The sequence below is a fragment of the Paraburkholderia rhynchosiae genome, from assembly GCF_002879865.1.
Taxonomy (GTDB): Bacteria; Pseudomonadota; Gammaproteobacteria; order Burkholderiales; family Burkholderiaceae; genus Paraburkholderia; species Paraburkholderia rhynchosiae.
On record NZ_PNXY01000005.1, the window covers coordinates 1 to 115343 of the forward strand.

Sequence of the window (115343 nt, forward strand, 5' to 3'; positions counted from 1 at the left end):
AACGCACGGTTGGGATTCAGTGTTGTGCCAGAAACAGCACAGCCCGCATTACCCTGATGTTGACTCATCAGAAACTACTTCTTCCCGATTGGCAGTACTGCTCCCCAGGCAGTACCGCAACAAGTCATGCCTGATGACCATAGCGAGTCGGTCCCACCCCTTCCCATCCCGAACAGGACCGTGAAACGACTCTACGCCGATGATAGTGCGGATTACCCGTGTGAAAGTAGGTCATCGTCAGGCTCCCCTGCAGCACCAGAAACCCCACCCCGAAAAAGGTGGGGTTTCTGCGTTTACGCGGCTGGAAGAGCCTCTCTACGCCTCAATCCACGCGGTTCGTGCGGCCGCCAACTTAAGGTCACCACCCGGCGCTAATCGTGAATCGCAATCGTGAATCGCATTACCGCAAGCAAAGTGCGACATAGATTGCCCTCCGACGCTCCTGTAGCTCGTGCTAATCCCCTGCAAGAAATCGCTGCGCAAGTCGTACCCAGTACGTCGAACCGATCGGCAACAATTCATCGTTGAAGTCGTAACTCGCGTTATGCAGCATGCACGGTCCCACACCATGGCCTGCGTCTCGGTGCCCACCCTCGCCATTGCCCAAGAACGCATAACATCCCGGCTTTGCCAGCAACATGAAGGAAAAGTCCTCGGCGCCCATCGTCGGTTCGACTGAGTCGTCCACGTTCTCTGCCCCGACAATCTCCTTCATGACGGTCGCCGCAAAGCGAGCCTCTTCACTGCTGTTGATAGTGGGCGGATAGTTTCTGTGGAACTGAACAGCGACCGAGCAATCGTAAGCCTCCGCCGTGCTTTCCGCGATTTTACGCATGCGTGCTTCGATGAGGTCGAGCGCTTCAGTGCTAAAAGTGCGGACGGTGCCCGCGAGCCACGCATCGTTCGGAACGACGTTGACCGCATCGCCAGCATGAATCTGCGTGATTGAGAGTACAGCGGTATCGAGCGGCTTCTTGTTCCGCGTGATGATGCTCTGCAGCCCATTGGCGATCTGCACAGCCGTGAAAACAGGGTCCCGTCCGTTATGCGGTAGCGCTGCATGCGAGCCGACGCCTTTGATTTCAATGCGAAATTCGTTGCTGGACGCCATGATAGGGCCCTCTGTCACGCCGAATTTCCCTGCATGCATGCCTGGCCAGTTATGGATGCCAAACACGGCATCAACCGGAAACTTGTCGAACAGGCCGTCGTTGATCATCGCCTGCGCGCCGGCGCCGCCTTCTTCTGCCGGCTGGAAAATGAATACGACGGTGCCGTCGAAATCTCCGTGTCTGGCGAGATGTCGCGCCGCGCCGAGAAGCATCGCTGTGTGGCCATCGTGGCCGCACGCGTGCATTTTCCCTTCGTTTTTGGACCGATGTTCAAAGCTATTCAGTTCCTGAATCGGCAGCGCGTCCATATCGGCACGAAGGCCGATGGAGCGCGTACCGTTGCCGCGCTTGAGTACGCCAACTACGCCTGTCTTTCCCAATCCACGATGCGTTTCTATGCCCCATGACTCCAGAGTTCTCGCGACCAGGTCCGCAGTCGCAGTTTCCTCGTAACGCAGCTCGGGATTGGCGTGGATCGCTCGTCGAAGATTCTGAATTTCTCCGTGGGCAGCTTGGATTTCGGGGATTAGTTTCATAATAGAGTGCCGATGCGTTTACGCTTGGACTTGCGTGGAATCGCTCGAGCGACATGCGCCCGGACGCAGTGATAACGATTCTACGCCGAAGGCGTTTTTGGCGGCAGCATGCAGGCAACCGCTAATGAACGTAATAAGATCCGGCGCTACATCCTGCCTACCGTTCCCTAATGGTTTTTCGATGAACGCTCCGACCGACTTCGCTCGCGCAGTTTGCCCACACGACTGCCCCGACACCTGCGCAATGCGTGTCACTGTCGACGGCGGGCGGGCGATCAAAGTCGTCGGCGATCCGGACCATCCTCCGACACAAGGCGCGCTGTGTACCAAAGTCAGCCGCTATGCGGAGCGGGTGCATCATCCGCAGCGCCTGACAACGCCAATGAAGCGCGTTGGCCGCAAAGGCGAAGGGCGCTTTGAACGCATTAGTTGGGAAGAAGCGTTGGAACTGGGTGCGAAGCGCCTGGCGGAGATTGGGAGCCGCGCGCCAGAAGCCGTTTTGCCGTACAGCTACGCCGGCACGATGGGCCTCGTTCAGGGCGACAGCATTGCGCAACGTTTCTTTCACAAGCTCGGCGCATCGCAGCTGGATCGCACGATCTGTGCAGCGGCCGGCGCGGCTGGCTTGAAATACACCTACGGCGCGAGCCTCGGCATGCTCACCGAGTTTTTCGACGAGAGCGAGGTCATCCTGATTTGGGGCTCGAATCCGATCGCGTCAAACTTACACTTCTGGACGCGTGCCCAGCAGGCCAAACGCCGAGGCGCGCGCCTCATCGCGATTGACCCGTATCGCTCGCTGACGGCAGAGAAATGCCATCAGCACATCGCCTTGAAGCCAGGAACCGACGGCGCCTTAGCGCTCGGCATGATGAACGTGCTGATCGCGGAAAATCTGCTCGATCACGCTTACATCGCTGCCCATACGTTGGGCTTTCCCGAACTCGAAGCCCGCGCACTCAGTTATCCGCCGTCACGTGTGGCCGAAATTTGCGGCATTCAAGAGCAGGTGATCGTCGACCTTGCGCGACTTTACGGCAGCACCAGAAAGGCGGCGATCCGGATGAACTATGGCCTGCAACGGGTGCGCGGCGGCGGTAATGCCGTGCGCGCGATCGCGTGTCTGCCGTCGCTGACCGGTGCGTGGCGCGAGCGCGCGGGCGGCGCTTTACTTTCGTCGGCGGGTTGGGCGCCGATCGACTCGCATACGCTGCAGCGTCCGGACTTGATGCCGGGATGGCCCGCGAAGCAAAGCCGCGTCATCAATATGAATGCAATCGGCGACGCGTTGCTGCATCCAGGCGATGCCGCGTTCGGCCCGAAAATTGAGGCGATCGTCGTCTATAACTCGAATCCGGTCGCCGTGGCGCCAGACTCGGAACGCGTTGCAGCAGGCTTCGCACGCGAAGACCTGTTCGTGATCGTGCTAGAGCATTTTCAGACCGACACCGCGGATTACGCCGATCTGCTTCTACCTGCCACGACGCAACTCGAGCACCTCGACGTGCACAAGTCGTACGGCCACACGCACGTCATGGTCAATTTGCCGGCAATCCCGCCGGTGGGAGATGCTCGCCCAAACACTGAGATCTTTCGCGGCTTGGCGCGTCACATGGCGCTCGACGAGCCGGCGCTGTTCGAAAGCGACGAAGCCGTCGCGCGCAGCGCGTTCCGTTGGCAAGACAAGACGCTCGAGGGCGTGAATTGGGAGGCGCTCAAACAAACAGGCTGGGCAAAGCTAACTCTCCCCGACGCGCCTTTTGCCGAGGGCGGCTTTCGAACGCCGTCGGGCAAATGCGAGTTCTATAGTGAGCGCCTCGCGCAGCAGGGGCTCGATCCGCTTCCGGACTACCTGCCGCCCTATGAATCCGCAGAGTCCGCGCCCAATCTCGCCGCCCGCTACCCGCTTGCAATGATCTCGCCGCCCGCCCGCAACTTCCTGAACAGTACGTTCGTGAACGTTGAAAGTTTGCGGTCGACGGAAGGCGAGCCGCATCTGGACATCCATCCGGCGGACGCGCAATCGCGAAGTATCGTCGACGGTGACCAAGTGCGCATTTTCAACGACCGCGGCTCGATGCAGGCGCGCGCCCGCGTCACCGACCGGGCGCGCCAAGGGCTCGTGGTCGGGCTGTCGATCTGGTGGAAAAAGCTCGCCCCCGATGGCCGCAACGCTAACCAGGTCACGAGCCAGGCGCTAACTGATCTGGGCGGATCGGCAACTTTCTACGACTGCCTCGTCGAAGTACAGCGCGCCCGACGCACGTTCTGACATCGGGCAAGCCTCGCCAGCGATAGTTTCGACGGTCCGAGGCAGCAGTCTAACCCGCCCGTTTTTCGCGAATACCGCAAAGGTCCCCATGCTACGATGCGTTTTTAGCACGACCATTCGAAAATAAAGAAGGAGACGCTGCATGGATAAAATCTGGCTGAAATCTTACCCGCCCGGCGTTCCCGCAGAGATCGATGCGACTCGCTATTCGTCGGTCGCCGAACTCCTCGAAGAGGCCTTTCGCGAGCATCGGGACAAGCCGGCGTTTGTGTGCATGGGCAAGGAGATCAGCTACGGCGAGCTCGACACTCTTTCGCGCAAGCTCGCCGCATCGTTTCAGTCGAAGGGCCTTGCACGCGGCGCGCGCATCGCGATCATGATGCCGAACGTGCTGCAATATCCAGTGGCAATCGCAGCAATCCTGCGCGCGGGTTACGTGGTCGTGAACGTGAACCCGCTCTACACGCCGCGTGAACTCGAGCATCAGTTGAAGGACAGCGGCGCCGAAGCAATCATATTGCTAGAGAACTTTGCGGTTACGTTGCAGGCGATCGTGCGTAATACGGCGGTCAAGCACATCGTGGTCGCGGCGATGGGCGACTTGATGGGCGTCAAAGGCGCAGTGGTCAACTTCGTCGTGCGCCAGGTGAAGAAGATGGTGCCGGCCTGGAGCTTGCCGGGCCACGTCAAATTCAACGCGGCCATCGCGGAAGGCGGACGGCAAACTTTCAAACCAGTCCGGCAAGGCCCGGACGACGTCGCTTTCTTGCAGTACACCGGTGGCACGACGGGGGTGGCCAAGGGCGCGACGCTCCTGCACCGGAACCTGATAGCGAACGTGCTGCAGTCGGAGATCTGGCTCGATCCAGTTCGCTCGAATCGCACGGACATCCAGCAGTTCATCACTGTTGTCGCGTTGCCGCTTTATCACGTGTTCGCGCTAACCGTTTGCGGGTTGCTCACGATCCGTACCGGCGGTCTCGGCGTGCTGATTCCGAATCCGCGCGACATTCCAGGCATGATCAAAGCGTTACAAGGCTATCCGATCACGACGATTCCCGCGGTCAACACGCTGTACAACGCGCTGCTGAACAGTCCGGACTTCCACAAACTCGATTTCTCGAAGCTGATCGCCGCGAACGGCGGCGGAATGGCGGTCCAGGAGGCGGTCGCGAAGCGCTGGTTCGAGCATACGCATACGCCGATCATCGAAGGCTACGGTTTATCGGAGACGTCGCCGTGCGTAACGTGCAATCCGGTCACGGTCACCGAATACAGCGGCACGATTGGTTTACCGCTGCCGTCGACGGAAATTTCGATTCGGGACGACGAGGGCAACGAAGTGCCGCTCGGCCAACCGGGCGAAATCTGCATCCGCGGTCCGCAGGTTATGGCCGGCTATTGGAACCGGCCAGATGAAACCGCCAAGGTGATGACGCCGGACGGCTTCTTCAAGTCGGGCGATGTGGGCTTCATGAACGAACGCGGTTTCGTGAAGATCGTCGACCGCAAGAAGGACATGATTCTGGTTTCGGGCTTCAACGTGTATCCGAACGAGATCGAGGACGTCGTCGCTAAGCTCCCTGGTGTATTCGAGGTAGCCGCGGTCGGCGTGCCGGACCAGCATTCCGGCGAGGCGGTGAAGTTGTTCGTCGTCAAGAAAGACGAGGCGCTTACCGACATGGAGATCTTCGCGTACTGCAAACAGCAGCTAACTGGATACAAGCGGCCAAAAATCGTCGAATTCCGCACCGAACTGCCCAAGAGCAATGTCGGGAAGATCTTGCGGCGGGAGTTGCGGGACGGGCGCGCGTAAGCATATGCGGTACATGTGACCGCAAGGCTGAAACCACTTAACGCGGAGACCAGCACAACAGAAAGGCCCGGCATGATCACAAGTCTGCCGGGCCTTTCTCAATTTGGGCCGTCGCAGGAAACCAAATCGGACGTCGCGCGGCTTGCCATAAAAAAAGGCGCCCGAAGGCGCCTTTGAGGCAAACTGCGTTTTTACGACTTATTAGAACTTGTGGCGGATGCCGACGCGAGCCGCGAGCTGGTTCTGGTTCGACGAGCCCGACAGGCCGTTGATGCCAGCCGTTGCTGCAACCACGGTGCCCGCCGCATTCACGGTGTTGCCCGTAGCGTGCTGGTACACACCGATCACGTAGACGTCCGTACGCTTGGACAGGAAGTAGTCCACGCCCAGTGCGCCTTGGTGATACTGAGCACGCGAGGTGCCGTTGATTTCCGAGCCGCGCGTGTAGTCATACGCTGCGCCAACCAGCAACGCCGGGGTCAACTGGTACTTGAAGTTGACTTCTGCGTTGTTGAACGTAGCCGTTTGACCCTTGAACGGCGATGCGAACGATGCGCCCAGGTTTGCAAAGCGGATGTTCGAGTACGTCAGGCCGAGGGTTGCTGCGCCGAATGTGTATGCGCCGCCTGCACCGATGACCTGGTACGTGTTAGCCGACGCGAAGCCAGCGTAGACCGGCGACGTCACTGCGCCTGCCGGCGTAGCTGCCGTGCCGCCGTTGTTGAACAGGCCGCCCGAAGCTGCCGGCGTACGTGCGTTCAAGTAACCGACGCCGAGAACCAGCGGACCGTTGTTGTAACCAGCGCCCAACGACCAGATCTGGTTCGAGGTAACGTTGCCTGCAACGCCACCGAAGCTATACGTGCCGCCGAACTTCAGGCCGCCGTAATCCGCGCTCGTGTACTTGACCGTGTTGTTCGTACGGTACGCGTTGTTGAAGTTGTCGATGTCGCCCGGGTGAGCAGCGATGTAGCCGCCCCACTGGTCGCCGGCTTCCAGCGGACCGACGTAGTCGACGACGGAGTCGTACTGACGACCCAGCGTGACCGTGCCGAACTGGCTCGACAGACCGACGTATGCTTGACGACCAAACATCAGGCCGCCTTGACCCAGCTTGCCGTTGTTCACGTCAAAGCCGTTTTCCAACACGAAGATCGCCTTCAGACCGCCGCCCAGATCTTCCGTGCCACGCAGGCCGAAACGCGAGCCTTGCATAACACCGCTGGACAGGTTGTACAGGTGCTTGCCGGCCGAGTTGGTGTTGATGTTGAAGCCTTCGTCAATGATACCGTACAGGGTCACGCTGCTCTGAGCATGTGCGACGCCTGCGAATGCGCCCAGTGCTGCAAGAGCGAGAAGCGACTTTTTCATCGAATGATCTCCAAGAATTACGAACCTTTTGTACAAGGCGAATATTTATCTAGCGTTGAGGCCTTGCTTGTCCAACTTCGCGAGAAGTTGCACGTAATGTAACAAAAGGGCTACATGGCACAAAGAAAAAGGAGGTCGCCGGGAACGCTGCTGTTTCGTTTACGCAACATGATCTAAAATCGAAATCTTGCTGCCTTGTTAGGGGGCGTCGGAGGCGGGCGCGGAGCGCGTTCTGCCTCGCAAAGCCCTGTAGAACGGGCGGCGTGGGCTGGAAACCAGTTGTCGAATCATGGAGTGCTGAATGTTTCTAGACGAGTTGATTACTGAATTTGATCGGGGTTTACGCTCTATGACGGGCGTCTCGCGGATGAGCCGTCCTTTGCCAGTTCCGCAAGAATCGGCAGCGCAGGCCGAGATGCCCGAGCTCTCGCCCGCCGAGCGCGCTCACTCCGCCGGTCTGATGCGCGTGAATCACGTGGGGGAAGTTTGCGCCCAGGCGCTTTACCAGGCGCAGAAGCTGGCCACCCGGTCGCCATCGCTGCGAGCCGTGTTCAATCGGGCCGCGGTAGAAGAAGAAGATCACCTCGCGTGGACCGCGAAGCGCCTCGAGGCGCTGGATTCGCGTCCGAGCCTCCTGAACCCGCTGTGGTATGCAGGCGCTCTGGCAGTCGGCCTCGCAGCTGGGCGCATGGGCGACCGTGTCAGTCTCGGTTTCATGGCTGAGACCGAGCGCCAGGTCGAACACCACTTGGACAGCCACATGGATCGCTTGCCGCCAGCCGATCGTGAGTCGCGCGCAATTGTCGAGCAGATGCGAGTCGATGAAGCCGAGCACGGAAAAGCCGCGATGGACGCCGGCGGCATCGAGTTGCCGTTCCCCGCGCGTGCATTGATGCGCGCGATGTCGAGAATCATGACTCGTACCGCGTACTACATATAGGAAACGCGGGCAGCAGAGCCGAGTTCTACCCGCTCACTGCCCGAAGTCGAACGGCGCCGCGCGCGTCGTCCGCGAGTAGCCTCGAAATCCCGCCGAACGCCTTCCGCACACGCTTCACGATCTCTTACGATCCGCGCCTTTCCCTCGCACTTTTCACGTATCACCTTCACAAGTTCCAGTAGCTCGTTAATTTATAACGGTTTTCCGTTTTATGTCTGACGTGAACGAGTCGCGCTAAGTCCTTGTTCTAACAAACAAAATCCGCTCAAAAACGGCGTGTCTCCCTTGACCCGTGTTTAGCGTTCCTCTAAAGTGGGAGACAGTGTGAGAAAGTGTATTTTTGTGTGATCCCACACGTGGTTTCGGGTAGATTTTTACGAATCGGGCAGCCAGCGCAATGGCGCTGGCCAAGAGGGAGAGCGAAGTGTTCCAAGGGGCGTCGGCGCTGACTCTCGATGCGAAAGGGCGGATGTCAATTCCGTCCCGCTATCGGGATGCGCTGCAAACACAGGCAGAGGGCCGGGTGACGATCACCAAGCACCCGGACGGCTGTCTGTTGCTCTTTCCGCGCCCGGAGTGGGAAATCTTCCGCGACAAAGTCGACAAGCTCCCCATGAATGCAGCCTGGTGGAAGCGCATTTTTCTCGGCAATGCAATGGACGTCGATATGGACGGCGCGGGCCGCGTGCTGGTGTCGCCGGAGTTGCGCGCGGCCGGCACGCTGGAAAAAGAAGTGACGCTGCTCGGCATGGGGCGTCACTTCGAGCTGTGGGACGCACAGATTTACGCTGCGAAGGAACAGGCGGCGATCGCCGAGGGCATGCCCGAAGCGTTGAAGAATTTCACGTTCTGATCGCGGCTTACATATATGGCACCTGCGATGAGAAACGAATTGCAGCATCGCACGGTGCTGCTGGAAGAAGCGGTCAACGCGCTGGTCACCCGCGCGGACGGCGTGTATGTAGACGGCACGTTCGGGCGCGGTGGTCATAGCCGGCTGGTGTTGGAGAAGCTGAGCGAGTCGGGGCGTCTGATCGCTTTCGACAAAGACCCGCTCGCAATCGCCACCGCGCAGCAGATCGCCGATCCGCGCTTTGGCATCGTGCACGAGAGTTTTGCTTCACTGCGCACCGCAGTTGCGGAGCGCGGGATTGAACGGGTGTCGGGCGTTTTGCTGGATCTGGGCGTGTCGTCGCCGCAAGTCGACGACCCGGAGCGGGGTTTCAGTTTCCGCGCCGACGGCCCGCTCGACATGCGGATGGACCCGACGCGCGGCGAGTCTGCCGCTGACTGGCTGGCGCGGGCCACGGTGCAGGAACTGACGGAGGTGATACGAGATTATGGGGAAGAACGGTTTGCTTTTCAGATTGCAAAGGCGCTTGTTGCTCGCCGGGCAGAGTCCGACCGTCTTGGGCCTCTCGTCAGCACGGGCGAGCTTGCCCAAATCGTGGCTAACGTCGTCAAAACCCGTGAGAAGGGCAAGGATCCGGCAACCCGCACCTTTCAGGCTATACGGATTCACATCAATCAAGAGCTTGCGGAGCTGCAAGTCGTTTTAGAAGCAGCGTTGTCGCTGTTGGAGCAAGGGGGGCGGCTGGTGGTCATCAGCTTTCATTCGCTCGAGGACCGGATCGTCAAGCGATTCATGCAGGCGCACGCAAGTACGCCAACGGTTGACCGTCGCCTGCCGATTCGCGCCGTCGATCTGCCGAGTCCCCCGCTCAAAATCATCGGCCGCGTGTTTGCGAGCGACGCTGAAGTCGCCGCGAACCCGCGCGCCCGTTCTGCCGTCATGCGTGTGGCGGAGCGAATCGCACCATGAATCGCCTCAATATCTTCCTGCTGATGATCGTGATGGGCTGTGCTTTGTCTGTCGTCAACGCAACCAATCAGCAGCGCCAGATTTTTATCCAGTTGCAACGCGCGCAATCGCAGGAGCGCCAGTTGCAGCAGGACTATTCGCAGCTTCAATATCAGCAGAGCGCGCTCTCCAAAACGTCACGCATCGAGCAGACCGCCACCGCGTCCCTGAAGATGCAGTCGGTCACGACCGGCCGCACGCAATATCTGACGCTCGACGCAGGCGCGGCGAAGGCTGAAGACGCACCGATTCCGACTTCCGGTCCGGCGTCTGCGCCGGCGGCGAACCGCCGCGGAGGCGTGCGATGAAAAAATCATCGGCCCGCAAGAGCGTTGCCTTCTCGGCCAACCCGATACTGTCCGTGCGCTTGCCGATGTGGCGCTCGAAGCTCGTCGTGTTCCTGCTGTTCATGGCGTTCGTCGCACTGACCGCGCGCGCTTTCTGGATCCAGGGCCCGGGCAACGCGTTCTATCAGAAGCAGGGCGAAATCCGTTATCAGCGCCGCCTCGAACTCCCGGCCACGCGCGGCAAGATTCTCGATCGCAACGGTCTCGTGCTGGCCACGAGTCTGCCGGTGCGCGCGATCTGGGCGATCCCCGAATCGGTTCCGGACGATCTCGGTGCCGACAAGCTCGGCGCGCTGGGCAAGCTGCTCGGCATGACCGACAAGGAATTGCGCAGGAAGCTCTCGGAAGACAAGAACTTCGTCTACGTCAAACGCCAGGTGCCGGTCGACATCGCCGAGAAGGTGAAGGCGCTGGACATCCCCGGCATTTACGCGCGCGACGAATACAAGCGCTTCTATCCGGAAGGCGAGATCACCGCTCACCTGATCGGCTTCACGAACGTCGAAGACGAAGGCCAGGAAGGCGTCGAACTCGGCGATCAGAAGCTGCTCGCGGGCATGTCGGGCAGCCGCCGCGTGATCAAGGACCGCATGGGCCACATCATCGAGGACGTGGACGAGCAGGTCGTGCCGCACAACGGCCAGGACGTGGATCTGTCGATCGACAGCAAGATCCAGTACATCGCCTATGCGAACCTGAAAGCGGCGGTCGAGAAGTTTAAGGCGAAGGCCGGCGCGGCGATGGTGATCGACGTGCGCACAGGCGAAGTGCTCGCGCTCGTCAATTACCCCACGTACAACCCGAACGACCGTTCACACTTGACCGGCGACCAGTTGCGCAACCGCATCCTGACGGACACGTTCGAGCCCGGCTCGATCATGAAGCCGTTCACGGTGTCGCTCGCGCTCGATCTGCACCGCGTCACGCCGACTACACTGGTTGATACAGGCGGCGGCCGCTTCGTGCTTGACGGCGCGCCGATTACCGACGACAGCGCGTTCGGTGTCCTGACGGTCGGCGGCGTGATCCAGAAGTCGAGCAACATTGGCGCGACGAAGATCGCCATGCAGCTCAAGCCCGAAGAGATGTGGAATATGTATACGAGCATCGGTCTCGGCCAGGCGCCGAAGGTCGGTTTTCCGGGCGCGGCGGCGGGGCGTCTGCGTCCATGGAAGAGCTGGCGCCGCATCGAGCAGGCGACCATGTCGTACGGCTACGGCTTGTCGGTGTCGCTGTTCCAGTTGGGCCGCGCCTATTCGGCGATCGCGCACGACGGCCAGATCATGCCGGTGTCGATTTTCCGCACCCCTGGCGATCAGCCGGCCACGGGCCCGCAAGTCTTCTCGCCGACCACCGCTCGCGAAGTGCGCGCGATGCTCGAAACCGTCGTCTCGCCGGGCGGCACGTCGCCGGATGCGGCAGTGCCGGGCTATCGCGTCGGCGGTAAGAGCGGTACGGCGTACAAGCACGGCCCGCACGGTTACGACCACTCGAAATATCGCGCATCGTTCGTCGGCATGGCGCCGATGCCGAACCCGCGCATCGTCGTCGCCGTGTCGGTCGACGAACCGACGGCCGGCAGCCACTTCGGCGGTCAGGTGTCGGGGCCGGTGTTCTCGGGCATCGTCGGCGACACGCTGCGCTCGCTGAATGTTCCGCCGCAAATGCCGGTCAAGCAGATGGTGGTGTCGGACGATTCCGCAACGGCCGCTGGCACGTCTGGTGCGCCCGCCACGCCGTCCGCTGCGAAGAAGATTTCGACCAGCGCCGGCGCGAAGAAGATGACGATTTCCGCCAACGCGAAGAGCCATCCGGGAGTCGTTCGATGAGCAGGCTCCGCAACAATCATCCGGCGCATGAACAGATCGCCGACGCGTTGAACTGGCTGCGCGCCCGCGTGCAGCCAGGCGCGCATCTGCACGCCGACACGCGTTCGCTTGCAGTCGGCGACGCGTTCTTCGCTTACGCCGTGGATGGCGCGGATAACCGTCCGTTCATTGACAGTGCGATTGAACGCGGCGCTGCCGCAGTGCTCCTTCAGCCTGAAGGTTTCAACGGCGCGCCCGATTCGTCCACCACGCTGGCTGTGCCGGCGTTGAACGAGCTCGCCGGTTCGATCGCGAGTGCCTGGTACAACGATCCGAGCGACAGCATGCTGACGATCGGCGTCACTGGTACCAACGGCAAGACCTCGTGCAGCCAGTGGATTTCGGCGGCGCTCACCGCACTCGGCACGCGTTGCGCGATCATCGGTACGCTCGGCACCGGCTTGCCAGGACAGCTCGTGCACACCGGCTTTACGACACCCGACGCCCCGCAATTGCAGCGCAGTCTCGCGCAGTTGCGCGACGCCGGCGCGCGGGCAGTGGCGATGGAGGTGTCGTCGCATGCGCTGCATCAGGGGCGCGTAAACGGCACCGCGTTCGACATCGCCGTATTCACGAATCTCACGCAAGACCACCTCGACTATCACCGCACGTTCGAAGCGTACGAAGCGGCGAAGGCGCGTCTTTTCGCGTGGCCTGAACTGCGCACGGCGGTGATCAATCGCGACGATGCGGCTGGCCGCCGTTTGCTTGTGAGCACGCAAGGTCACGCGCGCACCATCGCTTACGGTCTCGACTCCGCGCCGCAAGACGCGTCGCAAAGCGCGCCGCAAGCCGACGCGTTGCTGCTCGCCTCGAATGTGCGCGCCACGGCGACGGGTACCGCGTTCCATCTGAGCACGTCCGATTGGGGCAAGGCCGACGTCGAAGTGCAAACGCTCGGCGCGTTCAACGTGAGCAATCTGCTCGGGGTGCTGGGCGCCTTGCTTGCCGCCGATGTGCCGTTCAACGCCGCGCTAGCCCAACTCGCGAAGCTCGAATCGGTGAATGGCCGCATGGAACGCCTCGGTGGCCGCTTGCAGAACGACGAGCCGCTCGTCGTAATCGACTACGCACACACGCCGGACGCGCTTGAGAAAACACTGGAAGCGCTGCGGCCAATGGCGGCAGCGCGCGGCGGCGAACTCGTCTGCATGTTCGGCTGCGGCGGCGACCGGGACGCGACCAAACGTCCGTTGATGGGCGCGATTGCCGAGAAGCTCGCCGACGGCGTCGTAGTCACAAGCGACAACCCGCGCAGCGAAGATCCGCGATCGATCATCGACCAGATCGCGGCCGGAATGAAAGACGCGTCGAAGGCGCGCCGCGTTGAAGACCGCGCGAGCGCGATTCTTCAGGCGATCCGCAGCGCCGCGCGCGAAGACGTCATCGTGCTGGCCGGCAAGGGGCACGAAGCCACGCAGGAAATCATGGGTAAAAAGCGCGCTTTCTCCGACCAGGATCACGCCCGTCTCGCGCTCGCCGCGCGGGCGACGCAGGCACGCGGAGGTGGCGAATGAGCGGGCAACGAAATGCGATGTTCTCTCTGCGTGAAGCGGCTGCGCTGATTGCGGGCGCAACCGTAGTCGGCGACGACAGCGTTACGTTCGAACGCGTGTCGACCGATAGCCGCAGCGCCGGTCCCGGCGACCTGTTCGTCGCGATCAAGGGCGAGCGTTTCGACGCGCACGACTTTCTCGCCGACGTCGCGGCGCGCAATGTCACCGCAGTGCTTGTTTCGCGCACGCCGCAAGACTGGGGCGTGCCGGCGCTACGCGTGACCGACACTCGTGTGGGCCTGGGTTCGCTCGCTCGCGGCTGGCGTCGCAAGTTCAGCATGCCGCTCGTCGCCGTGACCGGCAGCAACGGCAAGACCACGGTCAAGGAAATGATCGCGTCGATCTTTGCCGCAGCCGTTGGCGCCGACGCGCGACTCGCGACCGCGGGCAACTTCAACAACGACATCGGCTTGCCGCTCACGCTGTTCCGCCTGCAAGCCGCGCACGAATTGGCCGTGGTCGAGCTCGGCATGAATCATCCCGGCGAAACGTCGTTGCTCGCGAAGATCGCCGAGCCGACCGTCGCAGTGGTGAACAACGCGCAGCGTGAGCACCAGGAATTCATGGCGACCGTCGAAGCCGTCGCGCTCGAACATGCGAGTGTGATTCACGCGCTGAATCCGGAAGGCGTCGCCGTCTTTCCTGCGGACGACGCTTACGCCAGCATCTGGCGCGTGGCGGCCACCGGCAACCGGATCATGGATTTCGCGCTGAATTCGGCGGAACGCAGCACGGAGGCCGCCGTCACCGGCATATTCGACGGCGTGCGCCTCAGCATCGGCACACCGGAAGGCCACGTAGAAGTCATGCTGCAAGTGCTCGGCAATCACAACGCGCACAACGCATTGGCCGCGACGTCGGCGGCGCTCGCCGCAGGCGTTTCGCTCGATGCGATCAAGCGCGGCCTCGAATCGTTCGGCGCGGTGAAAGGCCGCTTGCAGGTCAGGCATGCCGCGCTCGGCACGCTCGCCGGCGCAACCGTGATCGACGACACCTACAACGCGAATCCCGACTCGATGCGCGCCGCGATCGACGTGCTCGCGTCGCACGCTTCTCCGCGCGTGCTGGTGATGGGCGACATGGGCGAAGTCGGCGACAACGGTCCCGAATTCCACCGCGAAATCGGCGCCTATGCGAGGGAACGCGGTATCGACGCGCTGTACGCAATGGGCGACGCCTCGCGCGACGCCTGCGCCGCGTATGGCGCCAACGCGCATCACGTAGCCGACGTCGGCACGCTGCTCGCGCAATTGCAGCACGGCGGCTTCGGCCCGGCTGCAACGTTTCTCGTGAAAGGCTCGCGCTTCATGCAAATGGAGCGCGTGGTGGACGCCGTTACGAGTCCACAACCCAATGCGGCGGGCAGTACGCCCGCTGCACACTGAAATAGAAGGACCGAAGCATGCTACTGGCGCTGGCGCAATGGCTGCAGAATGACGCAAGCTTCTTGCGCGTGTTCAGTTATCTGACTTTCCGTGCGGTGATGGCGACCATCACCGCGCTGCTGATCGGGCTCGTCTGCGGCCCGGCGGTGATTCGCAAGCTGACGGCCATGAAGGTCGGTCAGGCTGTTCGTAAAGACGGCCCCCAAACGCACCTCGTGAAATCCGGCACGCCGACCATGGGCGGTGTGCTGATTCTGCTCGGCATCGCCGTGGCTACGCTGTTGTGGGCCGATCTGACCAATCGCTTCATCTGGATCGTGATCCTCGTCACGTTCGGCTTCGGCGTGATCGGCTGGGTCGACGATTACCGCAAGGTGGTCTACAAGGACCCGCGCGGCATGTCCTCGCGTGAAAAGTATTTCTGGCAATCGGTGATCGGTCTGTTCGCAGCGGTGTATCTCGCGTTCAGCGTGTCTGAAGCGAGCAATGTGCGCGTATTCGATCTGTTCATGGCGTGGGTGCGCAGCGGCTTGTCGATGGGCTTGCCCGCGCGCGCCGACCTGATGCTGCCTTTCGTCAAGTCGATCAGCTATCCGCTCGGCGTGTGGGGCTTCATCGTGCTGACGTATCTGGTGATCGTCGGCGCGAGCAATGCGGTCAATCTGACTGATGGGCTCGACGGCCTCGTGATCATGCCGGTCGTGCTGGTCGGCGCATCGCTCGGTGTGTTCGCTTACGTGATGGGCAGCTCGGTCTACTCGAAATACCTGCTGTTTCCGCATATCGCCGGCGCAGGGGAGTTGCTGATTTTCTGTTCGGCGATGGGCGGCGCGGGGCTCGCGTTCCTCTGGTTCAACACGCATCCGGCGCAAATGTTCATGGGCGATGTCGGCGCGCTGGCGCTCGGCGGCGCGCTCGGCACGGTCGCGGTCATCGTGCGTCAGGAAATCGTGCTTTTCATCATGGGCGGCATTTTTGTCGCGGAGACGCTCTCGGTGATGTTACAGGTTACGTGGTTCAAATTCACCAAGCGCCGCTTCGGCGAAGGGCGGCGCCTCTTCAAGATGGCGCCGCTGCATCACCATTTCGAATTGTCGGGGTGGAAGGAAACGCAAGTGGTCGTGCGCTTCTGGATCATCACGTTGATGTTGTGTCTGTTCGGATTGTCCACGCTCAAGTTGCGTTAAGCAGCGGGTATTAAAGGAAGCAGGCGATGTTCGGCGAGAAGTTTCGGGATCGGCAAAAGCCGATGATGCTCGTGCTGGGGCTGGGTGAATCCGGTCTCGCGATGGCGCGCTGGTGCGCGCGGCACGGCTGTCGGCTGCGTGTGGCCGATACCCGCGAGGTGCCGCCGAACCTGTCCGCGCTGGAAGCACATGGCCTCGATGCCGCGTTTGTCGGCGGCCCGTTTTCTCCGGTGTTGCTCGAAGGCGTGGAACTCGTTGCAATCAGCCCCGGTTTGTCGCCGCTAGCCGCGGACCTGCTGCCGCTGATCACAGCGGCTCGCGAGCAGGGCATCCCTGTGTGGGGCGAACTCGAACTGTTCTCGCAAGCGCTCAAGACGCTCGGCGAGAGCGGCTACGCGCCGAAAGTCATAGCGATCACCGGCACGAACGGCAAGACCACCACGACGAGCCTCACGGGGCTGCTGTGTGAACGCGCCGGCAAGAAGGTGGCGGTCGCGGGCAATATCAGCCCGGCGCTGCTCGACAAGCTCAGTGAAGCCATCGACAACACCGCGCTGCCCGATGTGTGGGTGCTGGAACTATCGAGCTTCCAGCTCGAAACGGCGCACACTTTCGAGCCGGACGCCGCGGCGATTCTCAACATCACGCAGGATCACCTTGACTGGCATGGCGGCCTCGACGCGTACGCCGCAGCGAAGGGCCGCATCTTTGGTACACAAACGGTGCGCGTACTGAATCGCGACGACGCGCGCGTTATGGCGCTGGCGCCTTCCGAGGCTAGTGACGCGGCGGTCGTGACCTTCGGCGTAACCGAACCGAAGCGCGACGGCGACTATGGTCTGCTGCGCGATAACGGCATGATCTGGCTCGTCGAAGCGCATGATCTCGACGCCGGCGACGAACCCGCGCCGAAACGCCGCCGCAAGAATGAAGCGGTCACGCCGCCGAACATTACGCTGAAGCGCCTGATGCCGGCGGACGCGCTGCGCATTCGCGGCCTGCACAACGCTGCGAACGCACTGGCCGCGTTTGCTCTCGCGCGTGCAATCGGACTGCCTGGCGCGCGGCTCTTGCATGGTTTGCGCGAGTATCACGGCGAGCCGCATCGCGTGGAATTGATCGGATCGGTGGAAGGCATCGATTACGTCGACGACAGCAAGGGGACCAACGTCGGCGCGACGGTTGCCGCGCTCGACGGTCTCGCGCAGCGCGCCGTGCTGATTGCCGGCGGCGACGGCAAGGGTCAGGACTTCGAGCCGCTGGCCGCGCCGGTCATGCGCTGGTGCCGCGCGGTGATGTTGATCGGCCGCGACGCGCCGAGGATTCGCGCGGCGCTCGAACACACCGGCATCGCGATGACGGATCATGACACGCTCGAAGAAGCGACGCGCGCCGCCGCCGCGCTGGCCCAACCTGGCGACGCGGTGTTGTTGTCGCCGGCTTGCGCGAGCTTCGACATGTTCAAGGGATACGCGCATCGCGCAGCGGTGTTTCGCAGCACGGTGGAAGAGATCGCGGCCGAACGGGGGACGATGATATGAGCTGGTCGGAACGATTCGGTTCGCGCGCTCCCGGCAATGGCGACACGGCGGGCGCCGCGCGCGTCGCCGGCCGAATGGGCGGCAGCGGTCTCGCAAGCGCAGTCAACGGCGTGCGCCCGCTGCGCTCGCGCATGCTCGACTACGATCATTCGCTGCTGTGGGTGGTCGTCGCGCTGCTCGGGCTCGGCGTCGTGATGGTGTATTCGGCGTCGATCGCGATGCCCGATTCGCCGAAGTACGCGTCGTATCGCGACTATGCGTTCCTCGTGCGTCAGCTCATCTTCGTGGTCATGGGCGCGGTAGTCGGCGTCGTGGCGTTCCGCGTTCCGATTTCGACCTGGGACAAGTACGCGCCCAAGCTCTTCCTGATCTCGCTCGTCGCTCTGGTGATCGTGCTGATTCCGCACGTCGGCAAGGGCGTGAACGGCGCGCGCCGCTGGATCCCGCTCGGCATCACGAATATGCAGCCGTCGGAAATCATGAAGCTCGCGGTGACGATTTACGCGGCGAACTACACGGTGCGCAAGCAGGAATACATGCACAGCTTCGCCAAAGGCTTTCTGCCGATGGCGATGGCGGTCGGTTTCGTCGGCGCTTTGCTGCTGCTCGAGCCAGACATGGGTGCGTTCATGGTGATCGCCGCGACTGCGATGGGTCTGCTGTTTCTGGGCGGCGTGAACGGCAAGCTGTTCGGCGGCCTCGTCGCCACGGCGGTCGGCACGTTCAGCTTGCTGGTGTGGGCGTCGCCGTGGCGGCGCGAGCGCATCTTCGCGTACCTCGATCCCTGGGATGACCGTTACGCGCAGGGCAAGGCTTATCAATTGACACACTCGCTGATCGCGTTCGGCCGCGGCGAGTGGTTCGGCGTGGGCCTCGGCGGCAGCGTCGAGAAGCTTAACTATCTGCCGGAAGCGCATACCGACTTCATCCTCGCGGTGATCGGCGAAGAGTTGGGCTTTATCGGCGTGCTCGTCGTGATTCTGATGTTCTACTGGATCGTGCGCCGCTCGTTCGAAATCGGCCGTCAGGCGCTCGCACTGGATCGCACGTTCGCGGGTCTGGTCGCGAAGGGCGTCGGCATCTGGTTCGGCGCGCAGACGTTCATCAACATGGGCGTGAATCTCGGCTTGCTGCCGACCAAGGGCCTTACGTTGCCGCTCGTCAGTTACGGCGGCTCGGGCATCTTGCTGAACTGTGTCGCAGTCGCGGTGTTGATGCGTGTGGATTACGAAAATCGGGTGTTGATGCGTGGAGGAAAAGTATGACCTCCATGCAGCAACGCACGCTGATGGTGATGGCCGGCGGCACCGGGGGGCATGTGTTCCCTGGGCTCGCGGTCGCGCATCTGATGCAGGCGTGGGGCTGGAAGGTCGTATGGCTCGGCAATCCTGCCGGCATGGAAGCCACGCTCGTACCGAAGCACGGCATCCCGATGGAATACGTGCGCTTCGGCGGACTGCGTGGCAAGGGCCTGAGAACCAAGTTGATGTTGCCGCTGAACCTGCTGCGCGCATGTACGCAGAGCTTGAGCGTGCTGCGTCGCGTGAAGCCAGACGTCGTGCTCGGCATGGGCGGCTACATCACGTTCCCGGCCGGCTTGATGACTGCATTGAGCGGCCGTCCGCTCGTGCTGCATGAACAGAATTCGATTGCGGGCCTCGCGAACAAGGTGCTCGCAAAGCTCGCCAAGCGTGTGCTGGTTGCGTTTCCGAATGCGTTGCCGCACAGCGAATGGACCGGCAATCCGATTCGTGCGGAACTTGCGTGCGCGATTGCGCCCAAAGCACGCTATGCAGAACGCAACGGTCCGTTGAATGTGCTGGTCGTCGGCGGCAGTCTGGGTGCGGCGGCGCTCAATGAAGTCGTGCCGCGCGCGGTCGCTTTACTCGCGGCGAGCGAACGGCCGCGCATCGTGCATCAGGCGGGCGCGAAGCATGTCGACTCGCTGCGCGAGAACTACGCGGCAGCCGGTCTGCAAACCGGCGCGGATATACAACTTGTGCCGTTCATCGACGACATGACGAGCGCCTACGCGAAAGCCGATCTCGTGATCTGCCGCTCGGGCGCGATGACGGTGTCGGAGATTTCAGCAGTTGGCGTGGCCGCGTTGTTCGTGCCGTTCCCGTATGCGGTAGACGATCACCAAACCACTAATGCAGCGTTTCTCGCCGATAACGGCGCGGCGCTGGTCGTGCAGCAACGCGATCTGTCGGCGGAAAAACTCGCCGGCTGGTTGCGCAGCCAGACGCGGGAAAGTCTCGCGGAAATGGCGGAGCGTTCGCGCTCGCTCGCGAAACCCGACGCCACGGAACAGGTCGCACAGATTTGCGCGACCGTGGCGGGTTCGATTTCGGGCGCGAGCCCAGAAGGAAAGCAATGAAACATATCGTCAAACACATTCATTTTGTCGGCATAGGCGGTGTCGGCATGAGCGGCATCGCGGAGGTGCTGGTCAACCTCGGCTATCAGGTGAGCGGCTCCGATCTGTCGAGCAATCCCGTCACCGATCGGCTCGCCGCGCTCGGCGCGCGCATTGCGATCGGCCACGCGGCGGAGAACATCGAAGGCGCGAACGCAGTGGTCGTCTCGACCGCGGTGCGCAGCGACAACCCGGAAGTGCTGGCTGCGCGTCATCGCCGCATTCCGATCGTGCCGCGCGCGGTGATGCTTGCCGAACTGATGCGCCTGAAGCAGGGCATCGCGATTGCCGGTACGCACGGCAAGACCACCACCACGTCGCTGGTGGCGAGCGTGCTCGCCGCGGGCGGACTGGATCCGACCTTCGTGATCGGCGGCCGGCTGATCAGCGCGGGCGCGAATGCCCGGCTCGGCACGGGCGACTTCATCGTCGCCGAAGCGGACGAGTCGGACGCGTCGTTCCTGAATCTGTTCCCGGTGATCGAAGTCATCACGAACATCGACGCCGATCACATGGACACCTACGGACACGACTTCGCGCGCCTGAAGCAGGCGTTCATCGAGTTCACGCATCGTCTGCCGTTCTATGGCATCGCGGTGCTGTGCGTCGACGATCCGAACGTGAAGGAGATTCTCCCGTTCGTGTCGAAGCCGATCATCCGCTACGGTCTCGCGCCGGACGCGCAGGTCCGCGCGGTCAATGTCAAAGCGCACGACGGCCGCATGCATTTCACGGCGATGCGCGAAGACGCGGCGCCACTCGACATTGTGTTGAACCTGCCCGGCGAGCACAACGTGCAGAACGCGTTGGCCGCAATCGCAATTGCGACTGAACTTGAAGTGAAAGATGCCGATATCCAGCGGGCACTCGCGGATTTCAACGGCGTGGGCCGGCGCTTTCAGCGTTATGGCGAAGTGCCGGTCGTGAGCGAGGGCATGATGAGCGGCGCCTACACGCTGGTCGACGACTACGGTCATCACCCGGTCGAAATGGCGGCCACGGTGGCGGCGGCGCGCGGCGCATTTCCTAGGCGGCGTCTGGTGCTGGCGTTCCAGCCGCACCGCTTCACGCGTACGCGCGATTGCTTCGAGGACTTCGTGAAGGTGTTGTCGACTGTCGACGCGCTCGTGTTGACTGAAGTCTATTCGGCCGGCGAAGCGCCGATCGTCGCCGCGGACGGTCGCGCGTTGGCGCGTGCGCTGCGGGTGGCGGGCAAGGTCGAGCCAGTGTTTGTCGATACGGTGGATGAAGTGCCGGACGCGCTCTCAGCAGTGGTGCGCGACGGCGATGTGGTGATCACGATGGGCGCAGGTTCGATCGGCAGTGTGCCGGGTCGGCTCGCGCTTGAAACGAAGGTGTGAGATGAGCAGCAATCAGTCAGATCAACGCGCAGATCAACTCGCTGAACAATTCGGCAAAGTGGCCGTCCTGCTCGGCGGCAATTCCGCCGAGCGCGAAGTGTCGCTCAATTCGGGCCGCCTCGTGCTGCAAGGTCTGCGCGACGCAGGCATCGACGCGCATCCGTTCGATCCGGCCGAACGTCCGCTTGCGGCGTTGAAGGAAGAAGGCTTCGTGCGCGCATTCAATGCGCTGCACGGCGGTTATGGCGAAAACGGCCAGATTCAGGGCGCGCTCGATTTTTACGGCATCAAGTACACGGGTAGCGGCGTACTTGGCTCCGCACTCGGGCTCGATAAATTCCGCACCAAGCTCGTGTGGCAGCAACTCGGTATTCCGACGCCGCTGTTCGAAGCCGTGCTGCGCGGCGACGACTACGAAGCGCGCGCAAAAGACATCGTCGCGAAGCTCGGCTTGCCGCTCTTCGTGAAGCCGGCTAGCGAAGGGTCGAGCGTCGCCGTCATCAAAGTGAAGAGCGCGGACGCACTGCCGGCGGCGCTCGTCGAAGCGGTCAAGTACGACAAGATTGTCGTGGTCGAGAAGAGCATCGAAGGCGGCGGCGAATATACCGCGTGCATCGCGGGCGACCTGGATTTGCCGGTGATCCGCATCGTGCCGGCCGGCGAGTTCTACGACTATCACGCGAAGTACATCGCGAACGACACGCAATATCTGATTCCCTGCGGCCTGACGCCCGATGAAGAAGCGCGTCTGAAAGTGCTGGCGCGCCGTGCGTTCGACGTGCTCGGCTGCACCGATTGGGGCCGCGCCGATTGCATGCTCGACGCCGACGGCAATCCGTACTTTCTGGAAGTGAACACGGCGCCTGGCATGACAGATCACTCGCTGCCGCCGAAAGCGGCCCGCGCGGTGGGCATCAGCTATCAGGAACTGGTTGTCGGCGTATTGGCGCTGACCCTCAAGGACTAAGCAGCAGCACTAACCGAAGCACTAACCGGGGCGACCCGAAAGCAACACCATGTGGAACAACGTTCGCCAGCTCAATCTCGCCGCCAACGCATTGCATGCGTTGCTGGTGCTCGTGCTGCTGGCGGCAGGCGGTTACTGGCTGATCCAGCGCCCGAATTTCGCGCTGCGCGAAATTCAGATCGACGGCGACACCGAGCACATCAATTCGCCGACGGTGCGCGCGGGCGTAGTGGGGCGGCTGAAGGGCAACTTCTTCACGGTGGATCTCGACGTCGCGCGCCAGGCGTTCGAGCAGATGCCGTGGGTGCGTCACGCGAGCGTGCGGCGCGTCTGGCCGAATGCACTGGCTGTCACGCTTGAAGAGTACAAACCGCTTGGCACATGGGGCAGCGATCAACTGGTGAGCGTCGACGGCGAACTGTTTACCGCGAACCAGGGCGAACTCGAACAGGACTTGCCCGCATTCGACGGCCCGGACGGTACGGCGAAAGAAGTGGTCGCGCGTTATCACGACTTTCAGAAGTGGTTCGCGCCGCTTGGCGCTACACCTGAAGAAGTGACGCTATCGCCGCGTTACGCGTGGACGCTGAAACTGTCGAACGGTATGCAGGTGGAGTTGGGGCGCGAGCGCAATCAGGACACGCTGCTCGATCGGAGCAAGCGCCTGACCGCGGCCTGGAACGCGGTGACGCAACGTTGGGGGAAGGATATTGAGTATGCGGACTTGCGCTATCCGAACGGTTTCGCGATTCGTGCCGCTGGCATGCGCTTTATCAGCGAACCCGACAAGGGCAAGAAGTAAACGGACATCACACGCAATGAGCACGCTATGAGTAAAGACTATAAAGATCTGCTGGTCGCCCTCGACATCGGGACGTCGAAGGTGGTGGCCATCGTCGCCGAGCTGAAAGGCGAAGGTCACTACGAGGTGATCGGCCTCGGCCAGAGCGAATCGAAGGGGCTCAAGAAAGGCGTGGTGGTGAATATCGAAGCCACCGTGCAGTCCATTCAGCGCGCGCTCGAAGAAGCCGAACTGATGGCCGACTGCAAGATCACGAACGTCTTCACCGGCATCGCCGGCAGCCATATCCGCAGCTTCAATTCGAGTGGCATGGTGGCGATCAAGGAGAAGGAAGTCACGCAAGCGGACGTGGCGCGCGTGATCGAAACGGCGAAGGCGATCAACATCCCGACCGATCAGCAGGTGCTGCATATCCTCACGCAGGAATTCATCATCGACGGTCAGGAAGATGTGCGCGAGCCGATCGGCATGAGCGGCATTCGTCTGGAAGTGAAAGTGCATATCGTCACGGGCGCGGTGAGCGCGGCGCAGAACATCGTGAAGTGCGTGCGCCGCTGCGGGCTCGAAGTGAACGATCTGATTCTGCAGCCGCTGGCGTCGTCGCTCGCGGTGCTGACGGAAGACGAAAAGGAACTGGGCGTGGTGCTCGTCGATATCGGCGGCGGCACGACTGATATTGCGATTTTCAGCGAAGGCGCGATCCGACATACCGCGGTGATTCCGATTGCCGGCGACCAGATCACGAGCGATATCGCGATGGCTTTGCGCACGCCGACGCCGGACGCGGAAGACATCAAGGTGGATTACGGCATCGCCAAGCAGGCGCTGGCCGATCCGGACGAAATGATCGAAGTGCCGGGTCTCGGCGAGCGCGGTCCGCGCACCTTGTCGCGCCAGGCGCTGGCGGCGGTGGTCGAGCCGCGTGTCGAAGAACTGTTTTCGCTCGTGCAGCAGGTGGTGCGCGAGTCGGGTTACGAGGAACTGCTGAGCTCCGGCGTGGTGCTGACCGGCGGCGCGTCGATGATGCTCGGCATGGTCGAACTGGGTGAAGACATTTTCCTGAAGCCGGTGCGCATCGGGGTGCCGGAATACGCGGGCGGTCTTGCGGACGTCGTGCGCAATCCGCGCTATTCGACGGCGATGGGCCTGCTCGTCGAAGGACGCTCGCAACGCATGCGCGGCCGCAAGGTCGCGGTGCAGTCGGGATCGATGGGACAGGTGTTCACGCGCATGAAGGACTGGTTCCTCGGCAACTTCTAACGAATTCGCTTTACCGAACGCGCTTCAACGGGTTGCGACGGATTTCGAAATATGCGCTAGTGCCGGCGGCTGGCGCACGACAGGAGGTTGCCCGATCTCCTGCCGAATAACGGCCGAGTGGCTGAATTTTTTTATCTTGACGGAGGCAACATGGAATTCCAGATGCTGGAAACCGAAACGAACGGCACCATCATCAAGGTGATCGGAGTAGGTGGCGCTGGCGGCAATGCCGTACAGCACATGATCAACAAGGGCGTGCAAGGCGTCGATTTCATCGTGATGAACACGGACGCGCAGGCTCTATCGCGTTCGCGTGCCACTGCGGTGATCCAGTTGGGCAACACGGGTTTGGGCGCCGGCGCCAAGCCGGAAATGGGCCGTGCGGCAGCCGAAGAAGCGCGTGAGCGCATTTCCGACTCACTGCGCGGCGCGCACATGGTCTTCATCACGGCCGGCATGGGCGGCGGCACGGGCACGGGCGCAGCACCCGTGGTCGCGCAGATCGCCAAGGAAATGGGGATCTTGACCGTTGGCGTGGTCAGCAAGCCGTTCGAATTCGAAGGCGGCAAGCGCATGCGCGTGGCAGAAGCCGGTTCGCAGCAACTGGAGGATCACGTCGACTCGCTGATCGTCGTCCTGAACGACAAGCTGTTCGAGGTGATGGGCGATGACGCCGAGATGGACAAGTGCTTCCAGTGCGCAGACGACGTTCTGAACAACGCAGTTGCCGGCATCGCTGAAATCATCAACGTCGACGGTCTGGTGAACGTCGACTTCGAAGACGTGAAGACGGTGATGGGCGAGCAGGGCAAGGCGATGATGGGCACGGCCACGGTTGCCGGCGTCGATCGCGCGCGTCTCGCTGCCGAGCAGGCTGTTGCCAGCCCGCTGCTGGAAGGCGTCGATCTGTCTGGCGCGCGTGGCGTGCTGGTCAACATCACGTCGAGCCGTTCGCTGCGTCTGTCGGAAACGCGCGAAGTGATGAACACCATCAAGAGCTACGCTGCTGAAGACGCGACCGTGATTTTCGGCGCAGTGTACGACGATGCAATGGGCGACGCGCTGCGCGTGACGGTCGTTGCAACGGGCCTCGGCCGTGCGGCGAAGAAGCAGCAATCGGCACCGATGACGCTGTTGCGCACCGGCACCGACAACCAGCCGATCAGTTCGCAGCATGCTGCCTACGCAACGCCGTCGCACGCAAGCACCGCCGACTACGGCGCGCTGGATACGCCGGCTGTGTGGCGCACCTCGCGCGACACCGCGGCTTCGCATGTGCAGGCGCTGCAGGAAAAGGGCGTCGACACGTACGACATTCCGGCTTTCCTGCGCAAGCAGGCGGACTGAGCGCACGGGCAGGCTTTCGCTGCCGCGCCGGGTTTTCAGGCTTTTCGGCGTTGGCGGATGAATGCACGAGCGTGGCGGGTGAACGTCAAACAAGCCGCGTATCGTCGGATTCGCGGCAAGGACAAGTGCCCTCTTCGGAATTGCGAAGCGGATCGGGCAACTGTCGTCGATTCACTGCGACACGATAACGTGCGAGCGATGCTTCGCATCGATGCAAAGGACTGAGCATGATTCAAGCTGGTGACAAGCTGCCCGACGCAACGCTCTTCGAGTTGATCGAAGACGAGCGGGCGGGCTGCACGTTGGGGCCTAACAGCTTCGACGTGCGCGAGCAGACGGCGGGCAAGCGCGTGGTGATCTTCGGATTGCCGGGCGCGTTCACGCCGACCTGCTCTGCCAGGCATGTACCAGGTTATGTCGAACACGCCGAACAGTTGCGCGCTGCCGGCATCGACGAAATCTGGTGCGTGTCCGTGAACGACGCGTTCGTGATGGGCGCGTGGGGACGCGATCTGCACGCCTCGGGCAAGGTGCGCATGATGGCGGACGGCAGTGCGGCTTTCACACGAGCGCTTGGTCTCGAGCAGGATTTGTCGGCGCGCGGCATGGGAATCCGTTCCCAACGCTACGCGATGGTTGTCGACGACGGCGTGGTCAAGACGTTGAACGTCGAGGCTGCCGGCAAATTCGAAGTGAGCGATGCAGGGAGTATCCTCGTTACGTTGAGCTAGTTATGGCAGCGTCATCACCTTCGCCCGGCATGCGGTCAAACGCGTTGTGCGGCGGCAACGGTGAAAACGACGCTTTGTGACAGGCCGTTACGCGGGCCGACGACCGGAAACGCCTCCGTTCCGGACGTCGGCCCGTCACGCTTTCCCTCACGGGCGCCCAATGGATAACGTGGGTAATGCATCGAAACAGATTGATACGTTCCGAGCGAAGACGCTTCTTAGGGTTATGGAGTATAATTCGTGCTATGGAACAAAAAGTCCCGATTGGGATTTTCAATCGAATAAAAGATCGCCATGTTGAAGCAGCGCACTATCAAATCAATCGTCAAGACTGTCGGCATCGGGTTGCATTCCGGCCGTAAGGTCGACCTGACGCTCCGCCCGGCAGCGCCGGATACGGGCATTGTGTTTTCGCGCGTGGACTTGCCCACGCCGGTGGACATTCCTGCGTCGGCAATGGCGATTGGCGACACGCGTCTGGCTTCCGTGTTGCAGAAGGACGGCGCGCGCGTCTCGACCATCGAGCATTTGATGTCCGCCTGCGCCGGTCTGGGTATCGACAATCTGTATGTCGATGTCACCGCCGAAGAAATTCCGATCATGGACGGCAGCGCCGGCTCATTCGTGTTTCTGATTCAATCGGCGGGAATCGAAGAACAGAACGCGGCAAAGAAATTCATCAAGGTCACCAAGCCGGTCGAGATTCGTGACGGCGACAAATTCGCTCGCCTCGATCCCTATTTCGGTTTCAAGCTCAAATTCACGATTGATTTCCGTCACCCGGCCGTGGATAAAACCGGCCAGGCGCTGGAAGTCGATTTCGCCAATACGTCATACGTGCGTGAAATTGCTCGCGCCCGCACTTTCGGTTTTGCGCACGAAGTCGAAATGATGCGTGAGCTCGGTCTCGCGCGCGGTGGCAGCATGGACAACGCAATCGTGCTCGACGAGTACCGCATCCTGAACAACGACGGACTGCGCTACGACGACGAGTTCGTGAAGCACAAGATGCTCGACGCGATCGGCGACCTGTATGTGGTCGGCCATCCGTTGCTGGCTTCGTACAACGCGTACAAGTCGGGCCACGGTCTGAACAACGCGCTGCTGCGCGAACTGCTGGCGCATGAAGATTCGTACGAGATCGTCACTTTCGACGACACGCAGAAGGCGCCGCGCGGTTTCGCTTATGAGACGCAGACGGCTTTTGCATAAGGAATTTGCGTCAGGTCTTCGGTGAACTTTCCCAAGCGAAGGCACGAAAAATAAGCGGCTCCGATGAGCCGCTTATTTTTTGTTCAGCGCTTTCAACGATTTCTTCGATGCCGTGCCGCCATTCGCGCCAAAGCTTCCTGCAGCGGCGAAGGCGCGAGCGATTCGCTCAGCGCGTGCAGCGCCTCCGCCCCTGCCGGCGTCATGCGCGCCTGCTTCGCCGGCGGCGGTTCCTTCACGGGCTGCGGCCGCACCCGGATGCGCAGCGCATTCACCGGCCAGCCGCGCTGCTGCAAATCCGACAGCAACCGCGGCTCGAGATGCCGAAGCCGGGCGGCCAGCGCGTTATGGGCGGCAAAGAGCGCCAGTACGCCTTCCTTGATGAAGCCGGGTTCTACGCTCGTCGCCAGGTAATCGGGCAGCAAATCCCGCAAATCCTTCTCCAGCGCTGCAATCTGCTCGACGCCCGCGCGCAGCGCGGCAAATGCGTCAGTGCGGTTGAGCACTTCGACGACTGGCTGTGGCCGGCGCCTGTTGAACTGCTTGGGCGGCGGCCTTGAAAACGAGGGGGAACGGCTCATGTTTGACAGTAACGGCGCGCTCGCACCCAATGCGCGAACACGTCGCGATTGTACCGCGCGGGATGCACTGAGACCCGCCCGTATGGGCACCGTCAAAGGTCGGCGCGGCGGGCTGCGCTGCCCCGTCGGCGTCGCACCGCTGACACAGGCGCGGGCGGGGGCGCGTGCTAAAATGCCCGATTCGGTGCGACACGCACGCTCGTGTCCGGTTGCTCCACGTTACGGAGCATCGACTAGAGGGTTATTGAGGTAACTCACCATGCCCCCCGCAGGCGGCCCCCTTGTGGGCCGCACTTTAGGAAGCAGATGCAACCCTATGGGAAGCATCCTTGTAGTGAAATTGGAAACCGGAGCAATCAGCCGGGAACCTTGTTGCATGGGCTTGATTACCGTCAGGTCCCGCCCAGTCAGCGGCTTCGCCTCCGCCGACAGGGCGGGGTGATGTTTGCAATTCCCGAGCCGTCAGGCAAGGGTTTCGCTAAACGATACGAGCGAAAGCTCGGTGTGTCATTGTTCGACCTCGTTTGTTGGAAGACGAGGGTAGTGAACCTGCTGTACGACCAGCAGTAGCCTAGGAAGACATGCGTCACTGGCAACGGTGGGGTGTGAAGCTCTTCTGACAATGTAGCCCCCGGATGTTTCGGGCAGATTGGTTCCGCGAGGAGGCGGTCTGGATACTCCTAGCAGCAAGGGGGTAAGGCGCTAGGCTGGCTGATAGGGTTAACGGAAGTGAACTGCTGATAAACCTCGTTAGCATTGTGTGCCAAAGCTGCTGATAGGCACTGACCAAAAGGTATGCGGTTGGATAGCCCGCTCGAATCTCGGGTTACGTCGTTCGTGATACCGCCGGGGAATAGGCAGAACCTAAGTCAGTCGTGTGACATGCCGGGAACGTGGTAAGCCTGTATGGTTGCCAGCGCAGTAAGGCTGGCAGGCGAACCGCAAGGGACGCTGTTGATTGTGCAGGTATGGGAGGACGGAAAAAGCGAAAGCCGGGCTGTAATGGTTCGGATAGGGGTTGGAACATCACCCCACGCGAAAGCGGGCAGACTTCCGTCTGGTCTACCGTCGCAAGACGGCTGACTACCCTCTGTAACTTGGTCAGATGCAGGTGCATGCGCCTGCATTGAGTTTTGTTGTTCCCCAGCGGGGTGTATCTACCCCGCTGGGGGAGATGCGCCTTCTGTCTGGGGACTTTTCCAGGTAGGAGAGCAGCATGAAAGTATCTGGTCGAAAGACCGGATCTGCGCTTTTCCACGCGCCGGACAACTGGTACGCCATAGATTGGCAACGGGTTGAGCGGAACGTGAGAGGGATGCAGATTCGAATTGCGAAGGCGACGCGGGAAGGCGACTGGAGAAGGGTGAAAGCCCTGCAACGGATGCTGACCCGCACGTTGTCTGCGAAGCTGTATGCGGTACGACGTGTTACGCAAAACCAGGGTGCGCGAACGGCTGGAGTCGATCGCGAGCTATGGGATTCGCCTGAGAGCCGATGGGAAGCCATCGGCAAGTTGAAGCGGCGCGGATACAAGCCTCTGCCATTACGGAGAGTCTTTATCCCCAAGGCCAATGGAAAGGAACGCCCTCTGGGCATTCCGACCATGCGGGACAGGGCGATGCAAGCTCTGCATCTGCTGGCTTTGGAGCCAGTATCGGAGTCGACGAGTGACCTGAATTCCTATGGGTTCAGGCTAAATCGTTCGACAGCTGATGCGATGGCCCAAATCCGCGTTTGTATGTCCCAAGAGGCTTCTGCCAAATGGGTCCTTGAAGCGGATATCAAGGGATGCTTTGACCACATCAGTCATGACTGGTTGGAAAACAACGTCTTGATGGACAGAGTGATCCTCCGGAAATGGTTGAAGGCTGGCCTGATTTATAAGGGGCAGCTACAGGCGACTGAGGCCGGTACGCCGCAGGGAGGCATCATCTCCCCGACGTTGGCAAACGTAACGCTGAACGGGCTGGAGCGAGAACTGGAAGTGCATCTCGGTGCAAAACTAGGGATCATGAAAGCTCGAAGGCTCAAAGTGAATGTGGTGCGGTACGCGGACGACTTTGTAATCACCGGCGACTCGCGTGAGCTGCTGGAGTGCGAGGTCCGACCTTGGGTAGAGGCATTCCTTGCGGTTCGAGGACTGCAGTTATCGGAGGAGAAGACGCGTGTCACTCACATTGACGACGGCTTCGATTTCCTTGGGTGGAATTTCCGGAAGTACTCGGGAAAGATGCTCATCAAACCGAGCAAGAAGAACGCGAAAGCGTTCTACAGCAAGGTGGCGGAAACGATTCGCAGCAACAAGACGGTGAAGCAGGAGGAGATGATCCGACTGCTAAATCCAATGTTGCGCGGATGGGCGCAGTATCACCATCCGGTTACGGCCAAAAAGGCGTACACCCACATGGAGCATCTGGTGTTCCGGAGGCTCTGGTGGTGGTCCAAGCGGCGACATCCGCGAAAGAGCAGTGGTTGGGTGCGACAGAAGTACTTCCACTCAATCGACGCTCGACAGTGGGTGTTTGCGGTCCGGACGGTTCGAGACGATGGCGGTTGGGGCCTGATGGAGTTGTACCAACTCAGCGGTACGGCGATCAGGAGACACAAGAAGATCCAAGGAGAATTCAATCCCTTTGATCCGAAGTGGGAGCAATATGGCGAGCAACTGCGGCAGACGCGTCTGTGGGATTCGATGCGCTACCGGAAGCAGTGGGCAAAGCTGTACATGTCGCAGAGCGGGCTGTGTGCGCACTGCGGCTGTGCCTTGACGGACGAAACAGGCTGGCACGACCATCATCTGGAATATAGGATGCATGGCGGATCAGACAAGTTGTCCAACCGGGTCTTGCTTCACCCGCACTGTCACCAGCAGGTACACGTTGGTAAACTTGTAGTAACTAAGCCGGTTCTGTCGTAGACAGAACTTTGTTTGTAGATTTGAGCCGTATGCGGGGAAACTCGCACGTACGGTTCTCGGGGGGCCCGATCTTCGTAAGAAGGTCGGGCTACCCGACAATTCACTCTTGGACTAAGCCGCCGAGGCCATCCCGACCCCGGAGCGCGCGTGTGCGAACCGCACGCCGCGACCCAGCCGAAGCCGCGACGCAGACACCGATCCGATGACCACCGGTTTTCTACAGAAGATTTTTGGCAGCCGCAACCAGCGGCTAGTCAAGCAATATCAAAAGACCGTCATGGCGATCAATGCGCTCGAGCCGCAGATCGAGCAATTGACGGACGATCAACTGCGCGCCAAAACGGATGAATTCCGTCAGCGCATCGCGAGCGGCGAGTCACTCGACAAGCTCCTGCCGGACGCCTTCGCGGTCTGCCGCGAGGCCAGCAAGCGGGTGCTGAAAATGCGCCACTTCGACGTGCAGCTGATCGGCGGCATGGTTCTGCACTACGGCAAGATCGGCGAAATGCGCACAGGCGAAGGCAAGACGCTGGTCGCCACGCTGCCCGTTTATCTGAACGCGCTGTCGGGCCGCGGCGTTCACGTCGTCACGGTGAACGACTACCTCGCGCAACGCGACGCCGAGTGGATGGCGCGCCTCTATAACTTCCTCGGCATGTCGGTCGGCATCAATCTGTCGCAGATGGATCACGCCGCGAAGCAAGAGGCGTACGCCGCTGACATCACGTACGGCACGAACAACGAGTTCGGCTTCGACTACCTGCGCGACAACATGGTGTACGAGCCGGAAGCGCGCGTGCAGCGGGCGTTGAACTTCGCGGTGGTCGACGAGGTGGACTCGATCCTGATCGATGAAGCCCGTACGCCGCTGATCATCTCCGGCCAGGCGGAAGATCACACCGAACTCTATGTGCGCATGAACGCGCTGCCGCCGCTGCTCGAGCGCCAGATCGGCGAAGAGAAAGCAGACGGCACCGGCGTCGAAAAGCCGGGCGACTACACGCTGGACGAGAAGGGCCGCCAGGTATTCCTGACGGAATCGGGCCACGAAAAGGCCGAGCGCCTACTCGCCGAGTGGGGCCTGATCGGCGAGGGCGAAAGTCTGTACGCGCCACAGAACATCACGCTGATGCACCACGTGTACGCGGCGTTGCGTGCTCACACGCTGTTCTACAAAGATCAGCACTACGTCGTGCAGAACGGCGAAGTGATCATCGTCGACGAATTCACCGGGCGTCTGATGGCGGGCCGCCGCTGGTCGGACGGGCTGCACCAGGCTGTCGAGGCGAAGGAGCATGTGAAGATCCAGAGCGAGAATCAGACGCTCGCTTCCATCACGTTCCAGAACTACTTCCGCATGTATGCGAAGCTGGCCGGCATGACCGGCACGGCCGATACCGAAGCGTACGAATTCAACGAGATCTACGGTCTCGAAACGGTCGTGATCCCGACCAACCGTCCGCCCAAGCGGATCGACAAGCAGGATCAGATCTACAAGACCGCCAAGGAACGCTACGACGCGGTGATCCGCGACATCCGCGATTGCTATGAGCGCGGTCAGCCGGTGCTCGTGGGCACCACGTCGATTGAAAACTCGGAGCTGCTCTCGCATCTGCTCAAGCAGGCCGGCTTGCCGCACGAAGTGCTGAACGCGAAGCAGCATGCGCGCGAAGCGGAGATCGTTGCTGAAGCGGGCCGTCCGAAGCGCATTACGATCGCTACCAACATGGCGGGTCGCGGCACGGACATCGTGCTCGGCGGCAACGCGGAGAAGCAGGCGTCGTTCATCGAACAGGACGATCTGATTCCTGATGACGAGAAGCAACGCCGCATCCAGAAGCTGCATGATGAATGGCAAGCGCTGCACGATCAGGTGAAGGCCGCGGGCGGTCTGCACATTATCGGCACCGAGCGTCATGAATCGCGCCGGATCGACAACCAGTTGCGCGGCCGCGCCGGCCGTCAGGGCGACCCCGGTTCGTCGCGCTTCTATCTGTCGCTGGAAGATCCGCTGCTGCGCATTTTCGCGGGCGACCGCGTGCGTGCGATCATGGACCGCCTGAAGATGCCGGAAGGCGAGGCGATCGAAGCAGGCATCGTGTCGCGTTCCATCGAATCGGCGCAGCGCAAGGTCGAGGCGCGCAACTTCGATATTCGCAAGCAACTGCTCGAATACGACGACGTCTCCAACGATCAGCGCAAGGTGATCTACCAGCAGCGCAACGAACTGCTCGAAGCGAACGACATCACGGAAACCATCGGCGCAATGCGTCATGGCGTGATCGCCGAGATCGTTCATCAGTTCGTGGCGGCGGGCAGCATCGAAGAGCAGTGGGACGTGCCCGAACTCGAAGAAGTGCTGCGCAACGAATGGCAGCTCGACCTCGCGATCCAGGAAATGATCAACGAATCGAATTCGATCACTTCGGACGAGATTCTTGAAGCGGTGCAAGCCGCCGCGGACGAAGCGTACGAGGCGAAAGTCGAACTGGTCGGACGCGAGTCGTTCAGCGCGTTCGAACGTTCGATCATGCTGCAAACGCTTGACCGCAGCTGGCGCGAACATCTGGCCGCGTTGGATCATCTGCGCCAGGGCATCCATTTGCGCGGCTATGCGCAGAAGAATCCGAAGCAGGAATACAAGCGCGAGGCGTTCGAACTGTTCGCCGCCATGCTTGACGCGGTGAAGCTCGAAGTCACCCGCGTGGTGATGAATGTGCAGATTCAATCGCCGGAGCAATTGGAACAGGCGGCCGAACAGATGGAAGAGCAGGGCGGCCACCTCGAGAATGTCGAGTTCCGTCACGCTGAATTCGCGGAAGCCTCGGCGGCGGCGCCCGCCGCAGCGGAAGCCGCAACCGCTGCGATGATCGGCGACGCGATGAGCCACGGTTCATCGTCGCAAGCGGCATCACATGCCGGCTCGGACAACGTGCCGAAGGTCGGTCGCAACGATCCGTGCCCATGCGGCAGCGGCAAGAAGTACAAGCAGTGCCACGGCAAGATCGCGTAATGCCTGGGGCGGCGCGCTTACGAGCGCGCCGCGTCGCTTGGCGCAGTCTTTCTTGCCCCGTGTTTTATTGCTGATTTCGCGGTGGTCCGGCATCTGGCCGAGCCACCAGTTCCGTTTCCCTCAATGCCGGCGCCCGCCGGCATTTTCTTCGACAGGTCGCGACCATGGCTGTCAATTTCCCCTCGATCGATCCCGCTCAACTGCATCCCGTCACCGGCGTCACGCTCGGTTGGGCGGAGGCCAACATTCGCAAGCCGAACCGCAAGGACGTGCTGGTCATTTCCGTCGATGAAGGCGCGACAGTAGGCGGCGTCTTCACGCAGAACCGCTTTTGCGCGGCGCCGGTCACGGTCTGCCGTGAGAACCTGGAGCGCGTGCGCGCCGGCGGCAAGCCGATTCGCGCGCTGGTGGTCAACACCGGAAATGCGAACGCGGGCACCGGCGAACCGGGCCTCGTGGCGGCGCGTGAAACTTGTATGGAACTTGCGCGTCTCGCGGACATCGCGCCCGAACAGGTGCTGCCGTTTTCGACGGGCGTGATTCTGGAACCGTTGCCGGTGGATCGTCTGAAGGCGGGCCTGCCGGCCGCGCTCGCAAACCGCAAGGAAGCCCACTGGTACGACGCCGCGCAGGCGATCATGACCACCGACACGCTGCCGAAGGCGACCTCGCGTCAGGTCACGATCGAGGGCCATACGGTTACGTTGACCGGCATCAGCAAAGGCGCCGGCATGATCAAGCCGAACATGGCGACCATGCTCGGCTTCCTCGCGTTCGACGCGGCGCTCGCGCAGCCGGTGCTCGATGCGCTGGTCAAACACGTGGCGGACCGCTCGTTCAACTGCATCACGATCGACGGCGATACGTCGACGAACGATTCGTTCATCCTGATCGCGTCGGGCAAATCGAGCCTGCCGGCGATAACGTCCACCGATTCGCCCGCTTATGCAGCATTGCGCGATGCGGTGACCGAAGTCGCGCAGACGCTCGCGCAACTGATCGTGCGCGACGGCGAAGGCGCGACGAAATTCATGACCGTGCATGTCGAAGGCGGTTCGAGCGTCGGCGAATGCCGCCAGATCGCGTATGCGATCGGGCATTCGCCCCTCGTCAAGACGGCCTTCTATGCATCGGACCCCAACCTCGGCCGCATTCTCGCGGCGATCGGCTATGCCGGCATCGACGATCTCGACGTCGGCAAAATCGATCTGTATCTGGACGACGTGCTGGTCGCGACTGCCGGCGGCCGCAACCCGGCTTACCGTGAAGAAGACGGCCAGCGCGTCATGAAAAAGAGCGAAATCGGCATTCGCGTAGTGCTTGGCCGCGGCAATGCGCAAGCCACGATCTGGACTTGCGATCTGTCGCATGACTATGTGAGCATCAACGCCGACTACCGCTCGTAACCAAGTTCATCATGCGGCTTCAGGCCGCTCATTTATTGTTATGGACAAACTCGAACAGTTCCTGACCCGCGCCGAAGCCGTGCTCGGCCGCCTGGAGGCGATGCTTCCGCCCGCCGCGCCGGACATCGACTGGTCGGCGGCGGTGGCATTCCGCTGGCGCAAGCGCCAAGGGCGCGGCTACCTGCAGCCTGTGCCGGCTATCTCGGACATCACGCTCGGTGATCTGCAAAACATCGATCGTCAGAAGGCGCTGATCGAGCAAAACACGCGTCAATTCGTCGACAAACTGCCGGCCAATAACGTATTGCTGACGGGCGCACGCGGCACCGGCAAGTCGTCGCTGATCAAGGCATGTTTGAACGCGTACGCGAAAGACGGCCTGCGCCTGATCGAAGTGGACAAGGACGATCTGCACGATCTCGGCGATATCGTCGATCTGATCGCAAAGCGGCCCGAGCGCTTCGTGGTGTTCTGCGACGACCTCTCGTTCGAAGACGGCGAGTCCGGCTACAAGGCGCTGAAAGTCGCGCTCGACGGCTCGGTCGCAGCACAATCCGACAACGTGCTCATTTACGCGACGTCGAACCGCCGCCATCTGCTGCCGGAATACATGAGCGACAACGAGACGTACAAGCACACGTCCGACGGTGAGATTCATCCTGGCGAGCTTGTCGAAGAAAAGATTTCGCTGTCAGAACGTTTCGGGCTGTGGGTCAGCTTCTATCCGTTCAAGCAGGACGACTACCTGTCGATCATCGGCCACTGGTTGCGGCATTTCGGCTGTAGCGACGCCGAAGTCGAGGCGGCGCGCGGCGACGCGCTGGTGTGGGCGCTAGAGCGCGGCTCGCGCTCGGGGCGCGTCGCCTGGCAGTTCGCGCGCGACTGGTCCGGCCGGAAATCGAAGGCATGAGCGACGCATTGAAGAACACGGCCGGCCGTCCGGTGACGGAAGTTGCGGTCGGCGTGCTAGTGCAGCCGGACGGGCGCTATCTGCTTGCGCAGCGTCCGGCGGGCAAGCCCTATGAGGGCTACTGGGAGTTTCCGGGCGGCAAGCTTGAAGTCGGCGAATCCGTCGAGGCGGCGCTTGCCCGTGAGTTGCACGAAGAACTGGGCATCGAGGTCGAGGCATGCCATCTTTGGCATACGCTCGAACACGATTATCCGCATGCCTACGTACGGCTCTTTTTCTGCAAGGTGACGCAGTGGAAGGGCGAGCCGCACGGCCGGGAGGGGCAGGCGTTCGTCTGGCAGGCGCTGCCTGCCGATGTTTCCCCTCTGTTGCCGGCGACCATTCCCGTACTGGAATGGCTGGCGGCCGAAAAACACTGACAGGAACAAGCTGCGGTTCCCAGTGTTGCTTCGGCAGTTCAACAGCGAGGGCGCACGCGGCTCTTATAGGCCTAGGTGGCAATTCCAGGCAGTTCGCTTACCGCATTTGGCCCTCCACCGCGCGTTACAGCCGCGCGACTTCTGTGGCCCGCAGCACAGCGTGAACCGCACGGGCTAGCGGCAGCGCGCGCCCCGCATGCTCAATGCGGGTTGTAGTCCGCGCCCGGCGTCTCGTCGGAGGACGCTTCCTGATCGGTCCCGCCGATCTTGTACTTCTCAGCGGCCCAGGCACCGAGATCGATCTGCTTGCAGCGGTCCGAGCAGAACGGGCGAAAGCGGTTTTCAGGGGTCCAGCGGACGTCCTTTCCGCAAGTGGGGCATTTCACGACGGTTGGCATACGGTCAGGCGTTCAATGCAAATGGAACAAGTAACGAATATAGGGGCATTTATCGCCGCTTCAAAGGCGCGGCCTTGAGCCGCCCGCTATTCGAAGCTATCCGATGTTTGCGGCAGGCTTGCTTACAGGCTGCAAAGCGTAAGCTGGAAGGGCACGTCGACATCTACAGCGCGCGGACGCAGATCGCCGTCCTGCACGGTAAAGCGCACCCACAGCATGTACTTGTTGGCGCTGGCTTCGGGAATCACCCGCAATTCGGGTGCCACGCGTACCTGCATCAATTGATATGAGCGGCCCGACAGCATTTGCTGATAGCTGCCGGCCATGGCCATAACCTTTGACGCCTGGCCTGACTCGCGTGCGAGCCGCAGCACGATGGTAGCCGCGTCGCGCAACGGCAGCAGCGGCGTAACCCACTTTGCGATGTCCTGGCGACGCTGGTCGGGATGGATTTGCTGCCACGCATAGTACGACGGCAAGTCGAACTTGCAGGTGCCGCCCGGAATGATCGCGCGGCTGCGGATGCTGGCAAGCCACTCGTTATCTGCAAGATGCTGGCCTGTCTTGCCCTGCATTTGCGAAAGCCCTGCTAACGTCTGCTCAATTTCGCCAAGCACGGCCTCGAGCGCGCTCTGCTCGATTCCAGGGTTTCCGCGAAACGGCGCCAGCGTTTGCCGTTGCCGCTCGAGCTCCTTCATCAGATCCGACTTCAGATCCGCGCGACCCGCCACCTCTGAAATTTCGAACAGCGTGGTCAGTGCTACGTGATGTTCCCTGGCGTCTTCCTGAGTCAGAAAGAACGTGAAGCGCTCGAACAGATCTTCGAGGCGCAATAGCGTCCGGATTCGCTCGTTGAAGGGGTACTCGTAAAGGATCAAGCGGGCTCGCCTCGGGCGTGGTCGGTGACGGGAATGCAGGACATTCTAATGCCGTGGGACTACCCTAGCAATCACGCACTTTTTCAGCGCGCTTTGGCAAATTTTTCCGCGCGTTTCCGGCGGTTTTTAGCTGCGTCGGCATGCATGCAGCGCCAAAGTTCAACGATTTGCGCCAGGCGATGACCGACAACATGGGCGCGCCCTTTCCGTATCTAGCGCGGGACACGATGCGCCGGTTTCACGCGCCCGCAAGCGACAGGTATGCTCGATGCTGTGCGTCGACTTGCGCCTTCAAGGCGCTGAGGGGCGCGGTATCGTTGACGATCACGTCATCCGCGGCCGCAAGGCGCGCTTCGCGCGTGGCTTGGCGCGCGATGATGGCAAGCACCTGTTCGCGGCTGAAACCATTGCGGTTCATCACGCGCGAAATCTGCGTCTCCACGCTGCAATCCACGGCTAGCACGCGGTTCACGCGATTTTTCCAGTTGCCTGACTCGACCAGCAGCGGGACCACTACGATCACGTACGGGCCTTTCGCCTCGCGTTGCTCGCGCTCGGTTTCCGCGCGAATCAACGGATGCGTGATGTTCTCAAGGCGCTTGCGCGCTGCATCGTCGCTGAACACGAGTGTGCGCATGCGGCCGCGGTCGAGTGATCCGTCGGCGGCGACGAACGCGTTGCCGAACTCGACGGCGATCTGCGGCATGGCAATGCCGTGCGGCGCGGTGATGCGATGCGCGATCAGGTCGGTATCGACGAGCGGTACGCCCTGCGCCGCGAACAGATCCGCAACCGTCGATTTGCCGCTGCCGATGCCACCGGTGAGTCCCACAACAAACATGCGTCAGCCTCCCAGAGCGAGATAAAGCGGTGTGCCGACAAACAATGTGATGACGCCGCCCGCTGCGAGAAACGGCCCGAACGGCAGCGGTTCTTCGAAGCGCATTCGGCCGCGCCATGTTGCCGCGAGACCGACGACCGCACCCGCCACCGCCGCGATCAGCACGATTTGCGGGAGCGCCGCCCAGCCGAGCCACGCGCCGAGCGCCGCCAGCAGTTTGAAGTCGCCGTAACCCATGCCGTCGATGCCTCGCACCAACCGGAACAGCCAATGCACGGCCCATAGCACCAGATAACCGAAGATAGCGCCGATGACCGCATCGTGAAGGCTCGCGAACATGCCGTTGAAGTTGACGATGATGCCTGCCCACAGCAGCGGCAAGGTCATCGAGTCGGGCAACAGATGCGTGTCCATGTCGATGGCGCTCATCGCGAGCAGGGCCGCGCACAATCCGAACGCGGCAAGCGCGGCGAGCGTCGGACCAAACAGCGCCAGCGCGCCCGCCGCGAGCGCCGCGCTGCCGATTTCCAGCAGCGGATAACGCAGGCTCACGTGAGCCTTGCATGCGGAACATCGACCGCGCAACAGCATATAACTCAGCACCGGTACGTTCTCCCACGCGCGCAGCACGTGCCCGCAGTGAGGGCATGCGCTGCGTGGCACCCAAAGGTTGTAGCGCACCGGCAGACCGTCTTCTTCAGGAGGCTCGTCGGTGAACTCACTGATTTCGTCGCGCCACGCGCGTTCGAGCATGATCGGCACCCGATGCACGACCACGTTCAGGAAACTGCCGATCACGAGGCCGAACACGATCGCAAAGGCGAACTGCAAAGCGGCAGGCAAGCCGCCGAACGCCTGACCGACGCCGGCTGCGAAATGGCCGGGAAGCACATCCGAAAGCAGGCCGGAAAACAGGCTTGAGGAAGTTTCTGGCACGAGTGAAGGAGTTGCCTGCATAGATAAACGGTGGATTCGGCTGCGATGCTACACCACGTTGCCGAGTTGAATAATGGGAAGATACATCGCGATGACGAGGCCGCCGACCAGTGCCCCCAGCACAATGATGACGAGCGGTTCGCACAGGCTCGATAGCGTGCCGATTTTTTCGTCTACCTGACGATCGGCTAGCGACGCCACGTCGAGCAGCATGGTGTCGATTGCTCCGGACTCCTCGGCAACCGCAACGGGCTGCACGATTTCGGGCGAAAAACAGCGAACGGCGCGCATGGCCGCGGCGAGCCGTTCACCGCGCCGAAGGCGCGCCGCGATGTCGACGGTGGCGCGGTCGAAAAACGCGTTGCCCGTGGCGTGAGTCAACGAATCGAATGCATCTGCGAGCGGCGTGCCGGCCGACAGCAGCGTGCCGAGCGCGCGGCTCCAGCGTGCTGCGCAAAGCGTAGCCAGCAGCGGACCGGCGACTGGCATTTTCAGCGATAAGCGCGCGAAGCGGATGCGCGCCGCTTCCGAACGTCGCAGGAGAAACGTCACTGCGGAACACGCCGCAAAGATGACCGTTATGGCCGGCACGCTCCATTTCGCGGCGCCGGACGATAGTGCCAGAACGAACTGCGTCGGCGCGGGCAAACGGGCGCCGAAGCCGTCGAAGATCTGTTTGAAAGTCGGCACCACCCATACGAGCAATGCCGCAGTGATGGCCAGCGCGAGCAGAAGAATCGCGACTGGATACGTCAATGCCGCGCGCACTTTCGCCCGCTGCGCGGCGGCGCGCTCGCGGTCGTCTGCGACTCGGGCGAGAACGGCGGCAAGAGCGCCAGCGGCCTCGCCCACTTCCACAAGTTGGCAATACAGCGCGTTGAATTGTGCGGGATGCCGCTGCAATGCGGCCGAAAAACGCAAGCCGCCGGTGATGTCCCGCGCCAGCGCGCCGACAATTCGCGGCATGCCTTGGCGGCGCGAGTTTTGCGCCTGCGCCAATAACTCCAGCGCCTGCGCGAGCGGCAAGCCGGCGCGTACAAGACTGCTTAGCTGGCGCGTGAACAGCGTGACATCGGCGGTATGGGTTTTGGGACGCGGCGCCGGCCCTTGTGCCACGAGTTCGACGACGAACAGATTGTCGCGCTTGAGCAGCGCGCGTGCCGTGCCCGCGTCCGGTGCGATGAGCGCGCCATGTTTGCGTGTGCCGTCTCTGTCGACACCGCGCCAGCGGAAACGCGTGTCGGTTAGGGAAGGCCGATGTGTCGCGGGCGTGCTCATGCAATCTCCGTGGCCGCGAGTGCTTCGGCGAGACTCGTTGTGCCGTTGCGCACCAGTGCCAACGCGGCGTCGCGCAGCGTGCCGACCTGTTCGTCATGAGCCTGGCGCGCAAGTTCATGCGTGCTCGCCCGCGCCACAATCAGCTCGCGCATCGCATCGGAGACAGGCATGACCTGATGGACGCCGACGCGGCCCCGATAGCCGATGCCATGGCAAACCTCACAACCCGTCGCCGCATAGGGTTGCCAACCGTTGATCTGATTTTCCGCGAAGCCCGCGGCACGAAGCGCCGCTGCCGAGTGCGGCACGGGCGCACGGCACGCCGTGCAAAGGCGGCGCACCAGCCGCTGCGCCGTCACCATGCGTAGCGCGGCCGCGAGGTTATACGGCGCGACGTCTATGTCGATCAGACGCGCGACTGCGGCGGGTGCGTCGTTCGTATGCAAGGTCGATAGCACAAGGTGGCCGGTTTGCGCGGCCTTCACGGCGACGTCGGCGGTCTCCTCGTCCCGTATTTCGCCGACCATGATGACGTCCGGATCCTGGCGCAGAAACGCACGCAACGCCACCGCGAAAGTCAGACCGGCCTTTTCACGCACGCTGACCTGATTGATGCCGGCCAACTGGATCTCTGCCGGATCTTCGACGGAACACAGATTGCGCGCCTCGCTATTGAGCAGATTCAGGAAGCAGTACAACGACAGCGTCTTGCCGCTGCCGGTCGGCCCCGTGACGAGCACGAGACCATGCGGCGCGCGGATCGCCGCATCGACGGTTTCGCGCTGCCGTGCATCGAGTCCGAGCGAATCGAGCGAAAGATCCGTTGGCAGCGCGTCGAGCCTGCGCAACACGAGCTTTTCCCCGAATAGCGTGGGCAGCGAGTTGACGCGATAGTCTTCGAGCCGTCCGGGCGATGCGGCGATCCGTAGCCGGCCATCCTGCGGCACGCGCCGCTCAGCGATGTCCATGCGCGCCAGGACTTTCACACGCGTAATGAACGCGTCGCGCAAATGAGCCGGGGGCGGCGCGAGTTCATGCAGGACGCCGTCGATGCGCAAGCGCACGCGCCAGCCGTGTTCCGCTGGCTCAATGTGCAGGTCCGACGCGTTGCGGCGCGTCGCTTCCCGCAACGTATCGGTCAAGAGACGCACGGCGGGGGCGTTGTCGGAATCGTTGAGCGTTGCGGCGCCAGCGTCGGCGGTGAGCGCGCCCGGCTTGCTGCGGGAGGTGCTTTGACTACTGACCGGCATGGGCCGAAGCGCAGCCGCAGGTGGAAAAGAAGCTTGCATGAGGAGCCGGTGATGAGCCGCCTGTAGAACACGACGGCTTCATCTTCCGGCAAGGCGGGCGGCGCGCGCCATTCGGCCATTCGGCTAATGGCGCACGCCGCGTGCTTATGCGATGCTGCGCGTGCTGGTTCGGCGCCCCCCGCGGCTAACCGAGCAACGCCTTGCCGGCCTTCTGGCGCACCGGCGGCTTGAACAGCTTGACGGTGCGAATGGCCTGGTCGTCGCTGCGCATCACTTCAAGTTTGACGTCGCCGATATGCACGCACACATCACCGTCGGGAATGTCTTCGAGGATTTCGAGGATGAGCCCGTTGAGCGTTTTGGGGCCGTCCGTGGGCAGCGTGATTTGCAGCCAGCGGTTTAGCTCACGCAGCGGCATGCTGCCTGCGACGATGCACTCGCCACGCTCGTTCCAGCCGCCGCGCGAATTGGCGCTACGCGGGATCGACGTGGTGAATTCGCCGATCAGTTCCTCGATGATGTCTTCCGGCGTGACGAGCCCCTGCAGCTCGCCGTATTCGTTGACGACGAGCGCGATACGGTGACGGCTCTCCTGGAAGTACTGCAGTTGCTGGAATACCGGCGTGCCGGTCGGCACGAAGTAAGGCTCGGTGAGCAGTTCGCGCAGCGTCTCGCGCTCCAGTTCCTGGTTGTGCAGAGCCGAGAGTGTCTTGCGAACGTGCAGCACGCCGAGCACACGGTCGATGTCGCCTTGGTAGACGATCAGCTTGTTGTGATAGCAGGTTTCGAGCTGATGCAGAATCTGCTCGAACGGCGCGTCGAAGTCGAGCGCTTCGATGCGGCGGCGCGGGATCATGACGTCGTCGACGGAAATGTTTTCGAGGTCGAACAGGTTCAGCAGAATACTGCGGTGCTTTGTCGGCATGAAGCTGCCGGACTCGAGCACGATGGTGCGCAACTCTTCCGTCGAGAGCCGCTGATCGCGCGCGCCTTGCGTGTTGATATGCAGGATCCGCAAGATGCCGGTGGCGAAGAGATTGACGAACCAGACGAGCGGCCTGGCGACGCGCATCATCGGCGCGATCAGCAGGCTCGCGGGCAGCGCGATCTTCTCGGGGAATGTTGCGCCAACGATTTTCGGCGTGATCTCGGCAAAAACGATAATCAGGAACGCGACGATACCCGTCGCAATCGACAGCACTACGTTGTTACGGCCGAACGTATGCAACGCGATCGAGGTGGTCAGCACCGGAATGATGGTGTTGAACAGGTTGTTGCCGATCAGCACCACGCTCAGTAATTGATCCGTGTGCGCCAATAGACCCTGGGTGGTCTTCGCGCCGAGCGCGTTTTTGCTGGCAAGGTGTTTCAGGCGATGGCGGTTGAGCGCCATCATCGCCGTTTCCGAAATCGAGAAGAAGCTCGAGCAGATAAGCAGCAGGAAGACGGCGCCAATCTGCGCCCATAAGGGAAGTTGTTCCACGCGTCGTGAAGGAAAGAGGGGAGAAGGATGGAGAGAATATAGCAGAGGGGGCTAGACAAGCCGCCCGCGCGGAAGGGTGCCAGCTGGAGCCGCGGGCTCGAACTGGCACTCCGGCGCGGATAGCGGTGACGAAAAATGCGCTGCAAAACAAAAAACCGCCGAGCAAGCTGGGCGGTTTTTTTGAGCCTTGCACTAACAAGGCGAATCTGGTCGGGGTGAGAGGATTCGAACCTCCGGCCTCTACGTCCCGAACGTAGCGCTCTACCAGGCTAAGCTACACCCCGATGTGTACTGCGACTCGACTCAGACTAAGTCAGCGTTTCAGTCTCGTTCAAGACTGTCTCGCCGTCGAGTAAGAACATAATTCTAGCAGGCTTTCTTTGTAAATGGAATCCGGGAACGAAGAAATTGCGGCTGCGGCTGCCTGTGCTTCCTGTTTCGCGCATTCGAGCGTGTGATCCAGTGCACCGGAACGCGTGATTGCCTCGAAAATGGTGTCAAAACGGTCGGTGCCGCCTTGTTCGATGGCCTCGCGCGCGAGGGCGGACTGCTCGGGCGTGCCGCGTTCTATCAGGTAAATGAGCGGCAACGTGGGCTTGCCTTCGCGCAGATCGTCGCCGGCATTTTTACCCATCGACTCCGCCGTGCCCGTGTAGTCGAGCCAATCGTCCATGATCTGGAAGGCGGTGCCGATGCGCCGGCCGAATTCCGCCGCCGCGGTTTCCGTTCTGGCATCCGCGCCGGCCAGCACCGCGCCGAGTTGGGCGGCCGCCTCGAACAGCTTGGCCGTCTTGTAGCGGATCACCTGCATGTAGCGGGCTTCGTCCACGTCGGCGTCGTGCATATTCAGCAGTTGCAGGACTTCGCCTTCGGAAATGATGTTGGTCGCTTCCGAGAGAATCTCCATGACGCGCATCTTGCCCACCCCGACCATCATCTGGAACGAGCGCGAATAGAGAAAGTCGCCGACCAGCACGCTCGCCGCATTGCCGAACAGCGCGTTCGCGGTCTGGCGGCCGCGCCGCAGATCGGATTCGTCGACTACGTCGTCATGCAGCAGCGTCGCGGTGTGGATGAACTCGACGACCGCCGCAAGTTCGTGCCGGTGCCCCGTGGTTTCTCCGAGCGCGCCAGCCACCAGCAACAGCAGCGCGGGCCGCAGGCGTTTGCCGCCGGCGCTGATGATGTACTCGGAAATCTGGTTGATCAGCATCACCTCGGACGCAAGACGGTGCCGGATGACGCGATTCACCTGCTGCATGTCTTCGGCGATCGGAGCGAGCAGGCTGGCGGCGTTGGAGGAGGGGGTGGCAGTCGACGACATGATGGCTGATTTGGGTAGTGCCGCGAATTATAAGGCGAATCGCGGTTGTTCCGGGTCGCGGACTACGGCGCCGCGCGCTCGGGTTCGCCATGCTGGGCCGCGCGCCACTCTGACCGTACCGTCGGGCAACTCTCCAATGAGTTTTGACCGGGCAGCTAACTCTATGTATAATCACGGGTTTCCGCGCGCGGTGCGTGGGGAAAATGAAAAACGAATGAACACAGAGTGAGGTTTTCAATGTACGCGGTCATAAAAACCGGTGGCAAGCAGTATAAAGTTGCTGTCGGCGAAAAACTTAAAGTAGAACAGATACCGGCAGACATTGACGCTGAAATCACGCTCGACCAGGTTCTCGCAGTGGGCGAAGGCGAATCGATTAAGTTCGGTACGCCGCTGGTCAGTGGGGCTTCCGTCAAGGCTACCGTCGTGTCGCAAGGTCGTCATGCAAAAGTGACCATCTTCAAGATGCGTCGCCGGAAGCACTACCAGAAGCATGGCGGCCACCGCCAGAACTATACCGAACTGCGCATCGACGCGATTAACGCGTAAGCGCACCGGTTAAGGAGCAAATCAAATGGCACACAAAAAGGCAGGCGGATCATCCCGCAACGGCCGCGACTCTGAATCGAAGCGTCTCGGCGTGAAGGTTTACGGCGGCCAGGCAATCAACGCTGGCGGCATCATCGTGCGTCAACGCGGTACGCGTATGCACCCGGGCGAAAACGTTGGTATCGGCAAGGATCACACCTTGTTCGCACTGACGGACGGCCACGTCAATTTCTCGACGAAAGGCGCCGCGAAGAAGCACATGGTCAACGTCGTCCCGGCAGCAGTCTGAGTTCACTCAGGCACGGGCTTCAGGACCGGAAAAAGGCCCCGCGAAGTTAGCGGGGCTTTTTTTATTGCGGCAGCGGCTGTTGCCGCCGGAATTCTGGCAGGGACCTATGCCGTTCGGTCGATTGATCATGGCGCGGCGGGCGCGGCAAAATAGCAGCATCCAGTAGTAATCCAGCAGCATCAAATCTGGCAGCACCATCTGGCAGTACACCACGGGACGGAGTTACGCATGAAGTTCATTGACGAAGCGAGGATTGAAGTCATCGCCGGCGACGGAGGGGATGGCAGCGCGTCGATGCGCCGCGAGAAGTTCGTTCCGTTCGGCGGCCCGGATGGCGGCGACGGCGGCCGGGGCGGCAGCGTGATCGCGGTTGCGGACCGCAATATCAACACGCTGATCGACTATCGGTACGCGAAGAAACATCTGGCGCGAAACGGCGAGAACGGCCGTGGCGCGGACTGCTACGGCAAGGGCGGCGACGACATCACGCTGCGCATGCCGGTCGGCACCACCATTACCGATATGGAAACCGGCGAACTGATCGCCGATCTGACCGAGCACAACCAGAGCGTGCAAATCGCGCAGGGCGGTGCGGGCGGTCTCGGTAACCTGCATTTCAAATCCAGCACCAACCGCGCGCCCCGTCAGAAAACTGACGGCAAGCCGGGGGAGCGCCGCATGGTGCGCCTCGAGCTGAAGGTGCTGGCCGACGTCGGTCTGCTCGGCATGCCGAACGCGGGCAAATCGACTTTTATCGCGTCGGTGTCCAACGCGAAACCGAAGATTGCCGACTATCCGTTCACCACGCTTGCGCCGAATCTCGGCGTGGTGCGGGTTGGACCGAGCCGCAGCTTCGTGATCGCCGACATTCCCGGCCTGATCGAAGGTGCTGCGGAAGGCGCGGGGCTCGGACACCAGTTCCTGCGGCACTTGCAGCGCACGGGCTTGCTGCTGCACATCGTCGACCTCGCGCCGTTCGACGAAGCGGTGGATCCGGTGGCGGAAGCCAAGGCGATCGTCAACGAACTGCGCAAGTACGACGAGCTGCTGTACGACAAGCCGCGTTGGCTGGTGCTCAACAAGCTCGACATGGTGCCGGAAGACGAGCGCGAGGCGCGCGTCTCGGCGTTTCTCGAAGGGTTCGGCTGGGAAGGTCCAGTTTTCGAAATCTCGGCCCTCACCGGTCAGGGTTGCGAGAATCTTTGCTACGCAGTGTTCGACCATATCGCCGCGCATTCGGACGCACAGCGCGCGGCCGAAGCTGAAGACCTTGCAGCCGACGTGCGCTTCCGCGAAAAGCCGGAAGCACCGGCCGCCGCCGCTGGCGAATCCGGCGCCGATCCGCAGGATTAAACAACTCGATCGCTGGGCCTTAGCGGGTCACGGCGTGCGTCAGGTGTCATCTTCGGAGACTGTGCATAATGCGTTCCGTCATCGCGGATTCACGGCGATTAGTAGTGAAAGTCGGCTCGAGCCTCGTCACGAATGACGGGCGCGGCCTCGATCATGCAGCAATCGGCCGCTGGGCTGCGCAGATTGCCGCGCTGCGCGCGCAAGGTAAAGAAGTCGTGCTGGTGAGTTCGGGCGCCATCGCAGAAGGAATGCAGCGGCTCGGTTGGACCAAACGTCCACGCGAGATCGACGAATTGCAGGCGGCCGCGGCTGTCGGCCAAATGGGTTTGGCCCAGGTCTACGAAAGCCGCTTTGCCGAGCATTCGATTCAGACCGCGCAAATTCTGCTGACTCACGCGGATCTGGCCGATCGCGAACGCTATCTGAACGCGCGCTCCACGTTGCTGACACTGCTGCGGCTGGGCGTGGTCCCAATCATCAACGAGAACGACACGGTCGTCACGGACGAAATCAAGTTCGGCGATAACGACACGCTGGGCGCGCTTGTCGCGAACCTGATCGAGGGCGACGCGCTGATCATCCTCACCGATCAGCAAGGGCTTTTCACTGCCGATCCGCGGAAAGATCCGAGCGCCACGCTGGTCCAGCAGGCGGATGCGGGCGCGCCGAATCTGGAAGCCATGGCGGGCGGCGCGGGTTCGAGCCTCGGCCGCGGCGGTATGCTAACCAAGATTCTCGCTGCCAAGCGCGCCGCGCACAGCGGCGCGAACACGGTGATCGCGAGCGGGCGTGAAGCTGACGTGCTGTCACGGCTGGCTTCGGGCGAAGCGATCGGCACGCAATTGATCGCGCGCACCGCGCGCATGGCGGCGCGCAAGCAATGGATGGCCGATCACTTGCAGGTGCGCGGTCATGTGGTGATCGACGACGGCGCGGTCGAGAAACTCACCGAAGGCGGCAAGAGCTTGCTGCCTATCGGCATTGTCGGCGTTCAGGGCGCGTTTGCTCGCGGCGAGGTGATCGCTTGCCTCAATACGGTCGGAAGCGAGGTGGCGCGCGGCCTGACCAACTACAGCAGCGCTGAGACCAAGCTGATTCAGCGGCGTCCGAGCGGCGAAATAGAATCGGTGCTGGGCTATATGCTGGAGCCGGAACTGATTCATCGCGACAATCTGGTACTCGTCTGACTGGCCGGCCGGCTTACGCGCAACATGTAAAAAAGCCGTTCCAGCGAATCCAGGAACGGCTTTTTTGTCAGCACGTCGGCCAGGCGTCAATGAATCATCGAACCCGCCGTGCGCTTGTAGCGGATGTTCTCAACAATCGACTTGGCGCTCCCCGTAGGGATCTTGTTCGCGCACAGGTAATCCTGATACAGCACTGCGTGATACGCGTTCAGCGCGCCATTCTCGATACGCGTGAAGTCGTTCTCCACAGTCCTGTCCCAACCGTCGTGATCCGCGTTCAGGCCGGCATACAGGCGCCATTCATACGTGTCGCAGCGGATGCCTTCATAGTTCACGTTGCGGGCGCCGCTCGGGCTCGTCACGACCACGGTATAACGCACGACGCCGTCGGAGCCGACAGTCAGCGAGGTGCGGTCGACCGCGAACTGCAACGGCGTATTGCCGGACACCTCGAAAGGCAGCAGATTCGAGTCCTGCGGCAGCGGCGGCAGTGTATCGACCTTGTTCTCAACCCAATTGGTTGGCCGGTCCAGCAGGTACGCAAACGTGCTGTCGTCCTTGTTGGTGGGTTTGCCGGCGCTCGAACAGCCAGCCAGCAGGGCGCCGGTGGCGACGCACGCCACGACGAGAGCAAGTGCTTTCAATATGGTTTCCTCAACAAAAGCGGGCGCGACTCGATGAGCCGCGCCCGCACAGGCGGCATGGAAAGCCGCGCAGAATGGTTAATTGCGCACGCCCTGGCGGAACATCGAACCGGCGGCGCCACGAGCCGATTCGTCCTCGAGTTCCGCTGCTGCGCCGGTCTCGTTCGCTGAGCCGGAGTTTTCGCTGCAATCGGATGCGCTTGTCGTGTGAATCGAAGTTTCGATTCTGACGGACGTTACCGTAGTCACCGTCATTACCGTGGAATCCGGAGGACTTTCCATCGACGACGCTATCCGGGGATAACGCGGCCCATGGTGCCCGCCGGGTTTTTCCGCACGCGGCGCAGTCCGGCGCATGAAACGGGATAGCTCCGTCAGCGCCAACTGATATACATCCCGCTTGAACTCGATCACACAGTCGAGCGGCACCCAGTACTCGTTCCAGCGCCAGGCATCGAACTCCGGGTGGTCGGTGGCGCGCAAGCAGATGTCACAGTCGCGCCCAACCATTCGGAGCAAAAACCAGATTTGTTTCTGGCCGCGGTAATGACCGCGTACCTCGCGCTTGATGAACTTGTCAGGCACCTCATAACGCAACCAGTCGCGTGTGCGACCAATCACCTTGACGTGCTCCGGAAGCAGCCCGGTTTCTTCGTGTAACTCCCGATACATCGCTTGCACGGGGGTCTCTCCGTACTTGATGCCCCCTTGCGGAAACTGCCAGGAATGTTCACGGAGCCGCTTGCCCCAAAACACCTCGTTGTGCGCGTTCAAGAGGATGATGCCGACGTTCGGGCGAAAGCCTTCACGATCCAGCATACAACCACCTTCGAATCCTTTAAAATTGCTTTGATTATAAACAGATAACGGACCTGACGCACCGATTCGCACCAGATTGGAACGATTCGCCGCAAAAGGCCTGCTTTTGCGGTAGCCTGTCCGTCTTCCCGTGCCTTATCCCTTGTGCAAAAGGCTTTGCGCGGCGGCTTTGGTCCTCCAGGCGGCAGCCCTTGCGCCGGAGTGGCGAACCGGGCGGCCCGGCGCCGGATCCGTATCGATTTCCCCCGTTTTTACCCTTTCGGGCGGTCCCTCCGGAGCCGCCGCTTTTGGAAAATCTGAATGAAAGCTTCCCGTTTCTTTATCGGCACCCTGAAAGAAGCTCCGGCAGACGCCGAAATCGTCAGCCACAAGCTCATGGTGCGTGCCGGCATGATCCGCCGTGTCGCCGGCGGCATCTATAACTATCTGCCGATCGGCCTGCGTTCGATCCGCAAGGTGGAGGCCATCGTGCGCGAGGAAATGAACCGGGCGGGCGCAATCGAGTTGCTGATGCCGGCGGTGCAGCCGGCCGAGTTGTGGCAGGAATCCGGCCGCTGGGAAAAATACGGCCCTGAATTGCTGCGCTTCAAGGACCGCAGGCAATCCGATTTCGTGATTGGACCGACCCACGAGGAAGTGGTGACGGACATCGCGCGCAATCAGATCAAAAGTTACCGTCAGTTGCCGGTCAACTTCTATCAGATCCAGACCAAGTTCCGCGACGAAATTCGTCCGCGTTTCGGCGTAATGCGCGGCCGCGAGTTCATCATGAAAGACGCCTACTCGTTCGACAAAGACGCCGCGGGCCTGCGCGAGTCGTATCGGAAGATGTACGACGCGTACGTGCGGATTTTCACGCGTCTCGGCCTGGATTTCCGCGCAGTGGCGGCGGACAACGGTTCGATCGGCGGCAGCGGCTCGCATGAATTCCACGTGATCGCCGAAACCGGCGAGGACGCAATCGCCTACTGCCCGAGCTCCGATTTCGCCGCGAACGTCGAAGCGGCCGAAGCGCTGCCGCTCTACGCGCAACGCGCGGCGCCCGCCGAAGAAATGAAGAAGACGGCGACGCCCGGCAAAGCGAAGTGCGAGGCGGTGGCCGAACTGCTGAACATTCCGCTGGAGCGCACTATCAAGTCGATCGTGCTCGCTACCGAGAACGAAGGCGCCGAACCGACCATCTGGCTGCTGATGCTGCGCGGCGATCACGACCTGAACGAGATCAAGGCAAGCAAGCTGCCAGGCCTCGCCGAATTCCGCATGGCGACGGAAGTTGAAATCATCGAGACCTTCGGCACGCCGCCGGGTTATCTCGGTCCGCTCAACACCAGGAAGCCGGTGAAGGTCGTCGCGGACCGCACGGTCGCGAACATGAGCGACTTCGTGGTCGGCTCGAACGAGCTGGATTACCACACCACTGGCGTGAACTGGGGCCGCGATCTGCCGGAACCGGTCGTCGCGGATATTCGCAACGTGAAGAAGGGCGATCCGTCGCCGGACGGCAAGGGCGTGATCGACATTTGCCGCGGCATCGAAGTCGGCCATGTGTTCCAGCTCGGCACCAAGTATTCGGAAGCGATGAACGCGGCCTGCCTCGACGAAAATGGCAAGCCGCAGCCGATGGAAATGGGCTGCTACGGCGTCGGCATCACGCGTATTCTGGGTGCTGCGATCGAACAGAATTTCGACGACAAGGGCATCATCTGGCCGGAATCGATCGCGCCGTTCGAAGTCGTGCTGTGCCCGATGGGCTATGACCGCAGCGAAGCCGTGCGCGAGCAGGCCGACAAGCTGTATGCGGCGCTGGCCGAAGCGGGCATCGACGTGATTCTCGACGATCGTGGCGAGCGCCCGGGCGTGATGTTCGCCGACTGGGAGCTGATCGGCGTGCCGCATCGTCTGGTAATCGGCGACCGTGGCCTGAAGGAAGGCAAGCTCGAATACCAGGGCCGCCGCGACGCCGAGGCCACCTTGTTGCCGGTCGAAGACGCAGTGCAAACGGTGATCGCAAAAGTTCGCGCGGCGCTGGCGCGCTAAGCGGAGCGGACGGTGCAGTACACGTTCCTGTCCGCAACCGTCCTGCTGATTCTGATCACCGATCCGCTCGGCAATATTCCGCTCTTCATCAGTTGCCTGCGCGGTGTGTCGCCCAAGCGGCGCACCGCCGTGATTCTGCGCGAGGTCGCGATTGCGTTTGCGATCCTGCTGGTGTTCATGGTGCTCGGCGACGCGTTCCTGCGCATGATGAGTCTCACCGACCAGTCATTGCGCATCGGCGGCGGCATCGTGCTGTTTCTGATTGCGCTGCGCATGGTGTTTCCGCATCCCGACGGCCCGTTTGGCGGCGACACGCGAGGCGGTGAGCCGTTGATCGTGCCGCTCGCCATTCCGGCGCTGGCGGGGCCGTCGGCGTTGGCGACGGTGATGCTGCTGACCTCGCAAGCGCCCGGCAAGATGTTCGAGTGGATCGGCGCGCTGACCGTCACGATGATCGTGTGCGCTATCGTGCTGATGCTGGCCGAGCGCATTCAGGCGTGGCTCGGCGAGCGAACCATGATGGCATTCGAGCGGCTTATGGGCCTCGTGCTGGTTGCGATTTCGGTGGAGATGATGCTCGGCGGTATCCGCGCGTTTGTGCATCAACTGTAAAGGCGGCGCGCGTTTGACCTTGCCAATAAGAAAGCGGCCCGCAGGCCGCTTTCTTTCGCCGTGTGCGCGCAGCAACCGCTAGGGAAAACTCAAAGCAAAAACTCAAAGCAAAAACTCAGGCCCCTTCGGTCAACGCGCGAATGGTTGGCAGGTTGCGCCAATAACCTTTCGCGTCCATGCCGCAGCCGAATACATAGCGGTCCGGCACTTCGAAGCCGCAGTAATCCGGGCGCAGTGGCTTGGCCTTCGGAATGATCTTTTCGCACAGCACCGCGCTCAAAAAGCGCTTCGCGCCCATCGCGAGGATGCGGTCGCGGATCGCCGCCATCGTCTCGCCTTCGTCCAGGATGTCGTCGAGCACCAGCACCACGCGATCCTTCACGGACTCGGCCGGCGCTACGCGCCATTGCATCTCGTTGCCGCCCTTGGTGGTGTTGCGATAGCGGGTGAGGTGGATGTAGTCGAACTCGAGCGGAAAATCGAGGTGCGGCAACAGCATGCCGGTGAACACCGCCGCGCCGCCCATCACCGACAGCACGAGCGGAAAGTCCTCGCTCATCTCGTTGCGGATGGCGGCAGCCATGCCGCTGATCGACGCCTTGACGTCGTCGGCCGAAACGATTTCTTCGGAGTGGCTAAAAATGTGGAGAGCTTCTTCGCGGTTCATGACGTCTGACGGGCGGTAACTGTATACATAGTGTGAGTGAGAACGCCCCGACGAAGTCGCCTTTGGGAGTCCCCTTTTGGGGACGGCGGCCGTCGGTCCTGTCCGCAACCTACACCGCCATCTTGCTAAAGCTTAGCGCATGCCGGGCAACATGCCCTTCATGCCGCGCATCATCTTTTGCATATTGCCGCCCTTCAACTTCTTCATCATGGTGCGCATCTGGTCGTACTGGTTCAGCATGCGGTTGACTTCCTGCACTTGCACGCCCGCGCCCGCCGCGATGCGGCGCTTGCGCGTGGCCTTGATGAGATCCGGCTTGGCACGTTCGAGCGGCGTCATCGAATTGATGATGCCTTCCATGCGGCGCATCTGTTTTTCGGCCTGACTCATATCGGCGCCGGCGGCGGCTTGCTGGAATTGCGCGGGCAGCTTGTCCATTAGCGACGACAGGCCGCCCATGCCCTTCATTTGCGTGAGCTGCGCGCGGAAATCGTTGAGGTCGAAGTCGCCGCCTTTCTTGACCTTGTCGGCGAGCTTCTGCGCGGCTTGAACGTCTACGCCACGTTGGGCTTCTTCGACGAGGGCAAGAATGTCGCCCATGCCGAGAATCCGGTTCGCCATACGATCCGGATAAAACACTTCGAGGCCGTCGAGCTTTTCCGCGACGCCGACGAACTTGATCGGCTTGCCCGTGACGTGACGCACTGAGAGCGCCGCGCCACCGCGCGAGTCACCGTCGAGCTTGGTGAGGACCACGCCGGTGAGCGGCAGCGCGTCGCTAAACGCTTTCGCGGTATTGACCGCGTCCTGGCCGAGCATTGCATCCACAACGAAGAGCGTTTCCGCCGGCTTCAACGTGGTGTGCAGCGCGGTGATTTCCTGCATCATCGCTTCGTCGATACCAAGACGGCCGGCCGTGTCGACCAGCAGCACATCGTGATAGTGACGTTTGGCCCAATCGACCGCCGCACGCGCGATGTCGACCGGTTTCTGATCCGGTTCTGACGGGAAGAAGTCTGCGCCGACCTGCTCGGTCACCGTCTTCAACTGCGCGATAGCAGCGGGGCGGTAGACGTCGCACGAAACAGTGAGGACCTTCTTCTTGTACTTCTCGCGCAGAAGCTTGGCGAGCTTGCCGACCGTGGTCGTTTTACCGGCGCCTTGCAGACCCGCCATCAGGATGACGGCCGGCGGCGTGACAGCGAGGTTCAGCTCGGCGGCCTTACCTTCGTAGTCGCCGCCGATTACTGCTGTCAATTCGCGCTGCACCACGCCGACGAGCGCCTGACCCGGCGACAGGCTGCTGATGACTTCCTCACCGAGCGCCTTCTCTTTCACCTTTGCGATGAACTCGCGCACGACGGGCAGCGCCACGTCCGCTTCGAGCAGTGCGAGACGCACCTCGCGCAGCATTTCCTGGGTGTTCGCCTCGGTGAGCCGGGCTTCGCCGCGCAGCGCCTTGACGACGCGCGCCATCCGTTGAGTCAGATTGTCGAGCATGGGGAGCGATGAACAGTGCGGCCCGGGCGGGCGCGAAGTGGAAGACGTCGCGGAGCAAGGGCCTAGTGTAAACTTCGAATATGGATATTGTACTGTATGCCCTCACTGCGCTCCTGTACGGCGGACTCGCCGTGGCCGGCTGGCGCTCGCACCGGCACGCCACGTCGCGTCCCATGCTGCAAAGCGTCCCGCCCATGCCAGCAACTGCAACCACGACCGCGGGCGCGCAGTCCGGGTTCGCCGGGTCGGTGGCGTCCGGCATGAGCTCGTCGGGCCGCGCGCTGCTGTTCGTCGCGCTGCTCGCGCACGGCGTGCTGCTGCATACCACGATCTTCCCGCAGAACGCGATGGTGTTCGGTTTCGCGTTCGCCCTGTCCGCCATGTTCTGGCTCGGCGCCGGCATCTACTGGATCGAGAGCTTTTTCTTTCCGCTCGACGGACTGCGTCTCCTGGTGTTGCCGCTTGCCTGCGTCGCCTCGCTATTGCCGCTCGCGTTCAACGGCGTGCGTGTGCTGCCTTATTCGGCCGCGCCGATGTTCAAGCTGCATTTTCTGATTGCCAACATCGCGTATGGTTTGTTCGCGATAGCGGCGCTGCACGCCATTCTCATGCTGCTCGTCGAGCGGCGTCTTCATGCGATGCGCGGCGGTATCGCACAGCGGCATGCAGCCGCGGCGGGCAACGGCTGGCTGTCGAGCTGGCTCGACACCCTGCCGCCGCTGCTCACGCTCGAGAAGCTGCTGTTCCGTCTGATCGGCGCGGGGTTCGTGCTGCTCACGCTGACGCTCGTGTCCGGCATTCTGTTTAGCGAGCAGTTGGTGGACCGCGCGCTGCGGCTCGATCACAAGACCGTGTTCGCGATTCTTTCCTGGGTGATGTTCGGCGCGCTGCTGACGGCGCGCAGAGTTTCCGGCTGGCGCGGCCGTGCCGCATTGCGCTGGGTGCTGGCGTCGTTCGTCGCGTTGTTGCTGGCGTACGTCGGCAGCCGTTTTGTTTTCGAGGTGCTGTTGCACCGTGCCGTAGTGTGAGCGTGTTCCATGCGACAAATTTTTTTGCTGATCCTGTTGTTCATCGTCGGTCAGTGGCTCGTGAAGGCGCTGCGCCGTCATGACGCGCACACTGCGCAACGCACCGGCGCGGGCGGCGCTCGAGGTGCCGGCAATAGTGCAAACGGTGCGCAAGGTGCACATAGTGCAAATGGCGCCGCGCGTCCTGCCGGGGCGCCGCAGCTTGCCGAGCCGATGATCCGTTGCGTCGAGTGCGGCGTGCATGCGCCGAAGAGCGACTCCGTGGTCGTCGCCGGTCAGCCGTTCTGCAGCGCCGCGCACGCGCAGCGGCACGGCGCGCGACCCACGGGCCGCGACGCTCGATGAGCGTCGAGTTCACCGTCGACGCAGACGGTTGGGTCGCGCAAGCACGCAAACTGCCATCGCCGAATTTCGAAGCGCGGCCGCAAGGCGCGGTGCCGACGCTGATCGTCGTTCACAACATCAGCTTGCCGCCCAACGAATTCGGCGGCAGCGCGATGGCCGAACTGTTCCTCAACACGCTCGATTGCGACGCTCATCCGTACTACGACACGCATCTGCGCGGCGTGCGGGTGTCCGCGCATTTCGTGATCCCTCGCGACGGCGCGCTCGAGCAGTTCGTGTCGTGCAACGAGCGTGCGTGGCACGCGGGGCCGTCGAATTTTTTCGGCCGCGAGCGCTGCAATGATTTCTCCATCGGCATCGAGCTGGAAGGCAGCGACACGACTGCTTTTGAGGCGGCGCAATACCGCACGCTCGGCGCGCTCGTGAACGCGCTGAAGGCTCGCTATCCGATCGAAGCGCTCGCCGGGCACTCCGACATCGCGCCCGGTCGCAAGACCGATCCAGGACCTCATTTCGAGTGGCCGCGCCTGCAGCGCGAGACGCTGCTCGCGGATCGGTATTTCCCCTATCTCAAGTTTTCCAGAACGCCGTAACGGCCCTTCGCGCGACTTCGGTGATGCGAGCAGAGCAAGGCGCAGCCTCGCTCTCCGGGGAGACGGCTTCGCGTCGCGCTAGCCAAAGTCAAGACGCCGAAGGCAAATAAATCGATTTGATCTGTCTTGAATCTCCACTATACTTGGTGCCACAAATTCGGTTTCGTACTATATCTTGTGGTGCCTGTGTATAACTGTGTGAATAACCGAGTGCATAAGTCTGCGGCGCCCCGCTCTTCGAGTCCGGCGCCGCAAGCATTCCAGGCAGCAAAAAATCCTGCGGCGCGGCCGGTCCAGACCAACCGGCGGCATCCAGAAGCAACCAGGAAAGGGGCTAGGCAAGTGATCGCGACACATACGACGAAGACCGTTTTCAATTCGAATCAGGCTTCGTCGCAGTCACATCCCGCCAGCCGGCGCGGCCGGTCTTTTTCCTGTACCCCCTCGTTTGCGCACGCGGCGGCGCAGCGTTCGTTTTAATCCGCGGCATTCGCCGCAACATTTCCAGGACCAGGAGCTTTGCACATGCAAACCACCGACAATGCGACGACCCGGTATGAGGGATCACCGACTGGCCAGGCCTTCGGCGAGGCACAAGGCGCTCAGGCGCTCGCGCCGCAAGCGACCTACGCCGACTACAAGGTGATCCGTCGCAATGGCAGTGTGGTGTCGTTCGAACCGTCCAAGATCGCCATCGCCGTCACCAAGGCATTTCTGGCCGTCAACGGTGGTCAAGGCGCGGCGTCGGCGCGTGTGCGCGAACTGGTCGAGCAACTGACGCAGAACGTGGTGCGCGCGCTCCTGCGCAGCCGTCCGAACGGCGGCACGTTCCATATCGAAGACATTCAGGATCAGGTCGAACTCGCGCTGATGCGCGGCGGCGAGCACAACGTCGCTCGTGCCTATGTGCTGTATCGCGAGAAGCGCACCCAGGCGCGCGCTCATGACGATCACGCGGCCGGCAGCACGTCGGGCCTGACCGTCACCGACAACGGCGTGACGCGTCCGCTCGATCTCGCTGCGTTGCGCGGCATCATCGAGTCGGCTTGCTCGAATCTGGGCGATGCGGTGACCGCCGAGCCGATCGTCGCGGAAACGGTGAAGAACCTGTACGACGGCGTGCCGATGAGCCAGGTCTACGACTCGGCTATTCTGGCTGCGCGTACCATGATCGAAAAAGATCCGGCCTACAGCCAGGCCACCGCTCGCATCCTGCTGCACACCATCCGCCGCGAGATTCTGGAAGAAGAAGTCACGCAAGCCGAAATGGGCGAGCGTTACGCCGAGTACTTCCCGCAGTTCATCAAGCGCGGCGTGCAAGCCGAGTTGCTCGACGAGAAACTGCTGCAGTTCGATCTGAAGCGCCTGGGCGCAGCGCTCGACAATAACCGCGACCTGCAGTTCGGCTACCTCGGTCTACAAACGCTGTATGACCGTTACTTCCTGCATCACGACGGCGTGCGTATCGAAATGCCCCAGGCATTCTTTATGCGTGTCGCCATGGGCCTGTCGCTGAACGAGATCGACCGCGAAGCGCGCGCGATCGAGTTTTACAACGTGCTGTCGAGCTTCGACTTCATGTCGTCCACGCCCACGCTGTTCAACTCGGGCACGCGCCGCTCACAACTGTCGTCGTGCTATCTGACCACGGTCGACGACGACCTCGACGGCATCTACGAAGCGCTGAAGGAAAACGCGCTGCTCTCGAAGTTTGCCGGCGGTCTCGGCAACGACTGGACGCGCGTGCGTGCGCTCGGCTCGCACATCAAAGGCACCAATGGCAAGTCGCAAGGCGTCGTGCCGTTTTTGAAGGTCGTCAACGACACGGCAGTCGCCGTGAACCAGGGCGGCAAGCGCAAGGGCGCGGTGTGCGCGTACCTGGAAACGTGGCACCTGGACATCGAGGAATTCCTCGAGCTGCGCAAGAACACCGGCGACGACCGTCGTCGTACGCACGACATGAACACGGCGAACTGGATTCCCGACCTGTTCATGAAGCGCGTGATGGAAGGCGGCGACTGGACGCTGTTCTCGCCGTCCACCTGCCCGGACCTGCACGACAAGTTCGGCGCGGAGTTCGAAGCGGCTTACACGGCTTACGAAGACAAGGTCGCGCGCGGCGAGATCAAGCTGTTCAAGAAGCTGCCGGCAGCACAACTGTGGCGCAAGATGCTCGGCATGCTGTTCGAAACCGGCCACCCGTGGATCACGTTCAAGGATCCGTGCAATGTGCGCTCGCCGCAACAGCACGTCGGCGTCGTCCACTCGTCGAACCTGTGCACGGAAATCACGCTGAACACGAGCGACACCGAAATCGCAGTCTGTAATCTCGGCTCGGTGAACCTCGTCGCGCATCTGAAGGAACAGGCCGACGGCACGCTCGCGCTCGACCATGAGAAACTCAAGCGCACGGTCAGCGTCGCGATGCGCATGCTCGACAACGTGATCGACATCAACTATTACGCAGTCGCCAAGGCGCGTAACTCGAACCTGAAGCATCGTCCGGTCGGCATGGGCATCATGGGCTTCCAGGACTGTCTGCATCTGCTGCGCACGCCGTACGCATCGGACGAAGCGGTGAAGTTCGCCGATACGTCGATGGAAGCGGTCTGCTACTACGCTTACTACGCGTCGACCGAGCTGGCGCAAGAGCGCGGCCGTTACTCGAGCTACCGCGGCTCGCTGTGGGATCGCGGCATTCTCCCGCAAGACTCGGTCAAGTTGCTGGCCGATGCGCGCGGCGGCTACGTCGAAGTCGATTCGAGCGAGTCGATGGACTGGACGGAACTGCGTGAGCGCATCGCCACCTACGGCATGCGCAACTCGAACTGCATCGCGATCGCGCCGACGGCGACGATCTCGAACATCATCGGCGTGTCGGCTTGCATCGAGCCGACGTTCCAGAACCTGTATGTGAAGTCGAATCTGTCGGGCGAATTCACGGTGGTCAACGACTACCTGGTGCGCGACCTGAAGGCACGCGGTCTGTGGGACGAAGTGATGGTTGCCGACCTGAAGTATTTCGACGGCACGCTCTCGCGCATCGACCGCATCCCGGCCGACCTGCGCGCGATCTACGCGACCGCGTTTGAACTCGATCCGGTGTGGCTGGTGGAGGCGGCCTCGCGTCGTCAGAAGTGGATCGACCAGGCGCAGTCGCTGAACATCTACATGGGCGGCGCATCGGGTAAGAAGCTCGACGAGATTTACAAGCTTGCATGGGTGCGCGGCCTGAAGACCACGTACTACCTCCGCACGATGGCGGCAACGCACGTCGAGAAGTCGACGGTCGCTCACGGCGCGCTCAACGCAGTGAGCTCGGGCGGCGGTGAAGGCATGGGTGGTGTCGGCGGCGGCGCGGCAGGCGGCTTCGGCATGAGCGGCGGAGCAATCGGTGGTGCTGGCGGCATCCAGGCAGCAGCCGCGGCGCCGGCGGTCGCAGTCGAAGCAGCGCCCGAAGCGGATGGTCCGGTATGCATGATGCGTCCGGGCGACCCTGGCTTCGACGAATGCGAGGCTTGCCAGTAAGCGTCAATCAGCAAGCGGGTTCGTTGCTTGCTGACGGGTTCTAGGTAATGACCCGCATGCAGCGATCAACGAACCTGATGAAGATGAAGCAGATGTAAATCGACGAGCGGCGCGGCAAGCAGTTTCGAAGAAGTCAGCGAGGCCCGCACTGCTCATCACAAGCAGCGCAGCAACAAGTCAGCATCTGAAGAAGCGCGCGAGACGACATGAAGCGACACACCGCGCGCGCTTCGCAAACGCTTCGAGCGATGAGGCGAGCAACGCCGCCGGCCACATGCATCGCTCGACATTGCATTGAACTTCATCTCACCAGCGCGGACGAAACCGGCAACGCGCAGAGCAGTGCAAGACACAGCAAACGCACTCCGCAATACAGATAGATGGAGCAGCGAAACGACGCTTCAACACGTTGCTCTTCAAGCTCGCGAAGCACCTCGATGACACACGTTCAACAAGCTTCACATGAGGTGATGCACACAGTCTGTTGAACAAAGTGTTGTATGAAGGTAGCAACGCGAATCGAAAACAGGATTTTTCGTGAGCGGACTCTTTTATCGCTCGTGAAAAGATGGTACAAACCGTTCTAAATTGATGGTGACATTTATGCTCAACTGGGATGACGAGATCACTGCCGTAACTCCCTCGAGCGCTACGCAACAGAACGTGTTGCGCAACGCTGCGGGACCGGCTGTCGGTTCGCAAGTCGGAACGCGTTCCGCTCCTCATGCTCCCTCGGCTCAAGACATCTTCGCGAACGACATCGCTGTCGCTCCCGCTGCTACCGTTGCTCACGCTGCTGAAACGGCTGCCGTTTCCGAAGCGCGAGTGAATGTCGCCGACAAGCGCATCATCAACGGCCAGACCGACGTCAATCAGTTGGTGCCGTTCAAGTACAAGTGGGCCTGGGAAAAGTATCTGGCTGGTTGCGCCAACCACTGGATGCCGCAAGAAGTGAACATGTCGCGCGACATCGCCCTCTGGAAAGACCCGAATGGGCTGACCGAAGACGAGCGCCGCATCGTCAAGCGCAACCTGGGCTTCTTCGTGACGGCCGATTCCCTCGCCGCCAACAATATCGTGCTGGGCACCTACCGCCACATCACGGCGCCCGAATGCCGCCAGTTCCTGCTGCGCCAGGCGTTCGAAGAGGCGATCCACACGCACGCCTACCAGTACATCGTCGAATCGCTGGGCCTCGACGAAGGCGAAATCTTCAACGCGTATCACGAGGTCTCCTCGATCCGCGCGAAAGACGAATTCCTCATTCCGTACATCCACGTGCTGACCGATCCGGCCTTCAAGACCGGCACGCTCGAAGCAGACCAGACGCTGCTGCGCTCGCTGATCGTGTTCGCCTGTGTGATGGAAGGCCTGTTCTTCTACGTCGGCTTTACGCAAATCCTGGCGCTCGGGCGCCAGAACAAGATGACCGGCGCCGCGGAACAGTACCAGTACATCCTGCGCGACGAGTCGATGCACTGCAATTTCGGCATCGACCTGATCAACCAGATCAAACTCGAAAACCCGCAACTGTGGACGGCTGAGTTCCGCGCCGAAATCCGCGAGATTTTTCAGCAAGCGGTCGAACTTGAATATCGTTACGCAGAAGACACGATGCCGCGCGGGGTGCTCGGCCTCAATGCGTCGATGTTCAAGAGCTATCTGCGCTTCATCTGCAACCGCCGTTGCCAGCAGATCGGTCTCGATCCGCTGTACCCGAACGAGGAAAACCCGTTCCCGTGGATGAGCGAGATGATCGACCTGAAGAAGGAGCGCAACTTCTTCGAGACACGTGTGATCGAATATCAGACTGGCGGCGCGCTGACCTGGGAGTAATCCGGTTCGTGTCGTAGATGCATTCATTGATGGGGATGCCGTCGGCCTCGGCTGCGGCAATTATGTTTAGGAGCTGAACCGCCTGATGCAAAGCGTGCCCAGTGCGCCGCGTGCCTTCGCGGCCCACAAACATGACAGGCACTTTGCGAACCCTTCAGTGGGATGGGCAAACTTCCCCCCGGAAAAAGTCGCCGGCGTTAGCGCCGGTGGCTCGATCAAGCAATTACCGGCGTTGAAACCCAACGCCGATGAGATCTGGCGCGCGGTGCCTTCAGGCACGGCGCACCTTACCGCATTCATTAGCGTAAGCGCGCGGCACCTGCGTACGCCGATGAATAGCCCGCTTCGTAGCGCGCGCCCTGAGAAGCGTCCGCGGGAAGCGGGTTTTGACGAAGGGTGTAGTTTGAACTGACTCTCATCTGAAAACCTGAAGGAGAAAATGATGGCAACTGCAAAGAAAGCCGCCGCTAAGAAGCCTGCAGCAAAGAAGGTCGCAGCAAAGAAGGCAGCTCCGGCGAAGAAGGCAGCACCGGCAAAGAAAGTAGCAGCGAAGAAGGCAGCGCCGGCCAAGAAGGTCGCAGCGAAGAAAGCAGCACCGGCTAAGAAGGTAGCAGCGAAGAAAGCTGCACCGGCTAAGAAGGCTGCAGCGAAGAAAGCCGCACCGGCAAAGAAAGTAGCAGCGAAGAAGGCAGCACCGGCCAAGAAGGCTGCAGCGAAGAAGGCTGCACCGGCCAAGAAGGCGACTGCGAAGAAGGCTGCACCGGCTAAGAAGGCCGCAGCCAAGAAGGCCGCGCCTGCGAAGAAGGCTGCTGCGAAGAAAGCTGCGCCCGCCAAGAAGGCCGCTGCCAAGAAAGCTGCGCCTGCGAAAAAGGCTGCCGCTAAAAAGGCTGCGCCTGCCAAGAAGGCTGCTCCTGCGAAGAAGGCCGCTGCTCCTGCGAAGAAGGCTGCCCCTGCGAAGAAGGCTGTCGCCAAGAAGGCTGCGCCTGCACCCGCTGCGACTTCTGTTTCTAGCGCACCGGCGGCGACGGTGAAGACTGCGCTGAACCCGGCAGCGGCATGGCCGTTCCCGACGGGCAGCCGTCCGTAATTGGGCCAGTGAGCGGTAGAAGCACTTCGACACATCGCTCGATGTGCCCAATGATCGAGTAGCGCTTAACGTCGTCTCGCGAGCGCTACTCGGTCAGGGTCCCGTTGCCGGGTTTCCGGCGACGGGATTTTTTTCGTCGATGCAAAAGTGGAGCGCCTATCGGCGGGCGCAACCACGTACAGCCACAGCCATCTGCAGGCGAAAAAAAACGCATGCACAGGGGAGGGCATGCGTGTGAGGTCGATGCGGCCGTGCTAAGCCTGGCCGCTCGAGAGGGGAAAGCTAGTGTGTGACGCGCGTGACGCCGCCGCTGGAGAGAAGCCGAACGCGGTCGCCGGCGCGGAAAATCTCGCCGGTTGAGCTTTGCGTGATCGCGCGGATGTCGCCGTTGTCGAGCCGCACGGTGACCTCGAGACCGTCACGTACCGCCACGCCGTTCTCTACCGAGTTGCCCGCCACCGCACCCGCCAGACCGCCGATGATGCCCGTGACGATCGAGCCGCGGCCGCCGCCGATCGCGCTGCCGGCCACCGCACCGAGAGCGCCGCCGCCGATCGCGCCGAGGCCGCTCGGCTGGCCGTTGTTCGAACTGATCTTGACTGCGCGCACACTGTCGACCGTGCCCATCCGGACCGTTTCTTCGCGCTGTGCCTGCGACGCCGTATAAACGTCGGCAGAGCTGCTGTTATATGCACACCCCGACATGGCCAGCGAACCGGCGATCAAGGCGGCCACTATCAGGCGACTCGCTGTTCTCATTCCCTAACTCCAGTAGCTCCGGTGTTACGGCAGGTCATATCCGAACGCCTGCTTGAACCGTTCGTTGATCTGCGCCCGGGTGGGCGCATAATTTTGCGGGCCTTGGTGTTCGATCTTCAGTGCGCCCATCAGGCTCGCGAGACGGCCGGTGGTCGCCCAGCCGAGCTTGTTCTCGATGCCGTACAGCAAGCCGCCGCGAAACGCGTCGCCGCATCCCGTTGGGTCGAGCACTTGCTGTGCCTTGACGGCCGGGATCTGTTCGATACCGCCCGCGTGATGAATCTGCGCACCGTGCTCGCCGAGCGTGACGATTAGTGCTTCGACCTTGCTGGCGATTTCCTCGATCGACCAACCCGTCTTGTTGCTCACGAGTTTGGCTTCGTAATCGTTGACAGCTACGTAAGTCGCAAGTTCAATCATGCGCCGCAGTGCAGCACCGTCGAAGAGCGGCAAGCCTTGACCTGGATCGAAGATGAACGGCACACCCGCTGCCGCCAGGTGCTCCGAATGCTGAACCATGCCGTCGTAGCCGTCGGGTGCAACGATGCCTAGCGTGATGTCTTTCGCCTCGTCCGCGCGGTTCAGATGCGACTGCATCATCGCGCCCGGATGGAACGCGGTGATCTGATTGTTTTCGAGGTCGGTGGTGATCATGGCCTGCGCCGAGTAGGTGCCCGGCACCACCAGCACATTCTCTGTCGAGAGCCCGAGCTGCTCAAATCGGTCAATATAGAGCTGCGCGTCGACTGCTCCCAGCGCGCCCATGATGCGCGCGTCGCCGCCGAGCAGATTCAGCGAGTACGCGATGTTGCCCGCGCAGCCGCCGAACTCGCGGCGCATCGTCGGCACGAGAAAACTCACGTTCAGGATGTGGACCTGCTCCGGCAGGATGTGCTCCCGGAACCGGCCTTCGAAGGTCATGATGTTGTCGTAGGCGAGCGAGCCGCAAATCAGCGTAGCCAAGGCGAGCGTTCCTGTAAAAAACGATGAAGAAATTGGGCGCGACGATGTGACGACGCCGCGCATACAGCGCGGCGCCTGGTGTTCGTACGCTAAGGTTTTACTTCAACGCGGCGAGCGCAGCGTCGTAGTTCGGTTCGTTCTTGATTTCACCAACCAGTTCCGAATGAACCACTTTGTCGTTCTCGTCGATCACGACAACGGCGCGCGCCGTCAGACCCGCCAGCGGGCCGCTCGTCACGTCGACGCCATACGCTTGCGCGAACTCATGGCCGCGGAAGGTGGAGGCCGTCACGACGTTCTCGATGCCTTCTGTCGTGCAGAAGCGCGAGGCGGCGAACGGCAGGTCGCCCGACACGACGATAACGGCCGTGTTGGTCAGCTTCGCAGCCGCTTCGTTGAACTTGCGGGTAGACGTCGCGCAGGTCGGCGTGTCGAGGCTCGGGACGATGTTCAGCACCTTGCGCTTGCCGGCGAAATCGGCGAGCGACAACGGCTTCAGATCCTTGCCGACCAGCGAGAAAGCGGGAGCGGCCTGACCCACCGACGGAAAGGCGCCGGCTACTTCGATCGGGTTACCACCCAGCGTGACTTGACTCATGTTGTTGTGCTCCGAAAGTTCGTCAGTGATGACGGTGAACGTGCCCGGTTCATGCCGGGCGCGCAGGGATGCGTTACGGATAAAAAATCTGTACGCGGAAATTGGAGGCGACCGCATTTCCCGTATCGAGGTGCACGATCATGGTTTGCGTCATGTGCGGCGGCAAGCCGGCGGCGATCGACGTGCCGGGCGGGACATAGTCCTGCGGGAACAGCACGCGGCGCAGTGCCACATTGTTCTGATCATCGAGCAGCGTGAGCTCGATGGCCGGATAGGCGAGCGCGACGTTGAAGCGGTTGCGCAGCGGCATCCGCAATTCGAGCTTGTGCGGTCCGTCGATCTGCCGCAGGTCCGAAGGTTCGACCTGCAAGCCGTCGATGTCGTGCGGCGCGGTGATCTTGCAGCCAAGTTGCGCGCACACCTTCGCGTAGAGCGTCTGGGTGCGCGGCAGGTACACAAGCACGGTTTCGCGCTGCCACCAGGCGAGCTGAGCAAGCAGGGCGATGACGAGCAGTACCGCCGCCACAGACCCGCCGATGATCCACGCGAGGCGCCGCGGTTCGGCGGGGCGCGTTTCGCGCACCACTGGGAATGGATCGATGTCGTCGTTGACCGGCTGTACCGAGAATGGCTCGCCGCTCGGCGTGGCCGCAGCGCGAGCCCCGCCGGGCTGCTCATCCGCCGGATACGGCTGCGGGTGTGGGTGCGTTGCGCCGAGGCCGGCCGCGCCTACGCCGGTCGTTCCGAAATGCGGTTCGTTGTCGGAAAATCCGTGGAAGGACGCCGACTCGTTCAGCACGGGTTCGTCGGCCGGAGATTCCGAAGGGCGCTCGGTCTTATGCCAGACTCGCGGCGCTTCTTCGATGGGCGGCTCGGCTTCGTAGGCGAAGGGTTCGAGCGGCGCGTCCGCAAGTACGGGTTCGTGATCGGGCGGAGCCGCAGCGCTTGGGCCGTCGGCAGGCAGCTCGGGCTCCGTCGCCGCGTGGCCTGGTGCGGCGGGACTGCCCGCGCCAGCGTAACGCGGCTCCGCTGAGACGTTGTCTGCGTTATGGCGGAAGCGCTCCTCGAAGAGCGGCGTGGGCCGAGGCGCCCAGGGATCCCACGCGGCGGGGCTAAAATCGGCGCCGCTTGGGCGCACGCCCGAGAGTGCCTCGATTGCCGCGGCTGCGGACACCTGCCGCGCGGTGGAGAAGTCGCCGCCCTCGCTCACATCGAACAGGCTGCTGGATGCGTCGAACACTTCCTGGCATTGTCCGCAGCGCACGAGACCACGGCGCAGCGCTAGCTGAGCCGGTTGAAGGCGGAAGACGGTTTCGCAGAAGGGGCAGCGCGTCGCCAGAAGCATATTGAGCCGGTTGGCCGAAGGCCGTTGGTTGGACAATACGCCTTATTCTAATGGCTTTCTCGGCGTGTTCCCGCTAGACATACCCATCCTTCGTGTTCGCGCCATACGCCGATGTCGATCCATCGCGAGTAGACCTGCGCGACCTCGTCGGCCTGGCGCGCCAGAATGCCGGACAGTGCGATCCGGCCGCCCGGCTTCACTTTCGACGAAAGCATCGAGGCCATCAGCTTAAGCGGATTGGACAGGATATTGGCGACCACGATTTCGAATTCGCCGGTAGGACATTCGTCGGGCAAACCGTAGATGACGTCGGCGCGGTTTCGTTCGCTGTTATGACGCGCCGACTCGACCGCCTGCGGATCGATGTCGATGCCGTACACCGGATCGGCGCCGCACTTTTTCGCAAGGATCGCGAGGATGCCGGAGCCGCAACCGTAATCGAGCACGGACTGCCCGGGCTTGACCGCTTGCTCCAGCCATTCCATGCACAAACGCGTGGTCGGATGACTGCCCGTGCCGAACGCGAGGCCCGGATCGAGTTCGAGAACCAGTGCTTGCGGGTCCGGCGCGTCGTGCCACGAAGGCACGACCCAGATACGTTCGCCAATTGGAATCGGATCGAATTGCGACTGCGTGAGCCGCACCCAATCCTGGTCTTCGACGTCACGCATCGTGAACGACGGCGTGCTCGCGAGACCGACTTCGTTCGCTGCGGCGGCGAGCAGCACCGCCGGTTCCTGTTCCGGCGCAAGCAGCGCGATCACGCGCGAACGCCGCCACGCCGAGCGATCGGGTGTGAGACCGGGCTCGCCGAACAGCGGCTGTTCGTCGGGCGTGTCGGCGTCCGCGTCTTCGACCGATACGGACAGCGCACCCAACTCGAGCAGCGCGTCGGAAAATTCCTCCGCGTGCTCGCGTGCCAATTCGGCGACCAGTTCCCGGTAACTCATGACTTACGCTTCTTCCGGCGCGGCCTGCAGCTTCGCGGCCAACCGGTTTTCGAGGTAGTGAATGCTCGTGCCGCCTTCGACGAACTTTGCGTCCAGCATCAGCTCGCGATGCAGCGGGATGTTCGTCTGAATGCCTTCGACGACCATTTCCGACAGCGCAATGCGCATCCGCTTGATCGCCTGTTCGCGGGTGGTGCCGTAGGCGATCAGCTTGCCGATCATCGAATCATAGTTCGGCGGCACAAAATAGCCATTGTAGGCGTGCGAATCGACGCGGATGCCGGGGCCGCCCGGCATGTGCCACGACGTCAGGCGCCCTGGCGACGGAATGAACTTGAACGGATCTTCGGCGTTGATCCGGCATTCGATCGCATGGCCCTTGAAGACGATGTCGCGCTGACGGTAGGCGAGCTTTTCGCCGGCAGCAATGCGGATCTGTTCCTGCACGATGTCGATGCCCGTGATCAGTTCGGTCACGGGGTGCTCGACCTGCACGCGCGTGTTCATTTCGATGAAGTAGAACTCGCCGTTTTCGTACAGGAACTCGAACGTACCCGCGCCAAGATAGCCCATCTTCTTGCAGGCGTCCGCGCAACGGTCGCCGATCCGGTCAATCAGACGGCGCGCGATGCCCGGCGCCGGCGCTTCTTCGATCACTTTCTGGTGACGGCGCTGCATCGAGCAATCGCGCTCGCCGAGCCAGACCGCGTTCTTGAACGAATCGGACAACACCTGAATTTCGATGTGCCGCGGGTTCTCCAGGAATTTCTCCATGTAGACCTGCGGATTGCCGAACGCACGGCCGGCTTCTTCACGCGTCATGTTGACCGCGTTGACGAGCGCGGCTTCCGTGTGGACGACGCGCATGCCGCGGCCACCGCCGCCGCCCGCGGCCTTGATGATGACCGGATAGCCGACCTGACGCGCAATTTTCACGATCTCTTTCGGATCTTCCGGCAGCGCGCCTTCAGAACCCGGCACGCAGGGCACGCCGGTCTTGATCATGGTCTGCTTGGCCGTGACCTTGTCGCCCATCATCCGGATCGTTTCCGGGCGCGGGCCGATGAAGGTGAAGCCCGACTGCTCGACACGCTCGGCGAAGTCGGCGTTTTCCGACAGGAAGCCGTAGCCGGGGTGGATCGCTTCGGCGTCCGTGACTTCCGCCGCGCTGATCAGCGCGGGCATGTTCAGGTAGCTCAGATTCGAAGGCGCCGGGCCGATGCAAACCGCCTCGTCGGCGAGCTTGACGTATTTGGCTTCCTTGTCGGCTTCCGAGTAGACGACGACCGTCTTGACGCCGAGTTCGCGGCACGCGCGCTGGATGCGGAGCGCGATCTCGCCACGATTGGCAATGAGGATTTTTTCAAACATAGCGGATTTTTTCGACTCATCAGTGGGCGCCGGGTTGCTTACAACGCCGGCTGCCTCAGAAGATCGGGCGCGCGCCGTGTGCAACGGGCGCGCGGGCGGCATGCGCACGACAAAGCGCAGTGCGCGCCGCGTTAGCCGACCAGGAACAGCGGCTGGCCGTATTCGACAGCCTGGCCGTTTTCGACGAGGATTTCCTTCACGACGCCGGACTTGTCCGACTCGATTTCGTTGAGCAGCTTCATTGCTTCGATGATGCAGATCGTCTGGCCTTCCTTGACCGTGTCGCCGACCTGGACGAACGGATCAGCGCCCGGCGACGGCGCGCGATAGAACGTGCCGACCATCGGCGAGGTCACCACGTGGCCTTGCGGCGCGGCTGCGGCTGGCGTGGCCGGAGCGCCTGCAGCCGCGGCGGAAGATGCGTCGCCACCTACGGCCGGAACCGGCTGCGGGTACTGCGGCGCATACGAAGCGGGCTGTTGAACGTAAACCGGCGGCGCATTCTTGACGATGCGGACCTTGCCCTCGCCCTCGGTCACTTCGAGTTCCGAGATACCGGACTCGGAGACGAGGTCGATCAGAGTTTTCAGTTTACGTAGATCCATCAGGAAGCCCCTTTCAATGCGAAAAAGTGCCGGCGCATGCGCGACCGGCGCGAATTAGACGTGTTTGGAATTCAGCCGCGCGACGAACCGGCGGTCAACCGGTCAAGCGCGAATTCGAGCGCGTACAGATAACCCTTCCAGCCAAGACCGCAAATCACGCCCTCAGCCTGGTCAGAGAAATACGAGTGATGCCGGAACGGTTCGCGGCGATGTACGTTCGACAGGTGAATCTCGACGAACGGAATGCCGACTCCGGCCAGTGCGTCCCGAATCGCCACGCTGGTATGCGTGTACGCGGCGGGATTGATCAGGATCAAATCGGTTTTTTCAGTCCGCGCGGATTGGATGCGATCTACCAGTGCGCCTTCGTGATTGCTCTGGAACGACGCGAGTTCGACGCCGGCGTCCGCTGCGCGGTCGGCCAGCGCCTGATCGATCTGCGGCAGGGTCACGCGCCCATAAACCTCGGGTTCCCGGGTGCCGAGAAGGTTGAGATTGGGCCCGTGCACTACCAGCAGTCGCGTCATGGTCGCTTCTTTTTCCGTGGAATTGGGCGCACTTTAGCGCTGATTAGAGAAACTTGTCTAGTTTCCTGCACGAAGGAAGCGTCGGCAGCGGTTTTTCGGCATTCGTTCAACGGTCGAATTTCTCCTAATTTCGGCCCATTTGCGCCCAATTTTCCGCCTTCCGAGACGAAACGACTGTCAAAAGTTTGTGAAATTTACAGCGAGTCGAGGGTCTGTTTTAACGCTTTTTGGTCGACTTGGCCTAATTTTGTCGAGCGAATATCGCCTTGCGCGTCGATTACTACGGTGAATGGGAGCCCGCCCGCCGTATTGCCGAACGCCCGCGCGAGGTCGGCGCCGCCGAACCCCGTCACATAGACCGGATAGGCAACCTTCACTTTTTGCAGGAAGTTGCGGACGTTTTTCTCGGAATCGACGCCCAGTCCGACGAACTGAATACCTTTCTTCGCGTAATCGCGCTGGAGCTGGGACAGCGCAGGCATTTCCTCAACGCAGGGTCCGCACCACGATGCCCAGAAGTTAACGACGATTGGGTGGCCTTTGAGCACGGATAGCGACTGCGTTCTGCCGTCGACGGTCGTAACGGGCGCCGCCCATAACTGAGCCACGGCGCTTTCCTTTGGCCCAGACTGCGCTGCCTGCACGACCCCGTTGGCGCCCTTGCCGAAGCTATCGCCGTGGCCGCCGTTCAGCCAATGGTTAGCCAACACGCCGGCTGCGGCCGCGATCACTGCGACAAGCGCGCCGGCCAGAATCCGTCTCGTGTTCATCTTGCATGTCTAGTTAGTTGAAGGCGCGACACCGTCGCCGTCGAGGAGCAACTGCACCGTGTGCAGATTCGCGCGCGCCGTGCGGCCGCGAGCATCGGCTTTGACGGCGCCGCGCAGGTCGTCCGCCTCGTACAGCGCAACGTGAACGCCTACCGGCTCCGAGTCGCGCCCTTCATTCGCCGGCCGCCACAGAAAGCTCAGCGTTTCGACGTAGCCGCGCCCCGCAAAGTGGCGCGTTTCCGAGACGTCGTACTGAATGTTGGCGTTCAGAAAGTAGATAGCGACTTCCTTAGGGTTGTCGCAGAACGCCTGAAGGTGAATATCGGAGTGTTCGCCCGCCGTGCCACCGAGCACGGCGCCCGTCAGGTAGGGATTGAACGGTGCCAGCCGCTCCATCCATTCGACGGCGATACGGCGCAGGCGCCGCAACAGCGCCGGCTGGCTGTCGCCCTGGAAGAGCGATTGATACTCGCGGATTTCTTCTTCTATCTGGTCGTTATCCGGTAGCCATTCGCCGGCAACACGGCTTTCGCCGACCACTTGCCGGGCCGCCTTGCGCTTGGCCGTGGCGTAGTCGAGACCGTCTTCGGCGATCAGGCGCGCAGCCGCAATGGCGATTTCCTCGCGTACGCGCTGCGGATCAAAATGTGATTTGCGGACCATCTGTCAATCATACTAGAGATTGATGACAGCCCTTTCTGGCGGCTAGGAGCGGCTGCCGGCCGGTGCTGGCGCGGGCGACTTCGCTTAAGAGTTACGGGGGCGTCGGTTACAATAGCGTCCTTTGTGGGCGGCCGTTTCGGTCGCTTAGCCACACTCTCGTCCCTCTCAGGAAAACGCCGGGCCGCCCAGGTTTTCTTGCCCCCTCGGGGGCCTTCGCGCGAAGCGACAGACGAGGGACTCTTCCAGGAAAAACGCCCGCGCGGCACGACAGGCTTATGCACATCCACATCCTCGGTATCTGCGGCACGTTCATGGGCGGTCTCGCGGTTCTCGCGCGCGGCGCGGGCCACACCGTGACGGGCTGCGACGCCGGCGTCTATCCGCCGATGAGCGCGCAACTCGAGGCGCAAGGCATTCGTCTGATCGAGGGTTATGACGAGGACCAGTTGAACGGTCTGAACGCCGACCTGTTCGTGATCGGCAATGTGGTGTCGCGGGGCAATCCGCTGATGGAGGCGATTCTCGACCGCGGTCTGCCGTATGTATCGGGTCCGCAATGGCTTGGCGAGCACGTGCTGAATGGCAAATGGGTGCTCGCAGTGGCCGGCACGCACGGCAAGACGACGACCAGCTCCATGCTGACGTGGCTGCTCGAAGACGCGGGGCTCAATCCCGGATTCCTGATCGGCGGCGTGCCGCTGAATTTCGGCGTATCGGCGCGTCTAACCGATTCCAGCTTCTTCGTGATCGAAGCCGACGAGTACGACACCGCCTTCTTCGACAAGCGCTCCAAGTTCGTCCACTACCGGCCGAAAACCGCCGTTCTCAACAACCTCGAATTTGATCACGCCGACATTTTCCCTGATCTGGCGGCGATCGAGACGCAGTTCCATCATTTGGTCCGCACGGTGCCGCGCATCGGCCGCGTGGTAACGAACGGTCGCGAAGACGCGCTCGAGCGCGTGCTGACGCGCGGCTGCTGGAGCGAAGTCGAGCGCTTCGGGGTGCAGGGCGGCTGGGAAACCCTCGCCGCGGAAGACGGCGTGCCGGTCGACGAACGTTTTGCCGTGTATCACAACGGCGAGCGCGTCGGCGTGGTCGAGTGGCCGGTGCAGGGCGAACACAACCGCATGAACGCGCTCGCCGCGATTGCCGCCGCGCGTCATGTCGGCGTGCCGCCGGCACAGGCCGCAAAGTCGCTGGCGAATTTTCGCAACGTGAAGCGGCGCATGGAAGTGCGCGGCAGCGTCGACGGCGTGACCGTGTACGACGACTTCGCTCATCACCCCACTGCGATCGACACCACCGTCGCCGGCCTGCGCGCGCGCGTCGGCCGGGACAACACGCGGATTCTCGCCGTGCTGGAGCCGCGCTCGAACACCATGAAGCTCGGCGTGATGAAGGCGCAACTGCCGGCGAGCCTCGCCGACGCCGATCTCGTGTTCGGCTACGGCGCGCCGAGCGGCCGCGACGCGCTCGGCTGGAATCTCGGCGAAGCGCTGGCGCCGCTCGGCGGCAAGGCGCAAGCCTTCGACAATCTCGACGCGCTCGTCAAAGCCGTAGTCCACGCAGCGCGCCCCGGCGACCAGATTCTGGTGATGAGCAACGGGGGCTTCGGCGGAGTGCATCAGAAGCTGCTCGACGCACTGTCAGCGCGAGGCGCTTCGTGATCCTTTATCTGCACGGTTTCCGTTCTTCGCCCAATTCGTTCAAGGCGCGTGTGCTGGCGGCGCGGCTTGTCGAGCTCGGCCGCGGCGACGAATGGTGCTGCCCGATGTTGCCAGTTTCGCCCTTCGAGACGGTCGAACTCGCGGAGTCGCTCGTGGCCGCGGCCGGCACGAACCGCGTGACGGTGATCGGCAGTTCGCTCGGCGGCTATTTCGCCACGTATCTCGCGGAGAAGCATGGCTGGCCGGCCGTGCTGCTGAACCCGGCCGTCGTGCCGCAGCGCGACCTGAGCGCGTATCTCGGCGAGCAGCCGTTGTGGCACGGCGGCGGCAGCATCGTCGTAGAGCCGCATCATCTGGATGAATTGCGCGCGCTCGGCGTGGCGTCGATCACGCGGCCCGAACGCTATTATTTGCTGGCTGCGACGGGCGACGAAGTGCTCGACTACCGCGAAATGCTTGCGCACTATCCGGGCGCGCGCACTACGCTGATCGAAGGAAGCGACCACGCGATCAGCGAGTTCGCCGACTACGTCGACGACGTGCTGGCGTTTTGCGACGCCGAAGACGTCGAGCCGCCGGCGCCACGCGAGGCGGCTTGAGCGGTACGTGGAGCGGACCCGGACCCGAGCCCGGCTGGCCGCGAAAATGCTGCCGATCATCAGATTCATGCCGCCGACGCGCACCTCGCGCGCGGCGGATCCATTATCACGAACACGTTGCCGTGCCGTGCACGCCGGCGGATGCAAGTCAGAAGAGAGTATTGAGTGAACGTTTTCTTCGAGGAATCGGGCAGTTTCAAGGCAGGCAGCGTGCTGTCGCGCCAGGGCGATGCGTTTCAGGTCGAGTTGCCGGGCGGCCGGCGCGCCAAGGTGCGCGCCAAAGACGTGCTGATCGAATTCGAAAAACCGGGCGCGGCCGAGCTGATGCAGCAGGCCGACACCGTCGCGCAGGAGATCGACCTGGACTTCCTGTGGGAATGCGCGCCCGACGACGAATTTCCGTTCGCCACGCTGGGCGCCGAATATTTCGGCGATGGCTTCGGGCCGATCGAACGCGCGGCGCTGGTGCTACGCATGCATGGCGCGCCGGTGTACTTCCGCCGCAAGGGCCGCGGCACGTATCAGCGCGCGCCGCAGGAACAGCTGAAGTTGGCGCTCGCCGGCCTCGAGCGTAAGCGTCAGCAGGCGCTGGTCCAGCAGGGCTACGAGGAAGAACTGAAGGCCGGCCGGTTGCCGGAAGCCTTCATCGGTAAGACGGCGCTCGCCTTGCTCACCAAGCCGGATAAGAACACGATCGAGTACAAGGCGCTGGAAGCCGCGGCCGCCGCGCGCGGCATTTCGCAAGCGCGCCTGATGCTCGAATGCCGCGCGATTCCGTCGGCACGGGCGCTGCACGAGGCCAAATTTCTCTCGGAGTTTTTCCCGCACGGCACGGGCTTTCCGCCGGTCACGCTCGGCGGCTTGCCGGAGGATTTGCCGGAAGCGGACGTGCAGGCGTTCTCGATCGACGACATCACGACCACCGAAATCGACGACACGTTTTCCGTCGAGCATCTTGCGGACGGCCGCGTGCGAATCGGCGTCCACATTGCCGCGCCCGCACTCGGCATTCAACGTGGCGACGAGGTGGATACGATCGCGCGCACGCGTTTGTCCACCGTCTACATGCCGGGCGACAAGATCACGATGCTGCCCGACAGCGTCGTCGATGCATTCACGCTTGCCGAAGGCGGCTTGCGTCCGGCGCTTTCGCTGTATGTAATCGTCAATCGCGAGACGCAGGAGATCGTCGCGAGCGAAACGCGCGCCGAGCGCGTGTTCGTCAAGACCAATCTGCGTCACAACACACTCGATGAACTCGTCACCGAAGAGGCGCTCGCCGCCGGCATAGGCGAGTATCCGCATAAGGAAGACATCGCCGTTTTGTGGCCGTTCGCGCAGGCGTTGTTCGAAAAGCGTCAGGCTGCGCGCGCCGGTTACGGTCTGCGTCGCGAAGTGCAGCGCAATACCGACTTCAATTTCTACGTGGATGGCGAACACATTACGATCACGCCGCGTCGGCGCGGTTCGCCGCTCGACACGATCGTCGCCGAACTGGCGATTCTCGCGAACTCGTCGTGGGGCGCGTTCCTGCACGACCACGGCGTGCCTGGCATCTATCGCACGCAGCGCGCGTTCGGCGCGCCGAGCGGCCCGAAGCGCACGCGCATGCAGACCAACGCCGCGCCGCACGAAGGGCTGGGCGTCACGCAATACGCGTGGAGCACGTCGCCGCTGCGCCGTTACGTTGACCTGGTGAACCAGTGGCAACTCCTCGCCTGCGTGCAGCATGGCGTGACCGCGAAACTGGCCGCGCCGTTCAAGCCGAAAGACGCCGATCTGTTCGCAGTCGTCCAAGGTTTCGACGATACCTACACCGCGTACGCCGATCATCAGCGCCGCATGGAGTATTTCTGGTGTCTGCGTTGGCTGAAACAGGAGAACCGCAAGCAGGTGGTGGCGTCCGTGGTAAAGGGCGATCTCGTGCGGCTTGAGGAGATTCCGTTGTTGCTCCATGTGCCGGGCCTCGGCGTGCATGCACGCGGCACGCGCTTGCAGATGGAAGTCATGTCGATCGATGAACTGACCGTCGAAGCGTCCGTGCGCCTTCTGCATGTGCTCGACGCGCCGACCGTCACGAGCGGCAGCGAAGCTGACGAGGCTGAAGAAGCCGACGAGGGCGAAGAGGGCGAAGAGGGCGAAGAGGAAATCGTCGAGGCGTCCGATGAAAGCGCCGGCAGCGAGGCCGAGGCGCAAGCCGAGCAGGATGTCGACGTTGAGGGCGACATTGAGGGCGGTGGCGGGGCGGACAGCGCCAATAACGGCGATGGCAGCGATGGCGCAAACGATGCCGCCGCCGAACGGCACATCACGGAACCGGGACGATGAACGCAAGCGAAGCGAAAGATCGTTACGCGGTGATCGGCAATCCGGTCGGCCATAGCAAATCGCCGTTCATTCATGGCCGCTTTGCCGCGCAGACCGGCGAGCCAGTCGAGTACGGCGCGTTGCTCGCGCCGATGGACGCTTTCGTGCCGCACGTGAGCGCTTTTATCGAAGCGGGCGGTCGCGGCCTGAACGTGACGGTGCCGTTCAAGCTCGACGCGCATGCATTCGCCGATAGCCTGTCGCCGCGCGCGGCCGCGGCGGGCGCGGTGAACACGCTGCGCGTCGATTCGAACGGCATCTACGGCGACAACACGGACGGCTTTGGACTAGTGCGCGACATCGAGGTGAATCTCGGCGTGTCGCTGAAGGGCGCGCGCATTCTGTTGCTCGGCGCGGGGGGCGCCGCGCGCGGCGTGGTGCTGCCGATGCTGGAACGCGCACCGCATACGTTGATCATCGTCAACCGGACGGCGGCGAAGGCCGAGGCGCTGGTCGAGCAGTTCGCGCAAGCCGCGACCGACGCCGCGTGCCGATTGAGCGGCGGCAATGCGCGGGCCATCGAGGCCGGCGCATTCGACGTGATCGTCAACGCGACCGCGGGTAGTCTGGAGGCGTCGTTGCCCGAATGCGACGACCGCGCGTTCGGCAGCGGCACGCTTGCATACGACATGATGTACGGCGCGCAGCCCACGGTGTTCATGGAGCACGCGCGAAAGCTCGGCGCGCGTGGCGCCGATGGTCTCGGCATGCTGGTTGAGCAGGCGGCGGAATCGTTTTACGTCTGGCGCGGCGTGCGGCCTGACGGCGCGCCCGTGCTGGCGGAGTTGCGAGCGCTGCTAGCGGCGCCGTCGCACGCTTGAAGCGTCCACTTCGTCAGACGACCGCAGCGATCTCACCGATCCACCGACTCCACCGACTCCACCGACTCCAGGACAGACAGCACGATGACAGCAACGCGGCGCGCGAGCCGGCCAGGTCCGGCGCGATGGATTGCTTACGTGATCGCCGTGCTCGTTTTCGCGTGGCTTGCGACGCAAGTGTTTTACTTCGCGCAGATCGCCGTGTGGAACTATGTCAATCCGCGTTCAACAGCTTTCATGCGATCGGACGCGTGGCGCTTGTCGCGGGACAGGCCGGATCTTTCGATGCAGCACACCTGGGTGCCGTACGACCAGATTTCGCGCAACTTGAAGCGCGCGATCATCGCTTCCGAAGACGCCAATTTCGTCAACAACAACGGCTACGAAACGGACGCGATCTTGCAGGCCTGGGAGCGCAATAAAGCGAAGGGCAAAATCGTCCGAGGCGGTTCGACGATCACGCAGCAACTCGCACGCAATCTGTTTTTATCGCGTGAGAAGAGTTACATCCGCAAGGGGCAGGAACTGATCATCACGTGGATGCTGGAGACCTTGATGGAGAAGGAACGCATCTTCGAGATTTATCTGAACTCCGTTGAGTGGGGAAATGGCGTTTATGGCGCCGAGGCGGCGGCGCGTTACTACTACAGGACGTCGGCGAGCAAGTTGACGGCAGGGCAGTCGGCCCGCCTGGCGGTGATGTTGCCGCAGCCGAAGTATTTCGATGAGCATCGTGGGTCGGTGTATCTGGCGCAGAGGTCTCGGGTGATTGCCCGGAGGATGGGGGCGGCGGAATTGCCCGAGTGATGGTTGTTTGCCTGCGGCGCTTCTTTGGTTTTCGTTGGCCTTCTTGGCCTTTTCTTGAATTCGCGGTGGTCTATTGGCGGTGCCCCTGTGCGGGGCGGCACTCACTTTCTTTGCGGCCGCAAAGAAAGTAAGCAAAGAAAGCGGCTCACACCGCCAGCTCATAAGCGGGTCCCCTGGCTTGGAGGGGTAGTGGCGCATCTGGAATCTGTGCTCTCGCGCATTCCGCGCTCGTGACAAGGCAGTCATGCTTCCGGCGACGCTTCGCGCGCCCCAGCCGTAGTTCCGGAAACCGCTAGTCCGTTTGTCCTCCCAGTGTTTCGTGATGCTCCCGCTCTTGTGTCCGATATGTGGGCGTATGCCGCGCTAGCGCGGCATACGGTGCGGTACTTCGTGAACCGTCAGCCCGTCTAACAGAACCGTACTCGCGGGACCGCCACCTCTGTTCGGCACAGAACGTTCTCGACCGCTTGCCATCTCTTCCGCCGACGTGGCCTAACCAGGCCGGGTCTTCCCGGTTCAGCGCATCGTCGAGCTACCGGCGCGATTGAGCGCATCCCACAGTGCCCGAAGTCACCCGATCAGCGCCTCGCATAGGCAGGGCCGATGGGCCCCCCCACGCCAAAGCGGGACCCTCGGTTGCAGGCAGACCATTCCGGCGAGCACGTAGTGCGAGGCGGGAAGCATGACTGCCTTGTCACGAGCGCGGGGTGTGCGAGGGCACGGATTCCAGATGCACCACTACCCCTCCAAGCCAGGGGACCCGCTTATGAGCTGGCGGTTTGAGCCGCTTTCTTTGCTTACTTTCTTTGCGGCCGCAAAGAAAGTGAGTGCCGCCCCGCACAGGGGCAACCCCAATAGACCACTGCGAATTCAAGAAAAGGCCAAAGCCCAAACCAACCCCAAAACCGCAAGCCCACGGCAACCAAAATCCCATTATCTGACCACCTAAATCACATATTGGAGCTTTCTCAAAAACCGCCCTACAATCCACTCCAACACGCAGAAACCAAAACTGCGAAAGCAAAAAACGGAGACAAAGCCAAACCATGCCGAACACGACCGCCAGGCAGCACCCCCGCGCCCGCAGCGTTGCGCGCACTCAAGGCCCGTTCTCCGGCCCCCGCGCTGCAAGCGCAAAAACCACCAAAAGCGAATCGCCATGAACAAAGCGATGCCCAACCACGCCGCGAGCGCGTCCGAAGCCGAACTGGCGCCGCGAGCCGATCACGCGTCCAGCGCCGCGCCGCGCTCGATGCCTTCCGCCGCCAACGCGCCGCGCGCCGCCGCTCAACCGGCCGTGGTCAACGAGATCGCGTTGCCGAGCACGCTGCTCGACATCACGCCTCAACAAGCCGGCACGCAGACGCTCTTGCGCGGTCTCGCGATTCTCGAAGCCGCCGCCGCCGGCGTGCGCGACTTACGCACGTTCGGCGCCGCGCTCGGCACGACGCGCAGCACCACCCATCGGCTGGTGAGCAGCCTCGTGCAGGCGCGCTATCTGCGCCAGGTGCAAGGAGGCTATCTGCTCGGCCCGAAGCTGATCGAACTGGGCACCATCGCGCTCGAACAGATGCCGCTCACCGCGGTCGCGCGTCAGCATCTGGAATCGCTCGCGGAACAGACGCTCGATACGATTCACCTCGGCGTGCGCGATGGCGACGACGTGCTGTACATCGACAAGATTCCCGGCACGCGCGGCCTCGAAATGCGCTCGCGCGTCGGCCATCGGATGCCGCTCGCGTCGACGGGTATCGGCAAGGCCATGATGCTCGACCTCACACCCGAGCTCTGGCAGTCGCTCTTCGAAGCCTCGCGGCGCGCGCTCGCCAGCGTCACGTTCAAGCCGGATAACCGTCCCGACGCGCAGACTTTCATGCAGCGCATGACGAATTACGCCGCCGGCGGCTACACGTTCGACCTTGAAGAAAACGAAGCGTCGATTCGCTGCGTCGCGGCACCCGTGCGCGATGCATCCGGCGCGATCGTCGCGGCGCTGTCGGTGGCGAGCACGATTCCGTATATGTCGCTCGAACGCATGGACGAACTCATCCCGGTCGTGCAGCGCGAAGCGCGCGCGATCTCCGAAGAACTCGGCTGGCGCGCCCCCCAACCCGCAACCCGCAGGATCAAGCGATGAAACAAGCGGGTTCTCCCACACCGTCGGCCGTGCATCTCGCAGCCGGCGCCGCTGAAACAAACGCCAACGCTGAAGCCAACCGTCACCCCGCGCTGATCGCGCTTGACTGGGGCACCACGTCGCTGCGCGCGTACCTGTATGACGTGTCCGGCAAAGTGCTGGCGACGCGCGCATCGACGGCCGGCATCATGAATCTGCCGCGCAGTGCCGAAAAAGGCGGCTTCGACGCCGCCTTCGAGGACGCCTGCGGCGCCTGGCTCGACGCCGCGCCCGGCACGCCGGTCATCGCCGCGGGCATGGTTGGCAGCGCACAAGGCTGGCTGGAGGCGCCGTATGTCGATGCACCCGCGAACGCGGACGCGCTCGTCGCCGGCATTGTCCGCGTGGAGGCGGCTTGCGGCGCGACGCTGCACATCGTGCCCGGCGTGCTGCAACGCGGAGAATTGCCCAACGTGATGCGCGGCGAAGAAACGCAGATTTTCGGCGCGCTGGGACAGGATGCCGGCGACGCGGACAGCGGCAAACGGGCGCTGATCGGCTTGCCCGGCACTCATGCGAAATGGGCGGTGGTGCAGGCGGGCCGCATAGAACGTTTTCATACGTTCATGACCGGCGAAGTGTTCGGCGCATTGCGCGAGCATACGATTCTCGGCCGCACGATGGTCACGCCCGACCTCCCGGATTCCGAAGCATTTCTGCACGGCGTGAACATCGCGCGCGACAAGGGACAGGCGGGCGTGCTCGCCACTGTTTTCAGTTCGCGCACGCTCGGTCTCACGGGGCAACTTTCGCGCGAGCAGCAACCGGACTATCTGTCAGGTTTGCTGATCGGGCATGAACTGGCCGGTCTCGAAGCCGTGCTCAAGCAACAGCAAAGTTCGCTCGCGGGTCAGAGCCTGCGGCTGATTGGCAATGAAGCGCTGTGCGAGCGCTATCGCGTCGCACTTACGCAATTCGGCTGCACCCAGGCCGAGCTCGTGAAGCACGCGACCGAGCGCGGCTTGTGGCGCGTCGCCTCGCAGGCGGGGCTCGTCAACCCGGCCGCGCACGCGGCGCATGCCGGCTAGCCGACTACGCCGCCATCCACGAAACAAGGAACCGACATGCAACCTCACATCAATCTGCCCGCTCCGTACATGCCGCACGCGGGTTTGATCGCGGCGTTCGAGGCATGTCCGCTGATCGCAATCATGCGCGGCGTGACGCCCGCCGATGCGGCGGAACATGGCCAGGCGCTGTACGAAGCCGGTTTTCGTATCGTCGAAGTACCGTTGAATTCACCCCAGCCGTTCGACAGCATCACCGCGATCCGCAAGGCGTTGCCGGCGGATGCGATCGTCGGTGCCGGTACCGTGCTGCATCCGAGTTTCGTCAAGGACGTGAAGTCGGCCGGCGGCGAACTCATCGTGATGCCGCATAGCGATCCCGAAGTGGTCAGCGCGGCGAAAGCGCAAGGCATGGCCTGCTCGCCCGGCGTCGCGACACCGACCGAAGCGTTCATCGCGCTCAAGAACGGCGCCGACGTGTTGAAGATGTTCCCCGCCGAACAGCTCGGTTGCCAGGTCGTGAAAGCATGGCGCGCGGTGATCGCGGCGCAGGTGCCGCTCGTGCCGGTCGGCGGCATCACGCCGGACAACATGGGGCCGTTCCTCAGCGCCGGCGCAAACGGCTTCGGCCTCGGCTCGGCGCTGTACAAGCCGGGTCAAAGCGCGGCAGTGACGGCCTCGCATGCAAAGGCGTTCGTCAACGGTTTGCGCGTTGCGCGCGCGGGTGCGAAGAAATGACACGGTTGGCGGGCAAAGTCGCATTGGTGACCGGCGCGGGGCGCGGCATCGGCGCGGCGATCGCGCTCGCGTTTGCGCGCGAGGGTGCGGCCGTCGCGCTTGCCGAGCTCGACATCGAAACGGCGCGGCAGACGGCCGGGCAGATCAGCTCGGAAACCGGCGCGCGCGTGCTGGCGGTGCATACCGACGTCACGCAATCGGCTTCGGTTCAGCAGGCGGTGAGCGAAGCGGAAAGTGTGCTCGGCCCGCTTGACGTGCTGGTGAACAACGCGGGCATCAACGTGTTTTGCGACCCGCTGACCATGACCGACGACGACTGGCGCCGCTGCTTCGCGGTGGATCTCGACGGTGTCTGGAACGGGTGCCGTGCGGTGCTGCCGGGCATGGTCGAACGCGGCGCGGGGAGCATCCTGAATATCGCGTCGACGCATGCGTTCAAGATCATTCCGGGCTGTTTTCCGTACCCCGTCGCGAAGCACGGCGTAATCGGCCTGACGCGCGCGCTCGGCATCGAATACGCGCCGCGCAATGTGCGCGTCAACGCAATTGCGCCGGGCTACATCGAAACGCAGCTGGCGCACGACTGGTGGAACGAACAGCCGGATCCCGTCGCGGCAAGGCAGGCGACGATCGATTTGCAGCCGATGAAACGCATCGGCCGCCCGGAAGAAGTGGCAATGACGGCGGTGTTCCTGGCATCGGATGAAGCGCCGTTCATCAACGCTACGTGTATCACCGTGGATGGCGGCCGCTCGGTGCTGTATCACGACTGAACAAAACGCAGCAAAGAACGCAGCAAGAGCGCAGTAGAAAGCATAGAAAAACGCAGCACCGTTTCACCGGACGACGCACTGGCCGCGTGTGTCACAACCGGTACAAGAAGACGCGGCCGATACCTTCTCGTTATCAATTAGTCAGGAGACACGCAACATGAAACGCAGAATTTTCCTCACGCTGGCAGCAGCGGCGGCGGGTGTTCTCTTCAACGCACCGGTCGCGCAAGCAGCCGATCCGGTCAAGATCGGCTTCCTCGTGAAGCAGCCGGAAGAACCGTGGTTCCAGGACGAATGGAAGTTCGCCGAAATGGCGGCCAAGGAAAAGGGCTTCACGCTGGTGAAAATCGGCGCGCCGTCGGGCGAAAAAGTGATGAGCGCAATCGACAACCTGTCGGCGCAAAAGGCGCAAGGCTTCGTGATCTGCACGCCTGACGTCAAGCTCGGACCGGGCATCGTCGCGAAGGCGAAGGCCGACGGCTTGAAGATGATGACCGTGGACGACCGTCTGGTCGACGGCGCGGGCAAGCCGATCGCGTCGGTGCCGCACATGGGCATCTCGGCGTACAACATCGGCAAGCAGGTCGGCGACGGCCTGGCAGCGGAAATCAAGAAGCGCGGCTGGGACATGAAGGACGTGGGCGCGATCGACGTGACCTACGAACAACTGCCGACCGCGCATGACCGCACGAGCGGCGCAACGGACGCGCTGCTCGCCGCCGGCTTCCCGAAAGCGAACATCATCGCCGCGCCGCAAGCGAAGACCGATACGGAAAACGCGTTCAACGCCGCCAACATCGCGCTCACGAAGAACCCGCAGTTCAAGCACTGGGTTGCCTACGCGTTGAACGACGAAGGCGTGCTCGGCGCGGTGCGCGCAGCAGAAGGCCGCGGCTTCAAGGCCGACAACATGATCGGCATCGGCATCGGCGGTTCGGATTCGGCGTTGAACGAGTTCAAGAAGCCGAACCCGACGGGCTTCTTCGGCACGGTCATCATCAGCCCGAAGCGCCACGGCGAGGAAACCTCGACGCTGATGTACGACTGGATCACGCAAGGCAAGGCGCCGCCGCCGCTCACGCTGACGACCGGCATGCTGGCCACGCGCGCGAACGTCGGCGAAGTGCGCGAGAAGATGGGCCTCGCCTCCAAGTAACGCGCGGTGCAATGAAGAATTGCCGGCGCGTCGCTTTCGATGTGCGCGCCGGCAACGGCAATAGAACATGAGCGTAGACATAGGCCACGCCTTGCAGGTGTCGAACTGCGACGCCAGGCAAGGCGCGGTTGAGATGAAACAGCGAGGAGGCGAAGTGTCAGCGACGCTACGTTTTGACAATATCGGCAAAGTCTTTCCAGGCGTGCGCGCGCTCGACGGTGTGTCCTTCGACGTCAACGTCGGCCAGGTGCACGGCCTGATGGGCGAAAACGGTGCAGGGAAGTCGACCCTGCTGAAGATACTCGGCGGTGAATATCAGCCCGACTCGGGCCGCGTGATGATCGACGAAAAAGAAGTGCGCTTCACGAGCGCCGCTTCGTCGATTGCGGCCGGGATCGCGGTGATTCACCAGGAACTGCAATACGTGCCCGATCTAACGGTCGCGGAAAATCTGCTGCTTGGCCAGTTGCCGAACTCGTTCGGCTGGGTCAACAAAAGCGATGCGAAGCGCTTCGTGCGCGAACGTCTCGAAGCAATGGGCGTGGCGCTCGACCCCAACGTGAAGCTGCGCAAGCTCTCCATCGCGCAACGGCAGATGGTCGAAATCTGCAAGGCGTTGCTGCGCAACGCCCGCGTGATCGCGCTGGATGAGCCGACCAGTTCGCTGTCGCATCGCGAGACGGAAGTGCTGTTCAAGCTGGTGCGCGATCTGCGCGCCGACAATCGCGCGATGATCTACATCTCGCATCGCATGGATGAGATTTACGAACTGTGCGACGCGTGCACGATTTTCCGCGACGGGCGCAAGGTGGCCTCGCATCCGACGCTCGAAGGCGTGTCCCGTGACACGATCGTCAGCGAAATGGTGGGGCGTGAAATTTCGGACATCTATAACTATTCGGAACGGCCGCTCGGCGAAGTGCGCTTCGCGGCGAAGGCGATCGAAGGCCACGCGCTCGCGCAGCCTGCCAGCTTCGAAGTGCGGCGCGGCGAGATAGTTGGCTTCTTCGGTCTGGTGGGTGCCGGCCGCAGCGAACTGATGCATCTGGTGTACGGCACCGAGCATAAGAAGGGCGGCGAACTGATGCTCGACGGCAAGACGATCCGCGTCAAGAGTGCGGGCGAAGCAATCCGCCACGGCATCGTGCTGTGCCCGGAAGACCGCAAGGAAGAGGGCATTGTCGCGATGGCGACTGTGTCCGAGAACATCAACATCAGTTGCCGCCGTCACTATTTGCGTGCGGGCATGTTCCTGGACCGCAAGAAAGAAGCGGAAACCGCGGACCGTTTCATCAAACTGCTGAAGATCAAGACGCCGAGCCGTCGCCAGAAGATTCGCTTCCTGTCGGGCGGCAATCAGCAGAAGGCGATTCTGTCACGCTGGCTCGCCGAACCTGATCTGAAAGTGGTGATTCTCGACGAACCCACTCGCGGTATCGACGTCGGCGCGAAGCACGAAATCTATAACGTGATTTATCAGCTTGCCGAGCGCGGCTGCGCGATCGTGATGATCTCGTCGGAACTGCCCGAAGTGCTGGGCGTGTCCGACCGCATCGTCGTGATGCGCCAGGGCCGCATTGCCGGCGAGCTGCCGCGCAAGGACGCAACCGAACAAGCGGTGTTGAGCCTCGCGTTGCCGCAAAGCTCGACCGCACTGCCCGAAACCGGAACTGCCGCTCAGGCGGCCTGAACATCATTCGGACGAAAGTCCGGCAACCCGTGGGGAACGGGAGGAGTCTTCATCATGCAAGCTAGAGAAAACCTCGCGCAACAGGCCGCCAAGAGCGCCGCCGAAGCGCTGATTCCGCAGACGAGCGACAAGGCCAAATGGTGGCAGCAGATCACCGAGTACAGCCTGATCCTGATCTTCGTGGTGATGTTCGTGACGATGTCGCTGACCGTCGACCACTTCTTCTCGATCGAGAACATGCTCGGCCTCGCGCTGTCCATTTCACAGATCGGCATGGTCGCGTGCACGATGATGTTCTGTCTGGCCTCGCGCGATTTCGATTTGTCGATCGGTTCGACGGTTGCGTTCGCCGGCGTGTTGTGCGCGATGGTGCTCAACGCCACCGACAACACGTTTATCGCAATCGTCGCGGCGGTTGCGGCGGGTGCGGTGATCGGCTTCGTCAACGGCGCGGTGATCGCGTATCTGCGCATCAACGCGCTGATCACCACGCTCGCGACGATGGAAATCGTGCGCGGCCTCGGCTTTATCGTGTCGCATGGCCAGGCGGTCGGCGTGTCGTCGGATACGTTTATCGCATTGGGCGGCTTGAGCTTCTTCGGCGTGTCGCTGCCGATCTGGGTCACGCTGCTGTGCTTCATCGTGTTCGGTGTGATGCTCAACCAGACCGTGTATGGCCGCAATACGCTCGCGATCGGCGGCAATCCGGAAGCGTCGCGTCTCGCCGGCATTAACGTTGAACGCACGCGCGTCTACATCTTCCTGATTCAGGGCGCCGTGACCGCGCTCGCCGGTGTGATTCTGGCGTCGCGGATTACGTCGGGGCAGCCCAATGCCGCGCAAGGCTTCGAGCTCAACGTGATTTCGGCGTGCGTGCTCGGCGGCGTGTCGCTGCTCGGCGGGCGCGCGACGATCTCCGGCGTCGTGATCGGCGTGCTGATCATGGGTACCGTCGAGAACGTGATGAACCTGATGAACATCGACGCGTTCTATCAGTACCTCGTGCGCGGCGCGATCCTGCTCGCCGCCGTGCTGCTCGACCAGTTGAAGAACCGCGGATCGCGGGATTAATTCACTCGCTCTAAAAGGAATCGAACGATGTCGTCTCCGGCCAATGCAAACGAGCGCCTCGCGAACAACGCATTCGCGCGCTACCCGAGTCTTGTCGACCGCACGGTGTTGATCACGGGCGGCGCGACCGGCATCGGCGCATCGTTCGTCGAGCATTTCGCGGCGCAAGGCGCGCGCGTCGCGTTCTTCGATATCGATGCAACGGCGGGCGAAGCGCTCGCCGACGAACTCGGCGACTCGAAGCACAAGCCGCTGTTCCTACCCTGCGATCTGACCGACGTCGACGCGCTGCAAAAAGCGATCGCCGATGTGAAGGCCGCACTCGGCCCCATCCAGGTGCTGCTAAACAACGCGGCGAACGACAAGCGCCACACGATCGGCGAAGTCACGCGTGAATTTTTCGACGCAGGCATCGCGGTGAATATCCGTCATCAGTTCTTCGCGGCGCAAGCGGTGATGGAGGATATGAAGGCTGCAAAGAGCGGCTCGATCATCAACCTTGGTTCGATCAGCTGGATGCTGAAGAACGGCGGTTATCCCGTGTACGTGATGTCGAAATCGGCGGTGCAGGGCTTGACGCGCGGTCTCGCGCGCGACCTCGGGCACTTCAACATCCGCGTGAATACGCTGGTGCCGGGCTGGGTGATGACGGAGAAGCAGAAGCGTCTATGGCTCGACGACGCGGGACGTCGTTCGATCAAGGAAGGCCAGTGCATCGACGCTGAACTCGAGCCTGACGATCTCGCGCGCATGGCGCTCTTCCTCGCCGCTGACGACAGCAAGATGATCACCGCCCAGGACATCGTCGTGGATGGAGGCTGGGCGTGACGGCGAGCGCGCAGGTGGATGCCGGTGTGCAACGTGCGCACCGCGCGGCGCTGCTGCTCGACACGAAATGCACGTTGGGCGAAGGCGCGACATGGTGCGCGAAAACCGGCCGCTTCTACTGGACGGACATTGAAGGCGCGCGTTTGTGGCGGTACGACCCGAGCGACGGCCGCAGCACTTTCTGGGCAATGCCCGAGCGTCTCGCCACGTTTGCGCTGTGTGCCGATCCGCATTACCTGCTGCTTGGCCTTGCCTCGCATCTCGCGTTTTTCGATCTGGCCACGGGACAGACGCACCGTATCGTCGACGTCGAACCGGGCTTGAATACGCGGGTGAACGACGGCCGCTGCGATCGTCAGGGACGCTTCGTATTCGGCACGAAAGATGAAGGCTCGCCGTTGCAGGCGATCGGCGGGTTCTATCGGCTCAATCATGACCTGTCGCTGGAGCGTTTGCCGCTGCCCGCGCCGGCTATTTCGAACAGCATTGCGTTCAGCCCCGACGGCGCGACGATGTACTACTGCGATTCGCCCACGCGTGAAATCCGTGCGTGCGACTATCGTGCGGACGGCGGCGCGGACGGCGGCATCGCCAACGACCGGCTGTTCACGCGCCTGACCGACGCCACTGGCGAACCCGACGGCTCGACCGTCGATTGCGACGGCGGATTGTGGAATGCGCAATGGGGCGGCGGACGCGTCGTGCGTTACGGCACCGACGGCGCCGAAACCGGGCGCGTCGACGTGCCCACCGTGCAGCCGAGTTGCATCGCGCTCGGCGGCGCGCAGTTGGCCACGCTGTACATCACAAGCGCACGTATCGGTCTCGACGCAGCGACGCTCGCCGGCGATTCGCGAGCGGGCGGCGTGTTTATCGCGACGCCGGGACGGCGCGGCTTGCCCGAGCCGGTGTTCCAGGGCGCGCCGGCGTAGCGCAGAATGACGCTGCTTCGATTTCGATGCAGCGGCGAACGATCCAGGCAGTAGCGGCAAGTCCAGTCTGGAAATCTACATCGCGATAAGCACGCAGCAAATCGGCAGTAATCCAGCAGCAAGCGCAGCAGCAAGCCCAGCAGCAAATTGGCAGCAAGCAGTTCGTACCAGAGGCGACTGGCTCAAGAAAATCGCCCGACAGCATCCGTCAGCCATGACGGCAACGTCCCAAGCCTCTCGAAGGAGCTAGATATGACTGTTGCGAATCTTGTTTCCGCCGCGTCTCAGACCTCCCAAAGCACTCAAAGCCGGCGCTCGCGACTCGCGGCGGCGGCTAACCCGGTGCTGCCGGGGCCTAGCACGTCGGCGGTAGCAGTCGGCGAAACGCCTGCCGGCGATGTCGCGTGCATTACGCTCGCCAATACGCATTTGCGGCTCGATGTGGCGCCGCTGCTGGGCGGCGGCATCACGCGCTTCGACTGGCGCGACGACGGTGCGCTCACGCCGATTTTCCGGCGCTGCCGCCATGTCGCCGCCGACACGCAACCGAACGAACTCGCCTGTTATCCGCTGCTGCCCTATTCGAACCGTATTGGCGGCGGTCATTTCAATATCTCGGGACGGCGCGTCGACGTGCCGCGCAATCGCGCCGACGAACCGTTCCCGATTCACGGCGACGGTTGGCAGTCCGCGTGGCACGTCGCCGATTCCGACCGCGAAAATGTGCGCCTGACGCTCGATCGCCGTGACGGCAAGCCGTACGCGTTTCGCGCGGCGCAGACCTACAAGCTGGACGGCCCCACCCTCGTCATCACGCTCGACATCGAGAACGCGGGCCGCGAGGCTTTGCCTTTTGGACTCGGCGTTCATCCGTTCTTCGTGCGCGACGCCGACACGGAGCTGTCGGCAGCGGCGGGCGGCCTGTGGCTCGCCGGCGACGACTGGCTGCCCGTCCGTCACGTGCAGGCGCCGCCCGCGTGGCAGTTCGGCGTTGCATATCCGCTGCCGGAAACCATCGTCAATCACGCGTTTACCGGCTGGAGCGGGCAGGCGGCGGTCGTCTGGCCGAAGCGCCGGCTGTCGCTGAACATCGCCGCCGACACCGATTACTACGTGCTGTACACGCCGCCCGGCGAAGAGTTCTTCTGCTTCGAACCCGTCGATCATCCAATCAACGCGATGAATCTGGCGGGCGGCGCGTGCGAAAACGGGATGACGCTGCTGGGGCGCGGCGAGCGGCTCACGCGCAGCTTCCGCTTCACCGTCGAACGGACCGGTTTGCGTTCGATGCCGGGCACGCGAGGATCGCGGCGTCGGCAGTAGGGGGGGCGCGGCTTGCCGTGAGCCGCGGTGGTTTGGCAGCGGACCGTCGGCGATCAGGCAGCGACTCGGCCGCGACTTGGCAGCGGGCCAGCGGCGGCTTGACAGCGACCGGCGGCAACCGGCAGCGGCCCCCCGGCGCCCGGCCACGCGTGACAGGTAAAATACGCGCCTCTTCCGATTACCGGCTTGCCGCGAGACTCCTCATGTCCAACTTCATCCAGACACTCAACGACGCATGGCAGCGCACCAACTCGCTGCTGTGCGTCGGCCTCGATCCCGAGCCCAGCAAGTTTCCGGGTGCGCTCGCGGGCCGTGCCGACGCGATCTTCGACTTCTGCCGCGAGATCGTCGATGCGACTGCGCCGTATGCGTCGTCGTTCAAGCCGCAAATCGCCTACTTCGCGGCGCATCGCGCGGAAGATCAGCTCGAGCATCTCATCGCCCATGTCCATGCGCATCATCCCGGCTTGCCGGTGATCCTGGACGCGAAGCGCGGCGACATCGGCAGCACCGCCGAGCAATACGCACGCGAGGCGTTCGAGCGTTACCAGGCAGACGCGGTGACGGTGAATCCGTATATGGGCTTCGATTCGATCGAGCCGTATTTGCAGCACGAAGGCAAAGGCGTGATTGTGTTGTGCCGGACGTCGAACGCGGGCGGTTCGGACCTGCAATTCCTGGAGACGGGCGGGCGTCCGCTGTATCAGGTGGTCGCGCAACTGGCTGCGGACAGGTGGAACGCGAGCGGCCAGCTCGGTCTCGTGGTCGGCGCCACGTTCCCGAAGGAAATCGAAGTAGTGCGCGGGATTGTCGGCGAAATGCCGCTGCTGATTCCGGGCATCGGCGCACAGGGCGGGGACGTGCAGGCGACTGTCAGCGCGGGCCGCACCGCCAACGGCACGGGTATGCTGATCAACTCGTCGCGCGCGATCATCTACGCCGGCAAGGACGAGGATTTCGCTCAGGCAGCGGCGAAGGCCGCAATGGAAACGCGCGACCGGATCAACGCGTTTCGTTGAATCGCGTCGTGGGTTAGTGAAAGGCCGCCTTAGTCGGCGGCCGGCCCGAGCCGCTCGATCAGCGCGGCATGCTGCGGGTATTGCGCCTTCAGCTTGCGCACATCGGCGAGCTCGAATTCGCTGAACTCGAAACCGGGCGCGACGGTGCAACCCGCCAGCGCGAACGTCGCTGGATCCGCGCATTCCGCGGCGAACCACAGACCGGCTGTCACCACCGCCTGGAATACCGTATCGGGATGAGTCAGCGTATTGCCGAGCCGATGCGTGAGTAGCGCGCCCGTGGCGTCGAGCACGTGGACATTCAGTGGTTCGCCTGCATAGAAATGCCAGACCTCATCGGATTTGATCCGATGCCATGCAGAATGCGCGCCGTCGCACAGCAGGTAGTAAATCGCGGTCGACGCCGAGCGCGTTTGCGCTGAATCGCCGGCGCGGCTCACGCGCTCCACCGACCGGTACGTCTCGCTGAAAAATCCGCCTTCCGGATGCGGCTTCAGATCGAGGCGGTGGATCAGCTCGTCTTTGGTTGTGCGCGAATCAGGCATCGGGTTCCCGCCGTCAACGAAAGTCAATGTTCGCGTTCATCGAGCAGGGCGAGAACGCCGCGCAGCGCGTGCGTCGCGGCCTGCACGCGGATCTGTTCGCGGTCGCCCTTGAAAATCTTCGTTTCAACCGAGGTATGCAGCCGGTTGCTCCAGCCGAACGACACCATCCCGACCGGCTTGGTCTCGGTCCCGCCGCCAGGGCCCGCCACGCCGGTGATCGACAGGGAGACCTGCGCACGGCTGTTGCGCAGCGCGCCTTCGGCCATCGCGCGCGCCACCTGTTCGCTGACCGCGCCGTACTTTTCGATCATGTCCGCGGGCACACCGATCATTTCGCTCTTCGCCTGGTTCGAATACGTGACGAAGCCGCGCTCGAACCAGCCGCTGCTGCCGGAGATGTCGGTGATTGCGGTCGCGACCATGCCGCCCGTGCAGGACTCGGCGGTGACGAGCATCAGGCGCTCGTCGCGCAGGCGGTTGCTCACGCGAATCGCAAGCTGGTGAATCACGGAATCGGTTGGCATGGCGTCAATCCGGATCGGGGCACGGCGGTTAAACGGACATGCGCCAGAGCGCAATCACGAGCAAGGTGAAAAACGCGGCGACGAGGTCATCGAACATGATGCCAAAACCGCCTTTCAGCCGGCGATCGAAATAGCCGATGGGCGGCGGCTTCACCATGTCGAAGAAACGGAACACGATGAACGCCCACAACTGGCCGGTCAGCGTGACCGGCGTCACCATCAGCAGCACGAGCCAGAATGCGATGATTTCGTCCCAAACGACCGGCGACGGGTCGTCGGTGCCGAGCTTTCGCGCGGTGAACCCGCAAACCGCGATGCCGCCGACAAATCCGACGCCGATCAGCACGCCCCACTCGATCACGGTCAGATAGCGACTGAACACGGCGAACGAGGCCCACGCGAACAGCGTGCCGATCGTGCCGGGCGCAAAAGGCGACAAGCCGCTGCCGAAACCGAGCGACAGAATGTGCAGTGGATGCGAGAACATGAAGCGCGCGGTGGCGCGGCGCGGTTGCGGGCGCTGCGGCGTGGGTGGCTGGCTGCCGATGAGATTGTCGGCGGGCCTAAGCGGTGGATCAGTTTGCATGAAAGTGGTCGAAGCCTTGCAACGTCAGAGTGAGCGGCGCGCCGGCGGTATCGCGCCAGTCGATCGCCGGGCGGTCGGCCGCCGTTTGGAGAGCGCTTATTGTACCGATGCGGCTGACCGGCACGCCCGCCTTATGGCCCGCGGCCTGAATGGCGTCGCGCGCGGCTGGCGGCGCGGTAAAGCACAACTCGTAGTCGTCGCCACCTGCGAGTGTGCAGCGCCGCTGTGTGTCGAGCGACAGCCTGCGCAGCGCGGCGGAACGCGGCACGGCGTCGGCGTCGACCGTAGCCCGCATGTTCGAGCGATCCAGGATGTGCTGGAGGTCGCCGGCGAGCCCGTCCGATACATCCAGCGCCGCATGCGCGACGCCGCGCAGCGCCAGCCCGAGCGCGACGCGCGGCTCCGGGCGTTCGAGCACGCGGCGAAATACTGCCGCGTCGGCGGCATCAGCGGTCCATTCGCCGCGCCGGATGCCAAGGCCGGCGCGTGCGTCGCCGAGCGTGCCCGACACCCAGATGTCGTCGCCCGCTTGTGCGGCGTCGCGGCGCAGCGCGGCTCGTGGCGGCACGCTGCCGAACACGGTAATGCACAGATTCAGCGGGCCGCCGGTCGTATCGCCGCCGATCAACGCGCATCCATGCCGTTCGGCGACCGCGAAAAGCCCTTCGCTGAATGCGGCAAGCCACGCTTCATCGGCTTTGGGCAAGGAGAACGCGAGCGTGAATGCCTGCGGTTGCGCGCCCATCGCGGCAAGGTCCGACAGATTGACGGCGAGCGCTTTATGGCCGAGCGCCTCGGGATCGATATCCGCGAAGAAATGACGGCCTTCCACCAGCATGTCCGTCGATATGGCCAGCATTTCGCCGGAGCGGGGCGCGAGCAGCGCGCAGTCATCACCGATGCCGAGCGAGCCGCTCTCAACGGCCGACGACTGGCGTGCCGCGCGGCGGGAAAAGAAACGTTCGATCAGCGAAAACTCTGAGAGCATTGTGAGGATAAGTGAAGGGACGAATGAAGGAACGACCGCCTTTCGCTACGTTTCAGTCTCGGCAGTTGTACCCGTATTGAAGGAATTGGGCCGGCAATTGGGGCTACAATGCCGTCGAACATCTATTCTAATCCGCACTTCCAAGCCCGCCTTATGTCGACTCCCGTCAATAGCAAACTCCGCGAAGCCGCCCTCGATTACCACGAGTTCCCGACCCCCGGGAAAATCGCGATCGCCCCCACCAAGCAGATGATCAACCAGCGCGACCTCGCGCTGGCGTACTCGCCGGGTGTTGCGTTCGCGTGTGAAGAGATCGTCGAGAACCCGCTGAATGCCGCGCGCTTCACGGCGCGCAGCAACCTGGTCGGCGTTGTGACGAACGGCACGGCGGTGCTCGGTCTCGGCAACATCGGGCCGCTGGCGTCGAAGCCGGTCATGGAAGGCAAGGCCGTGCTGTTCAAGAAGTTCGCCGGCATCGACGTGTTCGATATCGAGCTGAACGAATCCGATCCGCACAAGCTGGTCGACGTGATCGCGGCGCTCGAGCCGACTTTCGGCGGCATCAACCTCGAGGACATCAAGGCGCCGGACTGCTTTATCGTCGAACGCGAATGCCGCAAGCGCATGAAGATTCCGGTCTTCCACGACGACCAGCACGGTACGGCGATCGTCGTCGCGGCGGCGATCACCAACGGTTTGAAGGTCGTCGGCAAGGACATCAAGGAAGTCAAACTGGTGTCCTCCGGCGCGGGCGCAGCGGCGCTGGCCTGTCTGGATCTGCTGGTCGATATCGGGCTGCCGCTCGAGAACATCACTGTCACCGATCTCGCTGGCGTGGTCTACAAGGGCCGCGTCGAACTGATGGATCCGGACAAGGAACGCTTCGCGCGTGAAACCGAGGCGCGCACGCTCGCCGAGGCGATCGGCGGCGCGGACGTTTTCCTGGGTCTGTCGGCTGGCGGTGTGCTCAAGCAGGACATGGTCAAGCAGATGGCCCAACGGCCGCTGATTCTCGCGCTGGCCAACCCGACGCCGGAAATTCTGCCCGAACTGGCGCTGGAAGTGCGTCCGGACGCCGTGCTGTGCACGGGCCGCACCGACTATCCGAACCAGGTGAACAACGTGCTGGTGTTTCCGTTCCTGTTCCGCGGCGCACTGGACGCGGGCGCGACCACCGTCACGCGCGAAATGGAAATTGCGGCGGTGAATGCGATCGCCGAACTGGCGCGCCAGGAGCAGAGCGACATCGTCGCGACGGCTTATGGCATTCAGGACCTCTCCTTCGGTCCGGAATATCTGATTCCGAAGCCGTTCGACCCTCGTCTGATCGTGAAAGTCGCGCCGGCCGTGGCGAAGGCCGCGATGGATTCAGGCGTCGCCGAGCGTCCGATCGAAGACATGGACGCGTACGAACAGCATCTGCAGCAGTTTGTGTATCACAGCGGCACGACGATGAAGCCGATCTTCCAGCTGGCGCGCGGCGTCGAGCCGGAGAAAAAGCGCATTGTGTTCGCTGAAGGCGAAGAAGAGCGCGTGCTGCGTGCCATGCAGATCGTCGTCGACGAAAAGCTGGCGAAGCCGATTCTGATCGGTCGTCCGGCGGTGATCGAGCAGCGCATTGCGCGCTACGGTCTGCGTCTCATCGCGGGTCAGGATTACACGGTCGTGAATACCGACCACGACGAGCGCTATCGCGACTTCTGGCAGGAATACCACCAGATGATGTCGCGCAAGGGCATCACCGCGCAGATGGCGAAGCTTGAAATGCGCCGCCGAACCACGCTGATCGGCGCGATGCTGGTGAAGAAGGGCGAAGCTGACGGCATGATCTGCGGCACGGTCAGCACGACGCACCGGCATCTGCACTTCATCGATCAGGTGATCGGCAAGAAGCAAGGAGCCAAAGTCTACGCGGCGATGAATGGGCTCGTGTTGCCGAATCGCCAGATTTTCCTCGTCGATACCCACGTGAACGTCGATCCGACGCCGGAGCAGCTGGCGGAGATCACGATCATGGCCGCCGAAGAAGTGCGCCGTTTCGGTATTGAGCCGAAGGTCGCGCTGGTGTCGCACTCCAATTTCGGTTCCAGCAATGCGCCGACCGCGCAGAAAATGCGCGACACGCTGGAGATCCTGCGCGAACGTGCGCCGGACCTTCAGGTGGATGGCGAAATGCACGGCGATGTAGCGCTCGACGCCAATCTGCGCCGCGAAGTGCTGCCCGACTCGACGCTCGAAGGCGACGCTAACCTGCTGGTGCTGCCGAACATCGACGCCGCCAACATCTCGTACAACCTGCTGAAGACGGCGGCGGGCAACAACATCGCCATCGGGCCGATGCTGCTGGGCGCGGCCCAGCCGGTGCACGTGCTGACGGCCTCCGCGACGGTTCGACGCATCGTCAACATGACGGCGCTGCTGGTGGCGGACGTAATCGCGGCCCGCTGAGCGTCGATCCGGTTTGAACTTCAGGCCGGTTAGCGCTGACCCGCTCTGTGCCGGCCAGCTTGCCCGCTGAAAAAAAAGGCGTGCCCGCAATGGGCACGCCTTGGGGCGAACAGGGGATAGCCACCCCGAAACGGCAAACAACAGACTTCCATAGCAAGGACCCGCGAGCCACCCACTCCTGCGCGGAGCCCCAGACCGCTGCGGTCTTTGCTTCGTTGGGGTCATATTAGCTTGAGCAAGCTAAATTTTGTGTTAAAAGTCGTCAAAGCACGGCCTGTGGGGCTTTCCCATCCGATTGGGTAATTTCGCCTGCCTGGCGAACGTTGATTCCCGGGACCATTAGCGATACCCTTACGACTTTCATGGTCGTCAAACTCGTGATCTAACAGCCGGGAATCTTGGTAAATGGCACGCAGATGGCAGCGCATCAAGGGCGTGCTGATCGGTGCTGTTGCGCTGTGCGCTTTCTACGGCGCCGTGCCTCACGCCTTAGCGCGCAACTACACGGCACCCGCCCGCACGAATGCACCGGCGCAGGGCACCGTTGCGGTAGCGCAGTTGCCCCGTGAAGCGGTCAATACATTGAACTTGATTGCCGCGGGTGGGCCTTACCCGTATGAGAAGGACGGCGTCGTGTTCGGCAACCGCGAACGGTTGCTGCCGCCCTACCGGCGCGGCTATTACCACGAATACACCGTTCCCACGCCTCGCTCACGTAATCGCGGGGCGCGTCGCATCGTCTGCGGAGGTCCGCTTAAGCGAACCGACAATTGTTACTACTCGGACGACCACTACACCAGTTTTAATCGTATTGTTGAATGACATCGGGATGAACGGCATGAGCGACAACGTCTACGCGCACGACACCGGAGTCGCGACGGATCTTTTCGCGGCTGGCGACGGCAATCTGTTCCAGCGCGTCATGAAGATGCGCGCCGGCGATCAGGGCCGTGAGAACCGGAACGAGGCTGACAGTGTGGTTTCATCGAACGAGGAGCCCATGAGTCTTTTCAAGACCGTACGACCCAACATCGTACAGTCGATCCGCGCGTTCCGCGTTCAGGATCTCGCCGACGAGGCGAATCAACTCGGGCAGCACTTCCTCTATGCGTACTGTGCCAACGCGCAATCCAAGCAGGAAGTTCTGGAGACCATCGCAACCTCCTTCCTGTTTCCGAAACATTTTGGCAAGAATTACGACGCCCTCTACGATTGCTTGACCGACCTGGTCCACAAGGCCGGTTCGCAGCCCGGCTTCGTGATCGTGCTGGAGCAATTGCCCGTCGCGCAAAAATTCGACAAGGAAGGGCGAGAGACGCTGCTGGATGTGTTTCGCGAAGCGGCCGAGTTCTGGGCCGAACGCAAGGTCGCGTTCCGCGTGTTCTATTCGTTCGCCTGAACATCGCCTTAACGTTGCGTTGTTCTGCGCGAACTGAACTGACCGCAGCAGGAATGAGAAGGGCCCGCCAATCGGCGGGCCTTTGCTTTTTGTGCCCGGGGGCGGCATGCTGCCGACGCCGTGGAAATCGCCCGAGTCAGATTACCAGCCGCCCCATCCAGCCGCGAGCGCCGACAGAACCGCCATGCCGGCGGTTTCCGTACGCAGCACGCGCGGTCCGAGGCCGACCGCCTGGAAGCCGTGATCCGTCGCAGCGGCTTCTTCAGCGGCGGAAAAGCCGCCTTCGGGGCCGACCAGCACGATGACGGGGCCTTTCGGCGGCGTTGCGGGCAGCGCCGAAAAATGGATGCTGGCGCGCGGCGACAGCAGAATGCGCAGTTCGTCTTCGGCGGGCACGCGCGGCATTGCGCCGAGCCACGTGGCGATTTCGCGCACCGGCATGACTTCCGGAAGGCGGTTGCGTCCGCATTGCTCGCACGACGCCCGCACGATGCCTTCCCAATGCGCATGCCGCCGCAGAGCGCGTTCACCGGACAGACGCACGACGCTGCGCGTGGTGGTCAGCGGTACGAAGCTGAACGCGCCGAGCTCAACCGCCTTTTCAATCAGCCAGTCCATCTTGTCGCCGCTCGCGATGCCTTGTGCGAGCGTGAGCCGATACGGCGTTTCAACCTCGATGTCGCGGAATTCGCGGATTTTCACCGTGACCGTGCGGCGTTCGATCGAAACGAGTTCGGCGCTGTATTCACCGCCCTGGCCGTTGAAAAGCACAATGGAGTCCCCCGTCTGCAAACGCAGCACAAGGACATGCCGTACGACGTCATCGGGAAGTTGCATGATGTCGTCGGGCGAAAGAGGCGTACCGACGAAGAAGCGAGGCATCAGAAAAATACTCATTAGTTCACGAAAGGTGGCGAGCGAGCGCCCAACGGTAGCCGTCCAGGTCCTCGACCTGCGCGAAGCGGTCGCCCCAGAACTGGTCCTGCGGCTCGCTCAACGATTTGGCGCCGGCGGCGAGGGCCCGGGCGTAAACCGTGTCGACATCGTCGACGTAGACATAGAATGATTGCGGCGCAATCGCGCCCGCGCTGCGAGGTGTTTTCGCGGTCGAGCCGAATGCCCCTTCCGACGCGAACATCACGATCAACTGGCCCTGGTAGGTCATCTCCACATGCATGACGACGCCGTCGTCCTGCACGCTGTCCCGCAGCTCGAACCCGAACGCCGCGGTGTAAAACGCGGTCGTGGCACGCGCGTCGCGTACCGTCAGATAGGGGGTCAACCAGGGCACACCGGCTGGGCGGGAGGCGGTCATGGGGTTCTCCAGATCGATGGGTTGGTGCACGCGTGCCCGGAAGGCAGCAGCGAGCCGCTTATCGAGACAGTTAGATATCGCGCGCTCCGGCCAAGCCGTGCATTTTGCCCGCGCTTTAGCTTGACGGCTTTAAGAATTGACCTAGTTTACCGTGCACTGACGGCGATACCGAAAAGAGGCCGGCGTGCGCGGTTGCGCCGTAATGCCTTAGTGCGACGATTCCACGCGAGGCGAGGCGTTCCGCCAGCGCATCGGCCGGCAATGCTGCGGGGTCGAGCGTGTCGCTGGCCGTCGCCATCATCCACAACGAGCCGTATAGCGGGACGAACGTGCTCATGGTGCGCACGACGGCGAACGCGCTGCGCAAATCGTCGAGCAGGCGGGCGATGCGCTCGGCGTGGAAATACGGCGAGCCAAGATGGACAGACAACACGGCATTCGGGCTCATCACCCGCTTGAGCTGGCCATAGAAGGCCGTCGTGTATAAGCCGGCGGCTGGCGAGTCGGGCGGCGTCAGGTCGAACACGATCAGATCGAAACGCGCGAACGGTGGTGACGGTGCAAACGGTGCAGCAGCGGCAGCGGCCACGTAATGCGCGGCGTCGCCGATTACCAGCTCGACGCGCGGATCGTCCAGGGCGCCGCCGTGCACTTCAGGCATGTGCTCGCGCGTCAGGCGAACCACTTGCGCGTCAAGCTCGGCGACCGCGATTCTTTCGATGCCCGGGTGAGCGAGCAGTTGTCGTGCGGCGCCGCCATCGCCGCCGCCCAGCACCAGCGCGGCTTTCGGCGACGGATGCGCGAGCGCTGCCGGATGCACCATGCACTCGTGATAGATGAATTCGTCGCCGGCGGAAGTCATCGGACGGCCGTCCAGCGTGAAGAGTCGGCCGAGCTGACGCGTGTCCCACACCTCGATGCGCTGATACGGCGAATCGACGCGCTCAATGAGCGACGCGTGCGGAAATCCGTAGACGGCATCGGGACTTGGATGGAACAGCAAAGTTGCGCTCAAGGTGGCTTGCCCAGTGTGAACGGGTCGGTTTCCGTTGCCTGATTGTAAAGGCGGCGGGCGGGGCGGTCCCGCGCGCGCCGCCGGCATAGAACGAATCCGCCTGCCCAGGAAGTCATCGAGCCGCGCCGCCAGGCGGCTTTGCGCACAGGGCGCCGGACAACGTTCTGTTAGAATGTCACGCTTTCAGCCTTGTCCGTTTGCTCTGCCCGTTTCGCGTCTTCCGGCGCCGCACCGTGCGCCGAAGCGGACTGGCCGCCGAGCTCCCGGGCCTCAAGCGCGCACCGCTTTTTGACTCTGTCTCCGGACTCGACATGACGACCCCGTCTCCCGCACCCACTTCCTTGATGGCCAACGCAATCCGCGCGTTGTCCATGGACGCCGTTCAACAAGCGAATTCCGGCCACCCCGGCATGCCGATGGGCATGGCTGAAATCGGCGTCGCATTATGGTCGCGGCATCTGCGTCACAATCCGAAGAACCCGCAATGGGCCGATCGCGACCGTTTCGTCCTGTCGAACGGCCACGGTTCCATGCTGCTGTATTCGCTGCTGCACCTGACCGGCTACGACCTGCCGATCAGCGAGTTGAAGAACTTCCGCCAGATGCATTCCAAGACGCCGGGCCACCCGGAATACGGCATCACGCCGGGCGTCGAAACGACCACCGGCCCGCTCGGCCAGGGTCTGGCGAATGCGGTCGGCATGGCGCTCGCCGAGTCGCTGCTAGCCACCGAATTCAACAAGCCTGACGCGAAGATCGTCGACCATCACACGTATGTGTTCGTCGGCGACGGCTGCCTGATGGAAGGCATTTCGCACGAAGCCTGTTCGCTCGCCGGCGTGCTGAAGCTGAACAAGCTGATCGCGTTCTACGACGACAACGGCATCTCGATCGACGGCGAAGTGGTGCACTGGTTCCACGACGACACGCCGAAGCGCTTCGAAGCGTACGGCTGGAACGTGATTCCGAACGTGGTCGGGCACGACGTGGACGCCGTGGATGCCGCGATCAAGCGAGCCAAGCAATCGGACAAGCCCACGCTGATCTGCTGCAAGACCGTGATCGGCGAAGGCTCGCCGAACAAGGCCGGCAGCCACGATTCGCATGGCGCGCCGCTCGGCGACAAGGAAATTGCGGCTACGCGCGCGGCCATCGGCTGGAAGTGGGAGCCGTTCGTGATTCCGCAGGAAGTGTACGCGGCGTGGGACGCGAAGGAGGCCGGCGCGCGCCTCGAATCCGACTGGGACAAGGCGTTCGCCGCGTACGCGGCGAAATATCAGCAAGAAGCAGCTGAATTCACACGCCGTAACGGGAAGCAATTGCCGGCGGACTGGAAGGAAAAGGCGAAGGCGATCATCGCCGGTGCGAACGAGCGCGCGGAAACCGTCGCGACGCGCAAGGCATCGCAGCAGGCCATCGAAGGTTTGTCGGCCGTTCTGCCGGAACTGCTCGGCGGCTCCGCCGATCTGACGGGTTCGAACCTGACCAACTGGAAGGCCGCAAAGCCGGTGCGCGTGAATGAGGACGGCCGCGCGGCCGGCAACTACGTGAACTACGGCGTGCGGGAATTCGGCATGAGCGCCGCGATCAACGGCGTCGCGCTGCATGGCGGTTTCAAGGCTTTCGGCGGCACGTTCCTGACCTTCTCCGACTACAGCCGCAACGCGCTGCGCGTCGCCGCGCTGATGAAGGCGCCGTCCATTTTCGTGTTCACGCACGACTCGATCGGTCTGGGCGAAGACGGCCCGACTCATCAGTCGATCGAACACGTGGCCAGCCTGCGCCTGATTCCGCATCTGCATGTGTGGCGTCCCGCGGATACCGTCGAAACCGCGGTGGCCTGGACTCACGCGGTGGAACATCACGGTCCGTCGTGCCTGATCTTTAGCCGTCAGAACCTGCCGTTCTCGGAACGTACGGACGCGCAGATCGCCAACATCGAGAAGGGCGGTTATGTGCTGCGCGACTGGAATGACGAAATCGTCGCACGCAAGGTCATCCTGATCGCCACGGGTTCGGAAATCGAACTGGCGTTGAAGGCGGTCGAGCCGCTGGCGCGTGAGGGCATCGCGGCCCGCGTGGTGTCCATGCCGTCCACTACGGTGTTCGACAGGCAGGACGCCGAGTACCGCGAACGCGTGCTGCCGCAAGGTGTGCGCCGCGTCGCGATCGAAGCGGGCGTGACCGATTTCTGGCGCAAGTACGTGGGTCTGGAAGGCGGCGTAGTCGGTATCGACACGTTCGGCGAATCAGCCCCCGCCGGCGTTCTGTTCAAGCATTTCGGCTTCACCGTCGAGCATGTTGTAGAGACGGCTAAAGCCGCACTCGGCTGATCAACGGCCAAGCGTTGCCCCGCGCGTGCAAGCACGAACATGAACGCGCGGCAACGCGGCTGGTCAGACGAACATCGACGTATTTTTTCAGCCATCAGGAGATAGACCATGACGATTCGCGTTGCAATCAACGGCTACGGCCGGATCGGCCGCAACACGCTGCGCGCCTTCTATGAAAACGGCAAGAAGCACGATATCGAAATCGTCGCCATCAACGACCTCGGTGATGCCAGGACCAACGCTCACCTCACGCAATACGACACCGCGCACGGCAAGTTCCCAGGCGAAGTATCGGTGGACGGCGACTACCTGGTCGTAAACGGCGACAAGATCCGCGTGCTGGCCAACCGGAACCCGGCTGAACTGCCGTGGGGCGAACTGAACGTCGACGTCGTGATGGAATGCACGGGCTTTTTCACGACCAAGGAAAAGGCTAGCGCGCACATCAAGGGCGGCGCAAAGAAGGTCATCATTTCCGCGCCGGGCGGCAAGGACGTCGACGCAACGATCGTCTACGGCGTGAATCACAACGTGCTGAAAGCATCGGATACGGTGATCTCGAACGCATCGTGCACGACGAACTGCCTGGCTCCGCTCGTCAAGCCGCTGAACGACAAGATCGGCCTCGTGAACGGCCTGATGACGACGATCCACGCTTACACGAACGACCAGGTTCTGACGGACGTGTATCACGAAGATCTGCGCCGCGCGCGCTCGGCCACGCACAGCCAGATCCCGACCAAGACCGGCGCTGCATCGGCTGTCGGTCTGGTGCTGCCGGAACTGAACGGCAAGCTGGACGGCTACGCGATCCGCGTCCCGACGATCAATGTGTCGGTGGTCGATCTGTCGTTTATCGCCGCGCGCGACACGACGGTCGAAGAAGTCAACGCGATCATGAAGGAAGCGTCGCAAGGCGCGCTGAAGGGCATCCTCGGGTATAACGACGCACCGCTGGTATCGGTCGACTTCAACCACAACCCGGCTTCGTCGACGTTCGACGCAACGCTGACCAAGGTGTCGGGCCGTCTGGTGAAGGTGTCGAGCTGGTACGACAACGAGTGGGGCTTCTCGAACCGCATGCTGGACACGGCTGTGGCGCTCGCCAACGCGAAGTAGGCTGCCGGTTCCGCGTCTCCTGCCGCTGGCGTTCCAACGCCGGCGGTTCAGTTTGACGCAGTTCGGCAAGGAAGCCGCTCCTCGGAGCGGGTTTTTTACGCCTGCGGCGTCGGGAAATAGACGCCGGCGCGCTGTGCGGCGTTCGAGATATGGGTTTCAATGGCCTTGCCCGCTGCGGCGGAATCGCGTGCCTTGAGCGCATCCAGAATCGCGCGATGCTCGCTGTAGGTCGATAACACCAACTCGCGCCGATAAAACGGCATGCGCTGGCTTTCCTTCATGATGTCCGCGCTGCTGCTCAAAATCGACTCGATTGCGGCATTGCCCGCAATGCTCACGATCCGCATGTGGAAGTCGTAGTCGAGGCGCGCGGCTTCGTCGAGTTCGTCGCATGCAAGCGCCGTCTGCATGGCCGTAATGTTTTCCTCGAGCCATGCGAGGTCGGAATCGCTGACGGCAAGCGCCGCCATGCGCGCGATAAAGCCCTCCAACGCGAAGCGCATCTGGTACGTGTCCGGAAGCGATGACTGCGCGGCAAAGCGCCAGGACTGGGCCGCCGACACCTGCGCGCGTTCCACGTAGACGCCCTTGCCGGGCCTGATGACCAGCAGACCGAGCGCTTCGAGCGTGGACAGCGCCTCACGCAGCGACGCGCGGCTGATGGCAAGTTCTTCCGAAAGCTGGCGTTGCGCCGGCAGCAGACTGCCCACCGGATAAGCGCCCGCTTCGATCCGTTCGCGGATGGTCGCGATGGCGGCATCGGTTACGGTGTGCGGGGCATTTTTCATCAAAGCTCACATGAAAGCGCGGTCTGACCAGCATTGTAGTACGCGGTCTGTACACCCGTGCGGTTGCTGAAGCCCCGTCGATCGCCAATGGCGTGGTGCTCGCAGAAACGGGCGGGTAAACACCGTTTTATAACTCCTTGACGCCAGTATATCGGCTTCCTACTATTCGCCATAACAGTACTGGTCCGACCAGTCTGAACAGATGTGAATCGAAACCAGGAGGAAGCCGTGCTGAAATTTCTCAACTCGCTGTTTGGCCGGGTCGTCATAGCGCTGGTGGTTGGCGTCGTGATCGGCGCGATCTACCCGCATTTCGCCCAATCGCTGCGTCCGCTCGGCGACGGCTTTCTCAAGCTCATCAAGATGGTGATCGGCCCGATTGTCTTTTGCGTCGTGGTCAGCGGCATGGCGCACGCGGGCGATCTGCGCAAGGTCGGCCGCGTGGGGCTCAAGGCGGTGGTCTACTTCGAGGTCATGACGACGATTGCGCTCTTGATCGGCGCGGTGCTCGCCTATGTAACGCGGCCCGGAGTCGGCATGAACATCGACCTGCATTCGCTCGATCCGGCATCCCTGTCGACCTACACGGAACACGCAAAGAGCCTGAAGGACACCGCGGGCTTTCTGCTGAAGATCATTCCGGACACAGCGATCAACGCGTTTGCGACCGGCGATATCCTGCAAATTCTGGTGTTTTCGGTGCTGTTCGGCTCGGCGTTGTCGTTGCTCGGCAACAAGGCGCAGCGCGTGAGCGGCATGATCGACGAACTCGCGCAAGTGTTCTTCCGCGTGATGGGCTTCATCATCAAGCTCGCGCCGCTCGGCGTGCTCGGCGCGATCGCGTTCACCACCGGTACCTACGGCGTCGAATCGCTCAAGCAGCTCGGCATGCTGGTGCTGGTGTTCTACGCGAGCTGCATTGTGTTCGTGGTCGTTGTGCTGGGCGTCGTCATGCGGCTCGCCGGTTTCAGCATCTTCAAGCTGATTCGCTATCTTCGCGAAGAGCTGTCCATCGTGCTCGGCACCGCTTCTTCCGATGCCGTGCTGCCGCAAGTCATGCGCAAGCTCGAATGGATGGGCGTGAAGGATTCGACGGTCGGTCTGGTGATTCCCACGGGCTACTCGTTCAATCTGGACGGCTTTTCAATCTACCTCACGCTCGCTGTGATTTTCATCGCCCAGGCGACCAATACGCCGCTGTCCACGCACGATCTGATCGTGGTCGTGCTGGTGTCGCTGGTGACGTCGAAGGGCGCGCACGGCATTCCCGGCTCCGCAATCGTGATTCTGGCCGCGACGTTGTCCGCGATTCCGGCGATTCCCGTCCTCGGCCTCGTGCTGATTCTTCCCGTCGACTGGTTTGTCGGCATTGCGCGCGCGCTGACGAATCTGATCGGCAACTGCGTGGCGACGGTGGTCGTCGCCGTGTGGGAAAACGATATCGACCGGGCGCGCGCGCATCGCGTGCTGAACCGCGACGCCGATGTGCGCTTTGTCGCCGCCGGCGACGACGCGGGCGCTGAACCCGTGAGCGGAAAAGGCGCACCGGCGATTTGAAAACGGTGCGGGCGTGCAGTGGCAGCTTGCAGGGCGTCGTCTATCCGGCGCTGTCTGACTTCCTATCGCCTGTGTCGAAGGCTCGCCTTTCACGCCGAGCCTTTACAGCATCCGCCCTTTGATTCCGCGCGCCAACGCAGCGCGCTTCCTGCGCCGACTGTTATGAACCGCCGACGCATCTTCAACCTTTCGTCGCCTGACTGAGACTATGGCCAATCCGATCCTCGACCCGAACGCTCCCGCATTCACCCGTCGCTACATGAACCTCGCCGACCCGCGGCTAGGAGCAAAAGCGCTGCACGCCAGCGACGAATTCTTCGCGCCGAAAGAGCGCATGCTCGACCCGCAGCCGGCGGTGTTCATCCCCGGCAAGTACGACGATCACGGCAAGTGGATGGACGGCTGGGAAACGCGCCGCAAGCGCACTAGCGGCCACGATTACTGTGTGATCCGCCTCGCGCGGCCGGGCGTCGTGTACGGCGTCGATCTCGATACGAGCCACTTCACGGGCAACTTCCCGCCGGCGGCGTCGATCGACGCCTGTCACGTGGACGGCGACGTGCCGCCCGACAACGCCGACTGGCAAACGCTTGTCCCCGCGACGACGCTCCAGGGCAACCAGCACCATTACGTCGAAGTGAACGACGCGCGCGCCGTCACGCATCTGCGCGTGAATCTGTATCCGGACGGTGGCCTCGCGCGCCTGCGCGTGTACGGGCAGCCGAAGCGCGACTGGGAGCGCGTGGAGCGCGGCACGCTGACTGATCTTGCGGCCATCGAGAACGGCGCGTATCTGGTCGCGGCCAACAACCAGCATTTCGGGCCAGCTTCGCAGATGCTGATGCCGGGTCGCGGCGTCAACATGGGCGATGGCTGGGAGACGCGGCGCCGTCGCGAGCCGGGCAACGACTGGGCAATCGTTGCGCTGGCCCGGCCGGGCGTAATCCGCAAAATCGAAGTGGATACCGCGCACTTCAAGGGCAATTTCCCCGACCGCTGTTCGCTGCAGGCCGCAACGGTGACGGGCGGAACCGACGATTCCCTCGTGACGCAAGCGATGTTCTGGCCCGTGCTTCTCGACGAGCAGAAGCTGCAAATGGATCACGTCCACACGTTCGCGGACGGCCTTGCGTCGCTGGGCCCGGTCACGCATGTGCGTTTCAATATCTTTCCCGATGGCGGCGTATCGCGGCTGCGTCCGTGGGGCGAGCTCGCATAACGGAGTGTCACGTATGAAGACATTGCAAGTGGAGCGTCTGACGCGCGAGGCGTTCGCGCCGTTCGGCGACGTGATCGACCTCGAAGGCGCACGGCATTTCGCCATCAACGGCGGCACGACCGAGCGCTATCACGACCTCGCGCGAGTGGACGTGACCGAGCAGGGCGGCCGTCCGCTCATTAACGTGTTCCGGGCTCAACCACATGCGCTCCCGGTCGAAATCACGATGATGGAACGGCATCCGCTCGGCAGCCAGGCTTTCATTCCCTTAACGCGGTGCCGTTATCTGATCGTTGTCGCACCGGCTGGCGAGTTCTATTCCTCGCAGATGCGCGGCTTCTGGACCGACACCTGGCAGGGCGTCAACTACGCGAAAGGCGTCTGGCATCATCCGCTGCTTGCGCTTGATCGGGTCAGCGATTTTCTCGTCGTCGATCGCGGTGGCGAGCAGCCGAATTGCGACGAACGATCGTTGGCCGAGCCGTGGCGGCTCGCGTTCGCGGAGAGCGCGGAGACGCTGGAGTAAGTGAGTGAAATGACAGCGCGGAATGACAGCGTGAAATAAGCGGATGGAATAAGCGCGGCGCAATCGCATCGCGCCAATGCGTCCGACAAAAAAATGGCCCAGCCGAATCAAACCGGCCGGGCCATTTTGCTGCTCATTGCTAACCGTTCGACCGCGCCCCCGGACACGGCCGACACCGCGTCAATGCTTGCGATGCGGGCAGTTTTCCTTGGTGCAGGCACCGTACAGCGCCAGCGCGTGTTCCTGCAGCTTGAAGCCACGTTCCTTCGCAATGGACTGCTGACGACTCTCGATTTCGGAGTCGAAAAACTCTTCGACGAGACCGCAGTCGAGGCACACCAGGTGGTCGTGATGCGACCCTTCGTTCAGTTCGAACACCGCCTTGCCCGATTCGAAATTGCTGCGCGACAGCAGGCCGGCCTGCTCGAATTGCGTCAGCACGCGATAGACGGTTGCAAGGCCGATATCGAGTTCCTCGTGCAGGAGGTTGCGGTACACGTCTTCGGCCGTCAGGTGACGCACCGGGCTGTGCTGAAAAATCTCAAGGATTTTGAGGCGCGGAAGGGTCGCCTTGAGCCCGATATTCTTGAGATCGGTTGGATTGGTCATGACAAGGGATCCCTAGAGTACAATGCTGGGCTCTCATAGTAATGTGTTTTTGCCGTTCTGGTCATCTTCGATGGAATGAAACTCGCGCGGCTCGTCAGCGGGCCCGCACGGTGAGTGAAATGATTTCAAAATCTCAACTGATCTACCGGGGGAGCCGCATGCGGGGTACCTTGATCGCTGTTGCGGCTGTCGCGATTCTTGCAGGATGTTCCACGTACGACAGCCTTACGCAGCGGATTGCTCAAAGCATCACGCCATATCGGATTACCGTTGTGCAAGGCAATTTCGTCTCGAAAGAAGCTGCCTCGCAAATGCAGGCGGGTATGTCGCGCGCGCAGGTGCGTCAGTTGCTCGGCACGCCGCTACTCGCCGACATGTTCCACGCGGACCGTTGGGACTACGTGTTCTATTTCAAGCGCGGCTCGACCAACGTCGTGCAGCAGCGTGACTTCGTGGTGATGTTCGCGGGTGACCGCGTCGCCAGCTGGAGCGGCGGCGAAGATCTGCCGTCGAACCTCGAATTGCTGGCCGAGATCGACGGCGATAAACGCGGCAAGAAGGCCGCCGTGCCGAACGTGGCAAGCAGTGCGGCCGGCGCGAGCGCGCCGGTGGCCGCGGCGCCGGTTACAGTCGATACCACGCGCTCGCCGTCCGTGGAAGATGCCGCGGCAGCGGCTGCGCCGTCCACGGATGCAAACGCGGAAGCCGCGCAAGCCGCCAATCGTGCGACGAATGCGGTGCAAGCTCCTTCGCGCACGAGGCAATCGTCGGTGCGTTCCACGGCTCCGACAGCGAACGCTGGCGGTGTGCCGCCGCAGGGCCCGACGTCAGGTGGTCAGCCGCAGTTCCAGTTCCACCGTCCGCCGCCGCCGCAGTCGTCGTCGCAGGAAAATCCGGTCGGACCGACGGGCTCGCAAAGCAGCAGCGGCCCGACGTACAACGCGCCGCTTACCGCGCCGTCCACTTCGGGAACGAGCGAGTAATCACGCTGTCCGTGTTTTAAGACGGCCGCTGTGCAACAGCCCGCTGCGGACTGTTCGCTGTGAAGTGATCGCGGCGAAGCAACCGCGGTGAAGCAACTCCTGGCTTCGCACAGCGCCGTCCGGTTCTCTGTTTTCCAGTCATGTGCGGCGCCAGGGCGTGCTGCCCGCCCCGCTTTTGCCCGCTCTTGCCGGGCTGTGTCTCTCGAACCCTCGTAGCCATGAAAATTGCGATTGCTGGCGCATCGGGCCGTATGGGCCGCATGCTCATTGAAACCGTTCTCAACGATTCCGACGCCACGCTGTCCGGCGCGCTCGACCGTGCCGGCTCGCCGCAACTCGGTCAGGACGCCGGTGCGTTTCTCGGCAAGCAGACGGGCGTGACGCTGACGGATGACATCGAACGTGTGTTCGCCGAATCCGACTACCTGATCGACTTCACGCGCCCCGAAGGCACGTTGATGCACTTGGGAGCGGCGCAGCGTCACAATGTGAAAATGGTGATCGGCACGACCGGCTTCGATAATACGCAGAAGGCGCAACTGCGCGCCGCGGCGGACAACATCGCCATCATGTTCGCGTCGAATATGAGCGTGGGCGTGAACGTTACGCTGAAGCTGCTCGAGTACGCCGCGAAGCATTTCGCGACCGGCTACGACATCGAGATCATCGAGGCGCATCATCGTCACAAGGTGGACGCGCCGTCGGGCACCGCGCTGACCATGGGCGAAGTGATCGCCAGCGCGCTTGGCCGCAATCTCGACGACTGCGCGGTCTATAGCCGCGAAGGCGTGACCGGCGAACGCGATCCGTCCACGATCGGCTTTTCGGCGATTCGCGGCGGCGATATCGTCGGCGACCATACGGTGCTGTTCGCGGGCATCGGCGAGCGCATCGAAATCACGCACAAATCGGCGAGCCGTCTGTCGTACGCACAGGGCGCGTTGCGTGCCGTGCGTTTCCTCGAAGGCCATCAGACCGGCTTCTTCGACATGCAGGACGTGCTCGGCCTGCGCTAAGCGCGCCGCGTCAGGTGTAGGGCTACTTACGGCGCGCGAAAATCACTTTCCACGGCGAGATCAGATGGCGGGCGGCAGCGGCATCATCCATTACCTGCAAACGAGCGACGCCATCACGCATGGCGTCGCCTATATGCTGCTGGCGATGTCGATTGCGAGCTGGTGTTTTCTGATCGTCAAGGCCTGGGTGCTGGTGCGGGCCAAACGTCAGGCGACGCGCGCGGTCGCGCGTTTCTGGCAGGCGCCCACGCTGGCCGAAGGCGTCGCGGCACTGAAGCGCGCCGACCGCGAGCGCGTTTTCGCGCCGCTTGCCGATGCGGCGCTCCATGCGGCCGAAGTCGATATTCCCGGCGCGCTGCTTGCGCGCGTGGAGCGCAACGAGCGTGTGCTGAGAGCGCTGCGCCAGGCGCTCAATGCGTCGCAGCGCCGGCTTGAATTCGGCCAGGTGCTGCTGGCTTCGGTAGGCAGCACGGCGCCTTTCGTCGGCTTGCTCGGCACCGTGTGGGGCATTTATCACGCGCTCGGCAGCATTGCCGCGAGCGGTCAGGCGCAGATCGAGAACGTTGCCGGCCCGGTCGGCGAGGCGCTCATCATGACGGCCTTTGGGCTCGTGGTCGCGATTCCGGCGGTGCTCGCCTACAACGTACTAGGGCGCCTCGTGCGGCAGTTGTCGGAGGAACTCGACGGTTTCGCGCACGACTTGCACGTGTACGTGTGCGCAAGCGTCGGCCAGCCGCAAGCGTCGGTGCGCGGCCAACAGGCCACGACTCACCAGGCTCACTGAGTTCACTTAGCGCGCGTCACGGGGCAAGGAGGCGACATGGCATTCGGCGGACTCGAGAAAAAGCAGACGGCCGCGCCGATGGCCGAGATCAACATGACGCCGCTGATCGACGTGATGCTGGTATTGCTGGTGATTTTTATCATTACCGCGCCTTTATTCACGCACGCGATCCGGCTCGATCTGCCGAAAGTCGCGTCAGCGCCCGCGCGGGAAACGCCGCAAACCATTTCGCTTTCCATCGACGCCGCCGGCAAGCTCTACTGGAACGGTACTGTCATCACGCTCACGCAGATGCGCGCGCGCTTCACGCAAGCGGGCAAAGAAGCCGATCAACCGGAAATCCATCTGCACGCCGAGCGCAATACGCGTTACGAGGTGATCGCGCAGGTCATGGGCGCCGCGCAGCAGGCCGGTCTCGATCGGATCGGTTTTGTGACGGACCCGCCGCCGCCGGGCGCGCAGCAGTAGCCGGGCGGTCGTTCGCCACGCGGCGCAGCGGTCCGCGAACGGTATAATCAGCCCTTTCCCCGCAGAAGGGGAAACGACGCCATTTCATCCAGCAAAAGCACCAAAGCGGCCGGTGCGGAAGCACCGAACCCAGCGATCCCATCACACCATGCACGAAAAATACGTTCCCTCCGACGTCGAATCCGCCGCGCAAGGGCAATGGCGCGCCATCGACGCGTACAAGACATCGGAAACCACCAACAAGCCCAAGTTCTACTGCGTCTCGATGCTGCCGTATCCGTCGGGCAAGCTGCACATGGGGCACGTGCGCAACTACACGATCAACGACGTGATGTACCGCTATCAGCGCATGAATGGCTATAACGCGCTGATGCCGATGGGTTGGGACGCGTTCGGCATGCCGGCGGAAAACGCCGCGATGGCCAACAACGTGCCGCCGGCAAAGTGGACCTACGACAACATCGCTTACATGAAGAAGCAGATGCAGTCGATGGGCCTCGCGATCGACTGGTCGCGCGAAGTCGCCACCTGCAGCCCGGACTACTACAAGTGGAACCAGTGGCTGTTCCTGAAAATGCTGGAAAAGGGCATCGCGTACAAGAAAACGGGCACGGTGAACTGGGACCCGGTCGATCAGACGGTGCTCGCGAATGAGCAGGTGATCGACGGCCGCGGCTGGCGCTCGGGCGCGCTCGTCGAAAAGCGCGAAATCCCGATGTACTACATGCGCATCACGCAGTACGCGGATGAGTTGCTGAACGACCTCGAGGGCCTCGGCTGGCCTGAGCGCGTCAAGATCATGCAGCAGAACTGGATCGGCAAGAGCTTCGGCGTGAACTTCGGTTTCCCCTATGAAATCGACGGCGAACAGAAGCTGTTGCGCGTGTTCACCACACGCGCCGACACGATCATGGGCGTGACCTTCTGCGCAATCGCCGCCGAGCATCCGCTCGCCACGCGTCTCGCGAAAGACAAGCCGGAACTGCAGGCTTTCATCGACGAATGCAAGCGCGGCGGCGTCGCCGAGGCCGACGTCGCGACGATGGAAAAGAAGGGCATGCCGACTGGCTTTTTCGTCACGCATCCGCTCACGCAGGAACAGGTCGAAGTGTGGATCGGCAACTACGTGCTGATGAGCTACGGCGAAGGCGCGGTGATGGGTGTGCCGGCGCACGACGAGCGCGACTTCGCCTTCGTGAAGAAATACGGTCTGCCGATCAAACAGGTGGTGGCGATCGAAGGCAAGGAATTTTCGACGCAGGCTTGGGCAGAATGGTACGGCGAAAAGAGCGGCACGCTCGTCAACAGCGGCAAGTACGACGGCCTGAACTACGAACAGGCCGTGGACGCGATTGCTGCCGACCTGAAGGCGCTCGACCTCGGCGACAAGCAGATCACGTGGCGTCTGCGTGACTGGGGCGTGTCGCGCCAGCGCTACTGGGGCACGCCGATTCCGATCATCCACTGCCCGAAGTGCGGCGACGTGCCGGTGCCGGAAAAAGACCTGCCGGTCGTGCTGCCGGAAGACCTCGTGCCGGACGGCACGGGCAACCCGCTCGCGAAATCCGAAGCGTTCGTCAACTGCACGTGCCCGACTTGCGGCAGCGCGGCCAAACGCGAAACCGACACGATGGACACGTTCGTGGATTCGTCGTGGTACTTCTACCGCTATGCGTCGCCGGACGCGAAGACCATGGTCGACGAGCGCACCGACTACTGGGCCCCGATGGACCAGTACATCGGCGGCATCGAGCACGCGATTCTGCACCTCTTGTACTCGCGTTTCTGGGCGAAGGTGATGCGCGATCTCGGTCTCGTCAAATTCGGCGAGCCCGCGAAAAACCTGCTCACGCAGGGCATGGTGCTCAACGAAACCTATTACCGCGAAGACGCGGCGGGCAAGAAGACCTGGTACAACCCGGCCGACGTCACCGTCTCGTTCGACGACAAAGGTCGCCCGGTCGGCGCCGTGCTGAACTCGGACGGCCAGCCGGTCGTGCTGGGCGGCGTCGAGAAGATGTCGAAGTCGAAGAACAATGGCGTCGATCCGCAATCGCTGATCGATCAGCACGGCGCGGACACCGCGCGTCTGTTCGTCATGTTCGCCGCGCCGCCCGAGCAGCAGCTCGAGTGGTCGGGCTCGGGCGTGGAAGGCGCGAGCCGCTTCCTGCGCCGCGTGTGGAGCTTCGGTCACGCGAACGAAGCCGCGTTGCGTGCGGGCGGCCAGTTCGACGCCGCGCAACTCGGCGACGCCGACAAGCTGTTGCGCCGTGAAATCTACAGCGTGCTGAAGCAGGCTGACTTTGACTACCAGCGTCTGCAGTACAACACGGTGGTGTCGGCGGCCATGAAGATGCTCAACGCGCTCGACGGCGCGAAGGGCGCGCGGCCAGGCGTGCTGCGTGAAACCTATGGCGTGATGCTCCGCGTGCTGTACCCGGTCGTGCCGCATCTGACGTTCCAGTTGTGGCAGGAACTCGGTTATGCCGACGAATTCGGGTCGCTGCTCGACGCGCCGTGGCCGAAGGTCGACGAGAAAGCGCTGGAACAATCGGAGATCGAACTCGTGCTGCAGGTGAACGGCAAGGTGCGAGGCGCGCTCACGGTGGCAAAAGACGCGTCGCGTGAATCGATCGAACAGCTCGCGACCGCTCACGAGATGGTCGCGAAGTTCAGCGAAGGCAAGGTGCCGAAGAAGATCGTCGTGGTGCCGGGCCGCCTCGTGAATGTGGTCGTTTGACGGGCCGCCAACACATGTCAGCAGGCAGGACGCCGTCGCGCGTGGCGGTGTTTTGCCTTCCGCTGGGAATCTACTGCGAACCAGGAGCCAATGTGACTCGCAGATCGTTTTTGACGCTGGCTTGCAGCGTACTCATGTTGTCGGCTTGCGGCTTTCAGTTGCGCGGTCAGCAGGACTACGCATTCAAGCGCCTCTTTATTTCCGGTGGCTCCCAAGCGGCGGGCGCGCGGCTGACACGCATGGTGCAAGGCGGCAGCGACACCGTGGTGGTCAAGTCGGTGGCCAACGCAGACGCGACGTTGCAGATTTCCGAAAGCCGCAACGTGAGCACGCTGACGCTGAACTCGCTTGGTGTCGTCGAGGAATATCAACTGAATCTCTATATGAACTACACGCTGGTCGGCAAGGACGGCACGGCACTGATTCCGCCGAGCGTGATCGCGCTGAACCGCGCAATGACATATAGCGACAAGTATTCGCAAGCGAAGACCGCCGAGTCGGACATTCTGTTCGCCGACATGGAAAACGACGCAATCGATCAGCTCACGCGGCGTCTCGCCAGCGTGCGTTCGCTGCATCCGGCGCCGGGTGAACAAGTGCCGGGCGTCGCGCCGCGCGCACCTTTGCCGCCGCCGCCGCTGTGAGCATCGCGTCCATTCGACCTGAGCTACTTTGCCATGCAACTGCGACTTGACGGGCTTGAAGCGCATCTCGCCAGGGGACTCGCCGGACTGTACGTCGTGTACGGCGACGAGCATCTGCTCGCGCAGGAAGCGTGCGACCGGATTCGCGCGGCGGCTCGCGCGGCCGGCTTCACGGATCGCTCGGTGTTCACCGTCGAGCGCGGTTTCGACTGGAGTTCGCTATTGGGCGCGAGTCAGTCGATGTCGCTGTTCGGCGACCGTCAACTGGTCGAATTGCGCATTCCGTCGGGCAAGCCCGGCAAGGAAGGCGCGGATGCGCTCAAGGCGCTCGCGGCTGCTGTCAACGAGGACGTGTTGACCCTGGTCACGCTGCCGCGGCTCGACGCGGCCACGCAAAAATCCGCGTGGTTCACGGCGCTCGCCGACGCGGGCGTCGCGTTGAAAATCGATCCGGTCGAGCGCGCGCAGTTGCCGAACTGGGTAGGCCAGCGGCTCGCGGCTCAGGGCCAGCGGGTTGCCGCTGGCGAGGACGGCCGGCGCGCGTTGGCATTTATCGCCGAGCGGGTCGAGGGCAATCTGCTCGCTGCGCATCAGGAAATTCAGAAGCTCGGGC

104 protein-coding genes, 1 tRNA gene and 1 rRNA gene (1 of these 106 running past the window's edge) are annotated in these 115343 nt (G+C 62.5%); 70 read left to right on the forward strand and 36 right to left on the reverse strand.

Features of this window, described 5'->3' with window-relative positions; all coding sequences use genetic code 11:
* Positions 1-129 precede the first annotated feature (129 nt).
* Positions 130-243: ribosomal RNA gene (rrf, locus tag C0Z16_RS08365) — 5S ribosomal RNA — on the forward strand.
* A gap of 211 nt (positions 244-454) precedes the next feature.
* Here rrf and C0Z16_RS08370 read toward each other — a convergent pair.
* Entirely contained in the window at positions 455-1648 is a 1194-nt protein-coding gene (locus C0Z16_RS08370; protein WP_102631711.1) for a M20 aminoacylase family protein, read from the reverse strand.
* A 181-nt stretch (positions 1649-1829) separates the two neighbouring features.
* Here C0Z16_RS08370 and C0Z16_RS08375 point away from each other — a divergent pair, with 181 nt between their 5' ends.
* Together C0Z16_RS08375 and C0Z16_RS08380 are read left to right on the forward strand one after the other, a co-directional pair.
* Positions 1830-3920 (forward strand): molybdopterin-containing oxidoreductase family protein, encoded by a 2091-nt coding sequence (locus C0Z16_RS08375; RefSeq protein ID WP_102631712.1) that lies wholly within the window; start codon positions 1830-1832, stop codon positions 3918-3920.
* A gap of 142 nt (positions 3921-4062) precedes the next feature.
* Positions 4063-5736 carry a long-chain fatty acid--CoA ligase gene (locus C0Z16_RS08380; protein WP_102631713.1) on the forward strand — a complete coding sequence of 558 codons (1674 nt, stop codon included), beginning with the start codon at positions 4063-4065 and terminating at the stop codon, positions 5734-5736.
* A 201-nt stretch (positions 5737-5937) separates the two neighbouring features.
* Here the strand turns inward: C0Z16_RS08380 and C0Z16_RS08385 are convergent, their stop codons facing one another.
* The gene (locus C0Z16_RS08385) at positions 5938-7107 is read right to left on the reverse strand and encodes a porin (RefSeq protein ID WP_102631714.1); all 1170 of its coding nucleotides are present in this window, start codon (positions 7105-7107) and stop codon (positions 5938-5940) included.
* Between the two features lie 301 nt (positions 7108-7408).
* Here C0Z16_RS08385 and coq7 point away from each other — a divergent pair, with 301 nt between their 5' ends.
* From coq7 to lpxC, 18 genes are all read left to right on the forward strand, one after another.
* Positions 7409-8047, forward strand: a complete 639-nt coding sequence (gene coq7 / locus C0Z16_RS08390; protein WP_102631715.1) for a 2-polyprenyl-3-methyl-6-methoxy-1,4-benzoquinone monooxygenase — start codon at positions 7409-7411, stop codon at positions 8045-8047.
* 424 nt (positions 8048-8471) lie between these two features.
* Complete coding sequence (gene mraZ, locus C0Z16_RS08395) at positions 8472-8900, forward strand: division/cell wall cluster transcriptional repressor MraZ (RefSeq protein ID WP_027802334.1); 429 nt, start codon at positions 8472-8474, stop codon at positions 8898-8900.
* A gap of 15 nt (positions 8901-8915) precedes the next feature.
* On the forward strand, positions 8916-9869 hold the full coding sequence (gene rsmH, locus C0Z16_RS08400) for a 16S rRNA (cytosine(1402)-N(4))-methyltransferase RsmH (RefSeq protein ID WP_102631716.1): 954 nt from the start codon (positions 8916-8918) through the stop codon (positions 9867-9869).
* Positions 9866-10216 (forward strand): cell division protein FtsL, encoded by a 351-nt coding sequence (ftsL, locus tag C0Z16_RS08405; RefSeq protein ID WP_102631717.1) that lies wholly within the window; start codon positions 9866-9868, stop codon positions 10214-10216. Before rsmH ends, ftsL begins: the two co-directional genes overlap by 4 nt.
* Positions 10213-12084, forward strand: coding sequence for a peptidoglycan D,D-transpeptidase FtsI family protein (locus tag C0Z16_RS08410; RefSeq protein ID WP_102631718.1), 1872 nt, complete (start codon positions 10213-10215; stop codon positions 12082-12084). Before ftsL ends, C0Z16_RS08410 begins: the two co-directional genes overlap by 4 nt.
* Positions 12081-13640 (forward strand): UDP-N-acetylmuramoyl-L-alanyl-D-glutamate--2,6-diaminopimelate ligase, encoded by a 1560-nt coding sequence (locus C0Z16_RS08415; RefSeq protein WP_102631719.1) that lies wholly within the window; start codon positions 12081-12083, stop codon positions 13638-13640. The genes C0Z16_RS08410 and C0Z16_RS08415 overlap by 4 nt, the downstream gene beginning before the upstream one ends.
* Positions 13637-15064 carry a UDP-N-acetylmuramoyl-tripeptide--D-alanyl-D-alanine ligase gene (locus C0Z16_RS08420; protein WP_102631720.1) on the forward strand — a complete coding sequence of 476 codons (1428 nt, stop codon included), beginning with the start codon at positions 13637-13639 and terminating at the stop codon, positions 15062-15064. Before C0Z16_RS08415 ends, C0Z16_RS08420 begins: the two co-directional genes overlap by 4 nt.
* 17 nt (positions 15065-15081) lie before the next feature.
* On the forward strand, positions 15082-16251 hold the full coding sequence (gene mraY / locus C0Z16_RS08425) for a phospho-N-acetylmuramoyl-pentapeptide-transferase (RefSeq protein WP_006053209.1): 1170 nt from the start codon (positions 15082-15084) through the stop codon (positions 16249-16251).
* Between the two features lie 26 nt (positions 16252-16277).
* Positions 16278-17792, forward strand: coding sequence for a UDP-N-acetylmuramoyl-L-alanine--D-glutamate ligase (murD, locus tag C0Z16_RS08430; protein ID WP_102631721.1), 1515 nt, complete (start codon positions 16278-16280; stop codon positions 17790-17792).
* On the forward strand, positions 17789-19057 hold the full coding sequence (gene ftsW / locus C0Z16_RS08435) for a putative lipid II flippase FtsW (protein ID WP_102631722.1): 1269 nt from the start codon (positions 17789-17791) through the stop codon (positions 19055-19057). Before murD ends, ftsW begins: the two co-directional genes overlap by 4 nt.
* A complete protein-coding gene (murG, locus tag C0Z16_RS08440) occupies positions 19054-20172 on the forward strand; it encodes an undecaprenyldiphospho-muramoylpentapeptide beta-N-acetylglucosaminyltransferase (RefSeq protein WP_102631723.1) in 1119 nt (372 codons plus the stop codon). The genes ftsW and murG overlap by 4 nt, the downstream gene beginning before the upstream one ends.
* Positions 20169-21572 (forward strand): UDP-N-acetylmuramate--L-alanine ligase, encoded by a 1404-nt coding sequence (gene murC, locus C0Z16_RS08445; RefSeq protein ID WP_102631724.1) that lies wholly within the window; start codon positions 20169-20171, stop codon positions 21570-21572. The genes murG and murC overlap by 4 nt, the downstream gene beginning before the upstream one ends.
* Before the next feature lies 1 nt (position 21573).
* Entirely contained in the window at positions 21574-22539 is a 966-nt protein-coding gene (locus tag C0Z16_RS08450; RefSeq protein ID WP_102631725.1) for a D-alanine--D-alanine ligase, read from the forward strand.
* Positions 22540-22588: 49 nt separating this feature from the next.
* Positions 22589-23341 carry a cell division protein FtsQ/DivIB gene (locus C0Z16_RS08455; protein ID WP_102631726.1) on the forward strand — a complete coding sequence of 251 codons (753 nt, stop codon included), beginning with the start codon at positions 22589-22591 and terminating at the stop codon, positions 23339-23341.
* Positions 23342-23368: 27 nt separating this feature from the next.
* Positions 23369-24601, forward strand: coding sequence for a cell division protein FtsA (ftsA, locus tag C0Z16_RS08460; RefSeq protein WP_012434417.1), 1233 nt, complete (start codon positions 23369-23371; stop codon positions 24599-24601).
* Positions 24602-24751: 150 nt separating this feature from the next.
* Positions 24752-25948 (forward strand): cell division protein FtsZ, encoded by a 1197-nt coding sequence (gene ftsZ, locus C0Z16_RS08465; protein WP_102631727.1) that lies wholly within the window; start codon positions 24752-24754, stop codon positions 25946-25948.
* 227 nt (positions 25949-26175) lie between these two features.
* A complete protein-coding gene (locus C0Z16_RS08470; protein WP_102631728.1) occupies positions 26176-26679 on the forward strand; it encodes a peroxiredoxin in 504 nt (167 codons plus the stop codon).
* Positions 26680-26973: 294 nt separating this feature from the next.
* Complete coding sequence (gene lpxC, locus C0Z16_RS08475; protein WP_027802319.1) at positions 26974-27891, forward strand: UDP-3-O-acyl-N-acetylglucosamine deacetylase; 918 nt, start codon at positions 26974-26976, stop codon at positions 27889-27891.
* Between the two features lie 92 nt (positions 27892-27983).
* Here the strand turns inward: lpxC and C0Z16_RS08480 are convergent, their stop codons facing one another.
* Complete coding sequence (locus C0Z16_RS08480; RefSeq protein ID WP_102631729.1) at positions 27984-28469, reverse strand: DciA family protein; 486 nt, start codon at positions 28467-28469, stop codon at positions 27984-27986.
* A 1216-nt stretch (positions 28470-29685) separates the two neighbouring features.
* Here C0Z16_RS08480 and ltrA point away from each other — a divergent pair.
* From ltrA to C0Z16_RS08510, 5 genes are all read left to right on the forward strand, one after another.
* Positions 29686-31386, forward strand: coding sequence for a group II intron reverse transcriptase/maturase (gene ltrA / locus C0Z16_RS08490; protein ID WP_102631731.1), 1701 nt, complete (start codon positions 29686-29688; stop codon positions 31384-31386).
* 202 nt (positions 31387-31588) lie between these two features.
* Complete coding sequence (gene secA / locus C0Z16_RS08495; protein ID WP_102631732.1) at positions 31589-34399, forward strand: preprotein translocase subunit SecA; 2811 nt, start codon at positions 31589-31591, stop codon at positions 34397-34399.
* Positions 34400-34563: 164 nt separating this feature from the next.
* Positions 34564-35805 (forward strand): bifunctional glutamate N-acetyltransferase/amino-acid acetyltransferase ArgJ, encoded by a 1242-nt coding sequence (gene argJ, locus C0Z16_RS08500; protein WP_102631733.1) that lies wholly within the window; start codon positions 34564-34566, stop codon positions 35803-35805.
* Between the two features lie 40 nt (positions 35806-35845).
* Positions 35846-36715, forward strand: a complete 870-nt coding sequence (locus tag C0Z16_RS08505) for an ATP-binding protein (RefSeq protein ID WP_102631734.1) — start codon at positions 35846-35848, stop codon at positions 36713-36715.
* Complete coding sequence (locus C0Z16_RS08510) at positions 36712-37134, forward strand: NUDIX domain-containing protein (protein ID WP_102631735.1); 423 nt, start codon at positions 36712-36714, stop codon at positions 37132-37134. The genes C0Z16_RS08505 and C0Z16_RS08510 overlap by 4 nt, the downstream gene beginning before the upstream one ends.
* A 200-nt stretch (positions 37135-37334) precedes the next feature.
* On the opposite strand, the gene yacG is transcribed toward C0Z16_RS08510, so the two are convergent.
* From yacG to C0Z16_RS08555, 9 genes are all read right to left on the reverse strand, one after another.
* Entirely contained in the window at positions 37335-37532 is a 198-nt protein-coding gene (gene yacG / locus C0Z16_RS08515; RefSeq protein WP_102631736.1) for a DNA gyrase inhibitor YacG, read from the reverse strand.
* A 122-nt stretch (positions 37533-37654) separates the two neighbouring features.
* Positions 37655-38410 carry a cell division protein ZapD gene (gene zapD, locus C0Z16_RS08520; protein WP_102631737.1) on the reverse strand — a complete coding sequence of 252 codons (756 nt, stop codon included), beginning with the start codon at positions 38408-38410 and terminating at the stop codon, positions 37655-37657.
* Positions 38411-38648: 238 nt separating this feature from the next.
* Positions 38649-39251 carry a dephospho-CoA kinase gene (gene coaE, locus C0Z16_RS08525; protein ID WP_102631738.1) on the reverse strand — a complete coding sequence of 201 codons (603 nt, stop codon included), beginning with the start codon at positions 39249-39251 and terminating at the stop codon, positions 38649-38651.
* A 3-nt stretch (positions 39252-39254) separates the two neighbouring features.
* The gene (locus tag C0Z16_RS08530; protein WP_102631739.1) at positions 39255-40208 is read right to left on the reverse strand and encodes a prepilin peptidase; all 954 of its coding nucleotides are present in this window, start codon (positions 40206-40208) and stop codon (positions 39255-39257) included.
* 27 nt (positions 40209-40235) lie between these two features.
* Positions 40236-41465, reverse strand: coding sequence for a type II secretion system F family protein (locus C0Z16_RS08535; protein ID WP_102631740.1), 1230 nt, complete (start codon positions 41463-41465; stop codon positions 40236-40238).
* Positions 41462-42754, reverse strand: coding sequence for a GspE/PulE family protein (locus tag C0Z16_RS08540; RefSeq protein WP_102631741.1), 1293 nt, complete (start codon positions 42752-42754; stop codon positions 41462-41464). The genes C0Z16_RS08535 and C0Z16_RS08540 overlap by 4 nt, the downstream gene beginning before the upstream one ends.
* Positions 42755-42899: 145 nt before the next feature.
* The gene (locus C0Z16_RS08545) at positions 42900-44198 is read right to left on the reverse strand and encodes an HlyC/CorC family transporter (protein ID WP_175130628.1); all 1299 of its coding nucleotides are present in this window, start codon (positions 44196-44198) and stop codon (positions 42900-42902) included.
* A gap of 207 nt (positions 44199-44405) precedes the next feature.
* Positions 44406-44482, reverse strand: a tRNA-Pro gene (locus tag C0Z16_RS08550).
* Positions 44483-44529: 47 nt separating this feature from the next.
* Complete coding sequence (locus C0Z16_RS08555; protein WP_102631743.1) at positions 44530-45522, reverse strand: polyprenyl synthetase family protein; 993 nt, start codon at positions 45520-45522, stop codon at positions 44530-44532.
* 237 nt (positions 45523-45759) lie between these two features.
* On the opposite strand from C0Z16_RS08555, the gene rplU reads away from it, so the two are divergent.
* Together rplU and rpmA are read left to right on the forward strand one after the other, a co-directional pair.
* The gene (gene rplU, locus C0Z16_RS08560; protein ID WP_007180329.1) at positions 45760-46071 is read left to right on the forward strand and encodes a 50S ribosomal protein L21; all 312 of its coding nucleotides are present in this window, start codon (positions 45760-45762) and stop codon (positions 46069-46071) included.
* Between the two features lie 25 nt (positions 46072-46096).
* A complete protein-coding gene (gene rpmA / locus C0Z16_RS08565; protein ID WP_007180330.1) occupies positions 46097-46360 on the forward strand; it encodes a 50S ribosomal protein L27 in 264 nt (87 codons plus the stop codon).
* Positions 46361-46366: 6 nt separating this feature from the next.
* On the opposite strand, the gene C0Z16_RS37380 is transcribed toward rpmA, so the two are convergent.
* Positions 46367-46558 carry a hypothetical protein gene (locus C0Z16_RS37380; RefSeq protein ID WP_146014296.1) on the reverse strand — a complete coding sequence of 64 codons (192 nt, stop codon included), beginning with the start codon at positions 46556-46558 and terminating at the stop codon, positions 46367-46369.
* 30 nt (positions 46559-46588) lie between these two features.
* On the opposite strand from C0Z16_RS37380, the gene cgtA reads away from it, so the two are divergent.
* Both cgtA and proB read left to right on the forward strand, forming a co-directional pair.
* Positions 46589-47713 carry an Obg family GTPase CgtA gene (cgtA, locus tag C0Z16_RS08570; protein WP_102631744.1) on the forward strand — a complete coding sequence of 375 codons (1125 nt, stop codon included), beginning with the start codon at positions 46589-46591 and terminating at the stop codon, positions 47711-47713.
* 68 nt (positions 47714-47781) lie between these two features.
* Positions 47782-48900, forward strand: a complete 1119-nt coding sequence (gene proB / locus C0Z16_RS08575) for a glutamate 5-kinase (RefSeq protein ID WP_102631745.1) — start codon at positions 47782-47784, stop codon at positions 48898-48900.
* Between the two features lie 86 nt (positions 48901-48986).
* On the opposite strand, the gene C0Z16_RS08580 is transcribed toward proB, so the two are convergent.
* Positions 48987-49544, reverse strand: coding sequence for a CNP1-like family protein (locus C0Z16_RS08580; protein WP_102631746.1), 558 nt, complete (start codon positions 49542-49544; stop codon positions 48987-48989).
* Positions 49545-49622: 78 nt separating this feature from the next.
* Positions 49623-50363, reverse strand: coding sequence for an RNA pyrophosphohydrolase (locus C0Z16_RS08585; RefSeq protein WP_102631747.1), 741 nt, complete (start codon positions 50361-50363; stop codon positions 49623-49625).
* Positions 50364-50663: 300 nt separating this feature from the next.
* Here C0Z16_RS08585 and C0Z16_RS08590 point away from each other — a divergent pair, with 300 nt between their 5' ends.
* Complete coding sequence (locus tag C0Z16_RS08590) at positions 50664-52400, forward strand: proline--tRNA ligase (RefSeq protein ID WP_102631748.1); 1737 nt, start codon at positions 50664-50666, stop codon at positions 52398-52400.
* A 12-nt stretch (positions 52401-52412) separates the two neighbouring features.
* The gene (locus C0Z16_RS08595; RefSeq protein WP_102631749.1) at positions 52413-53012 is read left to right on the forward strand and encodes a MarC family protein; all 600 of its coding nucleotides are present in this window, start codon (positions 52413-52415) and stop codon (positions 53010-53012) included.
* 115 nt (positions 53013-53127) lie between these two features.
* On the opposite strand, the gene C0Z16_RS08600 is transcribed toward C0Z16_RS08595, so the two are convergent.
* Together C0Z16_RS08600 and ffh are read right to left on the reverse strand one after the other, a co-directional pair.
* The gene (locus C0Z16_RS08600; protein WP_102631750.1) at positions 53128-53679 is read right to left on the reverse strand and encodes a hypoxanthine-guanine phosphoribosyltransferase; all 552 of its coding nucleotides are present in this window, start codon (positions 53677-53679) and stop codon (positions 53128-53130) included.
* Positions 53680-53811: 132 nt separating this feature from the next.
* Positions 53812-55179, reverse strand: a complete 1368-nt coding sequence (ffh, locus tag C0Z16_RS08605; RefSeq protein ID WP_102631751.1) for a signal recognition particle protein — start codon at positions 55177-55179, stop codon at positions 53812-53814.
* A gap of 80 nt (positions 55180-55259) precedes the next feature.
* Between ffh and C0Z16_RS08610 the strand changes: the two genes are divergently transcribed.
* From C0Z16_RS08610 to C0Z16_RS08640, 7 genes are all read left to right on the forward strand, one after another.
* Positions 55260-56207 (forward strand): cytochrome C assembly family protein, encoded by a 948-nt coding sequence (locus C0Z16_RS08610; RefSeq protein WP_102631752.1) that lies wholly within the window; start codon positions 55260-55262, stop codon positions 56205-56207.
* Between the two features lie 9 nt (positions 56208-56216).
* Positions 56217-56552: a PP0621 family protein gene (locus C0Z16_RS08615; RefSeq protein WP_102631753.1), complete on the forward strand. Its 336-nt coding sequence runs from the start codon at positions 56217-56219 to the stop codon at positions 56550-56552.
* Positions 56549-57145: a 1,6-anhydro-N-acetylmuramyl-L-alanine amidase AmpD gene (gene ampD / locus C0Z16_RS08620; protein ID WP_102631754.1), complete on the forward strand. Its 597-nt coding sequence runs from the start codon at positions 56549-56551 to the stop codon at positions 57143-57145. The genes C0Z16_RS08615 and ampD overlap by 4 nt, the downstream gene beginning before the upstream one ends.
* Positions 57146-57670: 525 nt before the next feature.
* Positions 57671-60673 (forward strand): ribonucleoside-diphosphate reductase subunit alpha, encoded by a 3003-nt coding sequence (locus tag C0Z16_RS08625; RefSeq protein ID WP_102631755.1) that lies wholly within the window; start codon positions 57671-57673, stop codon positions 60671-60673.
* A 603-nt stretch (positions 60674-61276) separates the two neighbouring features.
* Positions 61277-62509, forward strand: a complete 1233-nt coding sequence (locus C0Z16_RS08630) for a ribonucleotide-diphosphate reductase subunit beta (protein ID WP_102631756.1) — start codon at positions 61277-61279, stop codon at positions 62507-62509.
* 85 nt (positions 62510-62594) lie between these two features.
* On the forward strand, positions 62595-62921 hold the full coding sequence (locus tag C0Z16_RS08635; protein ID WP_102631757.1) for a hypothetical protein: 327 nt from the start codon (positions 62595-62597) through the stop codon (positions 62919-62921).
* 30 nt (positions 62922-62951) lie between these two features.
* Positions 62952-63596 carry a histone H1-like DNA-binding protein gene (locus tag C0Z16_RS08640; RefSeq protein WP_013589658.1) on the forward strand — a complete coding sequence of 215 codons (645 nt, stop codon included), beginning with the start codon at positions 62952-62954 and terminating at the stop codon, positions 63594-63596.
* Positions 63597-63878: 282 nt separating this feature from the next.
* Here the strand turns inward: C0Z16_RS08640 and C0Z16_RS08645 are convergent, their stop codons facing one another.
* From C0Z16_RS08645 to C0Z16_RS08690, 10 genes are all read right to left on the reverse strand, one after another.
* Positions 63879-64355: an outer membrane lipoprotein gene (locus C0Z16_RS08645; protein WP_102631758.1), complete on the reverse strand. Its 477-nt coding sequence runs from the start codon at positions 64353-64355 to the stop codon at positions 63879-63881.
* Between the two features lie 24 nt (positions 64356-64379).
* Entirely contained in the window at positions 64380-65318 is a 939-nt protein-coding gene (locus tag C0Z16_RS08650; protein ID WP_102631987.1) for a carbohydrate kinase family protein, read from the reverse strand.
* A 97-nt stretch (positions 65319-65415) separates the two neighbouring features.
* Positions 65416-65916 carry a thiol peroxidase gene (tpx, locus tag C0Z16_RS08655; RefSeq protein ID WP_102631759.1) on the reverse strand — a complete coding sequence of 167 codons (501 nt, stop codon included), beginning with the start codon at positions 65914-65916 and terminating at the stop codon, positions 65416-65418.
* Between the two features lie 73 nt (positions 65917-65989).
* Complete coding sequence (locus C0Z16_RS08660; protein WP_102631988.1) at positions 65990-67261, reverse strand: DUF3426 domain-containing protein; 1272 nt, start codon at positions 67259-67261, stop codon at positions 65990-65992.
* A 47-nt stretch (positions 67262-67308) separates the two neighbouring features.
* Complete coding sequence (prmA, locus tag C0Z16_RS08665) at positions 67309-68211, reverse strand: 50S ribosomal protein L11 methyltransferase (RefSeq protein ID WP_102631760.1); 903 nt, start codon at positions 68209-68211, stop codon at positions 67309-67311.
* Positions 68212-68214: 3 nt separating this feature from the next.
* Positions 68215-69582 carry an acetyl-CoA carboxylase biotin carboxylase subunit gene (accC, locus tag C0Z16_RS08670; protein WP_102631761.1) on the reverse strand — a complete coding sequence of 456 codons (1368 nt, stop codon included), beginning with the start codon at positions 69580-69582 and terminating at the stop codon, positions 68215-68217.
* Between the two features lie 131 nt (positions 69583-69713).
* The gene (accB, locus tag C0Z16_RS08675; protein WP_102631762.1) at positions 69714-70187 is read right to left on the reverse strand and encodes an acetyl-CoA carboxylase biotin carboxyl carrier protein; all 474 of its coding nucleotides are present in this window, start codon (positions 70185-70187) and stop codon (positions 69714-69716) included.
* 71 nt (positions 70188-70258) lie between these two features.
* Positions 70259-70714 carry a type II 3-dehydroquinate dehydratase gene (gene aroQ, locus C0Z16_RS08680; RefSeq protein WP_102631763.1) on the reverse strand — a complete coding sequence of 152 codons (456 nt, stop codon included), beginning with the start codon at positions 70712-70714 and terminating at the stop codon, positions 70259-70261.
* Positions 70715-70908: 194 nt separating this feature from the next.
* Entirely contained in the window at positions 70909-71484 is a 576-nt protein-coding gene (locus tag C0Z16_RS08685; protein WP_102631764.1) for a TlpA family protein disulfide reductase, read from the reverse strand.
* A 9-nt stretch (positions 71485-71493) separates the two neighbouring features.
* Positions 71494-72147, reverse strand: a complete 654-nt coding sequence (locus C0Z16_RS08690; protein ID WP_102631765.1) for a UDP-N-acetylmuramate--alanine ligase — start codon at positions 72145-72147, stop codon at positions 71494-71496.
* 275 nt (positions 72148-72422) lie between these two features.
* On the opposite strand from C0Z16_RS08690, the gene mpl reads away from it, so the two are divergent.
* From mpl to pyrF, 16 genes are all read left to right on the forward strand, one after another.
* Positions 72423-73817 (forward strand): UDP-N-acetylmuramate:L-alanyl-gamma-D-glutamyl-meso-diaminopimelate ligase, encoded by a 1395-nt coding sequence (gene mpl, locus C0Z16_RS08695; protein ID WP_102631766.1) that lies wholly within the window; start codon positions 72423-72425, stop codon positions 73815-73817.
* On the forward strand, positions 73814-74416 hold the full coding sequence (locus C0Z16_RS08700; RefSeq protein ID WP_102631767.1) for a YqiA/YcfP family alpha/beta fold hydrolase: 603 nt from the start codon (positions 73814-73816) through the stop codon (positions 74414-74416). Before mpl ends, C0Z16_RS08700 begins: the two co-directional genes overlap by 4 nt.
* Positions 74417-74581: 165 nt before the next feature.
* Positions 74582-76744 (forward strand): ribonuclease catalytic domain-containing protein, encoded by a 2163-nt coding sequence (locus C0Z16_RS08705; protein WP_102631768.1) that lies wholly within the window; start codon positions 74582-74584, stop codon positions 76742-76744.
* Positions 76741-77604: a shikimate dehydrogenase gene (aroE, locus tag C0Z16_RS08710; RefSeq protein WP_102631769.1), complete on the forward strand. Its 864-nt coding sequence runs from the start codon at positions 76741-76743 to the stop codon at positions 77602-77604. Before C0Z16_RS08705 ends, aroE begins: the two co-directional genes overlap by 4 nt.
* Before the next feature lie 84 nt (positions 77605-77688).
* Complete coding sequence (gene mtgA, locus C0Z16_RS08715) at positions 77689-78411, forward strand: monofunctional biosynthetic peptidoglycan transglycosylase (protein ID WP_102631770.1); 723 nt, start codon at positions 77689-77691, stop codon at positions 78409-78411.
* A gap of 1159 nt (positions 78412-79570) precedes the next feature.
* On the forward strand, positions 79571-80548 hold the full coding sequence (locus tag C0Z16_RS08720; protein ID WP_102631771.1) for an IclR family transcriptional regulator: 978 nt from the start codon (positions 79571-79573) through the stop codon (positions 80546-80548).
* The gene (locus C0Z16_RS08725; RefSeq protein ID WP_102631772.1) at positions 80545-81615 is read left to right on the forward strand and encodes a 2-dehydro-3-deoxygalactonokinase; all 1071 of its coding nucleotides are present in this window, start codon (positions 80545-80547) and stop codon (positions 81613-81615) included. The genes C0Z16_RS08720 and C0Z16_RS08725 overlap by 4 nt, the downstream gene beginning before the upstream one ends.
* Before the next feature lie 36 nt (positions 81616-81651).
* Positions 81652-82332: a 2-dehydro-3-deoxy-6-phosphogalactonate aldolase gene (locus tag C0Z16_RS08730; protein WP_102631773.1), complete on the forward strand. Its 681-nt coding sequence runs from the start codon at positions 81652-81654 to the stop codon at positions 82330-82332.
* Positions 82329-83105 (forward strand): SDR family oxidoreductase, encoded by a 777-nt coding sequence (locus C0Z16_RS08735; protein WP_102631774.1) that lies wholly within the window; start codon positions 82329-82331, stop codon positions 83103-83105. The genes C0Z16_RS08730 and C0Z16_RS08735 overlap by 4 nt, the downstream gene beginning before the upstream one ends.
* A gap of 157 nt (positions 83106-83262) precedes the next feature.
* Entirely contained in the window at positions 83263-84261 is a 999-nt protein-coding gene (locus tag C0Z16_RS08740; protein ID WP_102631775.1) for an arabinose ABC transporter substrate-binding protein, read from the forward strand.
* 154 nt (positions 84262-84415) lie between these two features.
* Positions 84416-85951 (forward strand): L-arabinose ABC transporter ATP-binding protein AraG, encoded by a 1536-nt coding sequence (gene araG, locus C0Z16_RS08745; RefSeq protein ID WP_102631989.1) that lies wholly within the window; start codon positions 84416-84418, stop codon positions 85949-85951.
* A 54-nt stretch (positions 85952-86005) separates the two neighbouring features.
* Positions 86006-87022: an L-arabinose ABC transporter permease AraH gene (araH, locus tag C0Z16_RS08750; protein WP_006051875.1), complete on the forward strand. Its 1017-nt coding sequence runs from the start codon at positions 86006-86008 to the stop codon at positions 87020-87022.
* Positions 87023-87049: 27 nt separating this feature from the next.
* Positions 87050-87850: an SDR family NAD(P)-dependent oxidoreductase gene (locus C0Z16_RS08755; RefSeq protein ID WP_102631776.1), complete on the forward strand. Its 801-nt coding sequence runs from the start codon at positions 87050-87052 to the stop codon at positions 87848-87850.
* On the forward strand, positions 87847-88782 hold the full coding sequence (locus C0Z16_RS08760; protein ID WP_175130627.1) for an SMP-30/gluconolactonase/LRE family protein: 936 nt from the start codon (positions 87847-87849) through the stop codon (positions 88780-88782). The genes C0Z16_RS08755 and C0Z16_RS08760 overlap by 4 nt, the downstream gene beginning before the upstream one ends.
* Positions 88783-89034: 252 nt before the next feature.
* A complete protein-coding gene (locus tag C0Z16_RS08765) occupies positions 89035-90105 on the forward strand; it encodes an aldose 1-epimerase (RefSeq protein ID WP_102631777.1) in 1071 nt (356 codons plus the stop codon).
* Positions 90106-90308: 203 nt separating this feature from the next.
* Entirely contained in the window at positions 90309-91124 is an 816-nt protein-coding gene (gene pyrF, locus C0Z16_RS08770) for an orotidine-5'-phosphate decarboxylase (RefSeq protein ID WP_102631778.1), read from the forward strand.
* Positions 91125-91153: 29 nt separating this feature from the next.
* On the opposite strand, the gene C0Z16_RS08775 is transcribed toward pyrF, so the two are convergent.
* The 4 genes from C0Z16_RS08775 to thiL are packed head-to-tail and all read right to left on the reverse strand — an operon-like array spanning position 91154 to position 93767.
* Positions 91154-91669 (reverse strand): cupin domain-containing protein, encoded by a 516-nt coding sequence (locus C0Z16_RS08775; protein WP_102631779.1) that lies wholly within the window; start codon positions 91667-91669, stop codon positions 91154-91156.
* Between the two features lie 23 nt (positions 91670-91692).
* On the reverse strand, positions 91693-92193 hold the full coding sequence (locus C0Z16_RS08780) for a CinA family protein (protein WP_102631780.1): 501 nt from the start codon (positions 92191-92193) through the stop codon (positions 91693-91695).
* 28 nt (positions 92194-92221) lie between these two features.
* Positions 92222-92779, reverse strand: coding sequence for a phosphatidylglycerophosphatase A family protein (locus C0Z16_RS08785; RefSeq protein WP_175130626.1), 558 nt, complete (start codon positions 92777-92779; stop codon positions 92222-92224).
* Entirely contained in the window at positions 92769-93767 is a 999-nt protein-coding gene (gene thiL, locus C0Z16_RS08790) for a thiamine-phosphate kinase (RefSeq protein ID WP_102631781.1), read from the reverse strand. Before thiL ends, C0Z16_RS08785 begins: the two co-directional genes overlap by 11 nt.
* A 108-nt stretch (positions 93768-93875) precedes the next feature.
* On the opposite strand from thiL, the gene C0Z16_RS08795 reads away from it, so the two are divergent.
* The 3 genes from C0Z16_RS08795 to C0Z16_RS08805 all read left to right on the forward strand — a co-directional run bounded on the left by C0Z16_RS08795 (position 93876) and on the right by C0Z16_RS08805 (position 97614).
* Positions 93876-96215 carry an NADP-dependent malic enzyme gene (locus C0Z16_RS08795; protein ID WP_102631782.1) on the forward strand — a complete coding sequence of 780 codons (2340 nt, stop codon included), beginning with the start codon at positions 93876-93878 and terminating at the stop codon, positions 96213-96215.
* Positions 96216-96620: 405 nt separating this feature from the next.
* Positions 96621-97037, forward strand: a complete 417-nt coding sequence (locus C0Z16_RS08800; protein WP_102631783.1) for a ribonuclease — start codon at positions 96621-96623, stop codon at positions 97035-97037.
* A gap of 16 nt (positions 97038-97053) precedes the next feature.
* Positions 97054-97614, forward strand: a complete 561-nt coding sequence (locus tag C0Z16_RS08805) for a barstar family protein (protein ID WP_102631992.1) — start codon at positions 97054-97056, stop codon at positions 97612-97614.
* 141 nt (positions 97615-97755) lie between these two features.
* On the opposite strand, the gene C0Z16_RS08810 is transcribed toward C0Z16_RS08805, so the two are convergent.
* The 3 genes from C0Z16_RS08810 to speE all read right to left on the reverse strand — a co-directional run bounded on the left by C0Z16_RS08810 (position 97756) and on the right by speE (position 99944).
* The gene (locus C0Z16_RS08810; protein WP_102631784.1) at positions 97756-98496 is read right to left on the reverse strand and encodes a 16S rRNA (uracil(1498)-N(3))-methyltransferase; all 741 of its coding nucleotides are present in this window, start codon (positions 98494-98496) and stop codon (positions 97756-97758) included.
* Between the two features lie 19 nt (positions 98497-98515).
* A complete protein-coding gene (locus C0Z16_RS08815) occupies positions 98516-98929 on the reverse strand; it encodes a VOC family protein (protein ID WP_102631785.1) in 414 nt (137 codons plus the stop codon).
* A 115-nt stretch (positions 98930-99044) separates the two neighbouring features.
* Positions 99045-99944, reverse strand: coding sequence for a polyamine aminopropyltransferase (speE, locus tag C0Z16_RS08820; protein WP_244201204.1), 900 nt, complete (start codon positions 99942-99944; stop codon positions 99045-99047).
* 311 nt (positions 99945-100255) lie between these two features.
* On the opposite strand from speE, the gene tkt reads away from it, so the two are divergent.
* Both tkt and gap read left to right on the forward strand, forming a co-directional pair.
* Complete coding sequence (gene tkt / locus C0Z16_RS08825) at positions 100256-102277, forward strand: transketolase (RefSeq protein ID WP_102631787.1); 2022 nt, start codon at positions 100256-100258, stop codon at positions 102275-102277.
* 108 nt (positions 102278-102385) lie between these two features.
* Complete coding sequence (gap, locus tag C0Z16_RS08830; protein ID WP_102631788.1) at positions 102386-103396, forward strand: type I glyceraldehyde-3-phosphate dehydrogenase; 1011 nt, start codon at positions 102386-102388, stop codon at positions 103394-103396.
* A 95-nt stretch (positions 103397-103491) separates the two neighbouring features.
* On the opposite strand, the gene C0Z16_RS08835 is transcribed toward gap, so the two are convergent.
* Positions 103492-104184 (reverse strand): FadR/GntR family transcriptional regulator, encoded by a 693-nt coding sequence (locus tag C0Z16_RS08835; protein WP_102631789.1) that lies wholly within the window; start codon positions 104182-104184, stop codon positions 103492-103494.
* 228 nt (positions 104185-104412) lie between these two features.
* Here C0Z16_RS08835 and C0Z16_RS08840 point away from each other — a divergent pair, with 228 nt between their 5' ends.
* The 3 genes from C0Z16_RS08840 to C0Z16_RS08850 all read left to right on the forward strand — a co-directional run bounded on the left by C0Z16_RS08840 (position 104413) and on the right by C0Z16_RS08850 (position 107486).
* Positions 104413-105741, forward strand: coding sequence for a C4-dicarboxylate transporter DctA (locus C0Z16_RS08840; protein WP_102631790.1), 1329 nt, complete (start codon positions 104413-104415; stop codon positions 105739-105741).
* 208 nt (positions 105742-105949) lie between these two features.
* Positions 105950-106960 carry an allantoicase gene (gene alc / locus C0Z16_RS08845; protein ID WP_102631791.1) on the forward strand — a complete coding sequence of 337 codons (1011 nt, stop codon included), beginning with the start codon at positions 105950-105952 and terminating at the stop codon, positions 106958-106960.
* A gap of 13 nt (positions 106961-106973) precedes the next feature.
* Entirely contained in the window at positions 106974-107486 is a 513-nt protein-coding gene (locus C0Z16_RS08850; RefSeq protein WP_102631792.1) for an ureidoglycolate lyase, read from the forward strand.
* 180 nt (positions 107487-107666) lie between these two features.
* On the opposite strand, the gene fur is transcribed toward C0Z16_RS08850, so the two are convergent.
* Complete coding sequence (gene fur, locus C0Z16_RS08855) at positions 107667-108095, reverse strand: ferric iron uptake transcriptional regulator (RefSeq protein WP_012434340.1); 429 nt, start codon at positions 108093-108095, stop codon at positions 107667-107669.
* Positions 108096-108253: 158 nt separating this feature from the next.
* Between fur and C0Z16_RS08860 the strand changes: the two genes are divergently transcribed.
* The 7 genes from C0Z16_RS08860 to holA all read left to right on the forward strand — a co-directional run.
* On the forward strand, positions 108254-109078 hold the full coding sequence (locus C0Z16_RS08860) for an outer membrane protein assembly factor BamE (protein WP_102631793.1): 825 nt from the start codon (positions 108254-108256) through the stop codon (positions 109076-109078).
* A 218-nt stretch (positions 109079-109296) separates the two neighbouring features.
* Positions 109297-110094, forward strand: coding sequence for a 4-hydroxy-tetrahydrodipicolinate reductase (dapB, locus tag C0Z16_RS08865; RefSeq protein ID WP_102631794.1), 798 nt, complete (start codon positions 109297-109299; stop codon positions 110092-110094).
* 64 nt (positions 110095-110158) lie between these two features.
* Positions 110159-110878, forward strand: coding sequence for a MotA/TolQ/ExbB proton channel family protein (locus C0Z16_RS08870; RefSeq protein WP_102631795.1), 720 nt, complete (start codon positions 110159-110161; stop codon positions 110876-110878).
* A gap of 36 nt (positions 110879-110914) precedes the next feature.
* The gene (locus tag C0Z16_RS08875) at positions 110915-111346 is read left to right on the forward strand and encodes an ExbD/TolR family protein (RefSeq protein ID WP_102631796.1); all 432 of its coding nucleotides are present in this window, start codon (positions 110915-110917) and stop codon (positions 111344-111346) included.
* A 148-nt stretch (positions 111347-111494) separates the two neighbouring features.
* Positions 111495-114086 carry a leucine--tRNA ligase gene (gene leuS / locus C0Z16_RS08880; protein WP_102631797.1) on the forward strand — a complete coding sequence of 864 codons (2592 nt, stop codon included), beginning with the start codon at positions 111495-111497 and terminating at the stop codon, positions 114084-114086.
* A 92-nt stretch (positions 114087-114178) separates the two neighbouring features.
* Positions 114179-114730 carry an LPS-assembly lipoprotein LptE gene (locus tag C0Z16_RS08885; protein WP_102631798.1) on the forward strand — a complete coding sequence of 184 codons (552 nt, stop codon included), beginning with the start codon at positions 114179-114181 and terminating at the stop codon, positions 114728-114730.
* A 33-nt stretch (positions 114731-114763) separates the two neighbouring features.
* Positions 114764-115343 carry the 5' portion of a DNA polymerase III subunit delta gene (gene holA / locus C0Z16_RS08890; protein WP_102631799.1) on the forward strand. It continues 539 nt past the right edge of the window, so the window shows 580 of its 1119 coding nt (coding positions 1-580); it begins with the start codon at positions 114764-114766; its stop codon lies beyond the right edge, outside the window.

Coding starts and splice junctions, on each gene's coding strand:
- C0Z16_RS08370 (WP_102631711.1), bottom strand. CDS start 1,648: ATGAAACTAATCCCCGAAATCCAAGCTGCCCACGGAGAAATTCAGAAT.
- C0Z16_RS08375 (WP_102631712.1), top strand. CDS start 1,830: ATGAACGCTCCGACCGACTTCGCTCGCGCAGTTTGCCCACACGACTGC.
- C0Z16_RS08380 (WP_102631713.1), top strand. CDS start 4,063: ATGGATAAAATCTGGCTGAAATCTTACCCGCCCGGCGTTCCCGCAGAG.
- C0Z16_RS08385 (WP_102631714.1), bottom strand. CDS start 7,107: ATGAAAAAGTCGCTTCTCGCTCTTGCAGCACTGGGCGCATTCGCAGGC.
- coq7 (WP_102631715.1), top strand. CDS start 7,409: ATGTTTCTAGACGAGTTGATTACTGAATTTGATCGGGGTTTACGCTCT.
- rsmH (WP_102631716.1), top strand. CDS start 8,916: ATGGCACCTGCGATGAGAAACGAATTGCAGCATCGCACGGTGCTGCTG.
- ftsL (WP_102631717.1), top strand. CDS start 9,866: ATGAATCGCCTCAATATCTTCCTGCTGATGATCGTGATGGGCTGTGCT.
- C0Z16_RS08410 (WP_102631718.1), top strand. CDS start 10,213: ATGAAAAAATCATCGGCCCGCAAGAGCGTTGCCTTCTCGGCCAACCCG.
- C0Z16_RS08415 (WP_102631719.1), top strand. CDS start 12,081: ATGAGCAGGCTCCGCAACAATCATCCGGCGCATGAACAGATCGCCGAC.
- C0Z16_RS08420 (WP_102631720.1), top strand. CDS start 13,637: ATGAGCGGGCAACGAAATGCGATGTTCTCTCTGCGTGAAGCGGCTGCG.
- mraY (WP_006053209.1), top strand. CDS start 15,082: ATGCTACTGGCGCTGGCGCAATGGCTGCAGAATGACGCAAGCTTCTTG.
- murD (WP_102631721.1), top strand. CDS start 16,278: ATGTTCGGCGAGAAGTTTCGGGATCGGCAAAAGCCGATGATGCTCGTG.
- ftsW (WP_102631722.1), top strand. CDS start 17,789: ATGAGCTGGTCGGAACGATTCGGTTCGCGCGCTCCCGGCAATGGCGAC.
- murG (WP_102631723.1), top strand. CDS start 19,054: ATGACCTCCATGCAGCAACGCACGCTGATGGTGATGGCCGGCGGCACC.
- murC (WP_102631724.1), top strand. CDS start 20,169: ATGAAACATATCGTCAAACACATTCATTTTGTCGGCATAGGCGGTGTC.
- C0Z16_RS08450 (WP_102631725.1), top strand. CDS start 21,574: ATGAGCAGCAATCAGTCAGATCAACGCGCAGATCAACTCGCTGAACAA.
- C0Z16_RS08455 (WP_102631726.1), top strand. CDS start 22,589: ATGTGGAACAACGTTCGCCAGCTCAATCTCGCCGCCAACGCATTGCAT.
- ftsA (WP_012434417.1), top strand. CDS start 23,369: ATGAGTAAAGACTATAAAGATCTGCTGGTCGCCCTCGACATCGGGACG.
- ftsZ (WP_102631727.1), top strand. CDS start 24,752: ATGGAATTCCAGATGCTGGAAACCGAAACGAACGGCACCATCATCAAG.
- C0Z16_RS08470 (WP_102631728.1), top strand. CDS start 26,176: ATGATTCAAGCTGGTGACAAGCTGCCCGACGCAACGCTCTTCGAGTTG.
- lpxC (WP_027802319.1), top strand. CDS start 26,974: ATGTTGAAGCAGCGCACTATCAAATCAATCGTCAAGACTGTCGGCATC.
- C0Z16_RS08480 (WP_102631729.1), bottom strand. CDS start 28,469: ATGAGCCGTTCCCCCTCGTTTTCAAGGCCGCCGCCCAAGCAGTTCAAC.
- ltrA (WP_102631731.1), top strand. CDS start 29,686: ATGAAAGTATCTGGTCGAAAGACCGGATCTGCGCTTTTCCACGCGCCG.
- secA (WP_102631732.1), top strand. CDS start 31,589: ATGACCACCGGTTTTCTACAGAAGATTTTTGGCAGCCGCAACCAGCGG.
- argJ (WP_102631733.1), top strand. CDS start 34,564: ATGGCTGTCAATTTCCCCTCGATCGATCCCGCTCAACTGCATCCCGTC.
- C0Z16_RS08505 (WP_102631734.1), top strand. CDS start 35,846: ATGGACAAACTCGAACAGTTCCTGACCCGCGCCGAAGCCGTGCTCGGC.
- C0Z16_RS08510 (WP_102631735.1), top strand. CDS start 36,712: ATGAGCGACGCATTGAAGAACACGGCCGGCCGTCCGGTGACGGAAGTT.
- yacG (WP_102631736.1), bottom strand. CDS start 37,532: ATGCCAACCGTCGTGAAATGCCCCACTTGCGGAAAGGACGTCCGCTGG.
- coaE (WP_102631738.1), bottom strand. CDS start 39,251: ATGTTTGTTGTGGGACTCACCGGTGGCATCGGCAGCGGCAAATCGACG.
- C0Z16_RS08530 (WP_102631739.1), bottom strand. CDS start 40,208: ATGCAGGCAACTCCTTCACTCGTGCCAGAAACTTCCTCAAGCCTGTTT.
- C0Z16_RS08535 (WP_102631740.1), bottom strand. CDS start 41,465: ATGAGCACGCCCGCGACACATCGGCCTTCCCTAACCGACACGCGTTTC.
- C0Z16_RS08540 (WP_102631741.1), bottom strand. CDS start 42,754: ATGCAAGCTTCTTTTCCACCTGCGGCTGCGCTTCGGCCCATGCCGGTC.
- C0Z16_RS08555 (WP_102631743.1), bottom strand. CDS start 45,522: ATGTCGTCGACTGCCACCCCCTCCTCCAACGCCGCCAGCCTGCTCGCT.
- rplU (WP_007180329.1), top strand. CDS start 45,760: ATGTACGCGGTCATAAAAACCGGTGGCAAGCAGTATAAAGTTGCTGTC.
- rpmA (WP_007180330.1), top strand. CDS start 46,097: ATGGCACACAAAAAGGCAGGCGGATCATCCCGCAACGGCCGCGACTCT.
- C0Z16_RS37380 (WP_146014296.1), bottom strand. CDS start 46,558: ATGGTGCTGCCAGATTTGATGCTGCTGGATTACTACTGGATGCTGCTA.
- cgtA (WP_102631744.1), top strand. CDS start 46,589: ATGAAGTTCATTGACGAAGCGAGGATTGAAGTCATCGCCGGCGACGGA.
- proB (WP_102631745.1), top strand. CDS start 47,782: ATGCGTTCCGTCATCGCGGATTCACGGCGATTAGTAGTGAAAGTCGGC.
- C0Z16_RS08585 (WP_102631747.1), bottom strand. CDS start 50,363: ATGCTGGATCGTGAAGGCTTTCGCCCGAACGTCGGCATCATCCTCTTG.
- C0Z16_RS08590 (WP_102631748.1), top strand. CDS start 50,664: ATGAAAGCTTCCCGTTTCTTTATCGGCACCCTGAAAGAAGCTCCGGCA.
- C0Z16_RS08600 (WP_102631750.1), bottom strand. CDS start 53,679: ATGAACCGCGAAGAAGCTCTCCACATTTTTAGCCACTCCGAAGAAATC.
- ffh (WP_102631751.1), bottom strand. CDS start 55,179: ATGCTCGACAATCTGACTCAACGGATGGCGCGCGTCGTCAAGGCGCTG.
- C0Z16_RS08610 (WP_102631752.1), top strand. CDS start 55,260: ATGGATATTGTACTGTATGCCCTCACTGCGCTCCTGTACGGCGGACTC.
- C0Z16_RS08615 (WP_102631753.1), top strand. CDS start 56,217: ATGCGACAAATTTTTTTGCTGATCCTGTTGTTCATCGTCGGTCAGTGG.
- ampD (WP_102631754.1), top strand. CDS start 56,549: ATGAGCGTCGAGTTCACCGTCGACGCAGACGGTTGGGTCGCGCAAGCA.
- C0Z16_RS08625 (WP_102631755.1), top strand. CDS start 57,671: ATGCAAACCACCGACAATGCGACGACCCGGTATGAGGGATCACCGACT.
- C0Z16_RS08630 (WP_102631756.1), top strand. CDS start 61,277: ATGCTCAACTGGGATGACGAGATCACTGCCGTAACTCCCTCGAGCGCT.
- C0Z16_RS08635 (WP_102631757.1), top strand. CDS start 62,595: ATGCAAAGCGTGCCCAGTGCGCCGCGTGCCTTCGCGGCCCACAAACAT.
- C0Z16_RS08640 (WP_013589658.1), top strand. CDS start 62,952: ATGGCAACTGCAAAGAAAGCCGCCGCTAAGAAGCCTGCAGCAAAGAAG.
- C0Z16_RS08645 (WP_102631758.1), bottom strand. CDS start 64,355: ATGAGAACAGCGAGTCGCCTGATAGTGGCCGCCTTGATCGCCGGTTCG.
- tpx (WP_102631759.1), bottom strand. CDS start 65,916: ATGAGTCAAGTCACGCTGGGTGGTAACCCGATCGAAGTAGCCGGCGCC.
- C0Z16_RS08660 (WP_102631988.1), bottom strand. CDS start 67,261: ATGCTTCTGGCGACGCGCTGCCCCTTCTGCGAAACCGTCTTCCGCCTT.
- prmA (WP_102631760.1), bottom strand. CDS start 68,211: ATGAGTTACCGGGAACTGGTCGCCGAATTGGCACGCGAGCACGCGGAG.
- accC (WP_102631761.1), bottom strand. CDS start 69,582: ATGTTTGAAAAAATCCTCATTGCCAATCGTGGCGAGATCGCGCTCCGC.
- accB (WP_102631762.1), bottom strand. CDS start 70,187: ATGGATCTACGTAAACTGAAAACTCTGATCGACCTCGTCTCCGAGTCC.
- aroQ (WP_102631763.1), bottom strand. CDS start 70,714: ATGACGCGACTGCTGGTAGTGCACGGGCCCAATCTCAACCTTCTCGGC.
- C0Z16_RS08685 (WP_102631764.1), bottom strand. CDS start 71,484: ATGAACACGAGACGGATTCTGGCCGGCGCGCTTGTCGCAGTGATCGCG.
- C0Z16_RS08690 (WP_102631765.1), bottom strand. CDS start 72,147: ATGGTCCGCAAATCACATTTTGATCCGCAGCGCGTACGCGAGGAAATC.
- mpl (WP_102631766.1), top strand. CDS start 72,423: ATGCACATCCACATCCTCGGTATCTGCGGCACGTTCATGGGCGGTCTC.
- aroE (WP_102631769.1), top strand. CDS start 76,741: ATGAACGCAAGCGAAGCGAAAGATCGTTACGCGGTGATCGGCAATCCG.
- mtgA (WP_102631770.1), top strand. CDS start 77,689: ATGACAGCAACGCGGCGCGCGAGCCGGCCAGGTCCGGCGCGATGGATT.
- C0Z16_RS08720 (WP_102631771.1), top strand. CDS start 79,571: ATGAACAAAGCGATGCCCAACCACGCCGCGAGCGCGTCCGAAGCCGAA.
- C0Z16_RS08725 (WP_102631772.1), top strand. CDS start 80,545: ATGAAACAAGCGGGTTCTCCCACACCGTCGGCCGTGCATCTCGCAGCC.
- C0Z16_RS08730 (WP_102631773.1), top strand. CDS start 81,652: ATGCAACCTCACATCAATCTGCCCGCTCCGTACATGCCGCACGCGGGT.
- C0Z16_RS08735 (WP_102631774.1), top strand. CDS start 82,329: ATGACACGGTTGGCGGGCAAAGTCGCATTGGTGACCGGCGCGGGGCGC.
- C0Z16_RS08740 (WP_102631775.1), top strand. CDS start 83,263: ATGAAACGCAGAATTTTCCTCACGCTGGCAGCAGCGGCGGCGGGTGTT.
- araH (WP_006051875.1), top strand. CDS start 86,006: ATGCAAGCTAGAGAAAACCTCGCGCAACAGGCCGCCAAGAGCGCCGCC.
- C0Z16_RS08755 (WP_102631776.1), top strand. CDS start 87,050: ATGTCGTCTCCGGCCAATGCAAACGAGCGCCTCGCGAACAACGCATTC.
- C0Z16_RS08765 (WP_102631777.1), top strand. CDS start 89,035: ATGACTGTTGCGAATCTTGTTTCCGCCGCGTCTCAGACCTCCCAAAGC.
- pyrF (WP_102631778.1), top strand. CDS start 90,309: ATGTCCAACTTCATCCAGACACTCAACGACGCATGGCAGCGCACCAAC.
- C0Z16_RS08775 (WP_102631779.1), bottom strand. CDS start 91,669: ATGCCTGATTCGCGCACAACCAAAGACGAGCTGATCCACCGCCTCGAT.
- C0Z16_RS08780 (WP_102631780.1), bottom strand. CDS start 92,193: ATGCCAACCGATTCCGTGATTCACCAGCTTGCGATTCGCGTGAGCAAC.
- C0Z16_RS08785 (WP_175130626.1), bottom strand. CDS start 92,779: ATGCAAACTGATCCACCGCTTAGGCCCGCCGACAATCTCATCGGCAGC.
- thiL (WP_102631781.1), bottom strand. CDS start 93,767: ATGCTCTCAGAGTTTTCGCTGATCGAACGTTTCTTTTCCCGCCGCGCG.
- C0Z16_RS08795 (WP_102631782.1), top strand. CDS start 93,876: ATGCCGTCGAACATCTATTCTAATCCGCACTTCCAAGCCCGCCTTATG.
- C0Z16_RS08800 (WP_102631783.1), top strand. CDS start 96,621: ATGGCACGCAGATGGCAGCGCATCAAGGGCGTGCTGATCGGTGCTGTT.
- C0Z16_RS08805 (WP_102631992.1), top strand. CDS start 97,054: ATGAGCGACAACGTCTACGCGCACGACACCGGAGTCGCGACGGATCTT.
- C0Z16_RS08810 (WP_102631784.1), bottom strand. CDS start 98,496: ATGCCTCGCTTCTTCGTCGGTACGCCTCTTTCGCCCGACGACATCATG.
- C0Z16_RS08815 (WP_102631785.1), bottom strand. CDS start 98,929: ATGACCGCCTCCCGCCCAGCCGGTGTGCCCTGGTTGACCCCCTATCTG.
- tkt (WP_102631787.1), top strand. CDS start 100,256: ATGACGACCCCGTCTCCCGCACCCACTTCCTTGATGGCCAACGCAATC.
- gap (WP_102631788.1), top strand. CDS start 102,386: ATGACGATTCGCGTTGCAATCAACGGCTACGGCCGGATCGGCCGCAAC.
- C0Z16_RS08835 (WP_102631789.1), bottom strand. CDS start 104,184: ATGAAAAATGCCCCGCACACCGTAACCGATGCCGCCATCGCGACCATC.
- alc (WP_102631791.1), top strand. CDS start 105,950: ATGGCCAATCCGATCCTCGACCCGAACGCTCCCGCATTCACCCGTCGC.
- C0Z16_RS08850 (WP_102631792.1), top strand. CDS start 106,974: ATGAAGACATTGCAAGTGGAGCGTCTGACGCGCGAGGCGTTCGCGCCG.
- fur (WP_012434340.1), bottom strand. CDS start 108,095: ATGACCAATCCAACCGATCTCAAGAATATCGGGCTCAAGGCGACCCTT.
- C0Z16_RS08860 (WP_102631793.1), top strand. CDS start 108,254: ATGCGGGGTACCTTGATCGCTGTTGCGGCTGTCGCGATTCTTGCAGGA.
- dapB (WP_102631794.1), top strand. CDS start 109,297: ATGAAAATTGCGATTGCTGGCGCATCGGGCCGTATGGGCCGCATGCTC.
- C0Z16_RS08870 (WP_102631795.1), top strand. CDS start 110,159: ATGGCGGGCGGCAGCGGCATCATCCATTACCTGCAAACGAGCGACGCC.
- C0Z16_RS08875 (WP_102631796.1), top strand. CDS start 110,915: ATGGCATTCGGCGGACTCGAGAAAAAGCAGACGGCCGCGCCGATGGCC.
- leuS (WP_102631797.1), top strand. CDS start 111,495: ATGCACGAAAAATACGTTCCCTCCGACGTCGAATCCGCCGCGCAAGGG.